Here is a 105464-nt window from a genome sequence, read left to right as displayed (position 1 = left end):
GGGGTTCCCGCCGGGGGGGGGGCCGTGCGGCGGGCCGCGGCGGGGCCCCCCCGGGGGGGGGGGGGGGGGGGGGGGGGGGGGCGGTGGCTCTTCGGTCTTGTTCTCTGGCGCCGGTGTGTCCGTCGCGGCAACTTCAGCGGTGGCAGTGTCGCCTTCCGCGGCGACGGCAGGCTGCGCGAACAGCACGCTTCCCGCCAACATCACCCAGACGATCAATAGCTTCTTCATGATTGAACTCCATCCGTGTCGCCCCTGACGGAACGGTCGAGTTGCCGTGTCAGTCTCCGGGAGTGGGAGTAGGAGTCGGGCACAGCGCGTTACATCGCTAACCCATCAGGCACGACGTTCGTCACGGCCAACACGGATCAAAAGCCTGAGATCATGGGAAAAGCGCCAAAGATCATCCTTTGTGATCCACATCATTAGTCACAAAGGACTATGCCAAGGCCTGTTGTGAGGCCAGATCGATGGCGGCTAGACACTCACACTCCCTGGCGTGGTTCGCGGCGCATCCGGGACGCGAGGCGCGCGCGCCCCCCGGAGAACCTGCCCCACAGCGCCTGCTGCAGGGCGAGGGTGGCCCAACCGGCCAGCGCCATTCCAGCCAAGTTGATGACCAGTTGCAAGGTGCTGCCCCAGATCTCGTGACCCGCTCCGAATGCCAGCCCCAGAGCGACGTTGCCGGCAGCGGGCACCGTCGTCACCGAGATGAACACTCCGGACAGTCCGCCCACCCTGGCCGAGGTGAGCGACAAGACCCCCGCGGCCGCGGCGATGACCGCCACGATGAACGACCACTTGTCCGGCGTGTAGATGAACGCCGTGCTGGGGCGGGGTCCGGTCACATCCTCGATCGAGATCCACCCGAGCGCGCGACCCAATAGCGCCGCAACGGTGGTCACCAGGATGGCGACCACGAAACCCGTCAACAGCGTACGAGCCGAGAGCGCCAGCAGGGCGTAACGACGGCGGACCAACGCAACGCCCACCGCCGCGACCGGCCCGAACTCCGGTCCGAGGACCATCGCTCCGATGACCAGGATCTGCGAATCCAGCACGATGGCGATCCCGGCGATCAGTGTCGCGAGCACCATGAAGCTGAGATAGGTCCAGTTGAGCTCCGAGTCCTCGTACGCCCGGTGTGTGACGTCTGTCCAGACGACAGCATCTGCACTGCGGCCAGGCGTGCGTCGTTCGGCGATCAGCCCTGGCTCGGACAGCCAGGCCTAGACCGGTTGGACGTGGATCGAGCCCGACCGGGCCAGCCCAAGACCCTGCAGCTGGTCGATCAGACCGTTCGCCGCCTCCCTGGCGATGTCTGCCAGGACGACGTCCCCGCTCGGGCGAACTGCGGCGCCTCGAAAGACCGCGAGACTGCTCACGGCGACTTCGTCACTGAGGACCGCCAGCACGTCGTCCGTCAGGTCGGTCGGTGAGGTGATCCGTAGGTGCAGCATCTGAACAGTGTGACGGTTCCGCGCGATCTCCGAGGCCGGCGAAGCGGTGTTTCAGTGCCCGATGACGAGTCGGGCCTGACCCCAGCAATGAGCGGTGGACCAGCGACCTATCCGAGGTGCCGAAAGGTCGGTAGGTCACCGGCTGCCGCCGCAGCCTTACGGTGAACACTGGCCTCGCGGGCGGCGACCCTACCGCCCCGCCCATCGACCGGGTGTGACCCCCGCCCTAGCCGCTGACCGGCACGAATGGACATACTGAGAGAAGTTTTGTCCACAGCAGAATCTGCCCCATGGAGAAGTGACCGCGTGCGAAACCCCCGAGCGTTCCTCCGTCCCCTTGCCGTCGGCGCCCCGAAGCCGGTCGCCGACATCCCGTTCCGGCCGAGCCGGATGATCCACTTCTTCGACCCGAGCAACCCCAAGATGGCCGACAAGGTGCCAGACATCGCGCCCAAGGTCGATATCATCCTGGGCAACCTCGAAGACGCGATCAAGACCGAGAACAAGGAAGCCGCGCGCCAGGGCCTCGTCGAGATCGCCCAGAAGACCGACTTCGGCCAGACCCAGCTCTGGACCCGCATCAACAGCCTCGACTCCCCGTGGGCGCTCGATGACCTCATCACGCTGGTGACCGAGATCGGCGACAAGCTCGATGTCGTCATGGTGCCCAAGGTCGAGGGCGCGCAGGACATCCACTACATCGACCGGCTCCTTGCCCAGCTCGAGGCGCGCGCAGGCATCACCCGGCCGATCCTCGTCCACGCGATCCTCGAGACCGCCGAAGGCATGACCAATGTCGAGGAGATCGCCGGCGCGAGTCCCCGCATGCAGGGCATCTCGCTCGGGCCGGCCGACCTCGCCGCGAGCCGGCGCATGAAGACGACCCGGGTCGGCGGAGGCCACCCCGGCTACCTCGTGCGGCAGGATCCGTCCGGCGAGGACCTCACCGCGGGCCGCGCGACCTATCAGCAAGACCTGTGGCACTACACGATCGCGCGTATGGTCGACGCCTGCGCCGCCAACGACATCCTCCCGTTCTACGGGCCGTTCGGTGACATCAAGGACGTCGTGGCCTGCGAGGACCAGTTCCGCAATGCCTTCCTGCTCGGCTGCGTCGGCGCGTGGAGCCTGCACCCGGTCCAGATCGACATCGCGCGCAAGGTCTTCTCCCCCGAACCGGCCGATGTCGCGCACGCCAAGGAGGTCGTCGAGGCCATGGGCGACGGGTCCGGCGCGGTCATGATCAACGGCAAGATGGAGGACGACGCCTCCACCAAGCAATGCATCGTCATGCTCGACCTCGCCACAGCGCTGGCTGAGCGCGATCCCGAGCTCGCCGCCGCCTACGACCTCTGAGGAGCCCCATGTCTGACACCACCCTGCGCCCACGCCGCTCCGTCCTCTACATGCCCGGCGCCAACGAACGCGCCCTCGAGAAGGCCAAGGGCATCGACGCCGACGCCCTGATCCTCGATCTTGAGGATGCCGTCGCCCCCGAGGCCAAGGGCGAGGCCCGAGAGCGAGTCTGCGCTGCGGTCACCTCAGGGGACTACGGTCACCGCGAACTCGCGATCCGGGTCAACGGCATCGGCACCGAGTGGCACGAGGCCGACATCGCGGCCGCGGCCAAGGCCGGACCCGACGCCGTGCTGGTCCCCAAGGTCAACTCGGCCGAGGAGGTCCGGCAGCTCGTCACCGCACTCGAGGACGCCGGCGCGCCCGACACGACGCAGCTCTGGGCCATGCTCGAGACGCCCGTCGCCCTCCTGCACGCAGAGGAGATCTGCGCTGCGCACGAGCGGCTCACCGTCATCGTCATGGGGACCAACGATGTGGTCAACGAGACATACGGCCTGCACGTGCCCGGCCGTAACCCGCTCGTGCTGACCTCGCTGTCGATCTCGCTGCTCGCTGCCCGTGCCGCCGGGAAGGTCATCCTCGACGGCGTCTACAACGACGTGAAGAATCTCGAGGGATTCGACGCCGAAGCCCGGCAGGGCCGCGAGATGGGCTTCGATGGCAAGACGCTGATCCACCCGAGCCAGGTCGAGCCGGCCAACGCTGCCTTCGGACCCTCCGCCGAGGAGGTCGAGCACGCCGAGGCCATGATCTCGACGTTCGAGGAGGGCAAGGCCGCCGGCCAGGGTGTCGTCACGTTCAAGGGCCGCATGGTGGAGGAGCTCCACGTACGTGACGCCAGACGCATCCTGGCGCTCGACGACGCCATCAGCAGCCGCTGAGCGGAAATGCCCGCACAACAGCTCTGAGGCGGATAACCTTCGGCGCATGATTCAGGACTCGGCCGAGACCAGGTCTCTCGCAGCTGAACGGCGCGAGCAGATTGCGGCCGCGTGTCTCGACGAGATCGCAGACCTGGGGTTCCAGCACGTCACGATGAGCAGCATCGCGCAGCGGGTGGGACTGACCCGCGCTGCGCTCTACTCACACTTCGACTGCCGTGATGAGCTGATCGAGTTCGCGATCGCCGATGAGATGTCACACATCCTCGGCGAGCTGTCGGTCCTGGTCGACGGTGGCACCAGCGCGCAGGACGTCGTCGTCGAGGTCTTCGCCTACATGTATCGGCGTCTCCGCGATCATCCGGTGATGCACCAGCTGCTCGGTGCCGAGCGGGTTCGCATGATGTCGCACCTGCGCGGAGACACTCCCGAGACCATCATGGTCGTCCATGCGGTGCTTGCCGACGAGCTGCGGCTGCTCTCAGATCGCACGACGACGCGGATCGACGAGGAGGCCGGTGCAGAGTTCATGGTCCGGCTCTGGCTGTCACTGCTCGTCAGTCCGCAGCTAGGACCCGATCTCTCGCAGGACGGCGTCGTCGAGGGGATCGCCCGTCGCTGGCTGCTGCCGGGAATGTTCATCTGACGACGAAGCGGCGAGCAGGGATCGCTCCCCACTCGCCGCCCGTCCCGGCTCTCGCCATGATGCTCTCAGCGGTTGCTGCGGATGCCATATATCTGGTTGTAGATCGCGGCCCGTTGCTTCTCGAGCTCGCGGCGCTGACGCACCGACTCCAGGAGCACGGCACGATCTATTTCGGACAACTCATCCCAGGCGCGCTTGCGCCCCTTGCGGGAGTTGCGGATTGCCATTGCCTTCACCCCCTCTCCATCAGTTCCTGTCGTCGGATGGGGATCTGTCGGGTTCTGCGCGGGCATGAGTTGTGTATCGAATTTCGTGGTCATAGCGCGCCTCCTTTCTGGAAGGTCGGATGGATGGAATAGATGCGGACACGAACGAATGAGCACATGAAAAAAGCCGCTCCAGATCAGAGATCCGAAGCGGCAGAAGTGCCAACAGGTGCGGGCTACTGCAGGTGCACTGCTTCGGAGGTCGGGCCGGTGAAGGACATGGCGTCGCGGCCAGTCAGGCCGAGCGTCACGGTGATGATGTTCTTCATGGGTCCACCTCCTTCAGCGTTCGAGCCCCCTCGCGGGGCAGTTCCACGAAGATAGCGCACCGCGAGACGGGTTGTAAACATCCGGCGTTTAGCCGGGCTGAGCCCGGTCAGTCGAACTCGAGCCGTTCATCGATCTCATCGCGGGTGTACCCGCTGGCATAGAGCAGGTCGGCCGCCAGCGAGCGTACCTGCGCGGCGATCGACGCGCTGTTCATCGTCATGGCATCGGGCAGCGCTGCCGAAGCCATGCGCGCTGCCTCGACGAGCTCCTGGCGGGCGTTGTCGAAGTCGTCGTGCTCGGACAGGTCGTCGGCGAAGATGCCGATCGCGCGGGCCAGGGCATCGATCGCCAGATCCATGTCCGGGGGGATCGCCTCGCCGCGGCGGAGCAGTGCCGAGGTCTTGCGTGCGAGCACGCGAGCATCACGTACGGCGTTGTCGAGGTCGCGGACCGTCGCGACATACGTCTGCACGTGCTCGCGTTGCTTCCACCGCATCGGCGACATGCGGGCGATCTCGCTGACATTGGCCGCCGTCGAGGTCATCGACTCGACCCGGGGCTGCATCGAGCGCGCCTCGTGCAGCGCCAGATCCGCAAGAGCGGCATCAGCGGTCCGGAGCGCCTGCGCGGTACGACTCAGGATGCCCGCGAGCCGCTCGAGGAATGCCTGGACCTCGCGATCGATGTCCCGGACGGGGTTGCGAGGGATCAGCAGGACCATCGCAAGACCGAGCGCGCCCCCCACGAGGGCGTCGAGGAACCGGGTGATCGCCGGGTTGCCCGAGCCGGCCGCAGGGATCACGACGGCCAGGAGGACCGAGGACGTCGCGGACTGTGTCAGCGCCAGACCCTTCAGCCCCAGCAGCGTGCCGACGATGACCGTGAGGGTGACGATGAGTGCGAGCTGCCACGTGCCGCGTCCGATCCCGAGGATCAGCAGCTCCCCCACCAGCACGCCGATCGACACACCGAGAACCAGCTCGTAGGACGTACGGCCGCGCAGGCCGCCGCCAGCTATCAGCACGATGATGCACGCGATGGGGGCGAAGAACGCCTGCTGGTGATCGAGGACGTGCGTCGCCACGAAGTAGGCGATCGCAGTGCCGAGGCTCAGCCTGACGAGCGTTCGCCACCGACGACGCAACACGTAGAGCCGGTCCTGCAGGGGGGCTGCGGGGCGACGCAGGCGAATCCGCCTCAGCGGGATGTCGCGCGCCGGGCTCATCTCCGGAGCCGGCGCGCGATCATGTGCGGCATGGTCAGCGCAGAAGCCTGCGGATGACGATGATGCCCGCGACCACGGCGACAGTGCCACCGACCAACGGGACGATCGTGCCGAGCTTGGGCGAGCCCGTCTCATCGATGAAGTGGGACTTGAGGTTGTAGACCCCGCGGCGCGCGATGTTGCGAGGGTTGGTCCGGTCGATCAGGGCATCGACGGTGTCCGCCAGTCGCTCGCGAATCTCATCGATCTCGTCAACCAGATCATCGGGTTTTGCCTTCGCCACGTCGTGCCTCGCTCACCTGGATCTGCGGAGGGCGCAGACCACTCGCCTGCACTCGTACGTCAGGATAGTGCCCATGACGACACGCTTGCAGCCCGGAGACACCGCACCCGATTTCACGCTCGTGAACGACGCCGGAAATCCGGTCACCCTCTCGGACCTGAAGGACCAGAAGGTCATCGTCTATTTCTATCCCGCTGCCATGACGCCGGGCTGCACCACCCAGGCGTGCGACTTCAGCGATTCGATCGATCGGCTGCAGGCTGAGGGTTACACCGTGCTCGGCATCTCCCCCGACAAGCCCGAGAAGCTCGCGACGTTCCGTGAGCGCGACGGACTGTCGATCACACTGCTGTCCGACCCGTCGAAGGAGACCCTCGAGCAGTGGGGGGCCTTCGGTGAGAAGAAGCTCTACGGCAAGGTCGTCCAGGGCGTCATCCGCTCGACGTTCGTGGTCGAGGACGGCTCGATCGTGCTGGCGCAGTACAACGTCAAGGCGACCGGTCACGTCGCCAAGCTCCGCAAGGACCTGGGCCTCGAGGCTTAGTCACCGCCCACGAGGGTCTCGCCTAATATCGAACCTAGGCCGGTGTGGTGGAACTGGTAGACACGCAGGATTTAGGATCCTGTGCTTTCGAGCGTGCAGGTTCAAGTCCTGTCACCGGCACCCGACAACGTCAAGGCACGGATGAGTGGCCGTGTGCCTGTCACCAGGGGACGGGGCCGTCCAGATCGACGAACGTCCCGGTCGGCCCGCCCTGTGGAATGAGTGTCAGGTCGACGACCGTCCGTGCCGCATCCGCGGCCGGTGTCGGCGCCGCAGCGCGGTTGTCGGGACCACCGAGGTCTGTCTGGACCCAACCCGGGCACACCGAGTTGACCCGGATCGGCGTGTCGCTCAAGGTCTTGGCCAAGGCGACCGTGAGGCCGTTGAGCGCCGCCTTGGAGGCTTGGTATGCCGGCAGGACCATGCCGGCATACGGCGAGGTCGGATCCATCTGGTCGGCCAGCGAGCCCATGCGGCTCGAGACATTGACGATGCGACCGGCCTTCGATGCCCTCAGCAGCGGAAGGAAGGCCTGTGACACCGCTGCCGCTCCGAACACGTTGGTGTCGAAGGTCGCACGGAACAACGCCAGGTCGAGCGGCTCCTCGGGTGCAGGGGCGGTTGCCTCGGGCAGGATGCCGGCATTGTTGACCAGGACGTCGAGTCGGCCGTGCTCGCGCTCAACCTGCTGGGCCGCAGCACGTCAAGGGCCAGCGGCCACGCGTTCAGGCCCTGATCACGCAGACGCGCGGCGGCCACCTCGGCCTTCGCCGCGTTCCGGGCACCGAGCAACACGGTTGCTCCGCCCTCGGCGAGAAGCCGGGCTGTGGCCAGGCCGAGACCGCGATTGGCCCCCGTCACGAGTGCAATGGTCGGGGATGCCTGCTGTGTGATCGTCATGCATCCATCGTGAATCGCGCGCTCGGCCAGCGCTGGCGCAATTCGGCCGTTCAGACGCGTCGGCGAGATGTCACGGAGCCAGCTTGGGCAGACCCTTCTTGATCGATGCGGTCAGGATCTTGCCGACAACAGGAGCCATCCCGGGCACCGGTGCGTCGAAGCCGATCGTGTAGTCCAAGGTCGTCCCGCCGTCGGCCGTGGGCGTCAGCTTCTGGACGCCCCAGTGGCCGCGAAGCGGCCCACCCTTGCTGATCTTGTACTCGATCAGGCTGTGCGGGTCGGCCCTGGTCGTGGTCTCTTGGAACGCCGGCAGCGGTCCGATCTTGAGGCTGCGCGTGGAGCCAGCCCCATTTCGGGACGTGTCTCCATCGCACACCCGCTTGATCTTGGCGCCGAAGACCGGTCCGAGGTTCTCGTGCTCGGAGAGCTTCTCGAACACCGTAGCGGGATCGGACGTGTAGGTGTGCGTGACGTGGACGCGCTGAGGTGAGGCCATGAGAGGTGAGTCTAGGGTGAATTCCCATGGAGCGGCAGAGCGCGGTCTCGAGGCGCGGATGAGCCGCTCAGATCTGCAGCAGCCGGTCAGCGCCGGGATCATCGCAGCCATCGTCGGCTACACCAGCGCATTCGCGGTGGTCCTCACTGGCCTGTCAGCTGTTGGCGCGACCCCCAGCCAGGCCGCGTCGGGCCTGCTCGCGCTCTGCGTGACCCAGGCGGTCGGCATGTTCTGGCTCAGCCGCCGCCACCGGATGCCGATCGTGCTCGTGTGGTCGACTCCCGGGGTCGCGCTCCTCGCCGGGATGGGTCCGGCCGACGGCGGCTGGTCCGCGGCGGTGGGCGCGTTCATCGTCACCGGTGTGGCGTACGTCCTCACGGGCCTGTGGCCTGCCCTCGGCCGGCTCATCGCCCGGATCCCGGCGCCGATCGCCCAGGCCATGCTGGCCGGCGCGATCCTCCAGCTCTGCCTCGCGCCGGTCGTCAGCGTGGTCGACAACCCCGGCGCAGTCGTGCCGATCGTGCTGGTGTGGCTGGTGGGTCTGCGGGTGTCGCCGCGCTGGGCGGTGCCGGCCGCGTTCGTCGCAGCGGGGATCGTGATCGGCGTCGGAATGATCCGCCGAGGCGAGGGCATCGCTTCGTCCTCATTGGTCCCCGAGCTGTCACTGACGGCGCCCTCCTGGACCTGGGAGGCCATCGTCGCGATCGCCCTGCCGCTCTACATCGTCACGATGGCGTCACAGAACGTGCCCGGCATCGCGATCATGAAGTCGCTCGGATATGACGTACCGTGGCGCGACTCGATCGTCACTGCCGGCGTCGCCACGATCGCCGGCGCGACCGCCGGCGGGCATTCGGTCAACCTCGCCGCCCTCAGCGCCGCTCTCGCAGCGGGCCCGGATGCCGGGCCTGACCCGACTCGCCGATGGATTGCTGCGCAGTCGGCGGGACTGACGTACGTCGTGCTGGCCGTGGGCTCTGCCGCCCTCGCGGCGCTCGTGGCGATCGCCCCGGCCGGGGTCATCGCGGCTGTGGCCGGCCTGGCGCTGCTCAGCACGCTCGCGGACTCGCTCGAGGGGTCGATGTCCCAGCGCAAGGGCCGGGAGGCGGCCATCGTGACATTCCTCGTCGCCGCGTCTGGCCTCACGCCGTACGGCATCGGCTCAGCCGCGTGGGCCATCGTCGCGGGGCTCGCGGTCCACGCCCTGATCGACTGGCATCCCAGGAGGGTTCGCTGACATGTTTCGCATCCTGTTCTTCGAGCCCCGCATAGCGGGCAACTCCGGCGCCGCGATCCGGCTCGCCGCAGTCACCGGTGCCGAGCTCCACCTCGTCGAACCCCTCGGTTTCGACCTCGAGGAGTCCAAGCTGCGACGTGCCGGGCTGGACTATCACGATCTCGCGGTCGTCACGGTCCACCCGGACCTCGACGCCGCCCTTGCGGCCCTCCATCCGTCTCGCGTCCTTGCGTTCACGGCATCCGGTGACGTGCTCTACACGGACGTCACCTATCAGCCAGGTGACGTCCTCATGTTCGGACCCGAGCCCACCGGGCTGCCCCCCGAGGTGCTCGCGGACTCTCGCGTGACCGCGCGCGTACGCCTCCCCATGCTGCCTGGCAGGCGATCGATGAATCTCGCCAACTCCGCCTCGGTCGCGGTCTTCGAGGCCTGGCGCCAGCAGGGTTTCGCGCTGCCGGACTGATCACCCGAACGGGGCGCTTCGGGGGCAACCAGGGACGGCTCGGTGATTTTCGGGCCCAGGCCTGGCGATTTGGTCCTTGCAGACAACAAATCCACCCTAGAGTTGCGTCCACGCCAAGGGAGAAAGCGCGGGATGACGATGTCCAGGACGACCATCCGCCGGTCGATCGTCGTTGCGCTGATCGCGGTGATGCTGACCGCTCCGTTCGTCGCCTGGCAGGGCGCCACAGGTGACGCGCGTGTCGCCGTATCGCGAATCGCGCCGGACGGGATCACCGTGGTCGGTGACTCCATCACGGCGCGCTACAACGACCGGCCCGGCGACGCCGAGCAGGGCTGGTGGAGCATGGCCGGCGATCATTTCCACGCCGAGGTCACGACACACGCGCAGTCCGGATCGGGTTACCTGCGATCCGGCGGCGTGTGTGCGGGCGACACCTTCATCGACCGGTCTGATGCGTATGCCGGACCGGCTCCGTCGATCCTCATCGTCGAGGGTGGCCGCAACGACTGGTCGATCTGCCGGGACGGTCGCCATTTCACCGCGACAGACGCCGAGATCGAGCACGCCGTCGACCGCTATCTCGACACCCTACGGACGTTCTTGCCCCAATCGACCCGGATCGTCGTGCTCGGGCCTCCCTGGGGACCGCTCGATCCGGGCAACGGAGCCCGCGTCACCGCGATCATCCAGGCACAGGCCAAGAACCATGGCATGCAGTTCATCAGCACCCACGGGGCGCTGACGGGCCAGCGGGTCATCGACGGCGTGCACCCCAACCGCAAAGGCAGCCTCGCGATCGCCCGGCGGGTCATCCGCGGGCTCGACAGCGGGCGCTAGCTGAGCGCAGCGACGATCGCCGGAGCGATCGCGGTCAACGCCTTGCCGCGGTGGCTGATGCGATCCTTCTCCCCCGCGGGGAGCTGTGCGGTCGAGACGTCGTAACCGTCAGCGACGAACAACGGGTCGTAGCCGAAGCCGCCCTCGCCCTGCTCGGCCCCCAGGAGCCGCCCGCTCATCTCGCCGAGCTCGACGACCTCTACGCCCTCGGTCGTACACAGTGCCACCGCACATCGGAACCGGGCCGTGCGGCGCTCTGCCGGCACGTCCGAGAGCTGACTCAGCAGCAGGGCGTTGTTGGCGGCGTCTCCCCCGGCGTCCTTGGCCACACCGGACCAGCGGGCCGACAGGACGCCGGGCATACCGTTGAGTGCGTCGACGCAGAGGCCCGAATCATCCGCGAGCGAGGGCAGCCCGGTGACTGCGAGGCACGCCCGGGCCTTGATCAGCGCATTGCCCTCGAAGGTCGGCTCGGTCTCGGCCGGTTCGTCGTAGGGTGCGACATCGGAGAGGCCCAGGACCTCGATTCCCGGGACGAGCGGCTCGAGGATGCGACGTAGCTCGGCGAGCTTCTTGGCGTTGTTGGAAGCCAGCACGACCTGCCTCACCTCGGGTCGGCTCATCGGGCGAGTGCGGCGTTCTGCAGACCGGTCAGGTCGACGCAGCCCTTGGCCGCGAGCTCGAGCAGCGCGTCGAGCTCGGCCTTGTCGAACGGCGCACCCTCGGCGGTGCCCTGTACCTCGATGAACTTGCCAGTGCCCGTCATCACGACGTTCATGTCCGTCTCGGCGCGGACGTCCTCGACGTACGGGAGGTCGAGCAGCGGGACGCCGTCGATGATGCCGACGCTGATCGCAGCGACCGACTCGACGAGCGGCTCGCCGGCCAGCGCACCCTTGGAACGCAGGTGCTCCACGGCGTCAGCCAGTGCGACATAGGCCCCCGTGATCGCGGCGGTACGGGTGCCACCGTCGGCCTGCAGCACATCGCAGTCGATCGTGATGGTGTTCTCGCCGAGCGCCTTGTAGTCGATCGCCGCGCGCAACGACCGCCCGACAAGGCGGGAGATCTCGTGCGTACGACCGCCGATGCGTCCCTTGACGGACTCGCGGGCGGACCGGTCGTGCGTGGCCTGGGGCAGCATCGCGTACTCGGCGGTGACCCAGCCGAGACCCGAGCCCTTGCGCCAGCGTGGCACGCCTTCACTCGCGCTCGCGGCGCACAACACCTTGGTCTTGCCGAACTCGATGAGGCACGACCCCTGCGCGTGGTCGAGCCAGTTGCGGGTGATGGTCACGGGTCGGAGCTGATCGGCACTGCGGCCATCTTCGCGGGTCATGCCGCGAGCCTACGGTGGACCGATCTTGCTGCGTTTGTGTGGTCCCTGCCACCGGAACGCAGCGACATCGGTCCTGAGTGCCGCGGGGTCAGAGCTGGTAGGTCGAGCCGGCCGTCACCAGCTCGTAGGGCCCGTCCCAGGTGCTCTTGACATCGGACTCGACCTCGGCGCGGTCCGTCCACGTGGGGATGTGCGTGACCAGGAGCCGCCCGACGCCTCCGCGAGTCGCGTAGGAGCCAGCCTCGGCGCCCGTGAGGTGCAGGTTCGGCGGGTTCTCGCCCGACTCGACGAACGACGCCTCGCACAGGAACAGATCGGCGCCCTCGACGAGGTCGGCGAGCGCATCGGTGGGACCGGTGTCACCGGAGTAGACCAACGAATGCGTCGCCGTGGCGATGCGCATCGCGAATGCGGGGACCGGGTGGTTGACCAGCGCGGCGGTGATGGCGAACGGCCCGAGCTGGACCGTGGCCCCGTCCTGCCAGGCCTTGAAGGCGAACTGCTCGCGCATGCCGCGATCCTCTTCGGCACCGTAGGCCCCGACGAGGAAGTCTCCTGCCCCCTCGGGCGCCAGGACCGGGATCTGGTCGAACGCGCCGTCCGGGTGATATCTGCTGACGACGTAGAGGCCCGACATGTCGAAGCAGTGATCCGCGTGCAGGTGGGACAGCGCCACCGCGTCGAGGTCGCGGATCGTGCTGTGCCGCTGCAACGGGCCGAACGCCCCGCTGCCGAGGTCGACCAGCAGCCGGTAGGTCCGGCCCTCGAACGGGGCCTCGACGACATAGCAGCTCGCGGGCGAGTCGGGACCTGCGAACGACCCGGCGCATCCGATCACGGTGAGCTTCACACCGTCACCCACGCGAATTGGTCGACCGTCTCGATCTCGGGGCCGAGGAACCGGCGGCCGAGCTCTCGGAACTTCTCGGGACGGCCCGTCGTCAAGAAGCGGTGGGTCGGTGCCGGCAGGGCCTGGTCGCGCTCGAGGCCTTCACGCATCAACAGGGCATACACGTCCTTGGCCGTCTCCTCCGCGCTCGAGACCAACGTGACGCCGTCGCCCATGACGTAGGACAGTACGCCGGTCAGCAGCGGGTAGTGCGTACAACCCAGCACAAGCGTGTCGACCCGCAGGTCGAGCAGCGGCTGGAGGTAGCCCTCGGCCGCAGCCAGCAGCTCGGGGCCGTTCGTGACGCCAGCCTCCACGAGATCGACGAACGCCGGGCAGGCCTGCGTGTGCAGCGTGATGCCGGGATTGGCCGCAAACGCATCGTCGTAGGCTCGTGACGTCGCGGTCGCCGCAGTGCAGATCACGCCGATCGTGCCGTTGCGGGTCGCGCTGACGGCGCGCCGGGTCGCCGGGACGATGACCTCGACGACCGGTACGTCATAACGCTCGCGGGCGTCGCGCAGGACCGCCGCGCTGGCCGAGTTGCATGCGATGACCAGCGCCTTGACGCCCTGAGCGACCAGGTGGTCGAGGCAGTCGAGGGCATATTCACGCACTTCGGAGATGGGCTTGGGGCCATACGGCTGCCGCGCGGTGTCGCCGAGATAGAGCACCGGCTCGTGCGGCAGCTGGTCCAGAACTGCGCGTGCGACGGTCAGACCTCCGAAGCCGGAGTCGAAGATGCCGACGGGCGCATTGCTCACAACCGAAAAGCCTACGTGTACAGGGGGTTACGGCAACCTAACGGGCCGCAGATCACGTGTGAGCCCGGTTGCAGTCCGACGGTATGTCGATGAGTCACAGCGGCAGCTTGGGCTGCGGCGGTGCGTGCGCCGGGTCGACGCCGTCGAACAGCGATGAGACCGACTCGCCGGCGTGGATCCGGGCGATCGCCTCGGCGAACAGCCCGGCCACCGAGCGCACCTGCAGCTCGGGCCAGTCGGCCGGCGGCGGCACGGTGTCGGTCGTGACGACTTCGGTGATTGCAGGGTGATTGCGCAGGCGCTCGACGGCCTTGCCGGTGAAGAGGCCGTGCGTGCAGGCAACCGAGGCCTCGACACATCCCTCCTCCTCCAGCTTGTTCATGAGCTCGATGATCGAGCCGCCGGTCGCGATCTCGTCGTCGAGGACGATCGCGGTCCGGCCGGCCACGTCGCCGACGATCGCGTCGATCACGACCTTGTCGTCGGCCTGGCGCTGCTTGCTGCCGGCCGCGACCGGCACGCCGAGCAGGCGGGCGAACAGCGATGCGGTCTTGGCGTTGCCCAGATCCGGAGAGACCACGACGGTGTTGCTGAGATCGCGGTTGCGGTAGTAGTCGGCGAGCTCACCGATCGCGGTCAGATGGTCCACCGGGACGCTGAAGAAACCGTGCACCTGTGGAGCGTGGAGCGTCATCGTGACGACCCGGTCGGCGCCCGCGGTCGTCAGCATGTCGGCGACGAGTCGGCCCCCGATCGAGATGCGGGAGGCATCCTTCTTGTCCGAGCGGGCATACGCGTAGTGCGGGATGACCGCAGTGACCGAGGACGCGCTGGCGCCCCGGGCCGCGTCGATCATGAGCAGGAGCTCCATCAGGTGGTCCTGCGTCGGTGGCACCAGCGGCTGGATGATGTAGACATCCTTGCGGCGGCAATTGGCCAGGAGCTGGACCTGCAGGCAGTCGTTGCTGAACCTGATGGTGTCCGACGCCGAGATCGGCTGGCCGAGCTCGGAGCAGATCTTCTCGGCGAGGGGGCGGTGGGCCGTCCCGGAGAAGACCACGATCTGACTCACGGGACGAGGCTAGCCGAGAGATCCCTGCGGCGATACGTGTTGCGGCAGAAGTTGGCGCCAGCTGATGGCGATCAGGCCCAGAGCTGCCCGTCGAGCCGGTCCTCAGCCTCGTCGAGGGTGCCCTCGTAGGCCCCGGTCGAGAGGTACTTCCATCCTCCGTCGCACACCACGAAGACGATGTCCGCCGACTCGCCGGCCTTGACACACTTCGCGGCCTGCGCCAGCGCCGCGTGCAGGATCGCGCCGGTCGAGATGCCGGCAAAGATGCCCTCGGTCGCGATGAGCTCACGGACCCGGCGCACGGCGTCGCGGGGGCCGACCGAGAATCGCGAGTCGATCATCGAGGCGTCGTAGAGCTCCGGGATGAAGCCTTCGTCGAGGTTGCGCAGGCCGTAGACCAGCTCGCCGTAGCGCGGCTCGGCGGCCACGATGCGCACGTCCGGCTTGTGCTCGCGGAAGTAGCGGCCTGCGCCCATCAGGGTCCCGGTGGTGCCGAGCCCGGCGACGAAGTGCGTGATCTCCGGCAGATCGGCGAGGATCTCGGGCGCAGTGCCCTCGTAGTGCGCGTCGGCATTGGCCGGGTTGCCGTACTGATAGAGCATGACCCAGTCGGGATTCTCGCCAGCAATGCGCTTGGCAACCCGCACCGCCTCGTTGGAGCCGCCCGCCGCGGGTGAGGGGATGATCCGGGCGCCCCACATCGAGAGCAGCTGGGTGCGCTCGATCGAGGTGTTCTCCGGCATGACGCACACGAGCGGATAGCCGCGTTGGCTGGCGACCATCGCGAGCGATATCCCGGTGTTGCCGCTGGTCGGCTCAAGGATCGTCGCGCCTGGCTGGAGCAGACCCTCCTTCTCGGCACGCAGGATCATGCCGAGCGCCGCGCGATCCTTGATCGACCCGGTCGGGTTCTGGTCCTCGAGCTTGGCCCACAGGCGTACGTCCGGGGTCGGCGAGAGCGCCGGGAGCCCGACGAGCGGGGTGCCGCCGACGGAGTCGATCAGGGAGTCGAAGCGCATGTCAGCGTGCGCCGCCGGCCACAGCCGGCAGGATCACCACGGTGTCACCGTCAGCGACCGCGGTGTCGAGGCCGCCGGTGAACCGGATGTCCTCGTCATTGACATAGATGTTGACGAACCGGCGCGCCTCACCGTTGTCGAGCAGGCGGTCCTTGATGCCCGCATGATCGGCCTCGAGCTTGTCGATCAGCTCGGTCACGGTGGCACCGCTGCCCTCCACGGCGCGCTCACCGCCGGTGTAGGTGCGCAGGATGGTGGGGATGCGGACCTCGATGGCCATCAGTGATCTGCCTTCTCTTGGGTTGCTGCTACGTCTGTATAAGCCTCGACGACGCGAACTTCTTCCTCAGTGACCTCACCGTTTACGATCCGGTAGGACCGGAAGTCGACCGGGCCGCCCAGATCGGCGCCTTCGCGGGTCGAGACGAGGACGTAGTGGGCACCGGGCTCCCCGGCGAGATCGATGTCGGTGCGCGAGGGATAGGCCTCGGTCGAGGTGTGGGAGTGGTAGACCACGACGGGCTCCTCGTCGCGGTCGTCCATGTCACGGTAGAGCTTGAGCAGGTCGCCGGAATCGAACTCGTAGAACGTCGGTGACATCGCTGCGTTGAGCATCGGGATGAAGCGTGCGGGCAGGTCGGAGCCGATCGGCCCGGCGACGATGCCGCAGGCCTCGTCCGGGTGGTCCTCCCGCGCGTGCGCGATGATCGCGTCATGCGTGGCCTGGTCGATGGTCAGCACCCGCTGAGTTTATCCGGCCAACGCCCGGCTTCGCAGTCTCGGCCGTCCGCTGAGACAGCGGTCGATCGCCATGGACGCTGCCGGGCCGCGCTCGACTGAAAAGCACGATCGTGCTATACATGTCGTATGTCCAAAGGCCAGGAAACCCGCGAGGCGATCTTGACCGAGGCGACGACGCTTGCCGCGAAGGTCGGCCTGACCGGCATGACGATCGGACAGCTGGCCGCGCATACAGGGATGTCGAAGAGTGGCCTCTATGCCCACTTCGCGTCCAAGGAAGCCCTGCAGATCCAGATCCTGCGACACACCCGGGAACGCTTCGTCGACCGCGTGATTCGGCCGGCACTCAGTGCCCCCCGCGGGATCGCCCGTCTACGTACACTCTTCGACGGCTGGCTCGCCTGGTCCGAGGCGTTCGAGGACGGCGGGTGCCTGTTCGTCGCGGCGTGCAGCGAGCTCGACGACCGACCCGGCCCGGTCCGCGACGCGCTGGTCCGCGATGAGCTCGACTGGCTCGAGTTGATCGCCACGGTCACCGCCGCGGCCGTCAGCGAAGGGCAGCTCCGCGCCGACACCGACGTGCATCAGGTGGCCTATGAGCTTCACGCCCTGACCCTTGCCCACCAGCACGCCTCACGCATGCTCCAAGATCCGCGTGCCCCCGAGCGCGTGCATCGCGCGTTCGACTCAATCATCGCCCGCACTTCCGCCTGACCATCACAGAAGGATCGATCATGACCATTTCATCCTCCCAAAAAAGCACGACCGTTCGTATGTCTCGAACCGCCACCCGCTTCCTTTTCCGCGGCTTGGAGCTGGCCGCGCCCGCGCTCGGCGCGCGCTGGGCGGACCGGTTGTGGTTCACCCTGCCGAAGATCCCCCCAGGCGTGGTCCCACCGGGTGGGTCACCCTTCGCGGTGACCTTCGGACCCGCCACGGTTCGGGGCCACCACTGGGGTTCTGGACCGGTCGTCTATCTGGTCCACGGCTGGGGTGGCAATGCCGCGCAGCTCGCCCCATTGGTCTTCCCGCTCGTCGCGTCAGGGTTCACCGTGGTTGCGCATGACGCACCGAGCCACGGCGACTCCGACCCGGGGGCGCACGGTCCCACGATCAGTCACGCCGTCGAGATGGGCCAGGCGCTCGATTCAGTCGCGGCCCTGCACGGCCCGGCGCACGCTGTGGTCGCCCACTCCGTGGGCGGGCCCGCCACGGGACTCGCGCTGCAACACGGATGGCTGGGCACGGATCGCCTGGTTCTCATCGCCCCGATGGTGCGCCTGGCCGACCATCTTCCCGTCCTCCAAACAGCGCTCGGCTTCGGACCCCGCACCCTCTCGCGCATCAAGCGCCTGGCCAAGGCCCGCGTCGGAATGGACGTGGAGGATGTGGACCTCCTGCGGATCGCCGCGGCGATCGAACCTCCCGAGCTGCTGGTCATCCACGACCGCGGCGATCGTGAGGCTCCGTATGCCAGGGCGCACCAGCTCGTCGAACACTGGCCGGGTGCCCGCCTGTCCACGACGCAGGGCCTAGGTCACCGCCGGCTGCTGCGGACGAGGCCGTGCTCCGTGAGGTCGTCGCGTTCCTGCTCGCAGGGCAGCTCAGCGACCTCGAGCAGACCGCGTGACCCATCTGCGGACCTGCCCGAACCCGTCACACGTGGCCGGGCGGCCCGGTCATCACGACCGCGCTCTGCCTTGCGAGAGTCAACCCAAGGCAGCGACCAAGGTCTCCTGCACGTAGCCGAGCCAGTCGTAGATGTCGGACATCGCCGCGATCGCCTCGTCCTCGGACTGCGCGACCAGCAGCGCGTCGTCGTCGTCCTCGATCCCGAGGCGCACCGCGAGGGACAGACGTACGTCCGTCAGCGCGCGCAGCCAGGCCTGGACCTCGTCCTCGTCCAGCTCGACCTCGACGGGCACCTCGTCAGGCGCCGCACCGAAGGTCAGACCGCCGTCGACCAGCGAGCCGATCAACGCCTCGGCGTTGTGCACCTTGGCCGAAGTCAGCGAGCGTTCGGTGAACCGGCGGAACTCGGCGGCGTCCTCTTCGTCGTCCTGATAGGCGTCGGGCAACAGCCGTCGAAGCACCGGATCCTCCGGTGGGAGCGAGGGGCCGCCCATGCCGAGCTGCGCGGCCAGCGGGTCCGCAGTCGACTCCTCTGCGCCATTGCGGTCGCGCAACAGCTCGACGACCTGTCCTGACAGGCTTGCGAGGAGGTGGGCCTCGCCGGACTCGAAGGTCGCGGTGATGCCGCCACGGCGTCGCTTCTTGAACGGCTTCACAGCTCACTCGATGGTTGCGTCAGCACTAGGCATCCTGCCTCTCGAGGGTGGCCCACAGGCCATACTCGTGCATGGCCTGCACATGCCGCTCCATCTGCTCGCGGCTGCCGCTGGAGACCACGGCCTTCCCCTCCTGGTGGACCGCGAGCATCAGCTCGTGGGCCTTCTCGTCGGTGTAGCCGAAGTAGTTGCGGAACACATAGGCAACGTAGGACATCAGGTTGACCGGGTCGTTCCACACGATCGTGACCCACGGATCCTCGAGCTCCACAACGCTTTCGACGTCGGGCTCAGCGATCTCGACGGGGGCCGGGGTGCTCACCTGCCCATTGTGGCGCAGGCAGCAGTCGGGACGAAACCGGGACGCGGCGGTCCGGTCAGGCAGTTGGTGCGATGGCTGCGGCCACCGCACCGGCGATGACGCCGGCCAGGGCGGGGCGGGCCACCGACCGGACCAGCAAGGTCAGGCGTGAGGGCAGGATGACCTCGGACATGTGCATGACCATGCCAGTGGCCGCACAACTCCCGCCCAGCACGCGATGAACTGCCGGTGACGGCTGCTGGAAGAGTGGCCGCGGCTGCGGGCGGTCGGGTTGTCCTCGGCGCTGGATAGCCTGAGTGGCTCAATAGCCTGAGTGGCTGGATAGCCTGAGTTCATGGGCACCGATCACCTCACCCTTCCCGTCGATCCGACTTCCCGCGAGCGACTCCGCACCGACAACCTGCGGCTTGACCTGGTGGACACCGCCGACCCCGATGCCTACGCCGCTTGGGCGCGCGCGGAGTCTCGCGGATTCCACAGCAGCGTCGAGACCGACGAAGCCATCGAGCAGAGACGGAGCTATGTCGGTGGCCGCCGCCTGACGGGGGTCTGGGACGGCACCGTCGCGGAGCCATTCGCCCCGGTCGCCACCAGCGAGGCGTGGCCCACTGAGATCACGGTGCCCGGCCGGCGATCGGTCTCAGCGTGGGCCATCAGCGGAGTCACCGTGGCGCCCACCCATCGGCGCCACGGCCTCGCCCGCGCGCTTCTGGAGGCCGAGCTGCGCACCGCCCATGAGCTGGGCCTGCCGATCGCGGCCCTGACGGTGTCCGAATCGACGATCTACGGGCGGTTCGGCTTCGGACCGGCGGCACTGGCCCGAGACCTCACGATCGACACCCGTCGTGCCGCGTGGACCGGACCGGTGTCGACCGGACGAGTGCACTTCGTCTCCACCGACCAGCTGCGCGACGAAGGGCTCGCCCTGGTCGAGCGGGTGCGCCTCGCCACCCCCGGACAGATGTCCTACGACGGGATCTTGTGGGATCGCCAGCTCGGACTGATGGTCGGCGACGAGGACGCCAAGAAGCTGCGCCTGGTGCGTTGCGACGACTCCGCTGGCGACCTGCAGGGGTTCGCGGTCTTCAAGCTGACCGAGAACCCTGCCGATTTCACCCAGTATCGGCTGGACTTGCTGCACCTCGTGACCGCGACCGACGATGCCTACGCCGCACTGTGGCGCTTCGTCCTCGAGATGGATCTGGTGTCCGAGGTCGTTGCGCACCTGCGCCCCGTCGACGAGCCAGTGCGGTGGATGGTCTCGGATTTCCGCTCCGTCAAGGTCGCCGAGCTGGACCATCTGTGGCTCCGCGTGCTGGACGTGCCCGCCGCACTGCAGGCCCGCACGTTCGCCGCGCCGGGACGCGTGGTGCTGGAGGTCACCGATCCCCTCGGCTTCGCCGAGGGCACGTGGTCGCTCGAGGTCGATGAGAGCGGTGCGGCCGCGGTCTCGGTGACCGAGGATCCACCCGATGTGCGCATGACGGCCCAGGAGCTCGGCGCGATCTACCTCGGCGGGGTGTCCCCTGCGACGCTCACTGCAGCGGGGCGCCTCACCGGCGATGCCACGCGGCTCGAGGCGATGTTCCGGTCGCCGGTTGCAGCCTGGCTCAGCATCTGGTTCTAGAGCAGCTCCTTCGCGAGCAGCTCGAGGGTCTGTTCGCGTCCCGGAGCCGTACGCGGATCGGTCCCCCGCCGGGCCGATGCGACCGGGTTGACCATGACCTCGTCGACGCCGAACTCCGCTGCCAGGTCACGGATCTGGGTCGCCGCCTGGTCGGGCGTCCCCACGACGGCCTGCCTCCTGCCCGCCTCGATGAGCCCGGTGGTCTGCGGATGCAGCGGCAGCGCCTCGGCGTCCTCGACCAGCTCGACCGCCGTGAGCGGCTGGCCGGTCCGCAGCTTGGCCATCAGGTGCAGGTTGGGCAGCAACAGCGCTTCTGCCTCCTGCTCGGTCTCGGCCACCGAGGCGTTGACCGTGAGGAAGGTGACCGGCTCGGATGCCGCTTCGCTCGGCTGGAACTCCGACCGATAGGCCTCGAGGGCCTCCGCAGTGCCACGCCCGGCGAAGTGGTGCGCAAAAACATACGGGAGGCCTTTGGCTGCCGCGAGGTGCGCGGAGTACATCGAGGAGCCGAGGAGCCACATGCGCGGCTCGCTCGTCGCAGCAGGGGTGGCCTTGAGGACGTAGTTCTGGCGCGGCACCGCGACGCGGACACCGCCTGCACCCATCAGCGCGACGACGTCGTCCAGATATTGCGGGAAGTTCTCGATGTCCGTGTCGTCACGACCCGCCGCTCCCCGGAGTGCCATCGACGTGACGGGATCCGAGCCGGGTGCGCGGCCGATACCCAGATCGATGCGACCCGGCGAGGCGGCCTCGAGCAGCGCGAACTGCTCCGCGACGGCCAGCGGTGCGTGATTGGGCAGCATGACGCCACCCGAGCCGAGCCGGATCCGCTCGGTGTGGGCGCCCAGGATGCCGATCAGTACCGGGGGCGAGGTCGCCGCGACAGCCGGCATGTTGTGATGCTCGGCAACCCAGTAGCGAGTGAAACCAAGGCGGTCGGCGACCTGGGCCAACGACACCGTGGCGGCGAGGGCGTCACCGGTCGACTGGTCGGTGCGTACGGGGACGAGGTCCAGAACGGAAAGTCTCACACGGGTTGCAACGCGCACTCCGCACCGATGCTTCCCGGCCGTGGCTCAGGCCGTGGGCGACTCCTGCGTGATCTCGGGCATCGTCGCAGGGAAGGTGCCGAGCCGCTCGACCATGAACCCACCCGGATAGGTCCGGATCCGGTTGAGATCCGTGGCAAACCTGGGTGTGCGCCGAGGCGGCATGAATCGCTCGATCCGGCCCCGCAGCCTGAGCCCACCGCGGGCCAGCGCGACGACGAGGCGCGGCGGCCGCTTGAACTCGAAGGCAGCCAGCAGCCGATCGTCCATCAGCGCCCGACTGAAGACCTCGACCGGCCTGGCCAGGATGCGCGGATAGAACGAGATGAGCAGCTCCAGTGTCGCCTCGGCCACCGCTCGGGTCTTGGGGTCAGGGGTGAAGTGCTCGATCTCGTAGGCGTCCATCAACGCCTCGAATCCCGCGAAGTCCTCGGGAAGATCCTTGATGCCCATCAGCTCGCCGAGGCGCTGGTAGTAGCGGAGCCCGGCGGCGATCTCGATCTCGCTGGAGTCACGCCAGCCGTAGTCGCGGAGCCAACGCTGTGGCACGACGACGAAGGTCGCCAAGACGTAGCGCATGTCTTCGTTCGAGATGTCGTAGCTGCCGTGCATCTGGTTCATTCGGCGAACTGCGGCGCGCCCGTCCCTGGACTCGATGCCGGCGGACAGCACAGTCTCCAGCACCAGCGCGGTGTCGTCGTGGCGCTTCTGGGTGCGTTCGACGAATTCGCCGGTGTCGAACAGAAGCCGCCCGATCGACGGCACCGCGTATGTCCGGAAGAGCGCGAAGCTCAGGGCCTGCTGGTAGTCCCACGGGAACTCGTGGTAGACCGCCAGCCGGGAAATCTCCTCGAACTGGGTCTCCGGATCGAGCTCGGCGATCTTGCGCTGCCAATGGTCTCGTCGCATCCGCCGACCATACCGTGACAGCATCGCTGTCACAATGATTCTGAGGCCAGGGCCTAGAGGGTTTGGCCCAGGAAGTCGACGATGTCGTCGAGGGCCTGTCGGGCGACCGGCACCACACCCGGCAGGCTCAAGAAACCGTGCAGCGCCCCGTCGTACTCGACGTAGCGGACCGGAACTCCGTCAGCTACCAGCGCGTCACGGTAGTAGGCACCGTTGTCGAGCAACGGGTCCAGCTCTGCGGTCAGGATGAAGGTCTTGGGCAGCCCGGCGTGCGAGGTCGCGCGGATCGGCGAGGCGCGGAAGTCCTCGTCGCCGTAGCGCAACCCCATGTAGAGCCGGGCGAAGGCCCGCATGTTCTTCGACGTCAGCACGGGCGCTTCGGCGTGACGGTCCTCCGATGGCCAGCGGTCGTACATCTCGGTGCCGGGATAGATCAGCACCTGGGCGCGGAGCTCGGGATCGCCGGCGTCCCGCGCCAGCAGGGCCACGACCGCCGCGAGATTGCCCCCTGCGCTGTCACCCATCACCGCGATGCGCTGGGGATCGATGCCCAGGTCGTCGGCATGTGCGACGACCCACCGCAGCGTGTCCCAGCAACCCTCGACGCCCGAGGGGAAGGGATGCTCCGGCGCGAGCCGGTATGCCGGTGAGATCACGACGGCGTTGTTGCGCATCGCGACCCGGCTCGCCAACCAGCCGGACTGCTCGGGGTTGCCCTGCACCCAGCCGCCCCCGTGGAAGTTGAGGACGCACGGCAATGGACTGATGGCGCCTCGTGGACGGTGGACCACCGCCCGGCTCCCGTCGCCGACCACGATCTGCTCGGTGGTCGCACCCGTGTCGATGCGACCGAAGACGAACCGCCCGATCAGCGACTGCTGCAGTGCGGCCCGCTTCGCACGGTGGTCTTCGAGGTCGACGACGTCCTCGATGCCCTTCTCGCTCAGCCGCAGGAGGGCCGCGAAGACCCGCGTGCGCGGGGCCATGGAGGAGGTCACGGCGCGAGCGTAGCCGTTCGTGGTCCAACGGCCCCCGGTTGACCCATGACCCCCGAGGAGATCGGACTAACCCGAGGCCTTGAGCGCCCACGCGCGCAAGGCGTCGATGCGCTCCTGCAGCTGGGCCGATGATGCCTGCGTGGCAGCGGGCCCGCCGCACTGATGGCGCAGCCTGTTGTGCGTGACGCCGTGGGGCGCGCCTGTGCGATGGTGCCACGCTCCGACCAAGGCGTGCAGCTCGCGCCGCAGCTCACTGCGCCGCTCGAATGCCACATCGGCCTCGGGTCGCGCAACCGCTCCCCCGGCCTTGGCCCGCTTGGCGCGCGAGGTCCTCAGCAGCTCCGCGACCTGGTCATGGTCCAGCAGACCCGGTATGCCGAGGAAGTCGAGCTCACCGTCATCGTCCGACAAGGAGTCGTAGCCGAACTCGCCGCCGTCATAGACCAACCGGTCGAACGAGGCGTCGCTGCCGAGCGCACGGTATTCGCCCAGCTGGTCCGAGGCGCCCTGGTCCTCGTTGGCCTTGGCGATCAGCTCTGCCTCGGCCGCGAACAGGTCCGCCTCGTCCTTGACGGGACGGCCGATGACGTGATCGCGCTGAGCCTCGAGATCGGCCGCGAGCGCGAGCAGCGCCGGGACGCTCGGGACGAAGATCGACGCGGTCTCACCTTTGCGGCGGGCGCGGACGAATCGGCCGACCGCCTGCGCGAAGTAGAGCGGCGTCGCGGTCGTCGTGGCGTAGACACCGACCGACAGGCGCGGGATGTCGACGCCCTCGCTGACCATGCGGACCGCAACCATCCATGGCGTCATGCCGGCCGAGAAGTCGGCGATGCGCGCGCTCGACCCGGTCTCGTCGGACAGCACGATGGTCGGCTGCGCACCCGTGATGTCCGCCAGCACCGCGGCATACTGACGCGCGGTGTCCTGATCGCTGGCGATCACGAGGCCGCCGGCGTCCGGCACGTCGCGCCTGACCTCCATCAGCCGGGTGTGCGCGGCCGTCAGGACCTCGGGAATCCACGAACCGTGAGGGTCCAGGGCGGTGCGGAGGGCCTGCGCCGTCGCGGCTCGGTCCAGCGGCTCACCGAGCCGCGCGGCCACCTCGTCACCGGCGCGAGTGCGCCAGTGCATCTGCCCCGAGTACGCCATGAACAGCACCGGGCGCACGACCCGGTCCCTGAGCGCGTGGCCATAGCCGTAGGAGAAGTCGGCGACGCTCGTCATGGTCCCGTCAACCTGCGGGGCATACGTCACGAACGGGATCGGGTTGTCGTCGGACCGAAATGGCGTGCCGGTCAGGGCGAGCCGCCGAACGGCCGGCTCGCAGGCCTCCTGCACTGCGTCACCCCACGACAGCGCGTCGGCCGCGTGGTGGACCTCGTCGAGGATCACCATCGTCGACCGGTGCTCGATGCGCGCGCGATAGGCGTTGGGATTGACCGCGAGTCCCGCATAGGTCACGGCGAAGCCCTGGAAGTCCGATCCGAGCACGCCCTGCCCGGCGAGTGCGGGGTCGAGGGTGATGCCGATCCCGGAGGCGGCCAGCGCCCATTGCGTCTTGAGGTGGTCGGTCGGCGTGACGATGACGACTCGCTCGACGACGCCCCGGGCCAACAGGTCCGCCGCAATCGTCAGGGCGAAGGTGGTCTTGCCGGCTCCCGGCGTGGCAACCGTGAGGAAGTCGCGCGGCTGAGCGCGCTGGTAGAGCTCGAGTGCCTCACGTTGCCAGACCCGGAGGTGCTGGCTACGCGTCACCCGAGGGGTCCCCCTCGTCGTCGCTGAGGCTTTCCCAGATGTCCTTGCACTCAGGGCACAGCGGGAATCGCTCGGGATCGCGGCTGGGGATCCACACCTTGCCGCACAGTGCGATCACGGGAAGTCCCATGATCATCGCCTCGGTCAGATCGTCCTTGGGGACGTAGTGCGAGAACTTCTCGTGGTCACCGTCTTCGGTGCGCAGGTCAGTACGCTCGTCGACAACCGTCTCTGCACCTCGCCCGAAGAAAGCCACACCCAGAGTCTAACGACTCGCGCTCAGTTGGCGGAGGGGTCGTCGGGGAATGTCGTCCAGAACCTGACATCGCTGTCCTGGCGCCTGAGCACCTCGCGCCACAGGGTCTCCGGCTGCGGTGAGATCAGGTCGGTGTCGAGAGCGTCCACGACGAGCCAGGCACCCTCCTCGAGCTCGGCCTCGAGCTGATCGGCACCCCAGCCCGCATAGCCGGCAAACACACGCAGTCCGGCGAACTCGCCATTGCCGGGCAACGGTCCCTCGAGGTCGACGAGCCCCACCCGCCCGGACATCTGTCGCCAGCCGAGCGGGGGTGCGACATCGGCTATGACGCCGAGCGCCAGCGCGGAGTCCATCGCGACGGGCCCGCCGTCGAACAGGCAGACCGGGGCGTTGACGAGACCGGCCCAGTCCGGCAGGACGTCGTCGACCTCGGAATCGAGTGGTCGGTTGACGATGACGCCGAGCGCACCGTCCGCGTCGTGGTCGAGCACGAAGACGACGCTGCGCAGGAACGGGCCCGACTCGATGGCCGGGGTGGCCACCAGCAACCTGCCTCGCAGCGTGTCCATGCATCCATGATGCCTCCTGCATCCACACGGGGCGCGGATTGCCGAGACCCCTATGATTCGTGCATGTCAGAGGACGCCCCCACCGGCGACGAGTACACCGTCGACGAGCTCGCCGCTCGAGCTCAGATGACGGTCCGCAATGTTCGCGCCTACGCGAGTCGCGGTCTCATCGAGGCACCCCGGCTCGCTGGGCGTACGGGCTTCTACAACCGGGAGCACCTCCAGCGCCTTCAGCTGATCCGCCAGCTGCTGGAGCGCGGGTTCACCCTCGCGGCGATCGAGAAGGCGGTCCTGCACGCTCCGCACAATGCGGCGGGCCACGCCCTCGACCTCATCACGATCCTCGACCAGCCGGACACGTCGGAGCCGGAGATCATGTCGCGCGACGATCTCGCCGCTCTCGCCGGCGTGCACCGCGACGACACCCTGATCGAGTCGCTCGTCGGGCTCGGACTCGTCGAAAAGCTCGACAGCGACCGCGTGCGTCTGGTCGAACCGGCGGTCGTGCGCGCCGGAGCCGCGGCCGTGACCCTCGGCCTGGCTCCCGAGACCGTGATCGCGGTCTTTCCACTCCTACGGTCACACCTGCGCACGATCGCGGACGTCTTCGTTCGCGAGGTGGTCAAGGAGGTCGTCCAGCCGTTCGTCGACGCGGGCTTCCCCGAAGAGGATTGGCCGCGAGTCATCAGCGTCGTGGAGAGCCTCCTGCCCATCGCGAGTCAGGTGACGCTCGGCATCTTCCGGAGCGAGTTCCGCGACGCGATCGACGTCGAGGTAGGCGAGCAGATCACCGGCATCGCCGGGGCGTGAGCCCGCCGGACATGAGATAACCCCGCCCGGCGCCGAGGGAGGGAGGGAGAGGCGCCAGACGGGGTGGCTGGGTCCAGATCTCAGGCAGCGATGACGCTGCGGAGCCTTGCGATGAGCCCGGTGTGCGGCTCGGCGTGCGGCTCGATCTCGCGGTCGATCGGGGCGGCGACCGCCACGGACTCGCGAGCGGAGTCCATGATGCGGCGACCGTGACCCGTGAGATCCGGGTGGTCCATCGGCACTCCGGCCGATGCGGCGAGGAACGAGTGCTCCTTGACGCGGGCCTTGCGGAGCGCGGGCTCGGTGCTGTGGGCGTCGAGCAGGGTGCGGGCGCCGGGCATCTCTGCGGCGGCGTTGACCCATGCTGTGACGGCCATCAGCTCGGGGGCTTCGACGCCCTCGGTGACAAGGCGATCCATCTGGCCGCTGAGGCGCTGGAACCACGTCATCTGGAGGTCGAAGAGGAGCTCGGTCTCGTTCGCGAAGGCCTCGCGGGCTCCGTCGACCGTGTCGAGCAGTTCGGTCAGCGTGACATCGCGCTGCAGGTCAGCAATCGCGAGCATGTCACGCAGTGTTTCCTTGCGACGGTTATAAGCATCCCAGGTCATGGTGTGCTCCTTTCTGTTCCGTCGAATCGAAGGTTCCATACCCTCGGTACGTACTCTCAGTATGTTCGATGCTCGACCCGTAGGCAAACCCTCGGTATGTGATTCGCCCCACCCAGGGTCCCGAGCCGTAGACTTCTCCGTATGGCCCACCCCGCACGCGTGACGAAGAACGTCCTGCGCACCGCTCGAAAGACCACGCGGCGCCAGGACTACTCGTCAAGCACCAAGCGCGCCCTGCTCAACAGCGCCACGGTCCTGTTCACCGACCACGGCTACGCCGGCACGTCGCTGGACGAGGTCGTGGCGGCTGCCCGGGTCACCAAGGGCGCGCTCTATCACCACTTCCCCAGCAAGCTCGCGCTGTTCGAGAGCGTCTTCTTCCGCGTGCAGGAGGACACAACCCACGAGATCGAGAAGGCGATCAACGCCTCGAAGGATCCGTGGGAGCGTGCCCAGATCGGCCTGGAGAAGTTCCTCGAGGTGTGCCGCGAGCCGCAGTTCCGCCGCATCTGCATGCAGGAGGGTCCCGTCGCACTGGGCCACGAGCGCTGGCACGAGGCCGAGAAGGCCGCCTCGTTCGGCATCGTCCAACGGACGGTCGACGACCTGCTGGCCGATCTCGGCGGCGGCACGGACCTCAACGAGGCCTTCGGTGCGGTGTTCTACGGCGCGATCCGATCCGCATCGGAGTATGTCGCCGATGCCGAGGACCCGGATGCCGCCAGTGATGACGTGCAGGCATCGATCGGCACGATCCTCGCGGGCCTGCGCCTCCTGCCGGCGATCGATCAGCCCTAGCCGAGATTGACCGAGCCGCCCTCGTCGGGCACGAGCTCGAGGAAGACCTTGCCCGGATCGATCGTGAAGGGTGCGCCGTCCTTGGTCGTGAAGTTGATCGAGTCCTCGAGACCCGGCTTGCGCCACTTGACCTCGTTGACGGTGTTGCCGTGGAACACCATGGCGCGACCGCGACCCTCGAGCTTGGTCTCGGGCACCGGGTTGCCGGCCGGATCGGTGTAGCCGGCGTCGCCGACCTCGCAGAACAGCACGATCATCGTGTTGGCCTTGAAGTCCTTGCCCGGGGCGGCATGACCGTTGGTGCGCTGCCACTTGCCTCCGGCAAGCTTCCAGCCCGTCGCAGTGGAGTTGGAGAAGCGGACGGTCGCCTGCCGGGTGCGCTTGGCGGCCGGCGCTGTCGCCGCGCTGTCGCTGGGGGCGGGCGTCGCCGGCTCAGAACTCTTGGGGGTCCACGGCAGATAGGGCCCGTTGATCTTGGTGGCCTTGGCCTTCTTGGCCACCGTCTTGAGGTTGATCAACCGGTTGTAGGGACGTGACTTCGCGGGATCGCTGCTGAAGCCGGCGTCGCCGGCGTCCTCGGAGACCACCGTGATGCCGGCGTTCTCGACCCGCTTGAAGGTGCCACCCGCGCCACCGGAGGCCACGACCTGGCCGCCGACCGGCGCGGCGATGCCGATGTCGGTGTCACGCAGCGAGCGCACATGGCCGACTCTCGACGGCAGGTTGGAGTAGTAGAGCGCCGCGAGCCTGGTCAGGCCGCCCTCCACGAGCTCCTCCACGACCAGGTCGGCCTTGTTGAGCCCGTACTGCGGGGCGCCGGCGTCGGTGTTCTCAACCTTGACGACGAAGACCGGATTGGCCGGCCGACCGTCGGGCAGGACGCGTCCGGTCAGCGGCGAGACTTCGACGAGCTTCTTGCTGGCGCCCTTGGAGGCTTCCGGTGTCGTGGGTTCCTTGGCTCCGTCCGAGGAGGAGCAGGCGGCCAGAGCGAGGGCGACGGTGGACATCGCAACGAGCAGACGCAACTTCATGCCGCCAGCATGCCTCATGGCGAGGCCGTCCAGCGCACCGACTCGGGTCTGTCGTTCAGCTGCTCTCCGGCGGTTCCGGCGGCGTCGTTCTGGACGGGTCGGATCGGGTCGACGCCGTCTTGGCGGGGGCCGTTCGCACAGCTGTCTTCTTGGCGGCGGACTTCTTGGCCGGTGGTGGCGACTCGGTGACGACCCGCAGGGCAGCGGGATCCGCGACGGGTCGAGCACTATGCGACGCACGGCAACGGAGCTCACTCAGCAGCCAGCCCAGGGCGAATCCCACAACCGCTGCCAGCACGAGCCAGACAGTGATCTCACCGACGGTGTATCCGGACACTGATCAATCTCCCGTCACGACGAAGTCGACCCGGCGGTAGCGCTGGGCAAAGGCTCCGGCCGTCGAGGTGCGAACCGAACCGAAGACCTTGGTGCCGATCCGGCCGGGGCGCACGCCTGCCGCCACGAGGTATGCCTTGACCGCCGCGACCCGGGCGATGCCGAGTCGCTCGCCCTTGACCGGGTCCGCTGGTCCGGTGTGCCCTGCGGCCTCGATCGCGAGGCGGCGGTTGCTCCTGAGGATCTGCGCCACGACATCCAGCACTCGCTGGTTGCGGGCGCTGAGGCGAGCCGCGCCTCGCGCGAAGTAGAGAGTCGAGGAGTTGAGGAGTGCCGCATCGTCCTCGGAGAGATTGCCGGGCTCGACGGTGAGCCGGCTCCTGACCTCCAGGTCCGGGACCTCGGCCGCGACGAGCTGCAGGATCTTGGCCGCTCCTGCATGACTCTCGATCCTGCCGGTCAGCGCCATCGTGCCCGACTCGTCGATCTGCAGGTCGAGACCCTTGATGCTGGCGATGTCGCCGAACACGTCCGGGAGCCTGGTCAACCAGCCCGCCGAGCCGACCGAGGGATCGATCACGAGATCACCCGTGACGGGCACGGCGAATGCCTCGGCGGCCTGCGCCTTGAGACCTGCTGCAGCATCGGCATCTGGCACGGTCCCGCTGATGGCGACACCACGGGTCGTACGGCCGAGGACCAACGTCGGCGCCGTGGGCGAGCCCTTCTTGGCTCCTGGCTTCGCAGCGGCGTCGGTGGACTCGACATCCGCTGACCGAACGCCCTCGATGCCCTCGACGACGAGCTCGGCCCGGTCGAGGTCGGCCGCGTCACCGCCGCTCAGCACCGCCTCGCGGCCCGAGAGCTCGACCTCGATGCCGCCGAGGCCCGCAGCGGTGAGCGCCCGGTCGACACGGGTACGCAGATCGTCGGCCACCGAGGCCGATCCGACGAGAGCACCGGCGATCACGATGGCGACGAGGGCGAGGCCCATGAGTGCAGCGAGTCCCTTGAGACGTTCCTCCGACACTCCCGCTCCTGCCTCGACACCGCAACGGATGCTCAGACTATCGGGTGGGCTGGCTGTCCTGAGCGCATGTCAGTGGTGGCTGGGACGATGGAAAGATGACTGCTGCACTCGCTCGATTCGCTCCCGCCACACGGCAGTGGTTTGACGAGTCCTTTGACGCTCCGACTCCCGCCCAGATCGGTGCGTGGGAGGGTGTCGCGGGCGATGACCACGTCCTGGTGGTTGCGCCGACCGGCTCCGGCAAGACCCTCGCAGCATTCCTCTCCTCCATCGATCGCCTGATGCACGCCGGCGAGTCCGAGGGCACCCGGGTCCTCTACATCTCGCCGCTCAAGGCGCTCGCCGTCGATGTCGAGCGCAACCTCCGCTCGCCCCTGGTGGGCATCACCCAGGCCGCCGCGCGACGCGGTGATGACTTCCGTGGGGTGACGGTCGGCGTACGCTCCGGCGACACGACCCCACGCGATCGCCGCGCACTGGTGACCCACCCGCCCGACATCCTGATCACGACGCCCGAGTCACTGTTCCTCATGCTGACCTCGGCAGCCCGCGAGACATTGCGCACTGTCGACACGGTCATCATCGATGAGATCCACGCCGTGGCCGGCACCAAGCGTGGTGCTCACCTGGCGGTCTCCCTCGAGCGCCTCGACGCCCTGCTCCCGGCGCCGGCCCGCCGCATCGGGCTGAGCGCCACGGTCCGCCCGCACGACGAGGTCGCCCGATTCCTCGCTGGCTCCGCTCGCGTCACCGTGGTCGCACCAGAGGCCGAGACCCGGCTGGCGCTCGAGGTCGCCGTGCCGGTCGATGACATGACCAAGATCCCGGCTCCCCCGCGTGAGGAGGGCAGCGGCGCCCGGTCCCTCACTGACGACGACCAACCTCGTGGCAGCATCTGGCCGCACGTCGAGGATGCCGTGATGCGTCGCGTGCTCGAGCACAGATCGACGATCATCTTCGTCAACTCCCGCGGCGTGGCCGAGCGGCTCACTGCGCGGCTCAACGAGGCATACGCCGAGCACCTCGGTGCCGAGACGGACACCGAGGTCACGCGCCCGCCTGCGCAGGTGATGGGCGGCAGCGCCCAGACCACGGGAGCGCAGACCACGGGAGCGCAGACCACGGGAGCGCAAACCACGGGATCTCCGACGACAGGGGCACAGACCGACGGCGCGGAGACTGTGCTCGCGCGGGCCCATCACGGCTCGGTCAGCAAGGAGCAGCGCGCACTGATCGAGGACGAGCTCAAGTCCGGTCGCCTGAGGTGCGTCGTGGCGACCTCCAGCCTCGAGCTCGGCATCGACATGGGCGCGGTCGATCTCGTCATCCAGGTCTCGTCCCCTCCTTCGGTTGCCAGCGGCCTTCAGCGAGTGGGCCGGGCGGGCCACCAGGTCGGAGAGATCTCCCAGGGCATCACGTTCCCCACCTCCCGTCAGGACCTCCTCGGGGCGGCGGTCACGACCTCGCGCATGCAGCAGGGACTGATCGAGCGCCTGGACATACCGGCCAATCCGCTCGACATCCTGGCTCAGCAGACCGTCGCGGTCGTGGCACTCGAGCCGATCGATGTCGAGGAGTGGTTCGACACCCTGCGCCGCAGCGCCCCCTTCGCGACCCTCCCGCGATCGGCCTACGACGCGACGCTCGACCTGTTGTCCGGGCGATATCCATCCGATGAGTTCGCCGAGCTCCGCCCACGACTCGTGTGGGACCGCGACACCGGCACGCTGACCGGCCGGCCGGGCGCCCAGCGACTCGCGGTGACAAGCGGGGGCACCATCCCAGATCGCGGCATGTTCTCGGTCAACTTGGCGGCCGGCACTGACGAGTCCGGCAGCCGTAAGGTCGGTGAGCTCGACGAGGAGATGGTCTACGAGTCCCGCATCAACGATGTGTTCGCCCTCGGCGCCACGAGCTGGAAGATCCAGGAGATCACGCACGACCGGGTCATCGTCACGCCGGCATTCGGCCAACCCGCTCGGCTGCCGTTCTGGAAGGGCGATGCGATCGGCCGGCCCTATGAGCTCGGTGAGGCGATCGGCGGATTCGTACGAGAGGCCACCAACTTGGCGCCGGCCACGCTCGCCGATCGGATGTCGAGCCTCGGTCTGGACCGCCGGGCGTCGGACAACCTCGGCTCCTACCTCCGCGACCAGAGGAGGCAACCGGGCAGGTGCCGTCCGACCGCACCCTCGTCGTCGAACGGTTCCGTGACGAGCTCGGCGACTGGCGGGTCGTGCTGCACTCACCCTTCGGCCGCCGCGTGCACGCCCCGTGGGCCCTGGCGGTGGCCGCACGCATCATCGAGCGCTTCGGCATGGATGGTTCGGTCGTTGCCAGCGATGACGGCATCGTCGCGCGCATCCCCGACACCGAGGCCGAGCCTCCTGGTGCGGATCTGTTCGTCTTCGACGCCGACGACCTCGACAAGATCGTGACCGAGGAGGTCGGCGGCTCCGCCCTGTTCGCCTCACGCTTCCGCGAGTGCGCTGCGCGCGCCTTGCTCCTGCCGCGCCGCAACCCCGGGTCCCGTGCGCCCCTGTGGCAACAACGTCAGCGGTCCGCGCAGCTGCTCGACGTCGCGCGCAAATATCCGTCGTTCCCGATTCTGCTCGAGACTGCCCGGGAGTGCCTGCAGGATGTCTACGACCTCCCGGCGCTGACGGCACTGACCAAACGGTTGGCGTCGCGGGACATCCAGATCGCCGAGGTCACGACCGAGCGCGCGTCACCATTCGCCCAGACCCTCCTGTTCGGCTATGTCGCCGCGTTCCTCTATGAGGGCGACACCCCGCTGGCCGAGCGGCGGGCATCCGCACTGACCCTTGATCCCACCCTCCTCGCCGAGCTGCTGGGCCGCGCTGAGCTGCGCGAGCTGCTCGACCCAGAGGTCCTGGATCACCTCGAGCTCGAGCTGCAGCGCCTGACCGCCGATCGGCGCGCCAAGGACATCGAGGGAGTCGCCGACCTCCTTCGCATGCTCGGCCCCCTGTCGACCGACGAGGTCGCGGCCAGGTTGCAGCCTGATGCCGCGCCGGAGGCGGGCAGGTGGCTCGCCGAGCTGTGCGACAACCGTCGTGTCGTCGAGGTGGCGATTGCCGGCGACGTGCGGTGGGCCGTGGTCGAGGATTCAGGACGGCTGCGCGATGCGCTGGGAGTCGTGGTTCCGCTCGGTATCCCCGCGGCATTCCTGGAGGTCACGACAGACCCGCTGACCGACCTGATCTCGCGCTACACCCGGACCCACGGTCCGTTCACGGCAGCCGAGGCCGCGGCACGATTCGGCCTCGGCAGCGCGGTCGCCCTCCAGGTTCTCCGGCGACTCGCACGTGACGGGCGGCTGACCGAAGGTGAGTTCCGGCCGCAGGCCACCGGCACCGAGTGGGTCGAGCCCGGAGTCCTTCGGCGTTTGCGGTCCAGATCCCTGGCCGCAGCCCGCCAACAGGTCGAGCCGGTCGATCCACTGACCTTCGCGCGGTTCCTGCCGTCATGGCAGGGCGTGGGCGGCAACCTCCGCGGCGCGGACGGAGTCCTGTCGGCCATCGATCAGCTGGCCGGGCTGGCACTCCCTGCTTCGGCCTGGGAGTCCCTGGTGCTTCCGGCACGAGTTCGCGACTATTCACCCACGATGCTCGACGAGCTCACCGCCGCCGGCGAGGTGGTCTGGTCTGGCGCCGGGTCGCTGCCCGGCAACGACGGCTGGGTCCAGCTCCACTCGGCAGACTTCGTTCTTCGGGCGGCAGGGGTCCAGCAGGTCGAGCCGGATTCCCTGCAGGCGACGATCGTCGAGGCCCTCCAGGGCGGCGGCGCGTTCCTCTTCCGACAGCTCGCCGACGCGATCGGCAGCGATGATCACGGCGCACTGGCCGGAGCGCTGTGGGACCTCGTCTGGTCCGGACGGGTCAGCAACGACACCTTCGCACCGGTCCGCACCCTGGTCGGGCGCGGCGGCGCCCACCGCACGACCCGACCCGCGCCCCGCGCGCGCATACACGGCCGCCGCGCCCGTTCGCCCCGGGTCGCGCTGCAGGGCCCACCGACCGTCAGCGGGCGCTGGTTCGCCCTCGCCGAGAGCGTGACCGACTCGACCAGCCTGCAGCTGGCCCGGACCGAGTCGCTGGTGGGCCGATATGGAGTGGTGACCCGCGGCTCGGTCATGGCCGAGCAGACGCCGGGCGGGTTCGCAGGGGTCTACCGCGTCCTGCGCGAGCTCGAGCAGACCGGGTCTGTGCTCCGTGGCTACTACATCGAGACGCTCGGCGCTGCCCAGTTCGCAGCCCCTTCGACGGTCGACCGCATGCGCGGACACGTCAATGATGACGACAGGCCGACCGATGCCCCGGCGATGACCCTGGCCGCCACCGACCCGGCCAACCCCTATGGCGCCGCCCTCCCGTGGCCCGACCGCTACACAGACGACTCGGTCCGCCATCGCCCGGCGCGCAAGGCCGGCTCCCTCGTCGTCCTGCATGACGGGCGCCCCGTGCTCTATCTCGAGCGCGGCGGCAAGAAGGTCCTGGTCTTCGACGCCGAACCTGCACGGTTGGCCGCTGCTGCGGCCTCCCTCGCGATGACCGTTCGGGCGCGGCGCATCAGCAGGCTGACGATCGAGACCGCCGACGGGCAACCTGTTGCCACCTCGGTGCTGGGCGAGCCACTGCTCGAGGCCGGGTTCGAGCGCACGATCAAGGGGCTGCGACTCGATGCCCGAGGGTGACACCGTCTGGCGCACCGCACACCACCTGCGCGAGGCCCTGGCCGGGCGGGAGCTGACCCGAACCGATTTCCGGGTGCCGGCATTCGCGACGGTCGACCTCAGCGGAGAGCTGGTCGACGAGGTCGTCAGTCACGGCAAGCATCTGCTCATCCGGACGCCGGACCACTCGATCCACTCCCACCTCAAGATGGAGGGCGCGTGGCACATCTACCGGCTGGGCTCGGACTGGCGCAGGCCCGGTCATTCCGCCCGAGCCGTGCTCGAAAACGACGAGTGGCAGACCGTCGGCTACTCGCTCGGGATCCTCGAGGTGCTGCCCCGGGGCACTGAGCACACCGTGATCGGACACCTCGGCCCCGACCTCCTCGGCCCGACGTGGGACCTGGACGAAGCGGTCCGCCGGGTCGCCGCCGATCCCGACAGACCGATCATCGTCGCGCTGCTCGATCAACGCAATGTTGCCGGATTCGGCAACGAATACGCCAACGAGCTGCTGTTCCTGATGGGACTTCTGCCGACTCGCCCGGTCGGAGAGGTCCCAGACCTGCGCCGGGTCATCTCGCGCGGGCAGCGAATGCTCGACGTCAACAAGTCCCGGGTTGAGCGCTCCTTCACCGGCAGCACCCGCGAAGGCGAGGATCGGTGGGTCTACAACCGGGAGCGCGGCCGCTGCCGGAGATGCCACGGTCGACTGCGTGCCGGCAAGCTCGGCGACAGACCGACGACCGAGCGGGACACCTTCTGGTGCCCGCGCTGCCAGACCTGAGCTCGCCTGGACCGAAGCCCTCCCCTGGCTAGAGCTTCTCGATCGCCGCCCTCTCGTCATCCAGCTTGTCGAGCACGAGCTTGCCCGCGGTCGGGAAGAAGTTGTCGGTCCAGCCGGGATACTTCGCGATCGTCTTGTCGGCCTTGAACGACGGGTCGAGCGCCAGCACCGCCTTGCGGAGGCGCGGCCTGACCTCCCTGCTGACCTTTGCGGCCTGACCGAGCATCTTGCTGATCTTGTCGTTGTTGAGCGCCGACCTGGTCCCGCGGACGTACTCATATCCCCTCAGCTGGGCCTTGGTCTCCGCGTCATAGACCGCCGCCAGCGTCTTGCAGGCCGCACGATAGGACGTGCCTGAGCACTGCTCGGACTGGTAGAGCTTGAGCGCCGTCGACCGGTAGAGCTTCGTCGACTTGATCCGCAGGTCGGCGTAGGAGTTCTTCTTCTTGGCGATGGAGGACACGCAGGTGGCCTGGTCGCAGAACACGCCGCCCGGCTCGGTGACACCATCCTTGAGGAGGAACTTCGTCGCCTGGTCATACACCTTGCCGGGCCTGACTGATGCCTTGTTGACGGCGAGGTTGAAACGACAGTCGCGCTCGAGCTGCCCCAGCGCCTTCGCAGCGGCCTTGGCGTAGGCCTGCACGGCCTTGGCCCGACGGTCGGCCCGGTCTCCCGGCGTCGCTGTAGTCCGAGCTGATCGAGGCCATCAGGCCGTTGTCGCCGACCGTCGGGAGCCGGTCGGCCGAGCTCGCGACATCGACGCGAGATGCCGCCACGGCATCGCATCCACCCTCCTGGGTGGCAATTCCCCGGGGGCTCGTCGTGTCCTTGCGCGGGTATGTCCCCTTGGGCAGCCGTGCGGTCGCCGCGAGGAGGACGGGCTTCTCCTTGGACTTCCAGATTGCGTAGTCCTCGTCGTAGTCCGACGCCTTGGCGCCCGCCGCCGAGGACGCATAGACGAAGAGCCCCACGACCAGGGCCACGACAACCAGGGCGATGACCCCGAGAACGATCAGGAGGCGCCGTTTGTTGCGGGGCGCGGGCCCGGTCGTGGGACCAGGCGGGCTGGCCGGTTCGGAGCTGGGTGATGCGGCGTCGGTCATGCGGTCCTACCCCCGGAACACCCTGTTCGACTCCTCACGCCCGAGCGGGTGCGGTGCCCGGCGCGCAGGCACCATCATGCCCCGTCCGCAGACCGAATGGCACGAACTTTCTCGGGCCGCGCCTCAGGCCGGAACCGAGACCTTCGACTTCTCGGTGAACACCATGTCCTGGTCGAGATCGGTTCGCCTCATGTCATAGGAGTCCAGCAACCAGTTCTGCCGGATCGTCCACGGCGACTCCGTGCCCTGCTGCGGCAGCTGGCCCGCGACGCGCAGGACATATCCGGACGTGAGATCGAGGATCGGCCGGGGCTGTCCCGAGGCCCCCTTGGGATCAGGCATCCCGAAGGCATACCCCTTGGCGTCGAGGTGGTTGATGAACTGGCAGACGTATTGCGACGACAGATCGGCTCGCAGGGTCCACGAAGCGTTGGTGTAGCCGACGCACCAGGCGAAGTTGGGCAGGCCGCTGAACATCAGGCCCTTGTAGACGTAGACGTTGTGCGGGTCGACCTTGACCCCGTCGACCTCCAGCTCGAGCTGGCCGAAGGCGACGACCTGCAGTCCTGTCGCGGTCACCACGATGTCGGCGTCGAGGTGCTCTCCGGAGTCGAGGTCGACTCCGGTCGGTGTGAACGACCGGATCGTGTCGGTCACGATCGACGCCTTGCCATGGCGGATCGTGCGGAACAGATCGCCGTCCGGCACGATGCACAGGCGCTGGTCCCACGGCTTGTAGCGCGGTGTGAAGTGCGACATGTCGGTGCCGTCGGGCAGCTGTCGCTTCGCCCGGCCGAGCAGCAGCTTGGTCGCCGCCTTGGGGAACCGGCGGCAGAACTGGAAGAAGCCGATCGTGATGATCGCGTTCTTGCGGCGGATGGCACGGTGAGCCAGCTTCGCCGGCATGACCTTGCGCATGACGTGCGCGATCTTGTCCTCGGCGGGGAGGGTCGTGATGTATGTCGGTGAGCGCTGCAGCATCGTGATGTGCTCGACGTCGTCTGCCATCGACGGGATCAGGGTGACAGCGGTGGCCCCACTGCCGATCACGACGACCTTCTTGTCGGCATAGGCCAGGTCCTCGGGCCAGAACTGCGGATGGATGACCTGACCCTCGAACGAGGAGAGGCCCGGGAACTCCGGCTGATAGCCACCGTCATAGCTGTAGTAGCCACTGCACAGGTAGACGAACGAGGCCGTCTGCACGACGGTCTGCTCACCGACCTGCGACGTCACGGTCCAGAGGGCGGCCTCCGAGGACCACGACGCCGACAGGACGCGGTGACCGAACCGGATGTTCTGCGCGATGCCGAACTCGTCGGCGGCGTCCTCGATGTAGGTGCGGATGTCGTGACCGTCAGCGATCGCCTTGCGATTGGTCCACGGGCGGAAGGGGAAGCTCAGGGTGTACATGTCGGAGTCCGAGCGGATGCCGGGGTAGCGGAACAGGTCCCACGTGCCGCCGACCGCGCTGCGTGACTCGAGGATCGTGTAGGACTTCCCCGGGCACTGCTCCTGCAGTCGATAGGCCGCCCCGATGCCGGAGAGACCTGCTCCGACGATGATGACGTCGACGTGGCTGGGGGTTGTGCTGTCCGCGCTCATGGTGGCCTCTCGCATACCGTTGGTATGCGAAACTGTAACGCACAGTGACGCTCCAGGTCACGAGTGTGTTGCGCCACAGTTGCCGGCCCGCCCTAGGATCTGCCATATGACTCAGCGCCTCGAAGACGTCGACGTCCGCACGGAGCCTGGCTCGGATCGGGGTCTCGGCTGGCTCCTCACGCTGGGTGGGGCGATCGGGCTGCTGTCGGCCGCGATCCTCATCATCGAGAAGATCAATCTGCTCGAGAATCCCAAGGGACCGCTCGCGTGCGACCTCAACCCGATCGTCGGGTGCGGCAGCGTCATCAACACCGATGAGGCGTCGGTGTTCGGTTTCCCCAACCCGCTCCTGGGGGTCGCCGGCTTCGCCATCGTCATCACGCTGGGCGTCCTGTTGTTGGCTCGGCAGACCCTGCCCTCATTCGTCTGGATCGGCCTCCAGGCCGGTGTGACATTCGGGATCGGTCTGGTCACCTGGTTGCAGTTCCAGAGCATCTACGACCTCAACGCACTCTGTCCCTACTGCATGGTCGTGTGGGCAGTCACGATCCCGATCTTCGTGTGGGTCACGGCGCGCAACCTGCGAGCCTTCGCGCCGGCGAGCCCCGTCACGCGGTTCGTGAGCGACTGGACGTTGTTGGTCAACATCCTCTGGTACGTCGCAGTGGTCGCTGCCATCTGGTTCCAGTTCGGCTCCGACCTCTGGGCGTGACGGGGCGGGCCTATCGCGGGTGCCGCGGGGGTTGCCATGACGAGGTCGTCGACCTGATCGGGCGGTATGCCGTGGCGGTGACCGGCTTCGATCCACGGACCGACGCTTCGCCGACGCCGTGATCGACTAGCTGGCCGCGGCGACACGCTCCAGGACCGTGGCCAGCCGGATGTCCCGGTCGGTGATGCCACCGACGTCGTGGCTGCTCAGCCGGATGTCGACCCGGTCGTAGACATTGGTCCACTCCGGATGGTGGTCCATCTCCTCGATCGGGCCCGCTGCGCGGTTCATGAAGTCGAGCGCTGCCCTGAAATCGGCGAGCTGGAACGACTTGACGATCGCGTCCCCGTCGTGGGACCAACCGTTCAGGGACTCGAGGGCTTCTTCGATCTGGGCGTCGGTGAGCGAGGGCATGCCACCGACGATACGTCCGACTCCCAGCGCAGCGTTGCGCTCAGGTCGTGAGGCGTCGTTCGAGACCGTCGAGGAGGGTCTCGAGTTTGCGGTCGTACCACCCACGGTCCGCCCACATCTCGTCGATGTCGAAACCGTTGAGGGACAGTCCGGGCAGTTGATCGCGGCTTCGCGTCCCGGCGATCTTGCGAAGGCGGGCCACGTGGGTCGAGCAGGTCAGCACGAGCGTGCCGATCGAGTCGATCGCCATGGCGGCATCCTCCGCGGAGAAGCCTTGGCTGTGCAGCGACTGGATGTAGGGATGCATCAGCTCGACCGCCTCGACCGGCCAGTACGGGGCCGTGAGTGCGGTCAGGTCATAACCGGGATAGGCATCGCAGACGGCCCACACCGACTCACCTATCGCGGCGAACAGCTCGCGCCACTCTGCCTGCGGCTCCGGCCAGGTGACCGATTGGACGGCATATCCGATGGCCTTGGTGACCAGATCGTCGCGATCAGTCACGTAACGGTAGAGACCCGAGTGGGCGACGCCCAGCCGACGAGCGACCGACGGCATGCTGAACTCCGCGATGCCATCAGCCAACGCGGCCGCGACGATGATTTCCGTGGTCAGGGCGCGAGGTCTGCCAGGTCTGCGGGTCATGGCGTAGATGGTACGGCTCGGCGCCCCGGCCAGTTTGATTTTTCGCTGATTTCGTAGCGATGAATGTCACTTCGTGTTGGTGCATGGTTTTTTGTGCTCTTGCCGCAGAGCTGCCGGGATCTGTCGCAGATCTGCTGGGATCTGCCGGGATCCCTTCTCGGGCGCCTCCGGCGCGAGGGAGGGGCCCACTCGATTCCCTCTGCCTTTTCACGAATGACAGAGCCCCGCTCGCCCAAAACCGGGGCGAGCGGGGCTCTGTCATTCGTGGAGCTGCCGGGAATCGAACCCGGGTCCTATGGCGCTGAGTCAGGGCTTCTCCGGGTGCAGTCCGTCTGTCGCTTTTCTCAGCCCCGGCGCTCGAACGGACGCGTCGCCGACAGGCTCAGTCGCAGAAAAGTCCCGATCACACGCTGCGACGCCGTGTGATCAGCAAGTCCCCTAAATGAGACTGGCAATCCGGAGCGGGAACGCCCCCGGGCCAGCCCTTCACCTATCGCTTAAGCAGCGAGGGCGAAGTCAGTGCGCTTTGAATCGGCACTTGTGGTTTCCAGAGATCGTTTGAGAGATAACCCTGGATCCTCTACCCGCTTCACCTGAATCGAACGACCTTAGTCGAAACCGATCAGCCCCTCTTGAGTTTTCAAACGCCGCCGTAGCAGCGATCCCATCCTACTCCTCCTCAACCACGAATCCGATCCAACAATTGCTCGCCATGCGTCCGAACGGCTCCCGACGGCAACGAACCAACGACCGGTGGGCGCCGGCTAGTCCTCGGCTTGCAACAAGGACGGGCTGACCTTGCGGCCGTGGATGAGAGCGGCAGCGCAGGCACCGGCGACCACCAGCATGCCGGCGCAGATCAGCGTGCCCGTGCGGAAGCCCGGGCCGAATACCTGCGGATCAGCGAAGTCCTTGCCGGCGATCCCCGCGATCGGCGGGATGGCCGCCACCACGAGCAGCGATGCCGTCCGCGCCACGGCATTGTTGATGCCGGACGCGATGCCGGTCTGCGAGTCTGGAGCGGCCGCGAGCACGGCCGTCGTCAGGGGTGCCACGAGGATCGTGATGCCGATCCCGAAGAAGATCGCGCCCGGCAGGACATCGGTCCAGAAATTGGTGCTCTCGTCGATGCGCAGCCACAGAAGGAGCCCAGCGGCTCCCACCAGGGGACCCAACGTCATCGGCCAGCGCGGGCCGATCCGAGCGCCCAGCGCGCCTGCCTGCGACGAGAACAGCAACATGATCAGGGTCATCGGGATCGTGGCCAGCCCCGACTCCAAGGGCGAGTAGTCGGCGACGTACTGCAGCTGGAGCACGAGCAGGAAGCCCGATGCTGCCAGCGCACCATAGATCGCGAAGGTGCAGATGTTGGCGGCCGTGAAGACCCGATCGGCAAACAGGCTCAACGGCACCAGCGCATTCGGGGTGAACTTCTGGTGGATGACGAACACGATCATCAGCACGATCCCGACGGACGCCCAGACCCAGGACTTGTCGACCAACCCATAGGTCAGGAAGGCCAGGCCCGCGGCCGTCAGCCCGGCCCCGACAAAGTCGATCGGATCCTGCTCCCCCGTCGTCTCCGGCACGTGCTTGATCGACAGCCAGATGACCAGCGCGGCGAGCGGTACGTTGAGCCAGAAGATCGATCGCCAGCCGATCGCATCGACCATCCATCCGCCGAGAAGCGGGCCGATCGCCGTGGTCACCCCGGCCAGGCCCGACCACGTGCCGATCGCCGCTCCGCGGTCCTCAGGGACGAACGAGGCCGAGATGATCGCGAGGCTGCCCGGCGTCAGGAGCGCCGCGCCGATGCCCTGGAGTCCGCGAGCCGCGACCAGCACCTCGATCGTGGGCGCGACCGCGCAGAGCACCGAGGCGACCGCGAACCCGCTGATGCCGAGGACATAGACCTTGCGGCGGCCGAGCCGGTCGCCCAGGGAGCCGCCGACCAGGATCAGCGCAGCGAGGGTCAGCGTGTAGGCATTGACAGTCCATTGCAGGCCCGTCAGCCCGGCATCGAGGTCGCGGTCCATCGCTGGCAACGCGAGCGAGACGATCGAGCCGTCAAGGAACGCCATGCCGGAGCCGAGGATCATGGCCGCGAGAAGCCAACGCCCCTGCGCGCTCGCGAGCCTCACGGCGCGACCCCGAACAGGTCGGCACCGTTGTGCCACAGCACGTCCCGCAACCAGTCGTCGCCGAGATCGAGCCGCTGAAGCACCTCCACCTGGTGCGCATACGGATAGGGGATGTTGGGAAAATCAGTGCCGAACAGGATCCTGTCCTGCAACCCGCGCAGGCGGGGGACGACTCCGTCAGGAATCGGTAGACCCCAGAAGTCGACGAATGCCATCGTGGTGTCGAGTCGCACATGGTCGTAACGGTCTGCCAGGTCAAGGAATTCCGCGATCTCCGGCATACCCAGGTGGGCGATGACCAACGCCAGGTCGGGGTGACGGGACAGCACGTCGGCGACCCCCGCCGGCCCGGTGTGCGTGCCGGGCGCGGGTCCTGAGCCGGCGTGCAGGACGACCGGCGTGCCGCTCTCGGCAAGGGCCCCCCAGACCGGCTCGAGCAGCGGGTCGTTGGGGGCGAAGTCACCGACCTGGACGTGGGCCTTGAAGACCTCGACCCCGTCAGCGATGGCCTTCGGCACATAGGTCGCCGCGTCGACCTCGGGATAGAACGTCGCCGAGCGCAGGGCATCGGGAGTACGCTCGGCGAACTCCCAAGTCCACTGGTTCATGAAGCCCGCGACCCCGGGCTTGTGGGCGTAGGACAGAGCGGAGAACTTCTGGACCCCGATGGCCCGGAGCTGCTCGACCCGCTCCTCGTCACTCCCGCGATAGGTGATCGGCCATGGGCGGCCGAGCAACGGGCCGGCAGAGTCGAAATAGGCCCAGACCTTGGCGAGGATCGCCGGCGGCATGAAATGGGTGTGCACGTCGATGATGCCCGGCAGGCCCAGATCGGCGAGCCACCCCGGCAGGTCGGTGTCGGCCAACGGCACCGCTACATGCCCTTGAGGCGACGTCCGAGATCGCGCTCGGCCTCACGGGTCGCGTCGCGCTCGGCGATCGCGTGGCGCTTGTCGTAGGTCTTCTTGCCCTTCGCCAGGGCGATCTCGACCTTGGCCCGCCCGTCCTTGAAGTAGAGCGCGAGCGGGATGATCGTCAGGCCCTTCTCGGACGTACGCCGCTCGATGCGGTCGATCTCCTGCCGGTTGAGCAGCATCTTGCGGCGCCTGCGGGTCTCGTGGTTGGTCCAGGTGCCCTGCGTGTACTCGGGGATGTGGACGTGCAGAAGCCAGGCTTCGCCGCGCTCGATCTCGCCGAATCCGTCCACGAGGGATGCGCGACCAGCACGCAACGACTTCACCTCGGTGCCAGTGAGGACGAGTCCGGCCTCAAAGGTGTCTTCGATGTGATAGTCGTGGCGCGCCTTCTTGTTCTGCGCAACCAGCTTGCGCCCGGTTTCCTTGGCCACCGACCTATTGTGTCATTCGGACCGAGCTTCAGGACCGTACGGCCTGCAGCACGATCGGATCGATGCACCCGCTGGCGAAGCCGGCGATGCGTCGATCGATGTCACGACGCAGCAGCCGCGCGCCGATTCGCTCGGCAATCGGCGCCAGCCAGGCGGGCCGGCAGCTGAAGTTGTAGCGCCAGGTCGCACGGGTCCCGCCGCCCGGCTCGGGCGCGAACCGCCAGCCACCGGCGAAGGAGGCGAAGAACCAGGGTCCTTCGACCATCTTCATGCCGACGTTGGTGGGCGGGTTGAACGAGACGTACTGGCTGACCATGCGCAACATCCGGACCCGGTGCTGGGTCTCGGTCCGCACGCCCTTGGCAGGGGTCGTGGCGCCATCGAGGAAGTGCTGCTCGTGGATGAACGGATCCCACCTCAGCCTGGCCTCACCGGTCGTCTGCGAGACCGCAAACGCTGTCGCGTGGTCGACCGGCACCACGACGCTGGACTCGACGAGCCGCACGTATCAGAGCCAGCCCGTCGGGTTCACGGTCGAGCCGTTGGCGATCACCATGAAGTGCAGGTGGCAGCCGGTCGAGTAGCCGGTCGTGCCGGAGTAGCCGATCGTCTCGCCTCGTTTGACCCGCTCGCCCGCGCTGACGGTCCAGCGGGTCAGGTGGTTGTAGGTCGTCACGACGCTCTGGCCCCGCATGCGGCCGTTGTTGAGGATCACCCGGTTGCCGTAGGCACCGTTGAAGTAGGTCTGCAGGACGGTACCGCTCGCCGCCGCGCGGATCGGGGCGCCGCAACCCGTGCCGAAGTCGGTGCCGTCGTGCAGCTTGTAGACCTTGAGGACGGGGTGCAGGCGCATGCCGTACGGCGAGGTGACCGGGCCGGCCGCCGGGCGGGAGAGCGTGCCGCCGCCGTCACCGCCGGCGTTCTTGACCTGCTTGGGGGTCAGGGCCCGGATCCGCGCCTCGAGGTTGTTTCGCTCAGACTCCAGTGAGGCCACAAGCGCGCGATCGTCCTCGCGCAGCTTCTCCGCAGTGGTGCGAGCCCCGCGTCGCGTCGTGACGAGCTGCGCGACCTGCGTGGCCTGTGCCGCCGCCGCAGACTCCAGTTCCTGCTTGCGGACCAGATTGGCTGCCGCGGCTTTCCGCTGGATCTTGACCTGGTCGCGCAGCTTCCGGACCTTGTCGCGGTTGACCTTGAGGATCACGCGGGTCGCGGAGAGCCGCTGCAGCGTGGCCACCTGGTCGTCGCTGACTGCCTCATTGAGACTCACCTCCTGGGAGAACTCACCGGGTTCCTCGCCCTGCAGGAGGCCACTGAACGCGCGCATGCCCGGATCGCCCTGCTGGATGGTCTCCACGGCGAACTGCTCGACCTTGGCCTCGGAGCTGCGGAGCTGGGCCTTGCCCTTGCTGAGCCGTGCGATCGCAGCATCGAGCCCGGCCTCCGAGGACACCAGCTTGGCCTGCATCTCGTCGTCCTGGGCCTTTGCCGTCGCGAGTGCGCCACGCGTCCCGCTGAGCGTCGAGCGGGCCGTGTCCAGCTTGCCCTGGGCGGTCTTGAGCGCCGCGACGGCGTCGGCATACTTCTTGGTCGAGAGCTCGAGGTCCTCCTTGGCGTCACCGATCTTGCCGCTGACGCCGTCCTTCTTCTTCTCGAGGTCGTCCTTCTTGTCGGCGAAGGACGGTGCCGTGAGCGTGGCGATCAGCGTCGTCGCCAGCAACGCTGCCGTCAGCGTCTTGCGAGTGGTGAAAGCTCTGCGCCTTGTGAAAACCATGACCTCGACCTTGGGGGAAGGTTCCTCAGCAGAGCTGGGGACTGTCGAAAACCGTCAAGTTCGACTTTAAAGTATCGGTGCCACAGGTCAAGGCATTGGCGCCACACGGCGCGCTCCCGCCTCTGCCGACCTCAGACGTCGAGATACTTGCGGGTCATCACCAGGGTCGGGATCAGCGCGAGGACCAGGGCGAGCGCGGTGGTGGCGCCGGCAACCATGAAGGCTTCCTGCCAGCCCACCCAGGTCGTGATCTGCCCAAGGGTGTCGCGCAGATAGCCATAGACCACGAAGTACATGAAGGCGCTCAGCCCCGCCGCAGCCAACGCTGCCGAGATCAAGGCGGCGAGCAGGGACTCCAGGACGAACGGCAGCTGGATGTGCCAGCTCGAGGCACCCACGAGTCGCATGATGCCGATCTCGCGCCGCCGCGCATACGCGGTCATGCGGATCGTGTTGGAAACCTGCAGGATCGCGGCCGCGATCAGCAGGATCGAAGTCGCGATCGCGGCATATTTGAGCTTGTCGAGGGCGCTGAACAGCGGTCCGAGCTGCTCCTTCAGCGAGTTGATGTTGCCGACGCCGTCCATGCCCGACACCTGGCTCCGGACGCCTTCGTACTTGTTGGCGTCCTTGAGCGTCACGAGATAGGACTCGGGGAACGACGAGGGACTCAGCGTCTCGAGCTGCTTGCGCCCGGTCTCGGACTGCCCGAAGACCGCGCGGGCCTGCTCGTAGTTGTCGGCCGGCGTACGGACGTCGATCGCCTTGACCTCGGCGTTGCCGCGCAACGCCTCCTGGACGGCTGATTTCTGGTCGTCGGTGGCGACACCGCCGAGGCAGTTGGCGCTCGGCGAGTTCTTGGTGCAGAGGTAGACCTGTAGCTGGAGCCGGTCGCCGAAGTAGCGCTCTGTGCGGTCGGCCTGGCTCTGCATCAGCAGACCGAGGGCCGCAAGCAGCAATGAGACGGTCATCGTGACGACCAGCGAGATCGTCATGGACTTGTTGCGCGACAGGCTCTGGCCCAGCTCGCTGAGGGTGCTTCGCATCGCGCCTCCTAGTTCTGGTAGCCGTAGATGCCGCGGGCCTCGTCACGGATCACGAGTCCGTTGTCGAGCTCGATGACCCGCTTGCGCATCTGGTCCACGATCGACGAGTCGTGCGTCGCCATGACCACGGTGGTGTCGGTCCGGTTGATCCGGTCGAGCAGCTTCATGATGCCGACACTGGTGTTGGGGTCGAGGTTGCCGGTGGGCTCATCGGCGATCAGGATCATCGGCCGGTTGACGAAAGCACGCGCCACCGCGACGCGCTGCTGCTCACCGCCGGACAGCTCGTCGGGCATGCGATGCCCCTTGCCCTCGAGGCCCACCATCTCCAGGGTCTCGGGCACGACCTTGTTGATCTCGCTGCGCGACTTGCCGATGACCTGCAGTGCGAACGCGACATTCTCAGTCACGGTCTTGTTGGGCAGCAGGCGGAAGTCCTGGAACACCGTGCCGACCTGGCGCCTCAGCTTGGGCACCTTCCAGCTCGAGAGCTTGTTGATCTCCTTGCCTGCGACGTAGACCCTGCCCGTGGTCGGGCGCGCCTCACGCAGGATCAGCCGGAGGAATGTCGACTTGCCCGAGCCGGAGGAGCCGACGAGGAAGACGAACTCGCCCTTCTCGATCTCCAGGTCGACGGCGTCGAGCGCAGCACGCTTCTGGCCGGGATAGGTTTTGGTGACCTTGTCGAATCGAATCACCCGTCGAGTCTAGGCAGGTGAGGCCACGAGTCGTGGGACGCGGACCGCCTAGGCCGTGGCCCGGGCTACGTAGTCGTCGACAGCCCGGGCAGAGAGCACCGCGTCGATCACCATGGCGCTGGCGCCGAGAATGCCGCCCTGGCTGCCGGCCGAGGTGCTGACGATCCGCAGGTCATGGGTCGCCAGCGGCAACGAGCGCTGGTAGACGATCTCGCGCACCCCGGCCAGGAGGTACTCCCCCGCCTCGGAGAGCTTGCCACCGACCACGATGACCGAGGGGTTGAGCAAATTGACGCACGTGGCCAGCACCATGCCGAGATCACGACCCGCCTCGCGTACGGCCTGCAGTGCCGCGACCTCGCCGGCGGCCACCGCGTCGACGATGTCCTGCGACGTCTCGACATCAAGGCCGCGCTCACGCAGCTTCGCGGCGATCGCCGGACCCGCCGCGACGGCTTCGAGACAGCCGCTGTTGCCGCACCGACAGATCACGTCGTCACGCGCGCCCGCGACCTGGACGTGACCGAGGTCGCCGGCCGATCCGAGGGCCCCCCGCATGAGCCGCCCGTCGGACACGATGCCGGCCCCGATGCCCGTGGCGACCTTGATCAGCAGCAGGTGGCGGGCACTCTGCCACGAGGTGACGAACTCCCCCAGGGCCATCAGGTTGACGTCGTTGTCGACCAGGACCGGCCCGGCGAACGTCCTGCCGAGGTGCTCAGGGATGTCGAAGTCGTGCCAACCCGGCATGATCGGCGGATTGGCCAGCCGGCCCGTCGCGTGCTCGACCGGGCCAGGGACACCGATGCCCACGCCTGCGACGTCGGTGACCGGTCGATCGATCGTCTTCAGGAGCGAGATCCCGATCGCGCCGACCCGTTCGAGCACCTGCTCAGGACCGTCCGCGATATCGCTCGGCACGGTCTGCTGGTGGAGCACTCGCCCGGACAGATCCGTGACCGCCACACTCGCGTGCGACGCTCCCAGATCGATCGCGAGGACGACCCGATTGTCCCGATTGAGGGCGAATCGGGTCGGTGGGCGTCCACCGGTCGATGCCGCCTCACCCACGGGGGCGAGCAGTCCCGACGACAGCAGTGCGTCGACACGGGCGGTGACCGTCGAGCGGGCCAGCGACGAGAGCTGGGCCAGCTCGGCTCTCGTCCGGGGAGTCCCGTCGCGCAACAGCTGAAAGAGCTCCCCGGTGCCGGCCAGGGTGGGCGGCAGCACGACGGGCACGGTCATGTCCATGAGTAAACCATGCCCCCTTTGGTGGTGTGGATCCTCCAAGTATGTCGCCGAGCAACATACTTTTGCTTGACGAACGACAAAACAAGTGACTAGCATCACGCCCATGACCCCGCCCCTGCTCGAGATGCGCGGCATCGTCAAGGAGTTTCCCGGCGTCCGCGCCCTCGACGGTGTGGACCTGGTCGTCCGCTCCGGTGAGGTCCATTGCCTGCTCGGCCAGAACGGCGCAGGCAAGTCCACGCTGATCAAGATCCTGTCCGGCGCGCACGGAGTCGACGCCGGATCGATCCTGTGGGAGGGCGAACCCGTGACATTCGCCGATCCGCAGGCCTCGCTCGCGACCGGCATCGCCACGATCTACCAGGAGCTCGACCTCATCGACGGGTTGAGCGTGGCCGACAACATCTTCCTCGGGCACGAGCGTGCACGCGGCGGCATCACCCGTGACTCCGACATGAACCGGGCGGCCCGCGAGCTCCTCGGCCGGCTCGGCCACGCCGAGATCCGACCGACCCGCGAGGTCGGCAGCCTGTCGGCAGCCGGCAAGCAGATCGTGTCGATGGCGCGTGCGCTCTCGCGCAATGCCCGGGTCATCGTGATGGACGAGCCGTCGGCCGTGCTCGATCCGGACGAGGTCGACGGGCTCTCCACTGTTGTCGCGGACCTGCGCTCCTCGGGGGCGGCGATCATCTACATCTCGCACCGCCTCGAGGAGATCCGCCGCATCGGCGACCGGCTCACGGTCCTCAAGGACGGCAGGACCGTCGCGACCGATCTGCCGGCCCGCGACACCCCGACCTCCGAGCTCATCACGCTGATGACCGGTCGCACCGTGTCATCGGTGTTCCCCCGGCGGACCGTCGAGCTGGCCGATGCCGACCCCTTGTTGAGCGTCGACTCGATCACCCGCGACGGAGAGTTCGAGGATGTGTCATTCGATGTACGCCCCGGCGAGATCGTCGGCTTTGCCGGACTCGTGGGCGCGGGTCGCAGCGAGATCATCGAGACGGTCTACGGAGCCCGCCGCGCCGCGCGCGGATCTGTCAGCGTGGGAGGTCGCCCCCTGCGCAACGGCTCCGTCGCCTCGGCAGTCAACGCCGGTCTGGGCCTCTGCCCCGAAGAGCGCAAGTCGCAGGGCCTGGTGCTCGACGACGCGGTCTATCGCAACATCTCACTCGCGAGCCTGGCGCGCTTCTCCCAGTACGGCGTCTCGCTGGACGGCGCCGAACGACGCGCTGCCCACGAAGCGGCCCGATCGGTGGACGTACGCCCGGACGATCCGCATCGCATCATCCGCACCCTCTCGGGTGGCAACCAGCAAAAAGTCGTGCTCGCCCGCTGGCTGCTGCGGTCCTGCAAGGTGCTGCTGCTCGACGAGCCGACCCGTGGCGTCGACGTCGGTGCCCGCGCCGAGATCTATGCGCTGATCCGCGACCTGGCGGACTCCGGGGTCGCCCTCGTGATCGTGTCGAGCGACATCGACGAGGTGCTGGGACTGTCCGATCGGGTGCTCGTCGTCGCCGACGGCCGGGTCGTCCACGAGGGTCCCAGCGACGCCATCGATGCCTCCGGCGTCCTCGACCGCATCCTCGCCGAGCACGACTCGACCACCCCCGAACAACCCGCCACCGACAAGAAGGGCAATGCCGCGTGAGCGCCTCCCTCCAGAACGATCCCTCGCTGACGACCCCCGCCCCTGCCCGCGGCGACCGCAGCGGCAACCTCGGCATCGCCCGCAACCTCGGCCTGGTGATTGCGCTCATCGTCCTTTGCATCGTCGGCGTCATCACCGCCGGCGACCGGTTCGCCAGCACCGACAACATGCTGACGATCCTGCGCCTCGCGGCCGTCATCGGAGTCGTCTCGATCGGCATGACCTTCGTCATCACCGGCGGGGGCATCGACCTGTCGGTCGGGGCGATCGTGGCTCTCGCGTCCATCTGGGCCACGACGACCGGCACCCAGGCGATGGCCGACGACTTCGGCTGGATCGCGATGGTGTTCAGCGCGGTCCTCGTCGGCACGGCGTGCGGCGTCATCAACGGTGTGCTGATCGCCTATGGCAAGGTCGTCCCGTTCATCGCGACCCTCGCGATGCTCGCCTCGGCCCGCGGTCTGGCCGAGATCATCGCGGACCGCAAGACCCAGATCATCCGCAACCAGGGCTTCACCGACTTCTTCGGCGCCGAGCCCCTGGGCATACCTGTCATCGTCATCATCTTCGCGCTGGTGACCCTCGCCGGCTGGTTCCTGCTGAACCGCACGACGTTCGGACGCCGGACCTTCGCGGTCGGCGGCAACCCCGAGGCCGCGCGCCTCGCGGGCATCAAGGTGCAGCGCCACACCGTCTACCTGTACGCCCTGCTGGGCTCAACCTGCGGCATCGCCGCCGTGATGCTGATGTCACGCACCACGACCGGGTCATCGACGCACGGCACCCTCTACGAGCTCGACGCGATCGCCGCGGTCGTGATCGGCGGCACGCTGCTCAGCGGAGGTCGCGGCACCGTCGTCGGCACCCTCTTCGGTGTCCTGATCTTCACCACCCTCACCAATGTCTTCACGCTCAACAATCTCTCGACGTCGGCGCAAGCCGTCGCCAAGGGCGTGATCATCGTGATCGCTGTTCTCCTGCAGCAGCGGATCGCCAATCGCAAGACGTAGCCCCCCACCCAACAGGAGTCCACATGTCCACCATTCATCACCGGCGACGCCGCGGTCTTGTGCTCATCGGCGCACTAGCGGCTGCCACGCTCACCCTCGGCGCCTGCGGCAACAGCTCCGACGGCGACTCGAGCTCGAACGTCAGCAAGAGCAACACCGACAACGACAAGTCCGGCAAGAAGGTCGTCATCGGGTTCTCCGCCCCTGCTGCCGACCACGGCTGGATGGGCGCGATCACCAAGGCCGCGGTCGCCCAGGCCAAGCAGTATGACGACGTCACGCTCAAGGTCGCCGAGGGCACCAACGACGTCAACCTGCAGATCTCACAGGTGGAGACCTTCATCAACGACAAGGTCGATGCGATCGTCCTGCTGCCGTTCGACGGCGCGGCGATGACCGCAGTGGCGCGCAAGGCGATGGACGCCGGCATCACGGTCATCAACGTCGACCGTGAGTTCGACTCCCCGTTCGCTGCCCGCACCACGGTGTTGGGTGACAACTACGGCATGGGCGTCTCGGCCGGCACGTTCGTGTGCGACGACGCCAAGGGCGCCTCGGGCAAGAAGGTCGCCGAGATCGCCGGCATCGACTCGCTGCCGCTGACGCAGGAACGCTCCAAGGGCTTCGCCGACGCGCTCAAGAAGTGTGGCCTCAAGGTCGACAACCGGGTCGCGGCCGAGTTCACGGTCGAGTCCGGGGAGAAGGCGGCCTCCAACCTGCTGCAGGCTGCTCCCAAGATCGACTACTTGTGGAACCACGACGACGACCAGGGGGTCGGGGTCCTCGCGGCCATCAAGAACGCCGACCGCGATGAGTTCGTCATGATCGGCGGCGCCGGCTCGGCCAACGTCATGCGTGACATCAAGTCCGACAACACGGTGCTCAAGGCGACGGTCATCTATCCGTCGACCCAGGCCGCAGACGGCATCAAGCTGGCCCGCCTGCTGGTTCAGGGCAAGTCGATGTCGGACCTCTCCGAGATCGAGGTGCCGCGCCAGCTCAAGCTCGCGGCACCGGTGGTCACCAAGGACAATGTCGACACCTACATCAAGTCGGCGTTCGAGTCCTGATCGGTCGGGGACCCGCGGCCATCGCCGCGGGTCCCCCTTCAGCGTTTCCCCACCACTTCACACGAGAGCAATGACATGACCGAGACACCCACCGAGCTCGGGATCGGCATGGTCGGCTACGCCTTCATGGGCGCCGCCCACTCGCAGGCCTGGCGCACGGCTCCCGCCTTCTTCGACCTCCCGCTCCGCCCGCGGATGGCCGCGCTCTGCGGCCGCAACGAGACTGCCGCGACCGAGGTCGCGCAGCGCTTCGGCTGGGAGTCCGTCGAGACCGACTGGCGCGCCCTCCTGACCAGGGACGACATCGACGTCATCGACATCTGCACGCCCGGCAACACCCACGCCGAGATCGCGATCGCGGCACTTGAGGCCGGCAAGCACGTCCTGTGCGAGAAGCCCCTGGCCAACACCGTCGCCGAAGCCGAGAGCATGGCCGCCGCGGCTGCCGAGGCGGCCAAGCGCGGCGTGCGCGCGATGGTCGGCTTCACCTACCGACGTACGCCGGCGGTGTCCTTCGCCCGCCAGCTCGTCGCATCCGGCCGCATCGGCACGATCCGTCACGTCCGCGGGCAGTATCTCCAGGACTGGCTGTCCGACGAGAACACTCCCCTCAGCTGGCGGCTCGACAAGTCACTGGCCGGCTCCGGCGCGCTCGGCGACATCGGCGCCCACATCATCGACATGGCCCAGTTCGTCACCGGAACGACGATCACCTCGGTCAGTGGGCTCATGGAGACGTTCGTCCAGTCCCGCCCGGTCGCCGGTGAGAGCGCCACGCTCGGCGGCACCGCCCGCTCAGATGCGGAGCGCGGCCCCGTGACGGTCGACGACGCGTCAGCGTTCACGGCCCGATTCGCCGGCGGCGCGATCGGTGTCTTCGAAGCGACGCGCTTCGCCACCGGCCGCAAGAACGCCCTGCGGCTCGAGGTCAACGGCACGCTCGGCTCGTTGGCATTCGATTTCGAGGACATGAACATCCTGGAGTTCTTCGACGCGACCGAAGATCCGTCGATCGCCGGCTTCCGGCGCATCATGGTCACCGAGGCGACTCACCCCTATGTCGCCGCGTGGTGGCCGCCCGGACATGGGCTCGGTTATGAGCACGGCTTCACACATCAGGTCGTCGACCTGGTGACGGACATCGCCAAGGGTGCGGATCCCGTGCCGTCGTTCGCTGACGGGCTCGCGGTGCAGCGTGTGCTGGCCGCCGTCGAGGCCAGCGCCGCCGACGGCACGACTCACCAGACAGGGGCCATGGCATGACCCGACCGATTACCCTCTTCACTGGCCAGTGGGCCGACCTGCCGTTCGAGGAGGTCGCCAAGCTGGCCTCCGCGTGGGGCTACGACGGTCTCGAGATCGCCTGCTGGGGCGATCATCTGGACCCGTGGGCCGCGGTCGAGGATCCCGACTACATCCAGACCCGGCTCGACATCCTCGCCAGGTACGACCTCGAGGTCCATGCGATCTCCAACCATCTCAAGGGTCAGGCGGTGTGTGACGACCCGATCGACGAGCGTCACCGCGACATCCTCTCGGCTCGTGTGTGGGGCGACGGTGAGCCCGAGGGCGTACGTCAACGCGCCGCCGAAGAGATGAAGCACACCGCCCGTGCGGCCCGCATGCTCGGCGTCGACACCGTCGTCGGGTTCACCGGCTCATCGATCTGGAAGTACGTCGCGATGTTCCCACCGGCGTCCGAGGCCATGATCGCCGCGGGCTATCAGGACTTCGCGGATCGTTGGAACCCGATCCTCGACGTGTTCGACCAAGAAGGCGTGAGGTTCGCGCACGAGGTGCATCCGAGCGAGATCGCCTATGACTACTGGACGACCCACGCCGCCCTCGACGCCATCGGGCACCGGGAAGCGTTTGGGCTCAACTGGGATCCATCGCACTTCGTCTGGCAGGACCTCGACCCGCTGGGATTCCTGTGGGACTTCAGGGACCGGATCTATCACGTCGACTGCAAGGACGCCAAGAGGCAGGTCGGAAACGGACGCAACGGGCGGCTCGGCTCGCACCTGCCGTGGGGTGATCCGCGGCGCGGGTGGGACTTCGTGTCGACCGGACGCGGCGACGTGCCATGGGAGGCATGCTTTCGGATGCTCAACACGATCGGCTACGACGGTCCGATCTCGGTCGAGTGGGAGGACGCCGGTATGGATCGCCTACTGGGTGCGCCCGAGGCGTTGGCGTTCGTCCAGGCCAATCTGTTCGACGCGCCGGCCGCTTCGTTCGACGCCGCCTTCAGCTCCGGCGACTGATCAGAGGGCAGTGGCCTGGCGTCCACCGGGCGAGGTGGACGCCAGGTGCGTGGTCGACGAGCGACGCGCCGTGGCGTTCGCTAGCGTCTGACCATGAGACTTCCGCTCGGCGACCCCCGTGACGCGCTGGCCCTCATCGCCCGGACCCCGGCGATGGCCGAGCAGGTCGTCCTGCTCCTCCCCCGTGCCATAGCGCTGCTCGACTCCGCCGAGGCCCTGCTCGCCCGCGTCAACGCGCTGGTCGACCGCATCGACACGACCCGGCAGTCCGCCGACCGGTCGATCCAGCGCATCGACACCACGATCGACCGCGCTGACGACGCGATCACCCGCATCGACGTCACCGGCAACAACGCGGACGAGGCGATCGAGCGCATCGACAACACCATCACCCACGCCGATGGGCTCGTCGTCCGCGGCGCCGGCCTGATCGGCAGCATCGAGCCGACGGTGGAGCGGGGCGAGAAGATGTTCGCCACGTTCGCCCCGGCGCTCGACCGCCTGCAGCCGGTCGTCGACCGCATCTCCAGGACGATCGACCCCGACGAGGTGGAGGCGGTCGTCCGCCTCACCGACCACCTGCCCGATCTCGTCCACCGGCTCGAGACCGACCTGCTGCCGATGATGGACACGTTGCGCAACGTCGGCCCGGACGTGCACGACCTGCTCGACATCACCCGCGAGCTCAACGCGATGCTCGGCAAGGTGCCCGGCATGGGCCGGGTCAAGAAGCGGGTCGACGAGCAGCAGGAGCGCAACCCCGTCGCGGGGGACGAGCAGCGTCAGGCCGACTGACTTCGTCGCCAACGGATGCCGGCCTCGATGAAGTCGTCGATCTCACCGTCGAGCACAGCCTGGGTGTTGCCGGTCTCGTACTCGGTGCGTAGGTCCTTGACCATCTGGTAGGGGTTGAGGACGTAGTTGCGCATCTGGTCGCCCCACGATGCCTGGACGTCCCCGCGGAGCTCATCGAGCTGTGCCCGCTCCTCGGCCTTCTTGAGGGCCAGGAGCTTGGCCTTCAGGATGACCATCGCGCTGGCCTTGTTCTGCAGCTGGCTCTTCTCGTTCTGGCAGCTGACGACAGTGCCGGTGGGTATGTGGGTCAGGCGCACCGCCGAGTCGGTCGTGTTCACGCTCTGGCCGCCGGGTCCGGACGACCGGTAGACGTCGACCCGGATCTCTTCCTCGGGGATGTCGATCTCGTCGGTCTGCTCCAGCACCGGGACGACCTCGATCGCCGCGAACGACGTCTGGCGACGGCCCTGGTTGTCGAACGGCGAGATGCGCACCAGGCGGTGTGTGCCGGACTCGACCGACAGCGTGCCGTAGGCGTAGGGCGCCTTGACCGCGAACGTCGCCGACTTGATGCCGGCCTCCTCAGCGTAGGAGGTGTCGTAGACATCGACGCTGTAGCCGTGGCGCTCGGCCCACCGGATGTACATACGCTGCAGCATCAGGGCGAAATCGGCCGCATCCACGCCACCGGCTCCCGATCGGATCGAGACGAGGGCGTCGCGTTCGTCGTACTCACCGGACAGCAGCGTGCGGATCTCGAGCGAGTCGATCGCCTTCTGGATGCGGATGAGCTCGCGGTCGACCTCGCCGGTCGCCTCGTCATCGCCCTCCTCGAGGGCCATCTCGTGCATGATGTCGACGTCGTCGAGTCGCTGGCGAAGGCTCGTGACTCGCTCGACCTCGGCCTGCAGGGCCGAGAGTCGCCCGGTCACCCGCTGCGCGTTGGCCTGGTCGTCCCACAGATCGGGGGCACCGACCTGCTCCTGGAGGCTCGCGATCTCCGTACGAATGGAGTCGAGGTCGAGGACCTTCTCGATCGAGGTCAGGGTCGCGTCGAGGGCCTTGGTCTTGTCTGCAAAGTCGGGTGTCGCCACCCGTCGAGGTTACAGGGGAATCTCAGATGCTCTTGCGGCGGAACTCCGGGGCCTGCGTCGGACCGTTGGCGCCGTGCGACTTGTCGCTGCCGTCGTGCTCGACGCCCTCTTCGGTCGCGTGCTGCTTGCCCTTCTTCTTCTCCAGCGCCTCGCGGAACTTGGCCTTCATGTCGGACTTGTCGTCGGTGCCTTCTGATTCAGCCATGTCCCCACCCTAAGCCACGGCGGACCCCCAGATTGTGTGGTGGGATCTGCTCATGACCGACGACTGCCTGTTCTGCAGCATCATCGCTGGCACGACGGCCGCGACGATCGTGCTGGAGTCAGACGAGGTCGTCGGCTTCCTTGACGTACGCCCGGTCTTCAAGGGCCACACACTCCTGGTCCCGCGCGATCACGTCGTGACACTCTCCGACCTGCCCGAGCCGCTCATCGTCCCGCTGTTCGGCACCGCCCAGCGCGTCGCCGATGCCATCACGTCGGGACTCGGCGCCCAGGGCCCTATTAACTGCACTAACTGAGGCCCCTTCCTGCGCTTCGCCGTCCGTCAGCGGACTAGCACCAAATCCCATGGCTGTCAGTCAGGCAGCAAACGGGCTACCGCAGATCAGGCAGTGGATTCGGTCGATCGCTTCGTCAGGTACTTTCAGCGGTTCGTTCGGGTGGCAGGGCGGCTCAACGATCATCATGTCGTCGGGCTCGTGAAGCGGTTCTGAGTCGGGGCCATCGAGGTGGAAGTTCTGGTTCGGCTTGTATGAGATGTTCTTCATGCCTTTGAACATGTCGCCGAGTTGCTGTTCGACCAACCTCTCGATTCCGGGAGTCGCGGCCGCTTCTACGTAGTTGAGTTGGGGCTGAGTCCACCACGAGCCTAGTCCTGCCGGTACACCGCAGAGTGGGCAGAAGTACTGCGTGACTTGTTCGGCGTCCGGGTCGCCCTCGTCGTGGCTGAACCATTTGAATTCGCGAACGCACGATGGGCATTCGCGTCGCAGGAATCCGTCGCTGTCGAGCGGCAGATTGATTGGCACTTCGATCTCTTCGTCCATGTCTCCTACCCGTTCATGTCGAGAAATACATCTTCGGTGATGCGGTCGCCGCTCTCTGTTCGGGCAGTGATCGTTAGGTCAAACGCTCGTTTGCCGCGTGGGCCGCCGAGGGTGTTTCCGAGTCGGTCGATAGTCCGAAGCGTGACCGACTTTCCTCCGCCTGGAATCTTCTCTATCGTGCCCTCCTCGATGACCGCCAGTGAGGCTTCATCAGGGATGGCGACGGCTACGTCGTATGCGGCTTCGGTGCCTCGGTTGATCACTTGGAGTCGGCCTCCGGACTTTCCGCTGCTGCGATAGTGGGCGTCGAATGCGACGGCGGGACGGGGTTGCGTGTTGCTGGGTACGCGGCGCCCGAGCGGTAGTCCGTCGCCGGGTGCGCCCGGCGAGGTGAAATCGCCTGTGGTCTGCCAGTCGGTGCCGCTGAGATCAACTGGGCATCCTGCGGTTTTGAGTCGCCCAGCAAGCGTTTGTCGGCTGGCCGGGTCGTTGGTGAGCCGGACGGTGTGGCGTCCGGCGATGTCGCTGAATGGGCGGACTGTCCCGACTTCGACGAGGACTGTTCGAGTCGGGTTTCGTCCGAGGGCCATCCCGGCCTCGAACAGGACGTTCGGGCGAGCCTGTGCTGAAGGTTGCGTTTCAGGATCGTGGTCGCCGCTGCCGTATCGAGGCTGAAGGTAGGCAACTTCATCAGGGGTCATGAGGACCACAACGGCTTGGGCATGCTCGAATGCGGCGTCGAGAACCTGCCCGATGTACGGGGTGCCGGTGCCGGTCAGTTCCACCGCGTGATTCCACTCGATCGGTTTGAGATCGAGACTGCGGAGGAGGTCGAAGATTGCCTTCCGGAGCGGCTCGTTGCGTCCGTGGACGACGAACACGGACCTCGGGTCCGGTGGCGGAGCCGTTTCGCCTGCACTGTTGGTGTCCGTCACCTGTTGCCCTCTATTCGCGTCAGCCCGTTCGGTTGGTCGAATTCTCCCATCCGCCGACGACATTGGCGGCAGGCCATGAACGTACCGGCATGCCGCCGGGGCCGATGAGCGCTGCAATCGACGTTCTGGATGATTGGATTGGTCCATGTCGGACTCAGCACCTCAGTGGCTGGTCGACCTAGTGTCGGAGTTCGGTGTGCGGGCGAAGTCGTTGCTGGCTGGTCCGGGTGAGCGTGAAGCGACGATCCGTCCACCGCTTGATCACATGGTCACGAAGGTCGGTGAACACATCGGACGTGTCGTTGTCATGCACAGCGAGGTTCGGGACACGGAACGTCATGTTCGCCCGGATTACGGGGTCCAGGTGGGTGGTGTGATCACCGGCTATGTGGAGGTCAAGGCCCCGAAGGTTTCGCTCGATCCCAACTCTTTTCGGGGACGCAACCTGGAACAGTGGAACCGGCTAAGCGATCTGCCGAACCTGATCTACACCAATGGCACCGAATGGCGTCTCTACAGGGACTCTGAGCCGGTTGATGAGCCCGTGGTGTTCTCGGGCGGCACGTTGGAGACGGCCGGTGCGTCACTCGCAACCGGGCCCGAATTCGAGGCGTTGCTGCGGCAGTTCTTTGACTGGGAACCAACCCCGATCAGAACTGTCCCGAAGTTGGTTGCGACGGTCGCGCCACTGACTCGGCTTCTTCGTGGAGACGTGATCGAACGGCTCCACGAGGAACGCAAAGCCGTTGAAGGTGGGGCTCGCGCGGACGCCCAAAAGTTCTCCGGGCTTGCCCACGAATGGCGACGGCTCCTCTTCCCGGATGCGACAGACGACCGGTTCGCTGACGGTTACGCCCAGACCGTGACATTCGCGTTGCTCCTCGCCACCAGTGACGGGGTGAAACTCTCCGGAACGAACCTGCACGGGGTCGGCGACGCCATGCGTGCCCGTCACTCACTCATGGGCCGTGCGCTTCAACTGTTGACCGATGACATGGCGGACGACTTCCGCATCTCCCTTGAACTGCTGACGCGTGTGATCGACGCGATCGACTGGGACCGCATTCGCGCGTCCCCAAGGGACACCTATCTGTACCTGTACGAGCAGTTCCTTGAGGAGTATGACCCTGACCTGCGGCAGCAGTCTGGCTCGTACTACACGCCCCTGCCGGTGGTGGAGCAGATGGTTCGGCTGACCGAGGACGTGTTGAAGGGATTCCTCGGTCGAACCACTGGCTTCTCCGACCCCAACGTCACCGTCGTTGACCCAGCCATGGGCACCGGCACGTACCTTCACGCGATCATCGAGCAAGCGTCCGATCAGATTCGCTCCCAAGAAGGACAAGGCGCGGTCGCTGGACGGGTCACTGACCTCGCCACACGGCTCATCGGATTCGAATTGCAGACCGGCCCCTACGCAGTCGCGGAACTACGCACCAGCGACATGCTCCGTCGTATCGGGGCGAACCCACCACCAGGTGGGATGCGCACCTACGTCACCAACACTTTGGATGACCCCTACTTGGAATCGGACCAACTCGGCTCGCACTTCCGTGCGATCTCCGACTCCCGCAGGTTGGCGAACCAGGTCAAGGCCAACACACCAGTGACAGTGGTCATTGGTAACCCGCCCTACCGGGAAAAGGCCGAAGGTGAAGGCGGATGGGTCGAAGCAGGAGACGAAGCCCACGGCGACCGCCGCCGACCAATCTTGGACGGCTTCAGGGCCGAAGGGAACGGCAAGTTCGAGTACGTCCTGAAGAACCTGTACGTGTACTTCTGGCGTTGGGCCACCTGGAAAGTCTTCGACTCCGCACCAGAGACTGCCGAAGGTGTCGTCTGCTTCATCAGCACCAACGGATACCAAAGAGGGCCCGGTTTCCGGGGTATGCGCGAATACCTCCGCCGAACCTGCACCGCCGGATGGATCATCGACGTGTCGCCCGAAGGTCACCGCCCGAACGTGGCCACACGTGTCTTCCCAGGCGTTCAACAAACACTGTCGATCGGCATCTTCGTACGAGGCAGCACCATCTCCCACGACACACCGGCCGACATCTCCTACGTCGCACTGTCGGGCCGCCGTGAAGACAAGTACCGCGCCCTCGAAACGTTGACGCTCGACTCACCCCTGTGGCGCCCAGCCCGGACCGGATGGCAGGACCCTTTCACACCAGCCGCCGAATCGTCATGGGACGACTACCCGGCGTTGAACGACCTGATGCCATGGGCCGCGCCGGGAGTCAAACCCAACCGCACGTGGGTGTACGCGCCGCTTGCGGAGACGCTGAGAGCACGTTGGGGATCGCTGGTTGCTGAGACAGACCCCGACGAGAAGAGGCGGCTGTTCAAGGAGAGTGAAGCGCCCTAGGTTCTCTGCCGCTCCTATACGGGTTGCGGCTCTCGGTTGAGAGCAGCGTAGTGGGCTTGCTCGAGCTCGGCGGGTGGGACGTTTCCCAGGGTCGAGTGGAGCCTTCGGTTGTTGTACCAGTCGACCCAGCCGGCGGTCGCGTACTCGACGTCGGCGATGGTCTTGTAGGGGCCTTCGTGGAAGACGGTCGTGCGGATGCACTCGGCCTTGTAGAGGCCGTTGATCGTCTCCATGAGGGCGTTATCGTAGGCGTCGCCGACCGATCCGATCGAGGGCCGAATCTCCTCCAGAGCGAGGTGCTCGGTGAAGCGGATGCTGGTGTATTGACTTCCGGCGTCGGCGTGGCAGATCAGTTCGCCGGCCGTGATTGGGTGTCCGTCGCGGTCTCGCTGCCACAGCGCCATCCGCAGCGGGATCATGACGAGTTCGGTCTCCTTGGACGTCGAGGCGTGCCAAGCCACGATCCGTTGGGCGAAGACGTCAACGATGAACGCGACATAGACCCACCCTGCCCACGTCCTGACATACGTGAAATCGGTGACCCAGACGCGGTTCGGAGCCGCGGCCGTGAAGTCACGATCGAGCAGGTCGCCGGCGCGTTTTCCGTCCTTGGCCGGGATCGTGGTCCGGATCCCCTTGTCCCTGCGAACACCAGACAAACCCAGCGTCCGCATCGCCCGGTCAACCGCCCCCGCGGAGGCATCCGCGATAACGGTGCGGCGCAGATAGGCGGTCATCTTGCGGCGCCCATACAAGCCCTCGGGGGCCAGTTTGCGCACCACCACACCATCAGCATCGACGGCCACATTCCAGGCGATGTCACGCACCGCGTCAACGACACGGGCGTCGCTGATCGTCCTCGCCGCTGGGACAGCGATCCGCCAGTCTCGGTAGGTTCTCGCGGCGACCTGCACGCCCTGCTGACGCAGGACCCGACAGATCGACTCGACCGCGTGACCCTGCGACCTCATGGTGTCGATGAATCCGGACATCATCGGTTGCGGGGGTCGAGTTCCCCCGCGAAGAAAGTCGTCGCTGCTTTCAAGATCGCAACGTCTTCACGCAACTGCCGATTCTCTGCCTTGAGCCTCTTGATCTCAGCCAGCTCCGCAGAGCTCAGGCCATCGCGGTGTCCGCCGTCGATCTGGGCCTGCACGACCCACCTGCGGACGGTTTCTCGGCCAACACCAACCTGGCGGGCGACCGCAGATGAAGCCGCGGTCAATGACGGGTACTCACCGAGATGGTCATTGACCAGCCGAACAGCTCTGGCCCGGACCTCGGGATCGATCTTCTTGGGCATGTGCTCATCCTTTCAACTCAAAAGGATGCGGCGGGGAACCTGGGGCGCTTCAGAGTGACAGCGCGAAAGTCGATCTGGCCAAGCCGTCGCTGCCCGGTATCAAGGGTCAACCGGCCGTTTCGTTTGAAGCCGACCCCGGCTCCTTCCCTTCGCCCGTCCAGGTTGGTTACAGGGCCTTTGACCGGCAGTGGATGATCCCGGACAGTCGACTCATCCACCGGCCGAGTCCACCGCTGTGGGACGCCGTCCAGGACGGTCAGGTCTACGTAGTCGAGCAGCACTCAAAGGTGATCTCCTCAGGACCAGGAATTGTGTCGAGTGGGCTGATCCCAGACATGGACCATTTCAAGGGCAGCGAAGGCGGACGGACGCTCCCATTCCTGCACCCCAACGGTGACCCGAATGTTGCTCCGGGCCTCATCGGGGCGTTATCGACGATCCTCAACATTGCTGTGACCTCTGAAGACGTTCTGGCTTACGTGTCGGCGCTTGTGTCCAGCCCAGCGTTCACAGCCACGTTCACCGATGAACTGACAACTCCGGGCATACGGATTCCGATCACCGCTGACCCAGAGGTGTGGAGCGCTGCGGTCACCCTCGGACGACAGGTTGTGTGGGCTCAGACCTACGGCTCCGCCTATGCCGACCCGTCTGACGGCCGCCCCGAGGGAGACGTTCGAATTGGTCCGGACTCGACGCTTCAACAACCGTTGTGCACCCAGGGTGTTACCGAGATGCCGACCACGATGACGTATGACGAAGAAGCCATGAGCCTCCACATGGGCGACGGGGTTTGGTCGCCAGTCGATCCTCGTGTCGCCGACTATGCGGTCGGCGGGAAGAAGAGTCTCGTCTCTTGGTTCGGCTACAGGAAGAAGGAACCGGGCGGCCGAAAGTCCAGCCCGCTCGACTATGTTCATCCCGATTCCTGGCCCAGCGAGTGGACGACTGAACTGACGGACCTGCTCGCCGTCCTCACCCGGCTGGTGTCGCTGGAGACAGCACAAGCCGAGGTACTCGAACAGGTACTTGCCGGACGCCTCCTTCAGCGTCCCGAGTTGCAAGCCAACGGCGTCCACTGGCCAACGACGAACGCGGATCGCGCACCGCGATCAGGGCAAGCAGAGACCGGAACCGTCGGCGAACAACTGACATTCTGACCATTGGTGGTCATGCGCCTGTCGGCGTGTCGCAGGTCGGCTTACCGTTTCGGACCCTAGCGTGCTGTTTCTGACGATCTTGCAGGGACAGCATGGTTGCGAACGATCAGTTCTTTCAGAGGCCTAAGCCTGCTGCAGTGCTGAAGCACGCCGTTCTCAGGGAGTATCTGACTGTTTTCACGGTGATGCTGGGTTCAACGGCCAAGGGCCCGTTGTGGCTGTTGGACGGTTATGCCGGGCCGGGATACTACGAAGCCGACAGCGACGATGAGCCGATTCCTGGGTCCCCGATCGTTGCGCTGGAAGTCGCTCGGACGTGGCGCGACAAGCGGGACCTGCGCTGCGTGTTCATCGAGAAGACCCCCAAGCACGCCACCGCCCTGGAATCGAACGTCAAACCGTTCGTGGAGTCTGGCATGACGGCCACAGTGCTCCAGGGTGACGTTCAGGACAAATTCGCCGAGGCCTGGACCCTGGTCAATGGCGGCCCTGTGTTGACTTTTCTTGACCCGTTCGGTGTCGGCATGGACCGCTCGATCATGACGGGCAACCTTCTGGACCGAACCCGCAGCCAACCGTCGGAAGTGCTGCTGAACATCAACGTGGAGGCAGTGAGCCGCCTGGGTGGCTGGCTCGAAAGTGTGAATGGGATTGTGCAACCCAAGTCAGACAACCAGTCTGAGACCGGCGTCGGGCGGGTTGATCGTTTCCTTGGTGGCGAGGATTGGCGTGCCGAGTTCTTCAACGCCCGCGCCAACGGCAACGCCGCAGAGGCCGCCGAGTCAGTCGTTCGCGCTTACTGTGACCGCATCGAAAAGGAGACCGGGTTCAGTTCGATCTCGATTCCGGTCCGGCGCCGGCCGACGCACCCGGTTCTGTTCCTCCTGACGCTGTTCTTCACGTCACCGGTTGCGGGCTACAAGTTCGCTGACGCTGCGGCACGGGCGACCCGAAAGTGGCGCGACGTGTATCGGCAGGTTGAGTTGGAGGACCGCCTGACAAGCGTCTCCGGTCAGGATGCGTTGTTCGATGTGGAGGATATGGCGCGCGTGGACGCGGTCAAGCCCCCGGAAGTGGTGTAGCGCTGCGTGACCCCTCGTGGGGTTCAGGCGGTCAGTGCAGGTAGGTCCTCCTTGTCGATGTCGGTGCTGCTCTCGGGGACGATGTTGAGGCGGGACTTGGCGAGGATTTCGAGGCCGAGGTAGCGGCGTCCTTCGGCCCATTCGTCGGTTTGTTCGGCCAGGACGGCTCCGACGAGACGGATGATCGCGTCGCGGTTGGGGAAGATCCCAACGGAGTCGGTGCGCCTACGGATTTCTCGGTTCAGGCGCTCGTTGGGGTTGTTCGACCAGATCTGTTGCCAGAGGCCTTCGGGGAAGGTGGTGAACGCGAGGATGTCCTCGCGGGCGCCGGTGAGGTGTTCGGCGACGGCTGGGAGCTTGTCGTCGACGTAGTCCAGCAGCCGGTCGAACTGTGCTTGAACAGCTGCCGCGTCTGGCTGGTCGTAAACGCTGTGGAGCATCGCTTTGACCGCCGGCCACATGCTCTTGGGCGTCACCGACATCAGGTTCATGGCGTAGTGGGTGCGGCACCGCTGCCAGGCGGCGCCGGGCAGGTTCGCTGCGATCGCTTCCTTCAACCCGGCGTGCGCATCAGAGGTCACGAGCCGGACGCCTGCGAGGCCGCGGGCGACGAGATCAGCGAAGAACGTGTTCCACGCAGTCCCTGTCTCGCTGGTGGCGACCTGCAACCCGAGGACTTCTCGGCGTCCGTCAGCGTTGACGCCGGTCGCGACCAACACGACGGAGGCGACCACTCGGCCACCTTCGCGGACCTTCATCGTCAACGCGTCAGCGGCCACGAACGTGAACGGGCCAGCGTCACCGAGGGGGCGGTGGCGGAACTCCGAGACGCTCTGGTCCAGGTCAGCGGCCATCCGCGAGACCTGCGACTTGGACAGGCCGTTGATGCCGAGCGTTTTGACGAGCTTGTCCATCCGGCGCGTCGAGACGCCGGCGAGGTAGCAGTCCGCGACGACCGTGATCAGCGCAGCCTCGGACCGTTTGCGGCGCTCGAGCAACCACTCAGGGAAATACGACCCCGAGCGCAGTTTGGGGATCTGGACGTCGATCGTGCCGACCCGGGTGTCCAGGGGCCGGTGTCGGTAGCCGTTCCGCTGGGCTGTTCGGTCCGGGCTCGGGCGACCGTACTCGGCGCCGACCACCGCATCAGCATCGGCGCAGAGCAGCGCGTTGATCGTGGTCTGCAGCAACGTCCGCATCAGATCTGGGCTGGCATCGGACAGGGCTTCGCCAAGCAGGCCAGCAGGGTCGACAATGTGTGGAGCGGTCATCGTTGTGTCCTCTTCAAGGTGGTTGTGAGAGATCTCTTGAAGGATCACGCGGTGGCCGCGTCTATGTCCATCCAGGCGATGAACTCGACGACCGCGCTACACCACTATCAGGGACTTAACTGCGAACTACGGCCATCCGACGAGTACAGAACGCCAACTCAGGAAGAGTGGGACGACTTCGTTGAGCACTTCGGTCATCGAAAGATCGCACTCGGAAACTGTCACCGTCCATACGGATCTGACTGCGTCCACGAGCATGCTTGCGTGCGATGCGACTTCCTTCAGGTTGACCCAAGTCAGGCACCGCGACTTGGAGAGATCCGCGAAAACCTTGAGCATCAGATCGAAGAAGCCCAGCAGAATCTTTGGCTTGGCGACGTGGACCAACTGCGACTGACAATCCAGCATGCCGATCAAAAGTTGGAACAACTTCGCGAGACGATGACCCTCGACGCTCCTCCCCTCGCAATCCCCAGCATGGCTCCGTCTGTCGATGCCGGATGATTGGCCAGTGGCTCCCTAGATGCAGATAAGGACCTTCGTCGCGATGAACAACGTCGTGTCGCAGAGCGTCGCCCACCTGCACGTCCACGTCGTCCCACGCACCAAGGGCGACGGGCTGCGCGGCTTCTTCTGGCCCCGGACGAAGTATGCCGATGGCGAGCCCGAGGAGTATGCCGCGAGGATCCGCGCGGCGCTCTGACCCGCTCTGCGGTCGCTCATGAGTCCTGACCGCGACGCGCCAGGTCGAACGGAAGCCTGTCGAAGATGATGCGCAGCTCAGCGATGCGTCCGTCGGCGATGCGGTGCCACTCCGCGCCGGGCGCCTCGGGCACCGCCGGAGTCGCCGTGTTGTAGACCAGCACGGCATTGACCCGGTCGCCGTATGCCGCCAACAGGCTGGTCGACTGCGCCATCCCTGCGAAGGGGCCCATGAAGGCCCGAAATGCCTCGGCGCCCACCACCAGTCCGGCGGGCGAGTGGCAGGTGATGTCCGCAGCCACGAGCTCCATGGCGCGATCGAATTCACCACCACTCCACGCCTCGAAGTAACGTCGTGCGATATCGAGTGCTGCGGTGTCAGTCATGGGTTCTCCTTTTGATGGGATCTGCAGGTGTTGACACCACGCGGGAACCGATCGGAACGTTTGGCACGATGTTGCTGTGACGACAGCAGGCTTTCCAGGGGATGCGGATGACTTCGGTGAGCTCATCGACCCTCACCTGCATGAGCTCCATCGGCATTGCTACCGGATGCTCGGATCTGTCGAGGACGCCGACGAGGTGCTTCAGGAGACGCTGCTTGCCGCCTGGCAGGGCCTGCCTGGATTCGAAGGGCGGGCGTCGGTTCGGACCTGGCTCTATCGCATCGCGACCAACCGGTGCCTCAACGCCATCCGAGACGGCAAGCGCCGTCCACGGACGACGCCCACTCCCCCGTTCGATCCGCCGCCGCCCAGCGAGCATCATCCCGCGACCTGGATCCAGCCCTATGTGACGGCTGAGAGTCCCGCCCACAGCCAGGAACGGCGCGAACACATCGAGCTTGCGTTCATCACCGCCCTGCAGATGCTCCCGCCCCGACAAACTGCGGTGCTGCTCCTGATCGACGTCCTCGGGTTCTCCCTTGCCGAGACAGCCGAGCTCCTTGACTCCGGTACGACGCCAGTCAAGGGACTGCTCCAGCGGGCGAGGGCAACAGTCGAGGCCCGGAGCGGAAGTCCCGAACGCCCCTCCCGGAGCGACCAGCGGGTCATCGCGGACAGATTTGCCCGGTCCTTCGCCAACGACGACATCGAGGGGGTGCTGTCGCTGCTGACCGATCGGGCTTGGTTGGCGATGCCGCCCGCCCCGCACCTCTATCGCGGACACGAGAAGATCGGAGCATTCCTCGAGGCGAGCATCGGTTGGCGCCGAGACAGTCGCACACTCTCCCTCACCCCGCTCTGGACCAACGCCGCACCCGGATTCGCCGTGCACATGTCCGGCCCCGGTGGCTGGCAGCCGGCAGGGATCATCGCCCTCGAGCTCGTCGCCGACGGCGTTGCCGGGATCACCCGGTTCCTCGGCGTCCAGGCGGACGGCAGCTGAGCCCGCTCCTCGGCTATTCGCCGAGCCGGAGCTGCGAGGTCGCCTCGGACACGATCGTCGTCCGGGACGTCCAACCCGGCGGCGTGAGCGCGAGACCGACCGTACGCTCCAGACGCACCCGCACCTCATCACCGACGGTGCTGATCTGCACGACGCGGATGCCTTCACCCGTCACATGGCTGCCGACCAGCCGGCGAGCCTCGGCGCCGTCGAGCCGGACCTCGCCGCGCCGATAGAAGTCCGCACGGCTCAGCCCGTCTGCCGCGGCCAGCGCGGCACCGTCGGCGACGTTGTCGAGCTCACGACGCTGCAGGAAGGCGGCAGATGAGTTGATGACCACGACCGCGAGCAGGCCGAGGAACACGAAGAACCCAATCGTCATGACCGTGATCTCACCGCTCTCCCGTCTCATCGCTCGCTCCGGAAGCTGCCGTAGGGCTCGGTGTGGGTGCTGTCGACCGTGATGCCCCCCAGCTGCGAGCCGAGCGCGGTCGGCGTGAGCGGCATGGCCTGGGTCGTACGCACGACGACTCGCACCGACGATCCCGGCTGCAGGCAGTCCGACGGGGAGGGCAGACACGTGATGCGCACACTGGCGCGGGGCAGGTCCTGATCGTCCAGGGCCACCTGTGCGGCCAGCCTGGCCCGCTGCTCGCCCGAGGCCGCATCGGGCGACTGGAGAAATGCGCGCGCAGCCGACCGGCTCGCCGTTGACACGCCGTAGGCGGCTCGCTGGGCGTCGAACACCGCCACGAGAATGTAGACGAACGGGACCAGCAGCAGCACCGACAGCCAGACGAACTCGATCGTGGCCGTGCCCTCAGAGTCCTGGTTCACGGCGCGACCTCGCTCACGGCATGCCCGCGTACGGTGATCGGCACCGACGGGCCGAGCACTCCCAGGGCAGGCACGCGGGCGCGCACCACGACCACGGTTGCAGGCACGCCGCCCACCGTGGTGCGCGAGGCGGTGACGTCGTCGGCGTAACGATCGGCCAGCGCGTCCCGGATCATGCGGCGCGTACGAGCGGCCCCGTCGCTAGGCGTGGCACCCAGCGGCGCCGATGCCCGTGCACCCTCCGATGCCGCGGCCGCCACGGTGTTGCGCACGTGCAACACCAGTGCGACCTGCGCGACCCCGAGCACGAGCGGCACCAGCAGAACCATGATCAGCACGAAGTCGACCACTGCAGCGCCCTCCTCGCCGCGGACCCTGCGAGCGGGGGCGGCCACAGGTCAGCCGCCGACTGCCGACAACGCCTGCGTCAGCATCTGTCTCAGCTGCGGTCCGGCGACCGCCGACAAGATGGCCACCAAACCGGCACTCATGACCGTGATCATGACCCAGCCTGGGACGTCACCCCGCTCGTCATTGCGGTGGGATCGGAATTGCCACATGGGAGTTGCCTTCCTTTAGGGACCCGAGGCCTACATGCCCGAGGTGAGATGAAGCCCGACATAACCCGGGAAGAATGCGAACACGACAGTGACCGGGAGGATCAGGAAGACCACCGGGATCATCTTCGCGACCTCCTTGCGCCCGCCGGCCTCCATCAGCTCACGTCGCGCCGCCTCGCGGACATCCGCGGCCTGGGCGTGCAGGACGTCGACCAGCGGCGAGCCGCGTTCGACCGCGATGGCAAGTCCCTCAGCGAATCTCGCGATGCTCGTGACACCTGTGCGAACGGCGAGCCCGTCGAATGCCTGTGCCATCGGCGTACCGGTGCGGATGTCTGCGACGACGCGCGCGAGCTCGTCAGACAGGACGCCGTGGCACACCTTCATGATCCGTTCGAGGCCCGCTACCGGGCTCTCCCCGGCAGCCACCGCGAGCGCCAACAGATCCGCGACGACCGGGAACTCGGCCAGCAGTTCACGCTCGTGCGCAGTCACCCGGCTCGACAGGTTGTTGTCACACCACAGGACGCCGCTCGCGAAACCCACCCCGCAGATGACCAGCAGCACCGGCACGCTGGTGCCCCGCTCCGACCACAGATATGCGGAGACCACGATGGCGGCGGCGAGCCCACCTGCGCCCCACAGAACCTGGCGGATACGGAAGTCGTCGACCGTCGTGACGGACCCCAGCCGGACCAGTCTCCGCGACACGCTCGCCGAGCCACCGAGCAGATCTCCGACGGCCCGACCGGCTCTCCGGACGGACGGCCCGAACACCGCGTCGACAACGCCACGCGGTCGGCCAGGAGTCACGGCGTATGGATGGACGTCGCGTACGTAGGGCGCCAACCGCTGCTCGAGCGAGGGGCGCCGCGTCCGTGACCACCCCGATGCTGTCAACAGCAGCCCGCTCGAGAGCAGGAGTCCGACCACCGCGCCGGTCACGCGAGGATCCGCTTGTCGGTCGGCAGCCGGCCGATCCACATCATCAGCCGGTAGGCCACGACGCAGAGAACCGCGCCGCTCGCGAGCACGATCAGCCCGGCGGTCGTGGCGAACCGCCGCACGACGTCCTGCTGCAGGCACATGAACAGCAGAACGGCCCACGGCGCTGCGACGGCCAGGCGGGCGCCGTTGACGGTCCAGGACTGTCGCGACTCGAGCTCCCCGCGCGTACGCAGGTCGTCGCGCAGGAAGCCCGAGAGGGCGCGCAGCATGCGGCCGAGGTCGCCGCCCCCGACCTCACGAGCGATTCGCAACGCTTCGATGACGCGATCCCCCACAGGATCGGCGAGTCGGGCCTTGAGCAGGTCGAGCGAGTCGTGGAAACGTCCCGTCGCCTGGTAGTCGCGACCGAACTGCCGAAATGGCGCGCGGAGTCCTTCGGGACCTCGCTCGCCCAGCTGCATCAGTGCTTCGGGCAACGACAGTCCCGCACGGACGGCAGAGGTGAGGTTGTCGACCGCATCGGGCCACAACGCCGCGTGCTCGCGAACGCGCCGGGCGGCCCGACCGCGCAGCACCGTGATGGGTAGGACACCGGCCATCAGCCCGAAGATCACCCCGATCGCGACCACGCCTGAAGCGGCGGTCAAGGCGAAGGCGGCCACCGCGAAGGCAACTGCGCACATCGCCACGACCTGAGTCGGCGAGACGCCCTCCACCCCTGCACGGGCCAGCAGGTCCTCAAGCCGGCCGGTCCGCCGGGCTCGGCGACGCACGGGCCGCCAGCCCGGCTCGGCGAATGTCCAGCCGACCAGGAGCACGCCGACACCGGCCATCAACCCGATCAGGGCGCCCATCGACCGACCCCCAACACGCCGTCGAGATCCACACCGGCCTGCTCGTACGCCTCACGCCGCAGCGGTACGCCGGGGCCGCGCTCAAGGCGACCGCCGCGGCGTACGAAGACCGGTTCGGACTCGATCAGGTCGTTCTCGACCCGACCCGTCACGGCGACGATCTCGCGGACGGCTCGCGAGCCGTCCGCGTCGATCCCGGTGTGCACGACGAGGTCGACCGACGACGCAACGGTCGGCACGACGAATCGTGAGCCGATGTTGTCGCCGGCCAGGAGCGGGAGCGTGCACATCTTGACCAGCGCCTGACGCGCCGAGTTGGCATGGATGCTGGCCATGCCGGGCAGTCCCGCGTTGAGGGCCAGCAGCAGGTCCAGGCACTCCGCGGAGCGCACCTCGCCGATGATCAGGCGGGAGGGGCGCATGCGCAGCGCCTCCTTGATGAGGATCCGCAGTGAGATCTCTCCGGTGCCCTCGAGCCCGGCCTGCCGTGTCTGCATCGCCACCCAGTCCGGGTGCCCGCATTGCAACTCGAAGACCTCCTCGACCGAGACCAGCCGCTGCGAGCCGGGGATCGAGGCGGCCAGGCAGTTGAGCAGGGTCGTCTTGCCCGCCTGCGTGCCACCCGACACGATGATGTTCAGCCCGGCCAGGATGCTCGCGTCGAGGAACCCCGCTGAGCGTTGGTCGAGGGTCCCGAGGGAGACCAGGTCCGCTAGCGAGTGTGCCCGTGCCACGAACTTGCGGATGTTGACCGCGGCGAAGCCCCGGGAGATGCCGTCGAGGACCACGTGCAGGCGGTGCCCGCCTGGCAACATCGCGTCGACGAAAGGCTGGCTGATGTCGAGGCGACGACCCGACGAGCTCAGCATCCGCTCGACCAGCTCCCGCACCTGGTCAGACGTGAGGATCAGCGAGGTCAGCTCGTGCCGGCCAGCGCGTGCGATGAAGACCCTGGCGGGATCGTTGATCCAGATCTCCTCGACCGATTCGTCATCGAGGAACTGCTGGAGCGGCCCGAACCCGGAGACGTCGGCCACGATCTGCCCGACGACCAGCTCAGGCTCCTCCAGCGACCGGACGGCGCCTGTCAGGCTGCGTGACTCGTGCTCGGCGATGACGTCGAGCGCCACCTGACGTACGGATCCCGTGTCGGTGCGCGGGTCGATCCGGCGCTGACGCACGAGGTCGCGCACGCGCTCGGACAATGCCGACGTCGATGATTCCATCCCCCGATGGCCTCTCGCTCAGGGGACGAGGCCCCGAAAGTGACTTGGGGAAATAGTGCCTAATGTCGGGAGATTTGGGAAGGGCTGACAACGGGAGCTGTGGAATCACCCCATCAGGCACACCCTTCGGGAAGTCCGTGAGCCGCCGACTCAGGCCGTCCGCTTCCTGACCAGGACACCACCCAGAGACACGGACGCCAGAGCCAGCCCAAGCATCCACAGCGGCAGCCTGGCCCCTGTGTCAGGGAGCACCTGGTCCGAGTCGTCGAGGTCGGCACCTGGCTCGGGAGGAGAGTCAGATCCACCGTCTTCGTCACCACCGTCGTCGTCTCCACCGTCACTGCACGGCATGACGTGGATGGTGGCCGTGGCCGTGTTCGAGGCCTGGCCATCAACGACGTAGAAGTAGGTGAAGGTGTCGTCGCCGACATAACCGTCTTCAGGCGCGTAGATGAATGATGTGCCGAAAGGGATGAGGGAGCCGTGCTCGACCGGCTTGACGACGGTGGGCTGCGACTCCACCTCACGATCCGGGTCGTTTGGCAGAACCGGTGTGCCGTTGAACTCGCACGTCTCGATCTCGAACTCATCGTCCACTGCGACCGGCGGGGGGTTGCCGACCTTGATCCGGACCGTCGCGGTGTTGGAGGGCTGGTCATACTTCTCGTTGTCGACGAGGCGGTACGTGAAGGTGTCATAGCCCTCGAAGCCCGCATCTGGTTCGTAGAGAAAGTTGCCGTCGAAACCCTGCGCGAGCGTTCCATGCTGGACGTCGTCGACGACGTCGAAGAATACAAACCCGGGTGTGTCGTTGGCCAGCACCCCAGGCGGCGGGACGTTGAGCGCCGTGTCGATCGGTGTCGTGTAGTTGTCGTCCTCCGCGACGGCTTGCAAAGGACGGACCTGGATCGTCACCGTCGCGGTGTTGGTCGGCTCGGTGCCGCCGATCGGGACGAAGTTGTAGGTGAACGAGTCGAAGCCGATGTAGCCCGGATCGGGGGTGTAGTCGAACCCACCGAAGCCATGAACCACGAGCGTCCCATGATCGACGCCGTCGACGACCGTGACCGGCTGATTGGAAGTTCCGACGTCGTTGGCGTGGACGCCGTCGGTGAAGTTCGTGGAGAACGTAGTCAAGCTAGTCGGAAACGAGTAAGCATCGTCCTTCGCCGCCGAGTCCAGCGGAACGACCGTGATGGTGACGGTGGCGGTGCTGCTCACCTCGTCGAGCGGGTTCACGAAGTGATAGGTGAAGGTGTCGGTCCCGGTGAAGCCGTCGTCCGAGTCGTAGACGAAACCGCCATCATAATTTTGACCCAACGTCCCGTGGTCCACATCATTCTCGACGACGAACTGACCCGGCTCATCGGGGACCCCGACGTCGTTCAGGTAAACACCCGGGGCGAAGACGTTCAGGCTTGCCCCGCTCGCGACCGAATAGACATCGTCGGTGGCCACTGGGGCGGCGAGGATGCCCACAGGTGCCGCGCGCTGACTGAACTGTGGCGCCAGCTGCGGGGCCTCGATCGCCGGGGCGTCGGTGACGGCCGGCTCCGTTGGCGCCGGCTCCTCGTCCGGGACCTCAGGCGCCGGCCCGGTGTCTGCACCTTCGTCGGCCTCAGACGCTTCGGACGTTGGCGGAGAGGTCACCTCGCCCGCGTGCGTCTCCTCCTCGGCGGATGCGGCGCCGGCAGGCACCAGCAACACGAAGGACACGAGCAGTACGAGAATTGCACGGATGACACCCACGGGAACCCCTGACGAACGAAGCCCTAGGAGTGGCCTCTCTCGAAAAGTGAGCGTAGAGGACCAGGGCATGTCTTGTGAAGTAAAAGACTAGATGTTTTACGTTCGCTCATCGGAGTTCTCGCGGCTGGAAAGGCGTGCGTTCGCGCTCCGCGGCAGACACCACCGCACGGGTGGGAGGATCTCTCCATGACCTGGATCGCACCCGTCCCCACCCCCGCGCCCGAGGGCCCCATGACCGGCCCTGACCGGCCGCTGCTCGAAGAGATGCTGGCCCATCACCGCGCCACACTTCTCAACATCTGCGCCGGTCTGACCGCCGAGCAGCTCGCGGCCCGGCCAATCCCCTCGACGCCGTTGACCCTGCTCGGCCTCGTACGGCACATGGCCAAGGTCGAGCGGATCTGGTTCCGCAAGCGGCTCGCGCAGCAGGACATCGAGCACCTCCACAACTTCGAGGCGCGGGATGACACCGACTTCAATGTCATCGACCCGGCTGACGCAGAAGCCGCCGTCGCGCAGCTGCTGGAGGAGCAGCGCGCTGCCGATGCCGTTGCGACGGCCCTCGACCTCGATGTGACCTTCGACAGTCACGGCGAGGACATGTCGCTGCGGATGCTCTACCTCCACATGATTCAGGAATATGCCCGGCACAACGGCCACGCAGATCTCATCCGCGAGGCGATCGACGGCGTCACGAGTCGCTGAACAGCCCGCTCTTGCGCCTTGTCCACAGCGCAGTCGTACGTCGATGGACAGTGTCCGACCCCTCGTCTAGATTGGAATCAGTCGAACATACGTTCTATTGATAGAGGGGATCATGGTCGCCGAGCTCGTGCCGTTGCCGCCACCTCTGGTGGGCTGTATGGACGCGCTCGATCAGATCCTCGACTCGATGCCGACTGATGGCTATGCCGACCTGGATCCCGCGACACAGCGGGGCGCTGTCGAGCGACTGCGCCGGCTCAGGGCACGGCTGACCGCCCAGGAGCTGGCCGCCGTGCGCGCCCTCGACGCCGGGCTGGGCGACAGGGCGCGCACCGGCGAGCTGCTGGCACACGGGTTCGGACGCGACAAGTTCGAGGCCGACCGCACCGTGCGGGTTGCCAAGACCCTGTCGTCGGCTCCGCTGACCGAGGATGCGTTGGCCTCCGGCGAGCTCGCCGAGACGCAGGCTGCTGTGATCGCCGGCGCGATGGCCGACCTGCCCGGCACCGTGACGCAGCAGCAGCGCGAGGCGTGCGAGACCACCCTGATCGCCGACGCCAGGCGGTTCCCGATCAAGGACCTGCGCCGACGGGCGTTGCGGATCTCCGACGTGTTCAGGCAACCGGCCGAGGCAGCGCGCGACGAGGACGAGGCGTTGCGGCTGCGTGAGCGGAGGGCCTGGACCCGCACCGAGATGTGGATGGTCGACGACAAGGACGGCACCTGGCGATTCGGCGGTCGTCTGCCGGAGCTGCAGGCCGAGATGCTCAAGTCCTCACTGGACGCGATCGCGGCTCCGCGGCGCCGCCACCTGACCGCCGAGCAGGAGCGCGACCAGGACGAGCTGACGTATGCCCAACGGATGGGTCGCGCCTTCACCGGGATCCTGGAGCACCTCCCCGCCGACAAGCTCCCCACCGCTGGCGGCACCCCCGCACTCATCACGGTCAACATCGACCTGAGCGACCTGCAGAGCCAGGTCGGAGCGGCGACCCTGACCACGGGCACGCGGGTGTCCAGCGGCGAGCTTCGCCGCATCGCGTGCACGCAAGGCATCATGCCGATGGTGTTCAGCGGCACTTCGCTCCCACTGGACATGGGTCGCTCCAAACGACTGTTCACACCTGCCCAGCGCATCGCCCAGGCCAGACGAGACCTCGGCTGCGTGACGCCGGGTTGCGAAGCGCCGCCCGGCTGGTGCGAGGGCCATCACTGGCGAGAGGACTGGGCCCAAGGCGGCACCACCAACATCGACGACGGCGCCTCGCTGTGCTCCCTGCACCACCACCAGGCCCACGACCAGGACTGGCAGTTCCGGCTCGCGGCCGACGGCACCATCGAGATCAAGAAACCTCGCGGCATCTGGCAGCGAAACCACCGCTGGCGACCCTGATCCGGAGACGCCGAGAGACGGGGTGTAACCCCGCGCCGACCTCGATCGTTGTGACCGGCAACACATTTCGAGACAGAGGAGCACCTCCGTGCGCCGTGCCGTCTTCACCGTCTTCAGCGTCCTGGCAGTCGCAGCGGCGGCGATACCCGCCAACGCTGCCACTGCGCCCTCCCCCACGACCGCCGACTCCTACGGGACCGTCCGCAACATCGTGCCGGCCGGCCAACGCGGGACGATCACGGCACTGCAGCTCGTCGAAGTGCTTCTCGGCGGCGGCTTGACCGCCGTGGAAGGCAAGAACGCGCCCAAGAACTACGCCGACCAGCTCGAGATGTATGACGACCTCGCAACGTACAAACCCGGCACGATCACCGACGCCGTGGTCGACCAGGACTACAAGAAGGCCGGGTTCGTCCCGGACAAGGTCGTCAGCACCGATACCCCCAAGGCCGGGGTCACGATCGTGCGTGACTCGTTCGGCGTCCCGTACATCACCGGCAAGACCTACAACGACACGATGTTCGGCGCCGGGTTCGCCGGCACTCAGGACCGCATGTTCCTGATGGACGCGTTGCGCCACCTCGGCGCGGGCCGGGGCGCAGAGTTCGTCGGCGGCACACCGGGCAACATCGCGATGGACCGTGCACAGGTCCGCTCGGCGTACTACACGCCCAAGGAGGCGGCCGACCAGCTCGACATCATCGCGCGAGAGAATGGTGCCGAGGGCCAGCGTCTGCTGGAGGGCGCCGACGCCTACCTCGCCGGGATCAACGCGGCGCAGGAGAAGATGTGCCCGCTCGGGCTGCCGACCGGCGTCGCCTGCCCGGCCGAATACGTCGCACTGCAGAAGAAGCCCGCCCCCTGGACCCGCGCAGACCTGACGTATGTCGCCTCACTCGTCGGGGGCATCTTCGGCAAGGGAGGCGGTCAGGAATATGCCAACAGCATGTTCTACGGCCAGCTCGTCAAGAAGTTCGGCAGCACCAAGGCCGACAAGATGTTCGCCAGCCTGCGGGCGAAGAACGACGCCGAGGCGCCGACCACCTCGACGCTGTCCTTCCCCTACGACAACAAGGGGTTCAACCCCCGCCAGGCGGGCGTCGCGATCCCCGATGTCGACGGCGCGCATGGCACCGGCTCGGGCGACGACGCCGGCAGCGCCACTCCCATCGAGACCTTGCTGGACGCGCTCAGGCTCGGGCTCACCGGCGTGCCGGACGAGGTCGAGACACCCTCAGGGACAATCGATCTCAGCAGCCTGTTCGCGGCCAACGGCATGAGCAACGCGCTGCTGGTCGGTGCCAGCAAGACCAAGACGGGGCGTCCGCTCGCCGTGTTCGGTCCGCAGACCGGCTACTTCAACCCCCAGCTGCTCAACGAGCAGGTGCTGATGGGCCCCGGGGTCTTCGCGCGGGGCGTCTCGTTCGCCGGAACCAACCTCGTCGTCGAGCTCGGCCACGGCCTCGACTACGCCTGGTCGGCGACCAGCTCGGGCAGCGACAACATCGACACCGTGGTCGAAAAGCTGTGCAACGCCGACGGCAGCACTCCGACGGTCAATTCGACGTCCTACCGCAAGGACGACGGCGCGTGCGTGCCGATGCAGTACAACGAGCACAAGCAGACCGTGGTCCCCAACATCTCGGCCCCCACGGCGCCCAAGACGCTCAAGATGCAGGTGTGGCGCACCAACCACGGCATCGTGCAGACTCGCACGACCGTCAAGGGCGTGCCGGTCGCGGTCGTCATCGAGCGCAGCACCTACGGTCGTGAGGCTGCCTCGATCATCGGATTCTCGCGCTTCAACGACCCCGACTTCGTCAAGAATGCAACAACGTTCAAGCAGGCCGCCAACGGCATCGACTACACGTTCAACTGGTTCTACGCCGACGACCGCGACATCGCGTTCTTCTCATCAGGGCGACTTCCCTTGCGTGCGGAGGGCACCGATACCGACATGCCCCGCTGGTCCGGCAAGAAGTACGACCCGACCGGCTGGCTCAGCGCCGCCAGGCATGTCCAGCAGACCAACCCGTCGACGGGCTATCTCGCGAGCTGGAACAACAAGCCCGCACGTGACTTCGCCGCAGCGGACGACAAGTGGTCCGACGGCTCCGTGCATCGCTCGCAGGCACTCAGCCGGCGCGTGACCAAGGCCATCGCGGCCGGCAAGATCGGTCGGGCCCAGCTCGCCGGGATGGTCCAGGACGCCGCGACCGAGGACGTCCGCGCGAAGGAGCTGCTACCTGTCTTGCTCAAGGTGCTCGGCGATGACCCCAAGACCACCAAGGCGCGCTCCCTGCTGTCGGCCTGGCTGGCGTCAGGCGCCCACCGCGTCGACTACGACCGCACCGGCTCCTATGCCCACCAGGCCGCGATCCGCATCTTCGACACATGGTGGGAGGACGGCGACAAGTCCTTGGCATACGACTTCGTGACGCCGAGCCTGGGCGTCGACCTCGCCCGCGCGCTGCCCCAGCCCCTCGACGACCACCCGCGCGGAGGCAGCGGCTCCGCATGGCTCGGCTCTCCCTGGTACGGCTACATCGACAAGGAGCTGCGCCAGCTGACCGGCTCGACCGTGAAGACGCCGTACGCCTATCGGCTCTGCGGCACGCTCACGACCTGCCGCACGAGGCTGCGCGCGTCGCTGCTCAACGCCGTGCAGCGGGCTCAGACAGCGCAAGGTGTGACCAGCGCGGGCCAGCTGACCTACGACAAGACGATCGACTACATCCGGGCCACGAGTGGTGGCGTCGTCGGCGTCCGTCCGATCGACTGGCAGAACCGGCCGACCTTCCAGCAAGTCGTTGACTACCGCACACACCGGGCTCGGTGATACTGGTCGACATGAGACGTATCCCGATGGTGGCCATCGCGTTGGTGTTGATCACCGCGGGGTGCGGCGGCTCGGACGGGCCGGGCGGCACGGCAGGCGATCCGACGAAGAGTGCGACGCCGACCGCCACGACACTGATCGACTACGGCGATGACGGGGTCATCGTGGCGCGCGCAGCCGACGTCGCCAAGCTGACGGGTGCGCCCGAGGACTTCACGTCGTTCATCGTCGCTGACCTGCAACGCCTGCAGGACAGCAAGGACGACGTCTGCACCGAGAAGCCCGAGATCCGTGTGGCCAAGGTCGACACCCGGGGCTGGGCGGCCGGCGGAAGCTTCATCCCGCAGTGCGGCGGCGATGCGGCGCTGTGGGCCCGGGTCGGCGGAGGATGGCGTGAGGTCTGGACCGGACAGACCCTCCCCGACTGCTCGGTGCTCGAGAAGTACCGATTTCCGGCCCCCGTCGCCGGCCAGGAATGCGGCACGGCCGACGGGAAGACGCGCAAATACCCCTAGCCTCGATCTTTCATCGGTTGGTGGGGTGACACGGCCCTGAACGCACGGAAATGCCTGTCATGTCGGGAAGAATTGTGTTTACGAAGACATAATTCGGACCGATTGAAAGGCACTCCGTAGATGAAGAATATCGTGGCTGGTCGTCGTGTCCATGTTGCTGCTGGCAGCGAGTCGCTGATCTCCTCATCGGGTCTGTCACTGCTGGCCCAGACCGCGTCTGCCAGCGGCCTTTCCGATGTTCTGACGGCTGGATTGTCCAGGTGGCGCAAACCGGCCTCGATCCATGACCCGGGCAAGATCGTGCTGGACCTGGTCCTGGCGATCGCCGCTGGCGGCGACTGCTTGGCTGACATCTCGCTGATCCGTGCCCAACCCGAGCTGTTCGGCCCGGTCGCTTCCGACCCCACGATCAGTCGCTTCATCGAGGCGCTCGGCGCCGACCCGGTCGCCGCCATCGACGTGATCAGGTCTGCTCGTGCGTCAGCGCGGGCCAAGGTCTGGGACCACCACAGCCCCCTTGCCGACGACGACACGGTGATCGTTGACCTGGACGCGACTCTGATCGGCGCCCATTCGGAGAAGGAACTGGCGTCGCCGAACTACAAACGTGGCTTCGGTTTCCATCCGATGATGGCGTTCGTCGACCACGGCCCGGGCGGAACCGGTGAACCACTCGCAGCTCTGCTGCGGACCGGAAAAGCAACAGCGAACAGCGCCGCCGACCAGATCACGGTCCTGGACGCAGCACTGGCCCAACTGCCTGAACCATCGCGTTCCAAGGTGCTGGTCCGTGGAGACTCCGGCGCTGGCGTCCGCGAATTCGTCCACCACGTCCACGACCTGGGGTTGCAGTACTCAGTCGGCGTCTATGGTCGCCAGCCGGTCCTTGATGCATTGGCCGCGCTGCCGCGCCAAGCTTGGAAGAAAGCCCTCGACACCGACGGCCACCGACGCGAAGGTGCGCTCGTCGCTGAACTGACCCGATGGCTGCCGTCCACCTTCGCCGGCTGGCCCCCTGGCATGCGCGTCATCGCCCGCAAAGAACGTCCCCACCCCGGCGCGCAGCTGAGGATCACCGACGACAACGGGTGGCGGATCACGGTCTTCGCGACCAACACCACCGGGCCGACCCTGGCCCAACTCGAGGTCCGCCACCGGTCCCGAGCACGCTGTGAAGACCGGATCCGCAACCTCAAAGACACCGGCGCAACCAACCTGCCGCTGCACGAATTCGACAAGAACCAGATCTGGCTCGAGCTCGCTCAACTCGCCGCAGAACTCATCACCTGGACCCAGACCCTCGCCTGGCACGACAACCCGGCACGGATCTGGGAACCCAAACGACTCAGGCTACGAATCTTGGCCGTCGCCGGCCGCATCATCACCACGGCCAGACAACACATCCTGCGCCTGCCGAAACGATGGCCCTGGACCGACCTCATCCTGACCGGCCACCGACGACTCGCCGCGATCACCTGAACATCGACCCCCGAAACTACAACCCGAGGAACCGGAGCGCCGGCGAAACAGCAACGCCGGGACTCAACAACGCCCTCAACCCAAAACACACGATCCAAGGATCAAGAGCCCGAAGCCTCAGCCCAATGAAAGATCGAGGCTAGGTCCCACATCGCGCACGGACCTCACAGCGTCAGGCAGTCGTGATGCTCGCGACGATCGGCTCCAACAGCCGGAGGAATCCCTCCAGGGAGGCGGCGGGATTGACCACCTGCCTGATCGCGACGCCGATGGCGAAGTCGACGGCCGCCTCGGCCAGGACCTCGAGCGTCTCGTCGTCCAACAGATCGACCGGGATGCGCGGACGCACGACCGCGACGACCTGCTGGAAGGCGTCGGTCTGCCGTGCAGTCTGGGCCTCCGCGAGGCGGGGGTCGCCCATCGTGTCGAGCAGCAGCTCCAGCTCGAACCGGACCCAGCCGGACGCGGTGGCCTCGAGCGCCCATTGACGTACCTCGTCGAGCATGTCGGGGGACTTGGTGACCGCGCCGATCCGCTCCCCCAGTGCACGGATCTGCTCGGCCTGCAGACGGCCGACGACGCCGAGCGCCAGATCGGCCTTGCTGCCGAAGCCCGAGTAGACGATGCCAGTCGTGAAGCCGGCTTCCTTGGCGATCGACGCCAACGACGTCGCGACGTAGCCGTCGCGGAGGAACGCCGCCCGGGCGACCTCGAGGACTGTCTCGCGATTGCGGTCCTGCACCTGGGATCGGGTGAGGCGCGTCATCCGGCCAGCCTAGTGGGTCCGGTTGTCTCGACCCGTGTCATGGACCAAGATCGAAGTGTGACGCAGCATCCCGACCGGCAGCACGCCTGACAGAGAGTGAATGACCATGGCTCAGAAACAGTCCATCCTGGGGCGCATCGGCCAGTTGACCCGCGCCAACATCAACTCCCTCCTCGACAAGGCCGAGGACCCGGAGAAGATGCTCGACCAGCTCGTCCGCGACTACACCAGCTCGATCGCCGAGGCCGAGGAGGCCGTCGCCCAGACCATCGGCAACCTTCGCCTCGCCGAGGCCGATCACGCTGAGGACATTTCGGCGTCACGGGAGTGGGGCCAGAAGGCCATCGCGGCCTCCCAAAAGGCCGACACGCTGCGGACCTCGGGCCAGTCCGCCGAGGCCGACAAGTTCGACAACCTCGCGAAGATTGCCCTGGGCAAGCAGATCGGCTTCGAGAACGAGGCCAAGACCGCAGCACCGCAGATCGCATCGCAGAACGAAGTCGTCGAGAAGCTCAAGACCGGGTTGATCGGCATGAAGGGCAAGCTCGGCGAGCTGCAGACCAAGCGCGACCAGCTCGTGGCTCGCTCCAAGACCGCCGAGGCACAGGCCAAGGTCCAGGACGCCGTCAAGTCGATCGACATCCTCGACCCCACGAGCGAGGTCTCGCGGTTCGAAGACAAGGTCCGCCGCGTCGAGGCCCAGGTGGCCGGCCAGGCCGAGCTCGCTGCCTCGAGCCTCGATGCCCAGTTCGAACAGCTCGAGGGTGACAGCACCGCTGCCGAGGTGGAGGCTCGCCTGTCCGAGCTCAAGGGCCTCGGCGCCGGCGCGCCGCCAGCGGTCGACCCGGCTGCGCAATGACGAAGTCACTGAGAGGATGACCCGATGAAGCTCAAGGAAGAATTCAGCTATTCAGGTGCCGACGTCGAAGCGGTCTACGCGCTGATCACCGACCAGGCATTCCGCACGGAGTCCTGCGAGAACCAAGGCGCCCACGAGTACGACGTCACGATCGAGGAGTCCGGAGACTGCGCCACTGTGACGGTAGTCCGTGTGCAGGACGCCGACATGCCCGACTTCGTCAAGAAGCTCACCGGCAAGACCGTCAAGGTCAAGCAGACCGAGGTGTGGGGCGGGCCGGACGGCGACGGCAACCGTACGGCCGACGTCAAGGTCAGCATCATCGGCCAGCCCGCCGAGATGACCGGCAAGGCCAAGTTGTTCGCCAAGGGGGGCGGAACCGAGTTCACCCTCGACGGCGACGTCAAGGTCTCGATCCCGTTCATCGGCAAGAAGATCGAGCCCGAGGTCGCCAAGGCGATCCGGGCCTCGCTTCGCGAAGAGGTCGAGTACGGGCAGACCAAGCTCTGACCTCCCACCACACACAGGATGTGGGCACCTGCAGCGGTCCACGAGGCAGTCGGACCGCCGCAGGTGCCCACATCTTGTGGTTTCTGGGTCAGGAAGGACGCAGTATGCGGAGCACGGCGTCGAGTTCCTGCGTGGCATACCACGCGAGGTCTCCACTGCCGTCGACATCGAGGTGGAACGACACGACATCTGCCAGCCGCACCGGTGCGTCGGGGTCGTCGAGCTCGGCGGCCGCGACGGCCGCGCCGTGCTCGGCGGCTTCTTCGAGCGCTGCCAGCTCATCCTCTTCATCCTCCGAGGCGGCGACGAAGGCGGTCGGGGTGACCGTCGCGCCAGCTCCCAGGGCCGTGAGCTCATCGGCCTCGACCGCGAGGTAGACCCTCATGGCTTGGCCGGCCGCTGCCGGCCTCGTGGCGCGCGTCCTCGGCGGGTCTCGGTCGACTCGACGAGCTCCTGCAGCGCGTCCTCGATGCACTGCGCGAGGACGTCGACATCGGCGACGGCATCGCGGTCCGCGACGATCCCGAAGAACACCTTGCTGTTGTAGGACGTCACCCCGATCGCCACGGCCCGATGGCCGCTCAGCGGGATGCACGGGTAGACCTCACTGACGGCCGCTCCCGCCATGTAGACCGGATCCTGTGGACCGGGCACATTCGTGATCACGATCTGGTGCCCGCGTCCGGCCTCCGAGTCTGCGACCCGGGCCCCCACGGCGTGGAATGTCGAGGTGGCGAATCCGGGGAGGTTGGCCAGCTTGTTGGCCGCGACGGCCGATCCGGTCTCGCGGTGGTCCTTGAGCGCGTAGGAGACCTGATGCAGGCGTACGACGGGATTGGACTCGCCGACCGGCAGCGACAGGAGATGACCGCGGACCTTGGACCCGAGCGAGGTCGGCAGGCCGTCCTGGGCCACGACCGACATCGGAACCATCGCGCGGAAGCTGGTCTTGGCGTTGACCGGCTCAGCACGGGTCAACATCCAGCCACGTATGCCACCGGCGATCGCCGCGAGGATGACGTCGTTGACCGTGCCGCCGTGCTCCTCACGCACGCGGCGGAAGTCATCCAGACGGGCCGCCAGCGAAGCGAACCGCCGGTGTCGCGAAAGCTCGGTCGAGAGCACGTTGTGGGGAGCCTGTCCGTCTGCCCCGATCACCGGCAGCCGGCGCGCGATGCGGCCGATGTTGAGCTCCGCGACCCGCAGCGCCTCACCGGGATGCCGCAGGTTCCGGTTGAGGGTGCCGACGACGAGGCCGGCCGAGTTGGGCTCGACGCGTGGGTTCCACTCCTCATGAGGGATGTCGCGGTCGTGCGCCGTCTCCTCGAGCAGCACCTGCGCCAGGTCGACCGTCTCGGATCCGTCGACCAGGGACTGGTGGGCCTTGAAGAGCAGGGCGACACGACCCTGGGACAACCCCTCGATGAGGTAGAGCTCCCACAGGGGCCGGTCAAGGTCGAGCCGGCGGGCGATGAGTCGGCCGACGAGTTCGTGGAGGGCCGCCGTCGTGCCGGGGCGCGGGAGGGCTGAGCGGCGTACGTGCAGGGAGATGTCGAAGCTCTCGTCGTCGACCCAGACCGGTGTGCCGAGCGAGCCCGGGACGGTACGCGGGACCTGGCGATAGCGCGGGACGATGTCGATGCGGTCGTTGATCACGTGGATCAGCCGGTCGTAGTCGAGGGGGTGCTCACCCGGCTCGAGGATCGCCAACGAGGCGATCTGGCGGGGAACGGTCGGGCTGTCCTGCTGCAAGAACATCGCGTCAAGGGGGCTCAACCGTTGCATGACTCTCCTCAGGACGTCCTGCAGAGAAGTTACCACCGGCCTATCTGCCGGATGCGGCGAGGACCGCAGGCGTGCCGACCTGCGCCACGAGCTCACGTGCCAGGACCTCGATCCGGGTCACGAACGGTGACGATGGCGCGGCCTCCCGAGGCGTCCGGCCGCTGACCGCCGCGAGGTCGAGCCCCGGCTGGTCGAACGGCAAGTAGGTCGTCGGCGCGATCCCGGTCAACCGCCGCAGAGCGGCGTCGATCTCACGCTCACGCCACCCCAGGGACGCCCGCGTCATGTTGACCACGACGGTCGGGGTGCGTCCCGGCAGCACCTCGGCCAGGTCATGCAGACCCCGGACCAGGCGAGCCAGGCCCACCGGGTCGGGCCGACCGACCGCGACGACGAGGTCGGCCTGCTCCAGCACCTGAAGGGTCGATTGATTGCGATGGGCGGCTGGCCCGGATCCTGCTTCGAGCGAGAATCCGCAGTCGACGACGAGCAGGCCCGCGGCCGATCGCAGCCGCCCGAGGACCAGGTCGAGGGCGCCCGTGCGTACCTGCGGCCACATGTCGGCCCGCGGCAGCCCGGTCAGCAGGCGGAGGTTCTCCTCGATGTCCAACAGTTGTTCGACGACCTCGCCGGCTCGTCCGGTGTTGGCGGCCCGGCAGGCCGCGACGATTCCACTCACGTCGTCGAGGACGGACAACGCCTGTCCCTGCGAGCCGCCATAGGTGTCGGCGTCGACCAGGACGGTGTCGACACCCTGCGCCGCGGTCGCCGAGGCAAGGCCCAGTGCGACGGTGCTGCGCCCGGGAGAGCCAGCAGGCCCCCACACGGCGATGAGCGCCGCCCGCTCCTCGTGCTGCTGGTGCCGAGGTGCCGGTGCGTCCTGCGCGACGATGTCGAGGGCGCCCAGACGCAGAGTGCGCTCGATGCCGAGCGCGCGGCACAGGTCGACGTCGGCCTCGACTGCGGCAACGCGTATGCCGGCGTGCTCGAGCCGGTAGACCGCATCGGCATCGAGGCCGCCGAGATCGGCCGTGACGAGAGCCGCGGTTGCCAGACCCGTCTCGGACACTGCCAGCAGGTCGGCGACATCGACACACCGCCTGACCAGGCGCAACGATGCCGAAGCCTCGATCTCGCGGATCGCGGCGGCCTCCCACGAGGCTTCGCCGGCCGCCAGCACGACATCCATCAGGACACCCGGACCAGGGTGACGTACCCAGCCGCCACTGTGCTGACGACCGCTCCGCGGAGCTGGGAGTCATCGACATCCACGAGAACCGTCTGGGCAAGTGAACCGCTCCGCGCTGCCGCGTCATCGCCGGACTCGACGACGCGGACCGACTCGAGCACGAGCTGCGCCTTGCGAACCGACTCGTCGCCCGGCCCGGGGCCCACCCACACATCCACGAGGTCACCTCGCCCAAGGTTGGCCGGCGCGGCTCCGTCGGCCACGCTGAGCGGGAGCTGGCTCCGGCTCGTGCGGGACTGTGTCTCCATCGCGGCCTTGTCGACCAGCGATCCACCGGCCACACCGTGCGCCCAGACGAGGTCTGCGAGCGGCGCCGCGAACTCCTCGTCAGCGCGCACATAGTTGCCCTCTGCTGCCGACGACAGACGGACGCGGGTCACCTCGAGCGAGTCCCGCGTCACCGGGTCGCCTGGCTCCACCGCCGACTTCACCGACCAGTACGCGACGGTGTCGTCGCTGGCCGCCGCAAGACGTGCGCCCAAGATCGTCGCTCCCAGGACGAGCAGCAGCCCGATCAGGAGCCGTGGGTCCCGCCACGGTCGGATGCGCAGCCGCTGCGCCGTTGCCCTGCCTGATCCCCCAGGCCCCCGCCAGTTCGTCATGCATCGGTTGTACAGACTCCAGACCGTTTCGTCCAGACCCGGGTCAGGTTGTCCACATACCCGGCCAACCCGTCGCTGCCCTGACACCGGCACATGGGAAACTGGAGCCATGCCACCATCCAGCCCGCGGTTTCTCACGCTGGCGGACGTCGCCGATGTCCTCAACGTGACGGTGCGCCAGGTCTACGCACTTGTGCGCTCAGGCGATCTGCGTGGCATCCAGATCGGCGGTCGCGGGCAGTGGCGCATCGAGACTGACCAGCTCGAGGACTACATCTCCCGCCAGTATGCCCGCGCGGAAGCTCATGACGACGAATCAGCCGAGGCCCCCGCCTCGTCGCCAGATGACGTCACCTCCGACCACTGACCACCGCGATCCCCGCAAACGGCAGCACCTGATCGTGGCCTGACGCGGCTTGCAAGCGTACGAAGTCGCGTCCGACCACGAGCACCGAACCATCCCTGGTCGTCCCGTCGGTGAGTCGCACCCGGATCTCCTCGCTGGCGTCGCGCAGGGCTCGGAACACGTGTCCCCACCCGAGGGCGCCGCCCACCGCCGTCGGCGCGTCGGCTCGCCGCTCGCTTGAGTGAACCGCCAGAACCGCCAACGAGCTGACGACGTGATCCATCCCCTCACCCCGTAGGTGGACCACCTGATCGTTGACCAGCGTGACGAGGCCCTCGACGCGCTCGGCGCCCCGCACCGCGAGGACGACTCGGCCGCCCAGCAGATGTAGCCAGGACGTCTGAGCCCAGTCGCCGTCGCGCAGCTCTTCGACCAAGGCATCGCGCTCGTCTAGCTCGAGGTCACCGGCCTGGGCCTCCAGGTCCTCGAACAGTCGGTCCCATCGCATAGCGCGCACGTTATCGCAGCCCCGGCCGGCGCAACAGTTTCCCCAGCACGATCCACAGGGTGTTGACAGACGCCATCGAACAGCCTTGTCTGTAGTCAAACGTCATCAAATGATGTCAAACGAATGATCGGGGGATCATGGTGCTGTCGCGCGGCGGATGGACCCTGACGGCCCTGGCCGGAGCCAGCGTGGGAATGCTCGCTCCGGGAGCGTCCACCTCGATCGGTGACCTGCGCGGCTCGAGCTTCCCCGATGCCCTTCTGGCGATCGGCTGCCTGGTCCAGCTGGCCCTCTCCGGCTGGGTCATGCTCGCCGTCGCGCTGTCGCTGGCCCATGCTCCCGCCCCGCTCTTGCATGCCGTGACACCGGGGCTCCTGCGTCGCGCCCTGTTCGCGGGCACCGCCGGGGCGCTCGCACTGGCACCGGCCCACGCCGACCGTGCGGCGCCGGCCCAACCCTCGCCTCACCATCTCGTCGGCCTGCGGCTCCCGGACCGGCCCGTCGTCGTGGCACCCCGGGCCGCTCCGGACCAACGGACCGTCGTGGTTCGCCACGGCGACACCCTGTGGGCGATCGCCGCCCGCTCACTGCCGGGCGATGCGACGGACGCCGACATCGCCCGTGCCAGTGCTCGCTGGCACGACGCCAACCGCCGGGTCATCGGCGCCGACCCCAACCTCATCTTCCCCACGCAACGACTCGTTCCGCCTCTCGGGAAGGACCCCTCATGAAGACCGCGACAGCACTGCTCGTCCCCTCCGCACTGCCGGCATTCGCCGGTCCGGTCGAGCCAGCACCCGGCCAGATCCCACTGCCGTTCCCAGGAGTGAGCCCCGTGCTCCCGGTCCCCGTCGAACGGGGCGATGCGCGGCCCCTGCGTGAGCGCTCGGCCCGCTTCATGCAGGCGCTCGTCGAGGTCCTCTCGGGTGAGCGAGCCGTCCGGCAGATGGCGGCCTGGATGGCGCCGGACGTCTACGACCAGCTGACGACCCGGTTGGCCGTGCACGCCAGGGTGCCCCTGCGCTCCAGGTCCGGTCACGGAGCCCGCATCGCCTCGGTGCATCTCGCGATGGTGCATGACGAGGCCGCCGAGATCGCCGGCCGCATGGTGCACCGCGGCCGCTCGCGCGCCCTGGCCGTACGCCTCGAGCTGCAGACGACCCATCGCGGCGACAAGGTCTGGAAGTGCACAGCCCTGACCTGGGCGTAGGCGAGTTCCGCTCGGCCTTGAGTCACCGACACGACCATGTCCGAGCGAAGCGAGGCAGTGAGCCCCGGGCGTCAGCCCGGCAGCGACGAAGTCGCGGGCTGCGCGAAGCGCAGCGTTACCTATTGTTCTTGCGTGACTTCCGCTGCTGCTTGGCCTTCTGGCGCGACCGGTTCTTGGCGTTGGCCTGACGACGGGCGTCCGACTCGGGAGTGTCCTCCGCTGCGGACTCGCCGCGCACCTCGACCTCACCGTCCTCGCTGGGAGCGGAATACGACAGCGCCTGAGGCTTCTTGTCCGCATCCAGACCCTTGGCGCTGAGCTGCGGCTCGGCCTCGGCTGCTTCCTCGACCTTGACGTCGAGGTTGAACAAGAACCCGACCGACTCCTCGGCGATGCCCTCCATCATGGCGTTGAACAGGTCGTAGCCCTCGCGTTGATACTCCACGAGCGGATCGCGCTGCGAGTAAGCCCGCAGGCCGATGCCCTCCCGCAGGTAGTCCATCTCGTAGAGGTGCTCGCGCCACTTGCGGTCGAGCACACTCAGGACGACACGGCGCTCGAGCTCGCGCATGACCTCGGAGCCGAGCTCCTGCTCGCGATTGCCGTAGGCCGCGAGCGCGTCCTCGGCGACAACCTCCTGGAGGTGCTCGCGGGACAGGCCCTCCCGGCCTCCGGCCTCGGACTCGACATCGGCGACCGACACGCTGACCGGATAGAGCGTGCCGAGCGCGGTCCAGAGCTGGTCGAGCTCCATTCCTCGGGGAAGCCCTCGGTGGCTCCGGTGACGTAGGCGTCGGTCACCTCGCCGATCATCGTGGTCACCCATTCGTGCATGTCCTCGCCCTCGAGCACGCGCCGGCGTTCACCGTAGATGACCTCGCGCTGGCGGCTCATGACGTCGTCGTACTTGAGGATGTTCTTGCGGGTGTCGAAGTTCTGCGCCTCCACCTGCGCCTGCGCCGAAGCGATCGCGCCGGTGACCCGCTTGTTCTCGATCGGGACGTCGTCGGGGATCTTCATGGTCTGCAGGACCCAGTTGACCCAGTCAGCCTTGAACAGCCGCATCAGGTCGTCCTCGAGCGACAGGTAGAAGCGGGTCTCACCCGGGTCACCCTGTCGGCCGGAGCGGCCGCGCAGCTGGTTGTCGATGCGACGCGACTCGTGGCGCTCGGTGCCGAGCACCATCAGGCCGCCGACGGCGGCGACCTCGTCGTGCTCGGCCGCGACCTGGGCCTCCATCTGCTCGAGCGTCTTCGCCCACGCGCCTTCGTATGCCTCGGAGTCCTCCAACGGGTCCAGGCCCTTGCTGCGCAGGGCGGCATCGGCAAGGAACTCGACGCTGCCACCGAGCATGATGTCGGTGCCGCGGCCCGCCATGTTGGTCGCGACAGTGACGGCGCCCTTGTGCCCGGCCATCGCGACGATCGCGGCCTCGCGGTCGTGCTGCTTGGCGTTGAGCACCTCGTGCGCGACGCCACGCTTCTTGAGCTGCTTGGAGAGCCGCTCGCTCTTGGCGACGCTCGTCGTGCCGACCAGGATCGGCTGGCCGGCCGCATGCCGCTCGACGATGTCCTCGACGACGGCGTCGAACTTTGCCTGCTCGGTCCGATAGACCAGGTCGGGCTGGTCGACCCGCGCAACGATCCGGTTGGTCGGGATCGGGACGACGCCGAGCTTGTAGATCTTGTCGAACTCCGAGGCCTCGGTCAGCGCCGTACCGGTCATGCCGCTGAGCTTGTCGTAGAGGCGGAAGTAGTTCTGCAGGGTGATCGTGGCGAGCGTCTGGTACTCCTCGCGGATGCGGACGCCCTCCTTGGCCTCGATCGCCTGGTGGAGACCCTCGTTGTAACGGCGCCCGTCGAGGATGCGTCCGGTGTGCTCGTCGACGATCAGGACCTCGCCCTCCATGACGACGTAGTCCTTGTCGTTCTTGAACAGCTCCTTGGCCTTGATGGCGTTGTTGAGGAAGCTGATCAGCGGGGTGTTGACCGCGTCGTAGAGGTTGTCGATGCCGAGCTGGTCCTCGACCCGGTCAATGCCCTCTTCGCTCACTGCGATCGTGCGCTTCTTCTCATCGACCTCGTAGTGCTCATCGATCTTCATGGCACCGACGATCTTGGCGAACTCGCCGTACCACTTGACCTCTTCCTCGGTCGGACCCGAGATGATCAGCGGAGTGCGGGCCTCGTCGATGAGGATCGAGTCGACCTCGTCGACGATCGCGAAGTTGTGCCCGTGCTGCACGCACTCGGCGATGTCGTCGGCCATGTTGTCGCGCAGGTAGTCGAACCCGAACTCGTTGTTGGTGCCATAGGTGATGTCGGCCGCGTAGGAATCACGACGCTGATTGGGTGTCATGCTCGGCAGGATGATGCCGACGCTCAACCCCAGGAAGTGGTGGACGCGGCCCATCCACTCCGCGTGGTACTTCGCGAGGTAGTCGTTGACTGTGACGACGTGCACACCCTTGCCCTCGAGGGCGTTGAGATAGGCCGGCAGCGTCGAGACCAGGGTCTTGCCCTCACCGGTCTTCATCTCGGCGATGTTGCCCAGGTGCAGCGCGGCGCCGCCCATGATCTGGACGTCGAAGTGTCGCTGCCCCAGAACGCGTTGGGCCGCCTCGCGAACCGTGGCGAACGCCTCGGGCATCAGCTCGTCGAGTGTCGAGCCGTCGGCCAGCCGACTACGGAACTCGTCGGTCATGCCACGGAGCTCCTCATCGCTCATCGCGTGGAACTCATCCTCGAGGGCGTTGACCTGCTTGGCGACCGCCTGGAGCTGCTTGAGGATCTTGCCTTCGCCCATGCGAAGGATCTTGTCGATGACCTTGGGCACGAAATGCACTTCCTGGTGATACGGAGCCTGGGCAGAGTTGAGAGCCTGTTCAGTCTAGGTGACGCGCAAGGCAGGCCGTGAGTTCCCCGGCGAGATCGCCTTTCGACGGAGGGACCACCGACCGCAGGCCCAACCACTGGGCGATCAGCCGCAGCTCCTCGGCGAGCTCGTGGGCCGTACGTTCGGGGGCGTGCGCCTCGGCCCAGGCGCCGTGAACGATGAGCAGGCCGGCCTGCCGATCAGCCTTCAGATCGACCCGCGCGACAAGGCGGTCGCCCAGCAGGAACGGCAGGACGTAGTAGCCGTGGACCCGCTTGTGGGCCGGGACGTAGATCTCGATGCGGTAGCGGAAGTCGAAGAGCCGCTCGGTGCGGGTGCGTTCGAAGACCAGCGGGTCGAAGGGACTGAGCAGCGCCCTCGCCGACACCTTGCGCGGCTGGACGGCATCTCGGTGCAGGTATGCCGGCCGGTTCCAGCCTGCGATCGTGGCCGGCACCAGCTCGCCGGTGTCGACGAGGTCCTCGATCGCTGCCCTCGTCGCGCCGGGGTCCATCCGGAAGTAGTCACGCAGGCACTGTGCCGTGCCGACTCCTAGGGCGCGGCCCGCATGCGCCACCAGCACCCGGTGCGCCTCGGCCGGGTCGAGCCGGGGCGCGGCGAGCTGTGCGGGCGGGATGACCCGCTCGGGGAGGTCGTAGACGCGCTCGAACGCGGAGTTGCGCCGTGCGGCTGTGACCTGGCCCTTGTAGAACAGGTATTCCAGCGCGGCCTTGACCTCGGACCAGTTCCAGCCCCAGTTGTCCTTGCTGCGCGGCGCGTCGTGCTCGACCTCGCGGGCCGTCAGCGGACCGTGCTCACGGACCTCCTCGAGGACCCACGCGACGAACTCCGGCTTGTCCTGGAAGATCCGCGCCATGCCGCCCCACATCCGCGCCCCCGAGTCCATCCGGAACTGGAATGCCTGCCACAGGTTGACGTCGACGAGGGCCGCCTCGTGGGCCCAGTACTCGAACAGGCGGCGGGGCCTGCGACCGGCTGCGCGGTGGAGCAGCTCGACGTCATAGGCGCCGAGCCGCGAGAACAGTGGCATGTAGTGCGCCCGGGCGAGCACGTTGACCGAGTCGATCTGGAAGAACCCGAGGCGTTCGATGACCCGCGTGACGTGCCGAGCCGTGACGTCCGCGCCCGGGCCGGGCCGCGGCCTGGTGAAACCCTGCGCTGCCAGCGCTATCCGCCTGGCCTGCAGGACCGAGAGACTCTCGCTCATGCCCGGCAGGTCACGGCATGTCGTCGACGAGCTTGCTGCGCACGGCATACATGGCAGCTTCCATCCGCGACTTCATCTGGAGCTTCTCCAAGATGTTGCGGATGTGGTTCTTGACGGTGTTCTCGCTGATGAACAGCTCTTCGGCGATCTCGCGGTTGCTGCGGCCCCGGGCCACGTGACGCAGGACCCCGAGCTCACGCGGAGTCAGGTTGGTCGCCGGCGCCGGGCTCTTGGACATGTGCACGAACTCGTCGAGCAGCTTGGTCGCCATGCTGGGGCTGATCAGCGACTGCCCCGAGGCAACGAGGCGCACTGCCTCGGCGACCTGCTCGTAGGTCGAGCCATCCTTGAGCAGATAGCCCGAGGCGCCGCTGCGGATCGACTCATAGAGATCGGACTCGTCGTCGCTCGCGGTGAGCATGATGATTCCGGTGGTCGGCGAGATCTGCTTGATCGCCGCGCACACCTCGACCCCGCTGCGACCGGGCATGCGCACGTCGAGCAGCACGATGTCGAAGGGATTGTCGGCGACGAGCTCGAGCGCCTTGTCGCCGTCATCGACCTCCTCGAGCTCCAGGGAGTCGTCGGCGCTGAGAACCATCTTGACGCCACGCCGGAACAGCTCCTGGTCGTCGACCAGGAGCACCCGAATACTGTCACCCCGAGAAGTCACGCCTCGATCATGCCACGGGTTGGGTTCGGAGGTGCTCTTCGTCACCCCGTGACGTCGAGGTGGATGACTCCGTAGTCATATCCCTTGCGGAGATAGACCACACTCGGCCGCATCGAATCCTTCTCGAGGAACAGATAGAAGTCGTGGCCCACGAGCTCCATCTCGTACATCGCCTGGTCCAAGGTCATCGGCGTTGCCTGGTGCGTCTTCTCGCGCACGACGATGGGACTGTCGCCCTCGACCTCAATCGGCCCGGACCGGCTGACCGGGACCTCGTCGTCGGGCTCGTCGATCACCAGGTCCTCGATCGGCAGCGTGGCCGCCGCGGCAGACAGCGACGTCGGCGCGTGCTGACCGTGGTGGATGCGGGTGCGGTCCACCGAACGACGAAGGCGCGACTCGAGCTTGTCGATCGCGGCGTCCAGGGCCGAGTGCTGGTCGGTCGACGCGGCCTCGGCTCGAACGGCCGGGCCTCGCGAGCGCAAGGTCATCTCGACCTTGGCTGCGGTGTCGTGCTGGCGGGGATTCTTCTCGTGGGTCACCTCGACCTCGACCCGGCTGATTTTTTGGCGGGAGTCATATTTTTCGAGCCGGAGAAGTTTTTCCTCGACGTGCTCGCGGAACCGCTCGGAGATCTCGCTGTTGCGACCGTTGACGACAATTTCCATGGGGACTCCCTTGTCTCGGTGTCGCGCTCACGTGCAGCGCCGCTTCATGCCACACCCGTGACGTTAGACCGCCGTCCAAGGAATCACCAGAGGTGTCACCAAGTTCATCGTGGATGCCCAGCATTGCGAGGAGTCGCGGCAACCACGGCGATGCCTGCGGGACGGTGTCCGGCCGCACTCAACGCACGAACGGCCTCCGCGACCGTCGCGCCGGTCGTCAGTATGTCGTCCACGACCAGGATGTCGCGGTCAGTCAGCCACCGCGCGCTGTGCAAGCGGAACGCCCCGTGCAGGTTGCGCGCCCGTGCCGTCGCTCCGAGGCCGGCCTGGTCGGCAGTGGCCCGTGCGGGCCGCAGTGCCTGGGCGACCCTCGCCTCGATCCCGACGCCGCGCAGCAGGCGCGCCGCGGAGTGGGCGAGCTCGTCGACCAGGTCACAACCCCGCGCTCTCCTGCTCCTGCGGGAGGTCGGGACCGGGACGAGCGTCACGGGTCGGCCGGGCCGGGTGTGCTCGACGACCGCCGCCGCCAGCAAGTGGTCCAGCATCGAGGTCAGACCCGTGTTGCCGGCCTCCTTCCATGCCACCAGCACGCGCTGAAGCAGATCGGCGTTGACTCCCGCGGCTATCGGGACGACCCGCGACGGCTGCCTGAGCCCCCGCGGGCACGGTTGGGGCCAGGTGATGGCTGGCAGTGGCCTGATCGCCTCACCGCACGCCCGACAGAGCTTCAACGCGGGTCGTCCGCAGTCGGCGCACCGCGCCCCCAGCAGCAGGTCGGCAGCGGGGGTCAGCAGGTCTCGCACACCTCCCAGCATCGGCCGGTGGGGCCGCCCAGCGGAGGCTCCCGGCCGGTGCTGTGGACGTCAGCGGCCGTAGGTGAGGCCTGTGACCCCGGTTGTGGACAGCAGCTGCCAGGACTCGCCAGGAGGGAGGTACCAGAGTCGCTTGCGCGCATCCGTGGCATAGCGGGGAGACGTGTCGTCGGGGCCGATCGCGAGCGTTCCTGCATCGACGTCAGGCAACAACGCCCCGCCGCGGGAGATGCCCTCGATGGTCGAGGAGCCATCGATCGCCGAGGAATAGATCTGCCGGCCGGACCTGCTCTCGGCAAGATAGCTGAGCTCGGTACCCGACGACCACGTAGCCGCCCGAGGCGACCGGGCGCCGGTGAAGACGCGTGCCGGGCCGCCGAGCCCGAGGATCCGGTCGTCGGCGTCGCGCAGCACGCGTCCCACCTGGATCGAGTCCCGCCCGGCGCCGGGGATCGTCACGGCATATCGCGAGGCGTCGGGTGACAGCGCGAACGTGCTGGGCGCGAGAGCCGCGAGGCCGCCGACGTCGAGTGTGCGGATCATGCCATCGCTGAGCACCCGAACGCGGGTCTGCGACCCGGGGCGATCGAGCAGCCACACCGCGCCCTCGCCGTCCCAGCGCGGTGCGATGAAGCCGGAACCACCGAACGTACGCGCGCCGGTGCCCTTGCGGTTGGTGATCCGCACCTGGGAACGGCCGGCCAGCACGCCGGCCACCCCGTCGTCGGAGACGCCGACGAAGACGGCACCGCGGGCATTTTCGCCCCAGGCGCCGGTCAGCGGTTCGACCCGGTCGTCATCGATCTGGACAACCTTGTCGCGGGCGATCGCATAGGTGTGGCCGGGCGCGACATTCGGTCCGAACCCGGCCCACGAGTCGATGTCCTGCACGGTGCTCCCGCTGTTGGACAGGACCGTCGTGCCTCCCAGCAGGCGCACTGCGGTCACGTCCGGGACCTGCCGAAGGGTCCAGACGATCTGCGCGGAGAGGTGGTCCTGCACCGACTCGCTCAGCGCTGAGAAGTCGGTGTCGAACTCGACGTCGGCGACACCGTCATCCGAGACCGGCACCGACGGACGCAGGGAGTCAAGAGGCGGGAGATAGCTGCGGGGGGTGCCCTCGGCCGAAGGGCCGGGGCCACGCACCAGGCTGCTGACCAGCCCGGTCGCCAGCTGGTCACCGACGGTCCGGTAGACCGGGTCGGGCACCAGCCTGCGCCCGGGCCGATCGAAGTAGAAGATGTCGAACGGCCGAAAGTAGTCGCCGAAGAACTTCTGGCTGACCAGCAGACCGACCTGCGGGTTGGCGATGCGCCACTCCCCCTTGATCCGCTCCAGCCGGTACGTGATGTCCGAAGGGCGGTCCCGGCGGGTGTAATGACCTTGGCGGTCGAGCCGCGCCTCTTCGTCCAGGCTGAGCCGGACGTCGACGCGCGTCGGCGCGGCGTCGGCGCCCACGCTCTTGGCGAGGGTCGCCGAGACCGATGGCGCCGAGTAGACCCGCACACGGGCCGTCGGGCTCCACCCCTTCGCGCCCTCGGGCGTGAGGAATGCCGAGGCGGTGCCCGACGACTGGGGATAGGCCAGCATCGCGTCGAGGTATCCCCGCACGACCTGCTGCGGCGTCGAATCGGCGATCGGGCGGCTCGGGGAGTAGCGAACCGTGCTCTCGCCGAAGCCACCATCATCAGCGACCCTGGTCACCGGCCCGGATGTGGGTATGCCGGCGCACGCCGAGATCGTCACCAACGTGACGACCGCAACAACCAGGGAACGTGCGGTGTGGTCATGGCGGCGACGGCTGATCATGCGTACACCGACCCGATCGCGGGGAACTTGGCCGAGCCCTCGGGCTTGGGGATCGTCAGGATGAACTCGCTGCCCAGCCCGGGCCGGCCCCAGGCCTGCAGGCTCCCCCCGTGCAACGCGGCGTCCTCGCGCGAGATCGCGAGCCCGAGGCCGGTCCCGCCCTGCGCACGAGCCGGATCGGCACGCCAGAATCGGTCGAAGACCCGCAGGTTCTCATCCCCGGAGAGCCCGACACCGAAGTCGCGCACCGCGAGCGACACGCACTCGTCGGTCTGGGCGACCTCGACCTCGAGGCGCGGCGAACCGCTGTACTTTGCGGCATTCGTCAACAGGTTGCGCACGATCCGGTTGATCCTACGGATGTCGGCCTCGACGACAGCCGGCTCGTCGACACCGATCAGGCGGATCTCGATCCCCTCGCGGGCGACGACGGGATCATCTGCGGACTGCCTCGCGACCTGCGCGAGATCAATCGTGTCGAGCTCGAGCCGGGCTGCGCCGGCGTCGAACCGACTGAGGTCCAGCAGGTCGGTCAGCAGCGACTCGAACCGGTCGAGCTCGCCCTTGAGCAGCTCGGCCGATCGAGCCGTCTGCGGATCGAAGCGGTTGCGGGAGTCATACAACACCTCGCTGGCCATCTGCACCGTCGTGAGCGGAGTGCGCAGCTCGTGCGAGACGTCGGAGACGAAGCGTTGCTGCAGCCGCGACAGATTTTCGAGGCGTCGGATCTGGCTCTGCAGGCTTGCCGCCATCTGGTTGAACGATGTGCTCAGTCGGGCGATGTCATCCTCACCACTGACGTGCATGCGCTGCTCGAGGTTGCCGCTGGCGTAGCGCTCGGCGATGCGGCGCGCCAGCCGGACGGGGTCCAGCACCTGGCGCGAGACGAGCCAGGCAACCCCGCCGACCATCAGCACCATGGCCAGACCACCGAGCAGCAATGCCCTGCGCACGAGGTCGAGCGTCGACTGCTGGTCCTCCATCGAGAACAGGTAGTACAACGCGTAGGTGTCACCGGTCCCCGGGGCTCGCAGCTGGCTGCCGACCACGACCGAGGGATCGGAATCCGAGGAGCCCAGCAGCGCCAGACCCGAATAGCTCCAGTACGTGCCGGGTCTGCGCTTGACGGCGGAGTCCAGGTCGGCCGGGAGCGAGCCCGGCGAGATCGCCGCCGAGGAGCGCACGGGCACATCCCCACCCTCGGTCGACAGTGGTCCCTCCAGCACCAGCTCGTAGGTCCGCTTGGCGCCACGCGAGCTCGTGAGGGAGTCGACCATCTGGATCAGCGACTGCGACTGGGTGGCGGGCTCGGTCTCGACCGTCGCATCCAGCTGGGACTGTGCATAGTCGAAGCCGGAGCGCGCCTCTGAGATCGCCGCGACGCGCCGGCTGTCGGCCAGCCCGCTCGCGACGTCTCGCAGAAGCGCCCAGCCGGTGAGCGAGATGACGAGGGCGCTGAGCACGATCGTGCTGGTGACGACACGCGCCTGGATCGAGCGCCGCCAGATGCGGGTGAGCCCCCGCATCAGGCGCCGCCGGCCCGGTGTCGCCGCGTCATGCCGATGGCGTGATCGCCTGGTATCCGACGCCTCGCACGGTGCGGATGATCTGGGGGTTCTCGGCGTCGTCCTCGATCTTGGACCTCAGCCGGGTCATGTGGACGTTGACGAGCTTGGTGTCACCGGGGTGGTGATAGCCCCACACCTTCTGCAGGAGGGACTCGCGGGTGAAGACCTGCGACGGGTCACCCAGGAGGCAGGCCAGCAGGTCGAACTCCAGCGGCGTGAGCTCCAGCGCACCACCCTTGCGGGTCACGGTGTGGCCGGCCGGGTCCAGCACGATGTCGCCGAAGACAAGCGGCTCGACGAGCTGGTCCGACCGTCGCAGCCGGGCCCTGATGCGGGCGACCAGCTCGGTGTTCTTGAACGGCTTGGTGATGTAGTCGTCCGCCCCGGCCTCGAGCCCGGCGACGACGTCTGGGGTGTCCGACTTGGCCGTCAGCATGATGATCGGCACTGCCGACTTCTCCCGGATCTGGCGGCACACGCTCATGCCGTCGAGTCCCGGGAGCATCAGGTCGAGCAGGACGACATCGGGCCTGAACTGCGTGAACGCCGACATGACCCGGTCACCCGATCGGCATACCGCGGCAGTGAGACCCTCACCCTCGAGGACGATCGTGAGCATCTCGGCAAGTGAGACGTCGTCATCCACGACGAGGACTCGATCGCGCTTGGTCCGGCGGTAGCTCACGCGGCAATGATACGGAGGGTCGAACAGGAACGGGCGCCAGATGCATGCACCTGGCGCCCGTTCATCCTGTGACCGCGTGACTCAGTAGCGGTAGAGGTCCGACTTGTAGGGTCCGGCGACGTCGACACCGAGATAGGCGGCCTGCTCCTTGGTGAGCTCGGTCAGCTCGACTCCGAGGGCGTCCAGGTGCAGACGGGCGACCTCCTCATCGAGGTGCTTGGGCAGCACGTGCACACCGAGCTCGTACTGACCGGCCTTGGTGTAGAGCTCGATCTGCGCGAGGACCTGGTTGGTGAACGAGTTCGACATGACGAATGACGGGTGCCCCGTCGCGTTGCCGAGGTTGAGCAGACGCCCCTCCGACAAGACGATGACCTTCTTGCCATCCTTGAAGATCCACTGGTGGACCTGCGGCTTGATCTCGTCCTTGACGATGCCGGGGATCTTGGCCAGTCCGGCCATGTTGATCTCGTTGTCGAAGTGGCCGATGTTGCCGACGATCGCCTGGTGCTTCATCTTCTCGAAGTGCTCGACCGTGATGATGTCGAAGTTGCCCGTCGTGGTGATGAAGATGTCGGCGGTCTCGACGACCGACTCGAGGCGCCTCACCTCATAGCCGTCCATCGCTGCCTGCAGCGCACAGATCGGGTCGATCTCCGTGACGATGACGCGAGCGCCCTGGCCGCGCAGCGACTCCGCGGAGCCCTTGCCCACGTCGCCATAGCCGCAGACGACGGCGACCTTGCCGCCGATCATGACATCGGTCGCGCGGTTGAGTCCGTCGATCAGCGAGTGGCGGCAACCGTACTTGTTGTCGAACTTGCTCTTGGTGACCGAGTCGTTGACGTTGATCGCAGGGAAGAGCAGCGTGCCCTCACGGAAGCGGTCGTAGAGACGCAGGACGCCGGTGGTGGTCTCCTCGGAGACGCCCTTGATGTCCTTGGCGATGTTGGTCCAGTGCTGCGGCTTGGCCTCGACCGATCGGGCGAGGACGCGCAGCACCTCCTTGAACTCCTCGTTGTCGGTGCTGTCCTGCGAGGGCACGACACCGGTCTTCTCGAACTCGACACCCAGGTGCAGCAGCATCGTGATGTCGCCGCCGTCGTCGAGCAGGACATTTGGGCCACCCTCAGCGAAGTCGAAGACCTTCTCGGCCTCGTCCCAGTACTCGCCGAGCGTCTCGCCCTTCCAGGCGAAGACGGGCGTGCCCTGGGGGTCCTCGGCTGTCCCGTCGCGACCCACGACGACCGCGGCAGCGGCGTGGTCCTGCGTCGAGAAGATGTTGCAGGTCGCCCAGCGGACATCGGCCCCGAGATCCACGAGGGTCTCGATCAGCACGGCGGTCTGGATCGTCATGTGCAGCGAGCCTGCGATGCGGGCGCCGGCGAGCGGCTTGCTCTTGCCGTAGCGCTCACGCATGGCCACGAGGCCCGGCATCTCGTGCTCGGCGAGGGTGATCTCCTTGCGACCGTAGTCCGCAAGGGAGAGGTCTGCGACGTTGTAATCCATGATTCACAGCCTACCGGCGGGTAGGCGATCGCACCGAATCGCCCGGTGACATGTGAGCGAGCCGACAGGCCCTCCCCGACTTTTGCGCGCGGGCGGGCCGGGCGTACGGTACCCGAGGGACTGTGATGGACGTCACGTCCGACTGATCAGGGGGTCATCGCCATGTCAGACCGCACGCCGCCGGGCAAGGGCCCGCTCATCGGCGCAGGGGTGGCCTTGGCCATCGCCATCGTCGTCCCGCTGCTTGTGTCGACGTATGCCACGTCCGATCCGGAGCTCTGGGGCATCCCGTTCTTCTTCTGGTACCAGTTCATGCTGGTGATCGCATCGGTCGTCCTGACGTCGATCGCCTATTTCCTGGTCATCGGCCACGAGCGCGACCGGCGCACCTTCGAGGGACGCACGGACGGTGATCGTTCATGAACGGCGTCGATCCCGTGGCGCTGAGCGTCTTCCTCTTCTTCTTCCTGCTGGTCACCGTGATGGGGTTCCTCGCCGCGCGGTGGCGCAAGGTCGACACCCTCGACAACCTCGACGAGTGGGGACTCGGCGGACGCAGCTTCGGCACCTTCATCGCGTGGTTCCTGATTGGCGGCGACATCTACACGGCCTACACGTTCATCGCCGTCCCGGCGCTGCTGTATGCCGGCAATGCGACCGGATTCTTCGCGGTGCCCTACACGATCATCCTCTACCCGATCATCTTCATCTTCCTGCCGCGGTTGTGGTCGGTCTCGCACCGACGCCGCTACGTCACGCCGGCCGACTTCGTGCAGGGCAGGTTCGACTCCAAGTCCCTCTCGCTGGCGATCGCCTTCACCGGCATCCTGGCGACGCTGCCGTACATCGCGTTGCAGCTCGTCGGCATCCAGGCGGTGCTGGACGTCATCGGACTCGGCGGCGGCGAGGATGCCGGCTGGTTCCGCAAGGACCTCCCGCTGTTCATCGCGTTCGCGCTGCTGGCCGCCTACACGTACTCATCGGGCCTTCGCGCGCCGGCACTGATCGCCTTCGTCAAGGACACGTTGATCTATCTGGTCATCATCGTCGCGGTGATCTACCTACCGACCCAGCTGGGCGGCTGGAGCGGAATCTTCGATTCGGCCGGCAAGGCCTTCGACACGTTCAACCAGGACAACGCCGATGCCATCGCCAACGGTCAGGCATCCAGCAAGGGCCTGATCCCGACCCTCGGCGCCTCGCAGTGGGCGTATGCCTCGCTGTCCCTCGGCTCGGCTCTGGCCCTGTTCATGTATCCCCACTCGATCACGGCGGTGCTGTCGACCAAGAACCGCAACATCATCCGGCGCAATGCCGCGCTGCTCCCGGCCTACTCGTTCCTGCTGGGCCTGCTCGCCCTGCTCGGCCTCGCCGCCATCGCGGCCGGGATCCAGGTCACGAACCCGCAGCTCGCGATCCCTCAGCTCTTCGAGCAGGAGTTCTCGCCGTGGTTCGCCGGTGTCGCGTTCGCCGCGATCGTGATCGGCGCATTCGTGCCGGCCGCGATCATGTCGATCGCCGCGGCCAACCTCTGGACCCGCAACATCTACAAGGCGTTCATCAACCCGGACGCGACCGATGCCCAGGAGGCCAAGCAGAGCAAGCTCGCGAGCCTGCTGGTCAAGTTCGGCGCGCTGATCTTCGTGCTGGCGCTGCCCAAGGACTTCGCGATCAACCTGCAGCTCCTCGGCGGCATCTGGATCCTGCAGACCCTCCCGGCGATCGTGATCGGCCTCTACACCCGCTGGTTCCACCGCTATGCACTGCTCGCCGGCTGGGCGGTCGGCATGATCTGGGGCACGATCGCGGCATACAACAAGCCCGTCATCGGCGATCCGGGATCGCACTTCGGCGGCGCGGTGGGCCCGCTCGAGGTGTTTGGCATCTCGCTCAGCGAGAACCTGATCTACTTCGGCATCACGGCGCTCGTGCTCAACCTGGTCGTCGCGGCCATCGGCACCTACATCTGCCGAGCGCTCGACGTCGACGCGGGCACGGACGACACGCACCCGACCGACTACCTCGCCGATGCCGGCGATCCCGAGGTCACAGATCGCCTCGACCCCCTGTCGACGGCCCCCGTCGACTGAGCTGCCGGCGGCCCCGCGCTAGTGGCTCGGGGCGCTCGGGGGCGTGGGGCGTTCGTCCGGGACGTGATCGGGCCGGAAGACGTCGGGCTCGAGGAACACCTGCTGGGCCATCGGCTCCGCGGTGCGCAGGTTGCGCTCCGCGGTGTCGATGACCTCGGAGATGTCGGCCCCCGAGGCGTCGGCTTCGACCCCGATCTTGGCGGCCACGAGCAGCTCCTCGGGCGCGATGTGCAGCGTCTTCAGGTGGATGATCAGCGTGACGCCCGGGGTCGCCTCGATCGCGCCCCGGATCTTGGCGATCGAGTCCTTGGAGGCGGCCTCGCCGATCAGCAGGCTCTTCATCTCGATCGCGAGGATCACCGCCACGACGATCAGCAGCACGCCGATGAAGCCAGTGCCGGCGACGTCGAAGTAGGCGTTGTGGGTGAGGAGCGAGAGGCTCACGGCGAGGAAGGCCGCGACGAGACCGACCAGCGCGGCGAGGTCCTCGAGCAGGATGACAGGAAGCTCAGGAGACTTGGCCTTGCGGATGAACGACCACCAGCCCTGCTTGCCGCGGACCTTGTTGCCCTCGACGATCGCGGTGCGAAATGACAGCGACTCCAGCACGATCGCGATGCCGAGCACGAACAGCGGCACGAGACGCCACTTGCCGTCCAGTCCGCCAGCGTGACCTTCCTGGAGCTCGTGATACTTGTGATAGGCCTCGTAGAGCGCGAACAGGCCACCCACACTGAACAGCACGATCGACACCACGAAGGCGTAGAGATAGCGCTCACGGCCGAACCCGAACGGGTGCTCCTCGGTCGCCTCACGCTTGGAGCGCTTGCCGCCCACCAGCAGCAGGACCTGATTGCCCGCGTCGGCCAGGGAGTGGATCGACTCGGCGAGCATCGAGGAGAAGCCCGTCAGCAGGAATGCGATGAACTTGGTCACCGCGATTCCGGTGTTGGCCAGGAGGGCAGCAACGACCGCCTTGTTTCCGCCTTCGGTTGCCATCAGGCTGCCTTCCTCATCAACGGAGAGACCGAGCCTCGTCGACCAGCATGACGGGGATGTCGCGGCGCACGGGATAGGCCAGTGCGCAGGCACTGCACACCAGCTCGCTGGCCTCGTCGTCGACGGCAAGCGTCGCACGGCACTGAGGGCAGACCAGGATCTCCAGCAGTGCGGGGTCAAGGTTCATGCTGGCCATCCTAAGGGGGTGCTCAACGCCGAATGACGGCCAGGACCTCGTCGCGCACCCTGGCCATGATGGCTTCGTCGTCACCCTCGACGTTGAGGCGCAGCAACGGCTCGGTGTTGGACGCACGGACGTTGAACCACCACGTGTCCCCCGTGACGGTCAACCCGTCCAGGCGGTCCTGCCCACAGTCCGAGTAGGCCTGCGAGAGCTCCCTGAGGATCGCGGGTCCGTCGTCGACCGTGCTGTTGATCTCGCCCGAGGACGCGTATCGCTCATAGCGGGCCATCAGCTCCGAGACCGGCCCGTCCGTCTCGGCGAGGGCGGCCATGACGTGGAGCGCGGCGATCATGCCGGAGTCTGCGAGGAAGAAGTCCTTGAAGTAGAAGTGCCCGGAGTGCTCGCCGCCGAACACCGCGCCCGTGCGGGCCATCTCGGCCTTGATCAACGAGTGGCCGACCGGCGTCCGTACCGGGGTGCCGCCGTTCTCGGTGATGATCTCGGGCACGGCTCGCGATGTGATGACGTTGTGCAGGATCGTCGCTCCGGGCGTCGTGAGCAGCGCACGAGACGCGATGAGCCCGGTGATCGCCGACGGCGAGACGACCTCGCCGCGCTCGTCGACCACGAAGCATCGGTCCGCGTCGCCGTCGAAGGCCAGGCCGATGTCAGCGCCAGTCTCGCGCACCGTGGCCTGCAGGTCGACCAGGGTGCTGTGGTCGAGTGGGTTGGCATCGTGGTTGGGGAACGTCCCGTCCAGGTCGAAGTACATCGGCGTCAGCTCGACGTCCAGGCTGGCGAACACCGAGGGGACGGTGTGGCCGGCCATGCCGTTGCCGGCGTCGGCGACGACCTTCAGGCGCCGCCCCACCGGGATCGGCACGAGCTCGTGGAGATAGTCCGAATAGCGGCTCAGCGCATCGAGCTCCCGATAGGTCCCGGACGGCTCCGGCAGGTCGGTCC

General features: G+C 67.1%; 110 protein-coding genes, 1 tRNA gene, 1 other RNA gene and 3 pseudogenes (1 of these 115 running past the window's edge). 40 read left to right on the top strand and 75 right to left on the bottom strand.

What is annotated here, in order from left to right; all coding sequences use genetic code 11:
- Window positions 1-482 precede the first annotated feature (482 nt).
- The gene (locus WKF39_RS04720) at window positions 483-1094 is read right to left on the bottom strand and encodes a DUF389 domain-containing protein (protein ID WP_340386072.1); all 612 of its coding nucleotides are present in this window, start codon (window positions 1092-1094) and stop codon (window positions 483-485) included.
- A 132-nt stretch (window positions 1095-1226) separates the two neighbouring features.
- Window positions 1227-1457, bottom strand: coding sequence for a hypothetical protein (locus WKF39_RS04715; RefSeq protein ID WP_340386071.1), 231 nt, complete (start codon window positions 1455-1457; stop codon window positions 1227-1229).
- Window positions 1458-1763: 306 nt separating this feature from the next.
- On the opposite strand from WKF39_RS04715, the gene WKF39_RS04710 reads away from it, so the two are divergent.
- The 3 genes from WKF39_RS04710 to WKF39_RS04700 are packed head-to-tail and all read left to right on the top strand — an operon-like array spanning window position 1764 to window position 4343.
- Window positions 1764-2813: a CoA ester lyase gene (locus WKF39_RS04710; protein ID WP_340386070.1), complete on the top strand. Its 1050-nt coding sequence runs from the start codon at window positions 1764-1766 to the stop codon at window positions 2811-2813.
- Window positions 2814-2821: 8 nt separating this feature from the next.
- Window positions 2822-3697 carry a CoA ester lyase gene (locus tag WKF39_RS04705; protein WP_340386069.1) on the top strand — a complete coding sequence of 292 codons (876 nt, stop codon included), beginning with the start codon at window positions 2822-2824 and terminating at the stop codon, window positions 3695-3697.
- 46 nt (window positions 3698-3743) lie between these two features.
- Complete coding sequence (locus WKF39_RS04700; protein ID WP_340386068.1) at window positions 3744-4343, top strand: TetR/AcrR family transcriptional regulator; 600 nt, start codon at window positions 3744-3746, stop codon at window positions 4341-4343.
- Window positions 4344-4408: 65 nt separating this feature from the next.
- Here WKF39_RS04700 and WKF39_RS04695 read toward each other — a convergent pair whose 3' ends face one another.
- The 3 genes from WKF39_RS04695 to WKF39_RS04685 all read right to left on the bottom strand — a co-directional run bounded on the left by WKF39_RS04695 (window position 4409) and on the right by WKF39_RS04685 (window position 6387).
- Entirely contained in the window at window positions 4409-4579 is a 171-nt protein-coding gene (locus WKF39_RS04695) for a hypothetical protein (RefSeq protein ID WP_340386067.1), read from the bottom strand.
- Window positions 4580-4985: 406 nt separating this feature from the next.
- Window positions 4986-6104, bottom strand: coding sequence for an FUSC family protein (locus tag WKF39_RS04690; protein ID WP_340386066.1), 1119 nt, complete (start codon window positions 6102-6104; stop codon window positions 4986-4988).
- A gap of 34 nt (window positions 6105-6138) precedes the next feature.
- Window positions 6139-6387 carry a DUF3618 domain-containing protein gene (locus WKF39_RS04685; protein ID WP_340386065.1) on the bottom strand — a complete coding sequence of 83 codons (249 nt, stop codon included), beginning with the start codon at window positions 6385-6387 and terminating at the stop codon, window positions 6139-6141.
- A gap of 73 nt (window positions 6388-6460) precedes the next feature.
- Here WKF39_RS04685 and bcp point away from each other — a divergent pair, with 73 nt between their 5' ends.
- Complete coding sequence (gene bcp / locus WKF39_RS04680) at window positions 6461-6931, top strand: thioredoxin-dependent thiol peroxidase (RefSeq protein WP_340386064.1); 471 nt, start codon at window positions 6461-6463, stop codon at window positions 6929-6931.
- 38 nt (window positions 6932-6969) lie between these two features.
- A tRNA-Leu gene (locus WKF39_RS04675) sits at window positions 6970-7051 on the top strand.
- A 40-nt stretch (window positions 7052-7091) separates the two neighbouring features.
- Here WKF39_RS04675 and WKF39_RS04670 read toward each other — a convergent pair.
- Together WKF39_RS04670 and WKF39_RS04665 are read right to left on the bottom strand one after the other, a co-directional pair.
- Window positions 7092-7831, bottom strand: a pseudogene (locus tag WKF39_RS04670) (SDR family NAD(P)-dependent oxidoreductase).
- A 70-nt stretch (window positions 7832-7901) separates the two neighbouring features.
- The gene (locus WKF39_RS04665) at window positions 7902-8327 is read right to left on the bottom strand and encodes an SRPBCC family protein (protein ID WP_340386063.1); all 426 of its coding nucleotides are present in this window, start codon (window positions 8325-8327) and stop codon (window positions 7902-7904) included.
- Window positions 8328-8343: 16 nt separating this feature from the next.
- Here WKF39_RS04665 and WKF39_RS04660 point away from each other — a divergent pair, with 16 nt between their 5' ends.
- The 3 genes from WKF39_RS04660 (at window position 8344) to WKF39_RS04650 (ending at window position 10870) form a co-directional block, all read left to right on the top strand.
- Window positions 8344-9564 carry a benzoate/H(+) symporter BenE family transporter gene (locus WKF39_RS04660; RefSeq protein ID WP_340386062.1) on the top strand — a complete coding sequence of 407 codons (1221 nt, stop codon included), beginning with the start codon at window positions 8344-8346 and terminating at the stop codon, window positions 9562-9564.
- A 1-nt stretch (window position 9565) separates the two neighbouring features.
- Window positions 9566-10030: a tRNA (cytidine(34)-2'-O)-methyltransferase gene (locus tag WKF39_RS04655; RefSeq protein ID WP_340386061.1), complete on the top strand. Its 465-nt coding sequence runs from the start codon at window positions 9566-9568 to the stop codon at window positions 10028-10030.
- A 132-nt stretch (window positions 10031-10162) separates the two neighbouring features.
- Complete coding sequence (locus WKF39_RS04650) at window positions 10163-10870, top strand: SGNH/GDSL hydrolase family protein (protein ID WP_340386060.1); 708 nt, start codon at window positions 10163-10165, stop codon at window positions 10868-10870.
- On the opposite strand, the gene WKF39_RS04645 is transcribed toward WKF39_RS04650, so the two are convergent.
- From WKF39_RS04645 to WKF39_RS04610, 8 genes are all read right to left on the bottom strand, one after another.
- Window positions 10867-11493 (bottom strand): non-canonical purine NTP pyrophosphatase, encoded by a 627-nt coding sequence (locus WKF39_RS04645; protein WP_340386059.1) that lies wholly within the window; start codon window positions 11491-11493, stop codon window positions 10867-10869. The two genes, WKF39_RS04650 and WKF39_RS04645, sit on opposite strands and share 4 nt — an antisense overlap.
- Window positions 11490-12209 carry a ribonuclease PH gene (gene rph, locus WKF39_RS04640; protein ID WP_340386058.1) on the bottom strand — a complete coding sequence of 240 codons (720 nt, stop codon included), beginning with the start codon at window positions 12207-12209 and terminating at the stop codon, window positions 11490-11492. Before rph ends, WKF39_RS04645 begins: the two co-directional genes overlap by 4 nt.
- A gap of 88 nt (window positions 12210-12297) precedes the next feature.
- Window positions 12298-13059 (bottom strand): MBL fold metallo-hydrolase, encoded by a 762-nt coding sequence (locus tag WKF39_RS04635; RefSeq protein ID WP_340386057.1) that lies wholly within the window; start codon window positions 13057-13059, stop codon window positions 12298-12300.
- On the bottom strand, window positions 13056-13862 hold the full coding sequence (gene murI, locus WKF39_RS04630) for a glutamate racemase (RefSeq protein ID WP_340386056.1): 807 nt from the start codon (window positions 13860-13862) through the stop codon (window positions 13056-13058). Before murI ends, WKF39_RS04635 begins: the two co-directional genes overlap by 4 nt.
- Before the next feature lie 94 nt (window positions 13863-13956).
- Entirely contained in the window at window positions 13957-14934 is a 978-nt protein-coding gene (locus WKF39_RS04625) for a ribose-phosphate pyrophosphokinase (RefSeq protein WP_340386055.1), read from the bottom strand.
- 71 nt (window positions 14935-15005) lie between these two features.
- Window positions 15006-15953: a cysteine synthase gene (locus tag WKF39_RS04620; protein WP_340386054.1), complete on the bottom strand. Its 948-nt coding sequence runs from the start codon at window positions 15951-15953 to the stop codon at window positions 15006-15008.
- A 1-nt stretch (window position 15954) separates the two neighbouring features.
- Window positions 15955-16233, bottom strand: a complete 279-nt coding sequence (locus tag WKF39_RS04615) for a MoaD family protein (RefSeq protein WP_340386053.1) — start codon at window positions 16231-16233, stop codon at window positions 15955-15957.
- On the bottom strand, window positions 16233-16694 hold the full coding sequence (locus tag WKF39_RS04610) for a M67 family metallopeptidase (protein ID WP_340386052.1): 462 nt from the start codon (window positions 16692-16694) through the stop codon (window positions 16233-16235). The genes WKF39_RS04615 and WKF39_RS04610 overlap by 1 nt, the downstream gene beginning before the upstream one ends.
- 126 nt (window positions 16695-16820) lie before the next feature.
- Between WKF39_RS04610 and WKF39_RS04605 the strand changes: the two genes are divergently transcribed.
- Entirely contained in the window at window positions 16821-17408 is a 588-nt protein-coding gene (locus WKF39_RS04605; RefSeq protein ID WP_340386051.1) for a TetR/AcrR family transcriptional regulator, read from the top strand.
- 434 nt (window positions 17409-17842) lie between these two features.
- Here the strand turns inward: WKF39_RS04605 and WKF39_RS04600 are convergent, their stop codons facing one another.
- The 3 genes from WKF39_RS04600 to clpS all read right to left on the bottom strand — a co-directional run bounded on the left by WKF39_RS04600 (window position 17843) and on the right by clpS (window position 19304).
- The gene (locus WKF39_RS04600) at window positions 17843-18193 is read right to left on the bottom strand and encodes a hypothetical protein (RefSeq protein ID WP_340386050.1); all 351 of its coding nucleotides are present in this window, start codon (window positions 18191-18193) and stop codon (window positions 17843-17845) included.
- A gap of 210 nt (window positions 18194-18403) precedes the next feature.
- A complete protein-coding gene (locus WKF39_RS04595) occupies window positions 18404-18982 on the bottom strand; it encodes a DUF2017 domain-containing protein (RefSeq protein ID WP_340386049.1) in 579 nt (192 codons plus the stop codon).
- Window positions 18983-19007: 25 nt separating this feature from the next.
- Window positions 19008-19304 (bottom strand): ATP-dependent Clp protease adapter ClpS, encoded by a 297-nt coding sequence (clpS, locus tag WKF39_RS04590; RefSeq protein WP_340386048.1) that lies wholly within the window; start codon window positions 19302-19304, stop codon window positions 19008-19010.
- Window positions 19305-19638: 334 nt separating this feature from the next.
- Between clpS and WKF39_RS04585 the strand changes: the two genes are divergently transcribed.
- Window positions 19639-20931: a GNAT family N-acetyltransferase gene (locus WKF39_RS04585; RefSeq protein ID WP_340386047.1), complete on the top strand. Its 1293-nt coding sequence runs from the start codon at window positions 19639-19641 to the stop codon at window positions 20929-20931.
- Here the strand turns inward: WKF39_RS04585 and WKF39_RS04580 are convergent.
- From WKF39_RS04580 to WKF39_RS04555, 6 genes are all read right to left on the bottom strand, one after another.
- Window positions 20928-21965 (bottom strand): LLM class flavin-dependent oxidoreductase, encoded by a 1038-nt coding sequence (locus WKF39_RS04580; protein WP_340386046.1) that lies wholly within the window; start codon window positions 21963-21965, stop codon window positions 20928-20930. The two genes, WKF39_RS04585 and WKF39_RS04580, sit on opposite strands and share 4 nt — an antisense overlap.
- A gap of 45 nt (window positions 21966-22010) precedes the next feature.
- A complete protein-coding gene (locus WKF39_RS04575) occupies window positions 22011-22892 on the bottom strand; it encodes an oxygenase MpaB family protein (RefSeq protein ID WP_340386045.1) in 882 nt (293 codons plus the stop codon).
- 53 nt (window positions 22893-22945) lie between these two features.
- On the bottom strand, window positions 22946-23890 hold the full coding sequence (locus tag WKF39_RS04570; protein WP_340386044.1) for an alpha/beta hydrolase: 945 nt from the start codon (window positions 23888-23890) through the stop codon (window positions 22946-22948).
- A gap of 66 nt (window positions 23891-23956) precedes the next feature.
- Window positions 23957-25648 carry a DEAD/DEAH box helicase gene (locus WKF39_RS04565; RefSeq protein WP_340386043.1) on the bottom strand — a complete coding sequence of 564 codons (1692 nt, stop codon included), beginning with the start codon at window positions 25646-25648 and terminating at the stop codon, window positions 23957-23959.
- A complete protein-coding gene (locus WKF39_RS04560; RefSeq protein WP_340386042.1) occupies window positions 25638-25904 on the bottom strand; it encodes a DUF3039 domain-containing protein in 267 nt (88 codons plus the stop codon). The genes WKF39_RS04565 and WKF39_RS04560 overlap by 11 nt, the downstream gene beginning before the upstream one ends.
- A gap of 23 nt (window positions 25905-25927) precedes the next feature.
- Window positions 25928-26476: a YqgE/AlgH family protein gene (locus tag WKF39_RS04555; protein WP_340386041.1), complete on the bottom strand. Its 549-nt coding sequence runs from the start codon at window positions 26474-26476 to the stop codon at window positions 25928-25930.
- Window positions 26477-26539: 63 nt separating this feature from the next.
- Here WKF39_RS04555 and WKF39_RS04550 point away from each other — a divergent pair, with 63 nt between their 5' ends.
- Entirely contained in the window at window positions 26540-27286 is a 747-nt protein-coding gene (locus WKF39_RS04550) for a MerR family transcriptional regulator (RefSeq protein WP_340386040.1), read from the top strand.
- A gap of 80 nt (window positions 27287-27366) precedes the next feature.
- Here the strand turns inward: WKF39_RS04550 and WKF39_RS04545 are convergent, their stop codons facing one another.
- Complete coding sequence (locus WKF39_RS04545) at window positions 27367-27894, bottom strand: hypothetical protein (RefSeq protein ID WP_340386039.1); 528 nt, start codon at window positions 27892-27894, stop codon at window positions 27367-27369.
- A 141-nt stretch (window positions 27895-28035) separates the two neighbouring features.
- Here WKF39_RS04545 and WKF39_RS04540 point away from each other — a divergent pair, with 141 nt between their 5' ends.
- Entirely contained in the window at window positions 28036-28692 is a 657-nt protein-coding gene (locus tag WKF39_RS04540; protein WP_340386038.1) for a TetR/AcrR family transcriptional regulator, read from the top strand.
- On the opposite strand, the gene WKF39_RS04535 is transcribed toward WKF39_RS04540, so the two are convergent.
- Together WKF39_RS04535 and WKF39_RS04530 are read right to left on the bottom strand one after the other, a co-directional pair.
- Entirely contained in the window at window positions 28689-29723 is a 1035-nt protein-coding gene (locus tag WKF39_RS04535; RefSeq protein ID WP_340386037.1) for a DUF3048 domain-containing protein, read from the bottom strand. The genes WKF39_RS04540 and WKF39_RS04535 overlap by 4 nt on opposite strands.
- A gap of 340 nt (window positions 29724-30063) precedes the next feature.
- Complete coding sequence (locus tag WKF39_RS04530) at window positions 30064-31089, bottom strand: OmpA family protein (RefSeq protein ID WP_340386036.1); 1026 nt, start codon at window positions 31087-31089, stop codon at window positions 30064-30066.
- 95 nt (window positions 31090-31184) lie between these two features.
- On the opposite strand from WKF39_RS04530, the pseudogene WKF39_RS04525 reads away from it, so the two are divergent.
- From WKF39_RS04525 to WKF39_RS04515, 3 genes and pseudogenes are all read left to right on the top strand, one after another.
- Window positions 31185-32414: pseudogene (locus tag WKF39_RS04525) on the top strand (DEAD/DEAH box helicase); the annotation flags it as partial.
- Window positions 32415-33262: 848 nt separating this feature from the next.
- Window positions 33263-35806, top strand: a complete 2544-nt coding sequence (locus WKF39_RS04520; protein ID WP_340386035.1) for a crosslink repair DNA glycosylase YcaQ family protein — start codon at window positions 33263-33265, stop codon at window positions 35804-35806.
- Window positions 35793-36572 carry a DNA-formamidopyrimidine glycosylase family protein gene (locus WKF39_RS04515; RefSeq protein WP_340386034.1) on the top strand — a complete coding sequence of 260 codons (780 nt, stop codon included), beginning with the start codon at window positions 35793-35795 and terminating at the stop codon, window positions 36570-36572. Before WKF39_RS04520 ends, WKF39_RS04515 begins: the two co-directional genes overlap by 14 nt.
- A 28-nt stretch (window positions 36573-36600) precedes the next feature.
- On the opposite strand, the gene WKF39_RS04510 is transcribed toward WKF39_RS04515, so the two are convergent.
- The 3 genes from WKF39_RS04510 to WKF39_RS04500 all read right to left on the bottom strand — a co-directional run bounded on the left by WKF39_RS04510 (window position 36601) and on the right by WKF39_RS04500 (window position 39283).
- On the bottom strand, window positions 36601-37218 hold the full coding sequence (locus tag WKF39_RS04510; RefSeq protein WP_340386033.1) for a hypothetical protein: 618 nt from the start codon (window positions 37216-37218) through the stop codon (window positions 36601-36603).
- Window positions 37109-37678, bottom strand: a complete 570-nt coding sequence (locus WKF39_RS04505) for a hypothetical protein (protein WP_340386032.1) — start codon at window positions 37676-37678, stop codon at window positions 37109-37111. The genes WKF39_RS04510 and WKF39_RS04505 overlap by 110 nt, the downstream gene beginning before the upstream one ends.
- A gap of 123 nt (window positions 37679-37801) precedes the next feature.
- Entirely contained in the window at window positions 37802-39283 is a 1482-nt protein-coding gene (locus WKF39_RS04500) for an NAD(P)/FAD-dependent oxidoreductase (RefSeq protein ID WP_340386031.1), read from the bottom strand.
- A 106-nt stretch (window positions 39284-39389) separates the two neighbouring features.
- Between WKF39_RS04500 and WKF39_RS04495 the strand changes: the two genes are divergently transcribed.
- Window positions 39390-39995 (top strand): vitamin K epoxide reductase family protein, encoded by a 606-nt coding sequence (locus WKF39_RS04495; RefSeq protein ID WP_340386030.1) that lies wholly within the window; start codon window positions 39390-39392, stop codon window positions 39993-39995.
- 126 nt (window positions 39996-40121) lie between these two features.
- Here the strand turns inward: WKF39_RS04495 and WKF39_RS04490 are convergent, their stop codons facing one another.
- The 11 genes from WKF39_RS04490 to WKF39_RS04440 form a co-directional block, all read right to left on the bottom strand.
- Window positions 40122-40409, bottom strand: coding sequence for a 4a-hydroxytetrahydrobiopterin dehydratase (locus WKF39_RS04490; protein ID WP_340386029.1), 288 nt, complete (start codon window positions 40407-40409; stop codon window positions 40122-40124).
- A 40-nt stretch (window positions 40410-40449) separates the two neighbouring features.
- On the bottom strand, window positions 40450-41055 hold the full coding sequence (locus WKF39_RS04485; protein ID WP_340386028.1) for a TetR/AcrR family transcriptional regulator: 606 nt from the start codon (window positions 41053-41055) through the stop codon (window positions 40450-40452).
- A gap of 262 nt (window positions 41056-41317) precedes the next feature.
- Window positions 41318-41685, bottom strand: a transfer-messenger RNA (tmRNA) gene (gene ssrA / locus WKF39_RS04480).
- A gap of 134 nt (window positions 41686-41819) precedes the next feature.
- Complete coding sequence (locus WKF39_RS04475; RefSeq protein WP_340386027.1) at window positions 41820-43196, bottom strand: MFS transporter; 1377 nt, start codon at window positions 43194-43196, stop codon at window positions 41820-41822.
- On the bottom strand, window positions 43193-44062 hold the full coding sequence (locus WKF39_RS04470) for an amidohydrolase family protein (RefSeq protein WP_340386026.1): 870 nt from the start codon (window positions 44060-44062) through the stop codon (window positions 43193-43195). Before WKF39_RS04470 ends, WKF39_RS04475 begins: the two co-directional genes overlap by 4 nt.
- Before the next feature lie 8 nt (window positions 44063-44070).
- Window positions 44071-44544 carry an SsrA-binding protein SmpB gene (gene smpB / locus WKF39_RS04465; RefSeq protein ID WP_340386025.1) on the bottom strand — a complete coding sequence of 158 codons (474 nt, stop codon included), beginning with the start codon at window positions 44542-44544 and terminating at the stop codon, window positions 44071-44073.
- 28 nt (window positions 44545-44572) lie between these two features.
- Window positions 44573-45049 carry an SRPBCC family protein gene (locus tag WKF39_RS04460; RefSeq protein ID WP_340386024.1) on the bottom strand — a complete coding sequence of 159 codons (477 nt, stop codon included), beginning with the start codon at window positions 45047-45049 and terminating at the stop codon, window positions 44573-44575.
- A 3-nt stretch (window positions 45050-45052) separates the two neighbouring features.
- A complete protein-coding gene (locus tag WKF39_RS04455) occupies window positions 45053-46315 on the bottom strand; it encodes a peptidoglycan DD-metalloendopeptidase family protein (RefSeq protein WP_340386023.1) in 1263 nt (420 codons plus the stop codon).
- A 131-nt stretch (window positions 46316-46446) separates the two neighbouring features.
- Window positions 46447-47361 (bottom strand): permease-like cell division protein FtsX, encoded by a 915-nt coding sequence (gene ftsX / locus WKF39_RS04450; protein WP_340386022.1) that lies wholly within the window; start codon window positions 47359-47361, stop codon window positions 46447-46449.
- A gap of 8 nt (window positions 47362-47369) precedes the next feature.
- The gene (gene ftsE, locus WKF39_RS04445) at window positions 47370-48059 is read right to left on the bottom strand and encodes a cell division ATP-binding protein FtsE (RefSeq protein ID WP_340386021.1); all 690 of its coding nucleotides are present in this window, start codon (window positions 48057-48059) and stop codon (window positions 47370-47372) included.
- 48 nt (window positions 48060-48107) lie between these two features.
- Entirely contained in the window at window positions 48108-49310 is a 1203-nt protein-coding gene (locus WKF39_RS04440) for an ROK family transcriptional regulator (RefSeq protein WP_340386020.1), read from the bottom strand.
- Window positions 49311-49413: 103 nt separating this feature from the next.
- Here WKF39_RS04440 and WKF39_RS04435 point away from each other — a divergent pair, with 103 nt between their 5' ends.
- The 6 genes from WKF39_RS04435 (at window position 49414) to WKF39_RS04410 (ending at window position 56106) form a co-directional block, all read left to right on the top strand.
- Entirely contained in the window at window positions 49414-50964 is a 1551-nt protein-coding gene (locus WKF39_RS04435) for a sugar ABC transporter ATP-binding protein (protein WP_340386019.1), read from the top strand.
- On the top strand, window positions 50961-51974 hold the full coding sequence (locus tag WKF39_RS04430) for an ABC transporter permease (protein WP_340386018.1): 1014 nt from the start codon (window positions 50961-50963) through the stop codon (window positions 51972-51974). Before WKF39_RS04435 ends, WKF39_RS04430 begins: the two co-directional genes overlap by 4 nt.
- Window positions 51975-51997: 23 nt before the next feature.
- The gene (locus WKF39_RS04425) at window positions 51998-53044 is read left to right on the top strand and encodes a substrate-binding domain-containing protein (RefSeq protein ID WP_340386017.1); all 1047 of its coding nucleotides are present in this window, start codon (window positions 51998-52000) and stop codon (window positions 53042-53044) included.
- A 75-nt stretch (window positions 53045-53119) separates the two neighbouring features.
- Window positions 53120-54307, top strand: coding sequence for a Gfo/Idh/MocA family oxidoreductase (locus tag WKF39_RS04420; protein WP_340386016.1), 1188 nt, complete (start codon window positions 53120-53122; stop codon window positions 54305-54307).
- On the top strand, window positions 54304-55311 hold the full coding sequence (locus WKF39_RS04415) for a sugar phosphate isomerase/epimerase family protein (protein WP_340386015.1): 1008 nt from the start codon (window positions 54304-54306) through the stop codon (window positions 55309-55311). The genes WKF39_RS04420 and WKF39_RS04415 overlap by 4 nt, the downstream gene beginning before the upstream one ends.
- Window positions 55312-55404: 93 nt before the next feature.
- Window positions 55405-56106 carry a hypothetical protein gene (locus tag WKF39_RS04410; RefSeq protein ID WP_340386014.1) on the top strand — a complete coding sequence of 234 codons (702 nt, stop codon included), beginning with the start codon at window positions 55405-55407 and terminating at the stop codon, window positions 56104-56106.
- Here the strand turns inward: WKF39_RS04410 and prfB are convergent.
- Together prfB and WKF39_RS04400 are read right to left on the bottom strand one after the other, a co-directional pair.
- Window positions 56094-57200 (bottom strand): peptide chain release factor 2, encoded by a 1107-nt coding sequence (gene prfB / locus WKF39_RS04405; protein WP_340386013.1) that lies wholly within the window; start codon window positions 57198-57200, stop codon window positions 56094-56096. The two genes, WKF39_RS04410 and prfB, sit on opposite strands and share 13 nt — an antisense overlap.
- A gap of 22 nt (window positions 57201-57222) precedes the next feature.
- The gene (locus tag WKF39_RS04400) at window positions 57223-57405 is read right to left on the bottom strand and encodes a DUF5302 domain-containing protein (RefSeq protein ID WP_340386012.1); all 183 of its coding nucleotides are present in this window, start codon (window positions 57403-57405) and stop codon (window positions 57223-57225) included.
- Window positions 57406-57457: 52 nt separating this feature from the next.
- On the opposite strand from WKF39_RS04400, the gene WKF39_RS04395 reads away from it, so the two are divergent.
- Window positions 57458-57721: an HIT domain-containing protein gene (locus tag WKF39_RS04395; protein ID WP_340386011.1), complete on the top strand. Its 264-nt coding sequence runs from the start codon at window positions 57458-57460 to the stop codon at window positions 57719-57721.
- A gap of 60 nt (window positions 57722-57781) precedes the next feature.
- Here WKF39_RS04395 and WKF39_RS04390 read toward each other — a convergent pair whose 3' ends face one another.
- Window positions 57782-58249, bottom strand: a complete 468-nt coding sequence (locus tag WKF39_RS04390; protein ID WP_340386010.1) for a hypothetical protein — start codon at window positions 58247-58249, stop codon at window positions 57782-57784.
- A 5-nt stretch (window positions 58250-58254) separates the two neighbouring features.
- Window positions 58255-59130, bottom strand: a complete 876-nt coding sequence (locus WKF39_RS04385; protein ID WP_340386009.1) for a nucleotide-binding protein — start codon at window positions 59128-59130, stop codon at window positions 58255-58257.
- Between the two features lie 199 nt (window positions 59131-59329).
- Here WKF39_RS04385 and WKF39_RS04380 point away from each other — a divergent pair, with 199 nt between their 5' ends.
- Window positions 59330-61555: an N-6 DNA methylase gene (locus tag WKF39_RS04380; protein ID WP_340386008.1), complete on the top strand. Its 2226-nt coding sequence runs from the start codon at window positions 59330-59332 to the stop codon at window positions 61553-61555.
- Between the two features lie 14 nt (window positions 61556-61569).
- Here WKF39_RS04380 and WKF39_RS04375 read toward each other — a convergent pair.
- Window positions 61570-62858, bottom strand: a protein-coding gene (locus tag WKF39_RS04375) for an IS3 family transposase (protein WP_340386007.1) whose coding sequence is annotated in 2 segments (ribosomal slippage) — window positions 61570-62585 and window positions 62585-62858 — 1290 coding nt in all. Because the reading frame shifts where the segments join, the coding sequence is not laid out codon by codon here.
- 74 nt (window positions 62859-62932) lie between these two features.
- Here WKF39_RS04375 and WKF39_RS04370 point away from each other — a divergent pair.
- Together WKF39_RS04370 and tcmP are read left to right on the top strand one after the other, a co-directional pair.
- Window positions 62933-64018, top strand: coding sequence for a type ISP restriction/modification enzyme (locus tag WKF39_RS04370; RefSeq protein WP_340386080.1), 1086 nt, complete (start codon window positions 62933-62935; stop codon window positions 64016-64018).
- Between the two features lie 137 nt (window positions 64019-64155).
- Window positions 64156-65100 (top strand): three-Cys-motif partner protein TcmP, encoded by a 945-nt coding sequence (tcmP, locus tag WKF39_RS04365; RefSeq protein WP_340386006.1) that lies wholly within the window; start codon window positions 64156-64158, stop codon window positions 65098-65100.
- Window positions 65101-65123: 23 nt separating this feature from the next.
- Here tcmP and WKF39_RS04360 read toward each other — a convergent pair whose 3' ends face one another.
- On the bottom strand, window positions 65124-66371 hold the full coding sequence (locus tag WKF39_RS04360) for an IS256 family transposase (protein ID WP_340385320.1): 1248 nt from the start codon (window positions 66369-66371) through the stop codon (window positions 65124-65126).
- Window positions 66372-66497: 126 nt separating this feature from the next.
- Window positions 66498-66800, bottom strand: a complete 303-nt coding sequence (locus WKF39_RS04355) for a hypothetical protein (RefSeq protein WP_340386005.1) — start codon at window positions 66798-66800, stop codon at window positions 66498-66500.
- A 94-nt stretch (window positions 66801-66894) separates the two neighbouring features.
- On the opposite strand from WKF39_RS04355, the gene WKF39_RS04350 reads away from it, so the two are divergent.
- Entirely contained in the window at window positions 66895-67074 is a 180-nt protein-coding gene (locus WKF39_RS04350) for a hypothetical protein (protein ID WP_340386004.1), read from the top strand.
- A 16-nt stretch (window positions 67075-67090) separates the two neighbouring features.
- Here WKF39_RS04350 and WKF39_RS04345 read toward each other — a convergent pair whose 3' ends face one another.
- On the bottom strand, window positions 67091-67459 hold the full coding sequence (locus WKF39_RS04345) for a nuclear transport factor 2 family protein (RefSeq protein ID WP_340386003.1): 369 nt from the start codon (window positions 67457-67459) through the stop codon (window positions 67091-67093).
- 76 nt (window positions 67460-67535) lie between these two features.
- On the opposite strand from WKF39_RS04345, the gene WKF39_RS04340 reads away from it, so the two are divergent.
- Window positions 67536-68462, top strand: coding sequence for an RNA polymerase subunit sigma-70 (locus WKF39_RS04340; protein ID WP_340386002.1), 927 nt, complete (start codon window positions 67536-67538; stop codon window positions 68460-68462).
- Window positions 68463-68475: 13 nt separating this feature from the next.
- Here the strand turns inward: WKF39_RS04340 and WKF39_RS04335 are convergent, their stop codons facing one another.
- The 8 genes from WKF39_RS04335 to WKF39_RS04300 form a co-directional block, all read right to left on the bottom strand.
- The gene (locus WKF39_RS04335; RefSeq protein ID WP_340386001.1) at window positions 68476-68874 is read right to left on the bottom strand and encodes a pilus assembly protein TadG-related protein; all 399 of its coding nucleotides are present in this window, start codon (window positions 68872-68874) and stop codon (window positions 68476-68478) included.
- Window positions 68871-69299 carry a hypothetical protein gene (locus WKF39_RS04330; protein WP_340386000.1) on the bottom strand — a complete coding sequence of 143 codons (429 nt, stop codon included), beginning with the start codon at window positions 69297-69299 and terminating at the stop codon, window positions 68871-68873. Before WKF39_RS04330 ends, WKF39_RS04335 begins: the two co-directional genes overlap by 4 nt.
- Window positions 69296-69694 (bottom strand): TadE/TadG family type IV pilus assembly protein, encoded by a 399-nt coding sequence (locus WKF39_RS04325; protein ID WP_340385999.1) that lies wholly within the window; start codon window positions 69692-69694, stop codon window positions 69296-69298. Before WKF39_RS04325 ends, WKF39_RS04330 begins: the two co-directional genes overlap by 4 nt.
- Window positions 69695-69697: 3 nt before the next feature.
- Window positions 69698-69859, bottom strand: coding sequence for a hypothetical protein (locus WKF39_RS04320; RefSeq protein WP_340385998.1), 162 nt, complete (start codon window positions 69857-69859; stop codon window positions 69698-69700).
- 30 nt (window positions 69860-69889) lie between these two features.
- On the bottom strand, window positions 69890-70804 hold the full coding sequence (locus WKF39_RS04315) for a type II secretion system F family protein (protein ID WP_340385997.1): 915 nt from the start codon (window positions 70802-70804) through the stop codon (window positions 69890-69892).
- On the bottom strand, window positions 70801-71661 hold the full coding sequence (locus WKF39_RS04310) for a type II secretion system F family protein (RefSeq protein WP_340385996.1): 861 nt from the start codon (window positions 71659-71661) through the stop codon (window positions 70801-70803). Before WKF39_RS04310 ends, WKF39_RS04315 begins: the two co-directional genes overlap by 4 nt.
- Window positions 71649-72887 (bottom strand): ATPase, T2SS/T4P/T4SS family, encoded by a 1239-nt coding sequence (locus WKF39_RS04305; protein WP_340385995.1) that lies wholly within the window; start codon window positions 72885-72887, stop codon window positions 71649-71651. Before WKF39_RS04305 ends, WKF39_RS04310 begins: the two co-directional genes overlap by 13 nt.
- Window positions 72888-73037: 150 nt before the next feature.
- Window positions 73038-74636, bottom strand: coding sequence for an Ig-like domain-containing protein (locus WKF39_RS04300; RefSeq protein ID WP_340385994.1), 1599 nt, complete (start codon window positions 74634-74636; stop codon window positions 73038-73040).
- A 186-nt stretch (window positions 74637-74822) separates the two neighbouring features.
- Here WKF39_RS04300 and WKF39_RS04295 point away from each other — a divergent pair, with 186 nt between their 5' ends.
- From WKF39_RS04295 to WKF39_RS04275, 5 genes are all read left to right on the top strand, one after another.
- Window positions 74823-75341 carry a DinB family protein gene (locus WKF39_RS04295; protein ID WP_340385993.1) on the top strand — a complete coding sequence of 173 codons (519 nt, stop codon included), beginning with the start codon at window positions 74823-74825 and terminating at the stop codon, window positions 75339-75341.
- A gap of 112 nt (window positions 75342-75453) precedes the next feature.
- A complete protein-coding gene (locus WKF39_RS04290) occupies window positions 75454-76734 on the top strand; it encodes a DUF222 domain-containing protein (protein WP_340385992.1) in 1281 nt (426 codons plus the stop codon).
- Window positions 76735-76822: 88 nt separating this feature from the next.
- On the top strand, window positions 76823-79573 hold the full coding sequence (locus WKF39_RS04285) for a penicillin acylase family protein (RefSeq protein ID WP_340385991.1): 2751 nt from the start codon (window positions 76823-76825) through the stop codon (window positions 79571-79573).
- An 11-nt stretch (window positions 79574-79584) separates the two neighbouring features.
- Window positions 79585-80088: a hypothetical protein gene (locus tag WKF39_RS04280; protein WP_340385990.1), complete on the top strand. Its 504-nt coding sequence runs from the start codon at window positions 79585-79587 to the stop codon at window positions 80086-80088.
- 120 nt (window positions 80089-80208) lie between these two features.
- Window positions 80209-81567, top strand: coding sequence for an IS1380 family transposase (locus WKF39_RS04275; protein ID WP_340385989.1), 1359 nt, complete (start codon window positions 80209-80211; stop codon window positions 81565-81567).
- A gap of 172 nt (window positions 81568-81739) precedes the next feature.
- On the opposite strand, the gene WKF39_RS04270 is transcribed toward WKF39_RS04275, so the two are convergent.
- Window positions 81740-82333: a TetR/AcrR family transcriptional regulator gene (locus WKF39_RS04270; RefSeq protein ID WP_340385988.1), complete on the bottom strand. Its 594-nt coding sequence runs from the start codon at window positions 82331-82333 to the stop codon at window positions 81740-81742.
- Window positions 82334-82439: 106 nt separating this feature from the next.
- Between WKF39_RS04270 and WKF39_RS04265 the strand changes: the two genes are divergently transcribed.
- Both WKF39_RS04265 and WKF39_RS04260 read left to right on the top strand, forming a co-directional pair.
- Window positions 82440-83192, top strand: a complete 753-nt coding sequence (locus tag WKF39_RS04265; protein WP_340385987.1) for a PspA/IM30 family protein — start codon at window positions 82440-82442, stop codon at window positions 83190-83192.
- A 24-nt stretch (window positions 83193-83216) separates the two neighbouring features.
- Window positions 83217-83702 carry a DUF2505 domain-containing protein gene (locus WKF39_RS04260; protein WP_340385986.1) on the top strand — a complete coding sequence of 162 codons (486 nt, stop codon included), beginning with the start codon at window positions 83217-83219 and terminating at the stop codon, window positions 83700-83702.
- 88 nt (window positions 83703-83790) lie between these two features.
- On the opposite strand, the gene WKF39_RS04255 is transcribed toward WKF39_RS04260, so the two are convergent.
- From WKF39_RS04255 to WKF39_RS04240, 4 genes are read right to left on the bottom strand one after another with little or no spacing between them, the layout of a single operon-like run.
- Window positions 83791-84087, bottom strand: a complete 297-nt coding sequence (locus WKF39_RS04255; RefSeq protein ID WP_340385985.1) for a hypothetical protein — start codon at window positions 84085-84087, stop codon at window positions 83791-83793.
- Entirely contained in the window at window positions 84084-85487 is a 1404-nt protein-coding gene (locus WKF39_RS04250; protein WP_340385984.1) for a wax ester/triacylglycerol synthase family O-acyltransferase, read from the bottom strand. The genes WKF39_RS04255 and WKF39_RS04250 overlap by 4 nt, the downstream gene beginning before the upstream one ends.
- Window positions 85488-85527: 40 nt before the next feature.
- Entirely contained in the window at window positions 85528-86676 is a 1149-nt protein-coding gene (locus tag WKF39_RS04245) for a hypothetical protein (protein ID WP_340385983.1), read from the bottom strand.
- A complete protein-coding gene (locus WKF39_RS04240) occupies window positions 86676-87338 on the bottom strand; it encodes a hypothetical protein (RefSeq protein ID WP_340385982.1) in 663 nt (220 codons plus the stop codon). Before WKF39_RS04240 ends, WKF39_RS04245 begins: the two co-directional genes overlap by 1 nt.
- 109 nt (window positions 87339-87447) lie before the next feature.
- Here WKF39_RS04240 and WKF39_RS04235 point away from each other — a divergent pair, with 109 nt between their 5' ends.
- Complete coding sequence (locus WKF39_RS04235; RefSeq protein ID WP_340385981.1) at window positions 87448-87705, top strand: helix-turn-helix domain-containing protein; 258 nt, start codon at window positions 87448-87450, stop codon at window positions 87703-87705.
- Here WKF39_RS04235 and WKF39_RS04230 read toward each other — a convergent pair.
- Window positions 87689-88192, bottom strand: coding sequence for a hypothetical protein (locus tag WKF39_RS04230; protein WP_340385980.1), 504 nt, complete (start codon window positions 88190-88192; stop codon window positions 87689-87691). The two genes, WKF39_RS04235 and WKF39_RS04230, sit on opposite strands and share 17 nt — an antisense overlap.
- A 137-nt stretch (window positions 88193-88329) precedes the next feature.
- On the opposite strand from WKF39_RS04230, the gene WKF39_RS04225 reads away from it, so the two are divergent.
- Both WKF39_RS04225 and WKF39_RS04220 read left to right on the top strand, forming a co-directional pair.
- Window positions 88330-88923, top strand: a complete 594-nt coding sequence (locus WKF39_RS04225) for a hypothetical protein (protein ID WP_340385979.1) — start codon at window positions 88330-88332, stop codon at window positions 88921-88923.
- On the top strand, window positions 88920-89402 hold the full coding sequence (locus tag WKF39_RS04220; protein WP_340385978.1) for an Rv3235 family protein: 483 nt from the start codon (window positions 88920-88922) through the stop codon (window positions 89400-89402). The genes WKF39_RS04225 and WKF39_RS04220 overlap by 4 nt, the downstream gene beginning before the upstream one ends.
- A gap of 115 nt (window positions 89403-89517) precedes the next feature.
- Here WKF39_RS04220 and secA read toward each other — a convergent pair.
- From secA to ahcY, 9 genes and pseudogenes are all read right to left on the bottom strand, one after another.
- Window positions 89518-92225, bottom strand: a pseudogene (gene secA / locus WKF39_RS04215) (preprotein translocase subunit SecA).
- Between the two features lie 61 nt (window positions 92226-92286).
- On the bottom strand, window positions 92287-93504 hold the full coding sequence (locus tag WKF39_RS04210; protein WP_340385977.1) for a crosslink repair DNA glycosylase YcaQ family protein: 1218 nt from the start codon (window positions 93502-93504) through the stop codon (window positions 92287-92289).
- 10 nt (window positions 93505-93514) lie between these two features.
- Window positions 93515-94177, bottom strand: coding sequence for a response regulator transcription factor (locus WKF39_RS04205; RefSeq protein WP_340385976.1), 663 nt, complete (start codon window positions 94175-94177; stop codon window positions 93515-93517).
- Between the two features lie 41 nt (window positions 94178-94218).
- On the bottom strand, window positions 94219-94845 hold the full coding sequence (raiA, locus tag WKF39_RS04200) for a ribosome-associated translation inhibitor RaiA (RefSeq protein ID WP_340385975.1): 627 nt from the start codon (window positions 94843-94845) through the stop codon (window positions 94219-94221).
- A gap of 104 nt (window positions 94846-94949) precedes the next feature.
- On the bottom strand, window positions 94950-95648 hold the full coding sequence (locus WKF39_RS04195) for a phosphoribosyltransferase family protein (RefSeq protein ID WP_340385974.1): 699 nt from the start codon (window positions 95646-95648) through the stop codon (window positions 94950-94952).
- 60 nt (window positions 95649-95708) lie between these two features.
- A complete protein-coding gene (locus WKF39_RS04190) occupies window positions 95709-97466 on the bottom strand; it encodes an LpqB family beta-propeller domain-containing protein (RefSeq protein ID WP_340385973.1) in 1758 nt (585 codons plus the stop codon).
- Window positions 97463-98992, bottom strand: coding sequence for an MtrAB system histidine kinase MtrB (gene mtrB, locus WKF39_RS04185; RefSeq protein WP_340385972.1), 1530 nt, complete (start codon window positions 98990-98992; stop codon window positions 97463-97465). The genes WKF39_RS04190 and mtrB overlap by 4 nt, the downstream gene beginning before the upstream one ends.
- Before the next feature lie 28 nt (window positions 98993-99020).
- Window positions 99021-99719, bottom strand: coding sequence for an MtrAB system response regulator MtrA (mtrA, locus tag WKF39_RS04180; protein WP_340385971.1), 699 nt, complete (start codon window positions 99717-99719; stop codon window positions 99021-99023).
- 81 nt (window positions 99720-99800) lie between these two features.
- Window positions 99801-101228: an adenosylhomocysteinase gene (gene ahcY / locus WKF39_RS04175; RefSeq protein ID WP_340385970.1), complete on the bottom strand. Its 1428-nt coding sequence runs from the start codon at window positions 101226-101228 to the stop codon at window positions 99801-99803.
- 162 nt (window positions 101229-101390) lie between these two features.
- Between ahcY and WKF39_RS04170 the strand changes: the two genes are divergently transcribed.
- Window positions 101391-101651 (top strand): DUF3311 domain-containing protein, encoded by a 261-nt coding sequence (locus tag WKF39_RS04170; RefSeq protein ID WP_340385969.1) that lies wholly within the window; start codon window positions 101391-101393, stop codon window positions 101649-101651.
- The gene (locus WKF39_RS04165; protein ID WP_340385968.1) at window positions 101648-103318 is read left to right on the top strand and encodes a sodium:solute symporter; all 1671 of its coding nucleotides are present in this window, start codon (window positions 101648-101650) and stop codon (window positions 103316-103318) included. Before WKF39_RS04170 ends, WKF39_RS04165 begins: the two co-directional genes overlap by 4 nt.
- 18 nt (window positions 103319-103336) lie before the next feature.
- Here WKF39_RS04165 and WKF39_RS04160 read toward each other — a convergent pair whose 3' ends face one another.
- The 3 genes in view from WKF39_RS04160 to WKF39_RS04150 are tightly spaced (at most 22 nt apart) and all read right to left on the bottom strand, a layout consistent with a single transcriptional unit that may run on beyond the window.
- Window positions 103337-104317: a cation diffusion facilitator family transporter gene (locus WKF39_RS04160; RefSeq protein WP_340385967.1), complete on the bottom strand. Its 981-nt coding sequence runs from the start codon at window positions 104315-104317 to the stop codon at window positions 103337-103339.
- 16 nt (window positions 104318-104333) lie between these two features.
- Complete coding sequence (locus WKF39_RS04155) at window positions 104334-104504, bottom strand: Trm112 family protein (RefSeq protein WP_340385966.1); 171 nt, start codon at window positions 104502-104504, stop codon at window positions 104334-104336.
- A gap of 22 nt (window positions 104505-104526) precedes the next feature.
- Window positions 104527-105464 carry the 3' portion of a phosphomannomutase/phosphoglucomutase gene (locus WKF39_RS04150; RefSeq protein ID WP_340385965.1) on the bottom strand. Its footprint extends 436 nt past the window's final position, so only the last 938 of its 1374 coding nucleotides appear in the window; its start codon lies beyond the right edge, outside the window; the stop codon is at window positions 104527-104529.

The organism is Aeromicrobium sp., from assembly GCF_037719875.1.
Taxonomy (GTDB): domain Bacteria; phylum Actinomycetota; class Actinomycetes; order Propionibacteriales; family Nocardioidaceae; genus Aeromicrobium.
Note: the sequence above shows the minus strand (reverse complement) of the source record. Positions and strands in the feature narration are given on the sequence as shown.

What these genes read in the sequence shown, in the direction of transcription:
- WKF39_RS04720 (WP_340386072.1), bottom strand. Translation starts at nt 1,094, where the DNA reads ATGGTGCTCGCGACACTGATCGCCGGGATCGCCATCGTGCTGGATTCG.
- WKF39_RS04715 (WP_340386071.1), bottom strand. Translation starts at nt 1,457, where the DNA reads ATGCTGCACCTACGGATCACCTCACCGACCGACCTGACGGACGACGTG.
- WKF39_RS04705 (WP_340386069.1), top strand. Translation starts at nt 2,822, where the DNA reads ATGTCTGACACCACCCTGCGCCCACGCCGCTCCGTCCTCTACATGCCC.
- WKF39_RS04700 (WP_340386068.1), top strand. Translation starts at nt 3,744, where the DNA reads ATGATTCAGGACTCGGCCGAGACCAGGTCTCTCGCAGCTGAACGGCGC.
- WKF39_RS04690 (WP_340386066.1), bottom strand. Translation starts at nt 6,104, where the DNA reads ATGAGCCCGGCGCGCGACATCCCGCTGAGGCGGATTCGCCTGCGTCGC.
- bcp (WP_340386064.1), top strand. Translation starts at nt 6,461, where the DNA reads ATGACGACACGCTTGCAGCCCGGAGACACCGCACCCGATTTCACGCTC.
- WKF39_RS04665 (WP_340386063.1), bottom strand. Translation starts at nt 8,327, where the DNA reads ATGGCCTCACCTCAGCGCGTCCACGTCACGCACACCTACACGTCCGAT.
- WKF39_RS04655 (WP_340386061.1), top strand. Translation starts at nt 9,566, where the DNA reads ATGTTTCGCATCCTGTTCTTCGAGCCCCGCATAGCGGGCAACTCCGGC.
- WKF39_RS04650 (WP_340386060.1), top strand. Translation starts at nt 10,163, where the DNA reads ATGACGATGTCCAGGACGACCATCCGCCGGTCGATCGTCGTTGCGCTG.
- WKF39_RS04645 (WP_340386059.1), bottom strand. Translation starts at nt 11,493, where the DNA reads ATGAGCCGACCCGAGGTGAGGCAGGTCGTGCTGGCTTCCAACAACGCC.
- rph (WP_340386058.1), bottom strand. Translation starts at nt 12,209, where the DNA reads ATGACCCGCGAAGATGGCCGCAGTGCCGATCAGCTCCGACCCGTGACC.
- WKF39_RS04620 (WP_340386054.1), bottom strand. Translation starts at nt 15,953, where the DNA reads ATGCGCTTCGACTCCCTGATCGACTCCGTCGGCGGCACCCCGCTCGTC.
- WKF39_RS04615 (WP_340386053.1), bottom strand. Translation starts at nt 16,233, where the DNA reads ATGGCCATCGAGGTCCGCATCCCCACCATCCTGCGCACCTACACCGGC.
- WKF39_RS04605 (WP_340386051.1), top strand. Translation starts at nt 16,821, where the DNA reads ATGTCCAAAGGCCAGGAAACCCGCGAGGCGATCTTGACCGAGGCGACG.
- WKF39_RS04585 (WP_340386047.1), top strand. Translation starts at nt 19,639, where the DNA reads ATGGGCACCGATCACCTCACCCTTCCCGTCGATCCGACTTCCCGCGAG.
- WKF39_RS04575 (WP_340386045.1), bottom strand. Translation starts at nt 22,892, where the DNA reads ATGCGACGAGACCATTGGCAGCGCAAGATCGCCGAGCTCGATCCGGAG.
- WKF39_RS04555 (WP_340386041.1), bottom strand. Translation starts at nt 26,476, where the DNA reads ATGGACACGCTGCGAGGCAGGTTGCTGGTGGCCACCCCGGCCATCGAG.
- WKF39_RS04550 (WP_340386040.1), top strand. Translation starts at nt 26,540, where the DNA reads ATGTCAGAGGACGCCCCCACCGGCGACGAGTACACCGTCGACGAGCTC.
- WKF39_RS04545 (WP_340386039.1), bottom strand. Translation starts at nt 27,894, where the DNA reads ATGACCTGGGATGCTTATAACCGTCGCAAGGAAACACTGCGTGACATG.
- WKF39_RS04540 (WP_340386038.1), top strand. Translation starts at nt 28,036, where the DNA reads ATGGCCCACCCCGCACGCGTGACGAAGAACGTCCTGCGCACCGCTCGA.
- WKF39_RS04535 (WP_340386037.1), bottom strand. Translation starts at nt 29,723, where the DNA reads ATGAAGTTGCGTCTGCTCGTTGCGATGTCCACCGTCGCCCTCGCTCTG.
- WKF39_RS04515 (WP_340386034.1), top strand. Translation starts at nt 35,793, where the DNA reads ATGCCCGAGGGTGACACCGTCTGGCGCACCGCACACCACCTGCGCGAG.
- WKF39_RS04505 (WP_340386032.1), bottom strand. Translation starts at nt 37,678, where the DNA reads ATGACCGACGCCGCATCACCCAGCTCCGAACCGGCCAGCCCGCCTGGT.
- WKF39_RS04500 (WP_340386031.1), bottom strand. Translation starts at nt 39,283, where the DNA reads ATGAGCGCGGACAGCACAACCCCCAGCCACGTCGACGTCATCATCGTC.
- WKF39_RS04495 (WP_340386030.1), top strand. Translation starts at nt 39,390, where the DNA reads ATGACTCAGCGCCTCGAAGACGTCGACGTCCGCACGGAGCCTGGCTCG.
- WKF39_RS04490 (WP_340386029.1), bottom strand. Translation starts at nt 40,409, where the DNA reads ATGCCCTCGCTCACCGACGCCCAGATCGAAGAAGCCCTCGAGTCCCTG.
- WKF39_RS04485 (WP_340386028.1), bottom strand. Translation starts at nt 41,055, where the DNA reads ATGACCCGCAGACCTGGCAGACCTCGCGCCCTGACCACGGAAATCATC.
- WKF39_RS04455 (WP_340386023.1), bottom strand. Translation starts at nt 46,315, where the DNA reads ATGGTTTTCACAAGGCGCAGAGCTTTCACCACTCGCAAGACGCTGACG.
- ftsX (WP_340386022.1), bottom strand. Translation starts at nt 47,361, where the DNA reads ATGCGAAGCACCCTCAGCGAGCTGGGCCAGAGCCTGTCGCGCAACAAG.
- WKF39_RS04440 (WP_340386020.1), bottom strand. Translation starts at nt 49,310, where the DNA reads ATGGACATGACCGTGCCCGTCGTGCTGCCGCCCACCCTGGCCGGCACC.
- WKF39_RS04435 (WP_340386019.1), top strand. Translation starts at nt 49,414, where the DNA reads ATGACCCCGCCCCTGCTCGAGATGCGCGGCATCGTCAAGGAGTTTCCC.
- WKF39_RS04425 (WP_340386017.1), top strand. Translation starts at nt 51,998, where the DNA reads ATGTCCACCATTCATCACCGGCGACGCCGCGGTCTTGTGCTCATCGGC.
- WKF39_RS04420 (WP_340386016.1), top strand. Translation starts at nt 53,120, where the DNA reads ATGACCGAGACACCCACCGAGCTCGGGATCGGCATGGTCGGCTACGCC.
- WKF39_RS04415 (WP_340386015.1), top strand. Translation starts at nt 54,304, where the DNA reads ATGACCCGACCGATTACCCTCTTCACTGGCCAGTGGGCCGACCTGCCG.
- WKF39_RS04410 (WP_340386014.1), top strand. Translation starts at nt 55,405, where the DNA reads ATGAGACTTCCGCTCGGCGACCCCCGTGACGCGCTGGCCCTCATCGCC.
- WKF39_RS04400 (WP_340386012.1), bottom strand. Translation starts at nt 57,405, where the DNA reads ATGGCTGAATCAGAAGGCACCGACGACAAGTCCGACATGAAGGCCAAG.
- WKF39_RS04395 (WP_340386011.1), top strand. Translation starts at nt 57,458, where the DNA reads ATGACCGACGACTGCCTGTTCTGCAGCATCATCGCTGGCACGACGGCC.
- WKF39_RS04390 (WP_340386010.1), bottom strand. Translation starts at nt 58,249, where the DNA reads ATGGACGAAGAGATCGAAGTGCCAATCAATCTGCCGCTCGACAGCGAC.
- WKF39_RS04380 (WP_340386008.1), top strand. Translation starts at nt 59,330, where the DNA reads ATGTCGGACTCAGCACCTCAGTGGCTGGTCGACCTAGTGTCGGAGTTC.
- WKF39_RS04360 (WP_340385320.1), bottom strand. Translation starts at nt 66,371, where the DNA reads ATGACCGCTCCACACATTGTCGACCCTGCTGGCCTGCTTGGCGAAGCC.
- WKF39_RS04350 (WP_340386004.1), top strand. Translation starts at nt 66,895, where the DNA reads ATGCAGATAAGGACCTTCGTCGCGATGAACAACGTCGTGTCGCAGAGC.
- WKF39_RS04345 (WP_340386003.1), bottom strand. Translation starts at nt 67,459, where the DNA reads ATGACTGACACCGCAGCACTCGATATCGCACGACGTTACTTCGAGGCG.
- WKF39_RS04335 (WP_340386001.1), bottom strand. Translation starts at nt 68,874, where the DNA reads ATGAGACGGGAGAGCGGTGAGATCACGGTCATGACGATTGGGTTCTTC.
- WKF39_RS04320 (WP_340385998.1), bottom strand. Translation starts at nt 69,859, where the DNA reads ATGTGGCAATTCCGATCCCACCGCAATGACGAGCGGGGTGACGTCCCA.
- WKF39_RS04310 (WP_340385996.1), bottom strand. Translation starts at nt 71,661, where the DNA reads ATGGGCGCCCTGATCGGGTTGATGGCCGGTGTCGGCGTGCTCCTGGTC.
- WKF39_RS04305 (WP_340385995.1), bottom strand. Translation starts at nt 72,887, where the DNA reads ATGGAATCATCGACGTCGGCATTGTCCGAGCGCGTGCGCGACCTCGTG.
- WKF39_RS04295 (WP_340385993.1), top strand. Translation starts at nt 74,823, where the DNA reads ATGACCTGGATCGCACCCGTCCCCACCCCCGCGCCCGAGGGCCCCATG.
- WKF39_RS04290 (WP_340385992.1), top strand. Translation starts at nt 75,454, where the DNA reads ATGGTCGCCGAGCTCGTGCCGTTGCCGCCACCTCTGGTGGGCTGTATG.
- WKF39_RS04280 (WP_340385990.1), top strand. Translation starts at nt 79,585, where the DNA reads ATGAGACGTATCCCGATGGTGGCCATCGCGTTGGTGTTGATCACCGCG.
- WKF39_RS04275 (WP_340385989.1), top strand. Translation starts at nt 80,209, where the DNA reads ATGAAGAATATCGTGGCTGGTCGTCGTGTCCATGTTGCTGCTGGCAGC.
- WKF39_RS04270 (WP_340385988.1), bottom strand. Translation starts at nt 82,333, where the DNA reads ATGACGCGCCTCACCCGATCCCAGGTGCAGGACCGCAATCGCGAGACA.
- WKF39_RS04265 (WP_340385987.1), top strand. Translation starts at nt 82,440, where the DNA reads ATGGCTCAGAAACAGTCCATCCTGGGGCGCATCGGCCAGTTGACCCGC.
- WKF39_RS04260 (WP_340385986.1), top strand. Translation starts at nt 83,217, where the DNA reads ATGAAGCTCAAGGAAGAATTCAGCTATTCAGGTGCCGACGTCGAAGCG.
- WKF39_RS04255 (WP_340385985.1), bottom strand. Translation starts at nt 84,087, where the DNA reads ATGAGGGTCTACCTCGCGGTCGAGGCCGATGAGCTCACGGCCCTGGGA.
- WKF39_RS04250 (WP_340385984.1), bottom strand. Translation starts at nt 85,487, where the DNA reads ATGCAACGGTTGAGCCCCCTTGACGCGATGTTCTTGCAGCAGGACAGC.
- WKF39_RS04245 (WP_340385983.1), bottom strand. Translation starts at nt 86,676, where the DNA reads ATGGATGTCGTGCTGGCGGCCGGCGAAGCCTCGTGGGAGGCCGCCGCG.
- WKF39_RS04240 (WP_340385982.1), bottom strand. Translation starts at nt 87,338, where the DNA reads ATGACGAACTGGCGGGGGCCTGGGGGATCAGGCAGGGCAACGGCGCAG.
- WKF39_RS04235 (WP_340385981.1), top strand. Translation starts at nt 87,448, where the DNA reads ATGCCACCATCCAGCCCGCGGTTTCTCACGCTGGCGGACGTCGCCGAT.
- WKF39_RS04230 (WP_340385980.1), bottom strand. Translation starts at nt 88,192, where the DNA reads ATGCGATGGGACCGACTGTTCGAGGACCTGGAGGCCCAGGCCGGTGAC.
- WKF39_RS04225 (WP_340385979.1), top strand. Translation starts at nt 88,330, where the DNA reads ATGGTGCTGTCGCGCGGCGGATGGACCCTGACGGCCCTGGCCGGAGCC.
- WKF39_RS04220 (WP_340385978.1), top strand. Translation starts at nt 88,920, where the DNA reads ATGAAGACCGCGACAGCACTGCTCGTCCCCTCCGCACTGCCGGCATTC.
- WKF39_RS04210 (WP_340385977.1), bottom strand. Translation starts at nt 93,504, where the DNA reads ATGAGCGAGAGTCTCTCGGTCCTGCAGGCCAGGCGGATAGCGCTGGCA.
- raiA (WP_340385975.1), bottom strand. Translation starts at nt 94,845, where the DNA reads ATGGAAATTGTCGTCAACGGTCGCAACAGCGAGATCTCCGAGCGGTTC.
- WKF39_RS04190 (WP_340385973.1), bottom strand. Translation starts at nt 97,466, where the DNA reads ATGATCAGCCGTCGCCGCCATGACCACACCGCACGTTCCCTGGTTGTT.
- mtrB (WP_340385972.1), bottom strand. Translation starts at nt 98,992, where the DNA reads ATGCGGGGGCTCACCCGCATCTGGCGGCGCTCGATCCAGGCGCGTGTC.
- ahcY (WP_340385970.1), bottom strand. Translation starts at nt 101,228, where the DNA reads ATGGATTACAACGTCGCAGACCTCTCCCTTGCGGACTACGGTCGCAAG.
- WKF39_RS04170 (WP_340385969.1), top strand. Translation starts at nt 101,391, where the DNA reads ATGTCAGACCGCACGCCGCCGGGCAAGGGCCCGCTCATCGGCGCAGGG.
- WKF39_RS04165 (WP_340385968.1), top strand. Translation starts at nt 101,648, where the DNA reads ATGAACGGCGTCGATCCCGTGGCGCTGAGCGTCTTCCTCTTCTTCTTC.
- WKF39_RS04160 (WP_340385967.1), bottom strand. Translation starts at nt 104,317, where the DNA reads ATGGCAACCGAAGGCGGAAACAAGGCGGTCGTTGCTGCCCTCCTGGCC.
- WKF39_RS04155 (WP_340385966.1), bottom strand. Translation starts at nt 104,504, where the DNA reads ATGAACCTTGACCCCGCACTGCTGGAGATCCTGGTCTGCCCTCAGTGC.